Genomic DNA, 112,241 nt, shown 5'->3' with positions numbered 1-112,241 from the left:
GGGGGCGCGGCAGCAGTCGAGGCGGAAGAGTCGGCGGGCGGCATGTGCGGCAAAAGTAGCGGTTGTTCGGGCACGGGCCGGTTCGGCCGACCCGGGATGCCGTCTGCACCGGTGCAGGGCGGTTCCAGAGGGGGCTTTAGGCACCCTGCACCGGTGCAGGATGCTTCCCGCCCCGTCCGTACCCGTTCTGCACCGGTGCAAGGTGCCTTCCGAGGGGGCGGGAATAGTGCTGCACCGGTGCAAAGGGTTTTCCGCGGGCCCGGCAAGCAGGCTGCACCGGTGCAGCACTATTCCCGCCACGTCCGGGGCCGTTCTGCAGGGCTACGGCGCGGGGGCGGAGCTACCGCTCAAACGTGAGCCTGAGGCTGGGCACGCCGCCGAGGTGGCGCTTGAACTGCAGCAGGGAGCTGTTCAGGCCCTCGGTCAGCGTGGAGGTGCCCAGGTCCAGGAGCTGCTGCCCGTTGGCCCGCCCAAAGGCGTGCAGGCCCTCGTTGAGCAGCACCACGGGGCTAAAGGTGTTGTAGGCCAAAGGGCTGGCGGGGTAAAAGTTGTAGAGCACCCCGGCGCTGACGCGGATGGCAATGGTCAGGGCGGCCCATTCCCCGGCGGGCGTGCGCACCGAGAACAGGAAATGGTCCTGGGGAAACCGCCGAAACAGCTCCTGCAGCCGCTCCAGGCTCAAGGACAGGGTCTGCCCTTTTTCCTGGCGGCAGCGGCTCAGAAACTCGTAGGCCAGGGGCAGATACAGCGGGGTTTCCTGCTCAAAGACAAAGCCCTGCTGCTGGCACTTGCGCAGGCGGCGGCGCTCGGAAGGGTGCAGGCGCTGCCGGAAGTCTGCCTCCAGGGGCAGGTGGTGGTTGATTTCAGCCAGCGCGACGCTATAGCCCAGCTGCTGCAGGGTGTGGGTCAGCAGGGCGCTGGCGGCGGGGTCGTAGGCAAAGGGGTGGCTGCGCAGCCGCAGGCGGGCAAGGCCCCGGGCGGCCAGCTCGGCGTGCGCGGCTTCCAAAAAGGCCCTGAGTACCGGGCCCGGCAGGCCGGCGGCCATCTGCACCGCCCCGAAGGGTGCCTGCCACGGACTGTAGCCCTGGCCCGCAGCCGTATCGGCCGCCACGTGCAGCTGGGCTACGGTGTGCTGCCGGGTGTGGTCTTCCAGAGAAAACGTGAGCTGCTCGCCCGGGAAGCGCTGCAGCTCCTGGTGCTCGGGCCGCAGGTACAGGTAGGGCTCGAAGGCCAGGGGCAGCGCCGGAGCGGCCACCGCGGGGCCCGGTTCGGCCAGTAGCCGCACCGCGTACCGGCTCCCCTCCACGGGCAAGGGCAGCAGACGAGAGGAAGCAGCAGGCATGCGGAAAAAGAAAAGGGCGACAAACGGGGCTGAAAGGGCGAAAGTACAAGTAAAATCGGGGTGCCGGCCGCAAAGCCCGCCGCCGCGTCGTATTTTTGCGGCCCTTTTGCCTTTTCCCTCCCACTCACCGCTTACTTCCCGCATGCTGGCTCTTTTACTCTCCGTGCTTTGCTCGGTTACCATTGTTTTCATTTTCAAGTACTTTGCCCGCTTCGGCGTCGACACCTTCCAGGCCCTGATTGTTAACTACATCACCTGCGTGGCCGTGGGCTGGGTGGCCTCGGGGCGGCCGAGTCTGGCCCCGCTGCAGGCCGGGGGCGCCTGGCTGGCCGCGGCCGTGGCCTTGGGCGGCCTCTTTATCGGCACGTTTTACCTGGTGGCCCTCACTGCCCAGCGCGTGGGCGTGAGTGCGGCCTCGGTAGCCAATAAAATGTCGCTGATTCTGCCCGTACTCTTCAACTTGCTGGTGCTGCGCCTTTCCCAGCGGCCCTACACCTTCATCAACTACGCCGGTATGGCCCTGGCTTTGGTGGCCATCCTGCTCACGGCCCTGCCCGCCGCACTCCGGCCAATTCCATTGATTCTGACGCCCCCGCGACGCCTGCGGCCGGCTGGTGGCTGCCCCTGCTGCTGTTCGTTTCCAGCGGGGCCGGTGATTCCCTGCTCAACTTTGCCAGCTCCACGCTGCTGCCCGACGCGGCCACCCGGGCCCTGTTCCCGCTCGTTACCTTCGGCACGGCCGGAGCCATTGGTCTGGTGCTGCTGCTGGCCCGCCTCACTAAGGGAGGGCAGCAGTTTGCGACGAAAAACCTGGTAGCGGGCATTGTTCTGGGCATTCCCAACTACTTCTCCATCTACTTCCTGATTATGGCCCTGGGCAACTTCGGCAACGACGGCGCCTTTGTGTACCCGGTAGCCAACGTGGCCACGATTCTACTCGGGCCGTGGGGCCGCCTTCCTGTTTCGGGAGCAGCTCGGCACCCGGGCCGGGTGGGCCTGGCCACGGCCGTAGTGGCCCTGATGCTGATTTCCTACCAGGAAATCGTGGCCGTGTTGTAGCCAAGCCACCTTCTGGTTGCCTGCCCGTCGCCCACCGAACCCGCTTTCGGTGGGCGACGCGTTTATCCGGCTAGCCGGTTGGCCGAATGCCCCGGAAAAAATCTGATTCACGGTTTCTTCATTGAAACCCCACGTGAGAAGCCCTACTTTGGCGGGCCGTTCCGGCCTGTACCCTGCGCTGCCCGCCCTTTTACTACTTTCGCCGCGCCCTATTCTCTGCCCATGACTGCCGATACTTCCCTGCCGCTGCCCCCCGCGCCCGAGCTGGCCCCGGAAACTGATTCTGAAGCCATTGCCGGCGGTATTTCCGACCGGGCCGCCACCCAACAGGCCCGCGAGCAGCAGGTGGGCCAGCGCCCCGGTACGCTCACCATCCGGGAAGGCTCTTTGAAGCCCCGCCTGTTTCTGATTTCCTACAGCGACTCGTTTTTTGCGGAGCGGGAATACGACAGCTACGACGAGCTGCTGGCGTACTTCCAGGCCAACCCGCAGCTTAAGCACTGGCTGGACGTGCGCGGCTACAACGACCTGGACCTGATGCAGCGACTAATGCGGGACTTCGGCATTCACGCCCTGCACATGGAAGACGTGCTGGGCGACTACCAGCGGGCCAAGGTGGACGTGTTCGACGAAAACCGCCTGTTTCTGGTCTCGCGCATGACGGACTTCACCTCGTCCCTGGAAATTGACGACGACCAGCTTTCCCTCGTCACGGGCTCCAACTTCGTTATCTCGTTTCAGGACGACTATGACGACTGCCTCGACTCGGTGCGCAACCGCCTGCGCTCGGGCTTCAGCATGATCCGGCACCGGCCGCCGCTCTACCTGGCCTACGCCCTGACCGACGTGGTGCTCGACCACTACTACCCCACCATGGCCGCCATCGGCGACTACATCGAGGTTCTGGAAGACCGGATTTTCAATGGCCGGCCCAACCGCCGCCTGCTCAGCCGCATTCTGCAGATCAAGAAGGATATCGTGCGCTTTCGCCGCCTGGTGTACCCCGAGCGGGAGAAGATTGCCGAAATCCTGCGCATGCCCGAGCAAGTCATTTCCGAGGAAACCAAGGTCTACTTCAAGGACTGCTACGACCACGCCATTCAGGCCATGGACCTGGCCGAGAGCTACCGCGAATCCATCAGCAGCCTGATGGACCTCTACCTCTCGGACCAAAGCAACCGCATGAACGAGGTCATGAAGGTGCTGACCATCATCAGCAGCATCTTTATCCCGCTGAGCTTCGTGGTGGGCCTCTACGGGATGAACTTCCAGCGCGAAAACCCCGATGGCACCATTAACCACCTCAACATGCCCGAGCTCTACACGCCCTGGGGCTACCCCGCCCTGCTCGGTTTGCTGGCCGTCATTGTAGCGGGCCAGCTCATCTATTTCTACCGCAAAGGCTGGCTGACGAACCGGTAGTCAGCTACCCGTAAGGTCAGTTAAACTTCAGCGCCGTGCGGCGAAGCTCGTTGCCGATGATGCGGTAGAGCTGGTAGGTGTTGGTGCCGGCGTCGTAGTCGAGGCCCACGGTGGGCGCGCTGCTGTCGAAGGGCTGCCCACCTACCAGCCGGCCCTGGGTATCGTAAATGTAGGCTTTGTGGGGACCGGGCTCGGTCAATACATACGCATTGCGGGCCGGGCCGAAGCTCAGAAACTGTACCGGCTTGGGGCCCGAGGTAATAAAGCTCTGGCTGAGCAGTTGCCGGCCGGTGGGCTCAAACAGGTGGAGGCGGCCGCCGTCCTGGCGGGCTACCACGTAGCGGCGCTGGCTCTGGTCGGGTACGAGGCTGAAGATAGAGCTGCGGCTCCAGGTAGCCACCCGGCTGCGTCCCACGATTTCGCCGCTCAACGTGAAGCTCACCCGCTCCCCGTGCTGGCTGACCACCGTCAGGCGGGTGCGGCGCAAGGTGGTTCCACTTTCCACGAAGGCCCCGAGTGCAGCCGCGCCCCCACGCTGATAGGAAAGCCCGGATACACGCTGCCCTGCTCGTCGTAGGCGTAGATGTAGCCGTTTTCGAGCAACACCACGATGACGTCGCGCCCTCCCACTACCAGGTACTGCGGCGGGGCGGCCAGCCCGAACTCCATGCGCTTGGGCTGCCAGCCGGGATAGGCACGGCCGTTGGTGTCGTAGAGGAACAGGTTGCCGCCCCCGCCGCCCACCAGCAGCCGCGGCGCCAGCCGGCCCGTCACGGGCGAAATGGTCAGGGACGAGGCCTGCACGCTGTCGGGCAGGTTCAGGGGAAGTCGGGCCGCTCCCGCCCGCTTTCATCCAGTAAGTGCAGCTGCCCGGGCGTAGCAAACAGGTAACCCGGCGCTGGGCCCACCGTCAGGCGGTTTACTTTCCCCACCAGCGGCCCGGGCAAGGAGTCAGACCAGGCCACCACGTTATCGGGCGTCACGTAGTGCAGCACCTGCTGATTGTCCTGCACCAAGACACCGGGCACGCGGGCCCCGGTTACGGGCACGAGCGTGGGCGCGCTGGTCAGGGGCGTTTTGAAAGCCAGGGCCCCACCCGTCCCGTTGGCCGACTGCGGCTTGGCTACGGCCGGCCCGATGGCCGGATGCCGCAATACGAGCTGGGTGAAATACTGGGCGCCGGGCTCCGCCTCATTTACCGGGGGCACAAACTGCAGGGCAACCTGGGGAAAGCGCTGAAACAGGGTTTCGTTGCGCAGCAACCCAGCCCGGCGCTCCTCTACCAGCCCGCGCAGCAGCACGTTCCAGCTGTTGCGCGTGTCGATGAGCACCCGCATACGGGCCAGCGGCTGGGTTTCCTGCAAAAAGGCCACCTGGGTGGGCGAGCGGCTCCATACTTCGCCCGCGGCCACGTCGGTCAGCCAGAGGCGCAGGTCGGCCGCTTCCTCTCCAAAAGCCAGGTAGTTGCCGACCTGAGCCACGGCGGGCAGGGCAAAGCCCCGGAACATGGGGCCCAGCAGGTGGGCCGGCAGCTCAGGCACCCCGGTCTGGTAAATCTGGTAAGGGCCCACCCGCTCAAATGCCGGGCTGGCCCCGTTTTGCCGCCGCAGCTGCCCCAGCAGCGTGGCGGCGCGCAGCGGGTTGGGGCAGTACACCAGGGCCAGCTTGGCGGGCCGGATCCGGGCCGAGGGCGTAGCGAGGTAGCACAAGGCTGCTTCCTCGCGCAGCCCGGCCGCCAAGCTGTCCAGCAAGGGCCCGTTCTGCTGCTCCAGCACATCAGCCGAGGCCGGGCGGGCCGGGCGCAGCACCTGTACCGGGCCCAGGCCCAGGTGTACCAGCACGGCCGTGCGCAGCGACAATACCTCGGCCATGCGCAGGCGCTGGGTGGGCTGCAGGCGCAGGCGCTGCTGCAGGGCGTCGCGGGCGGTTTCGGGGTTGGCAAAGCCGTTGAACACCACCTTGTTGCCGGCCAGCTTCATTTCAAACTGCCCGTTGCGGGCCAGGCTGGTAACGGTGGCAATGCCCGGCTCGACCTCGGGGCGGAAAAACACGCTCAGAAACCGGGGCAGCCGCCGGTAGTTAATTAGCAGCGTGGCGTCCACATCCTTGAGCTGCAGAAAGTCGGTGCTCTGAAAGTCGGCGGCCACGGAAGGCAGACTCGGGTGCTGCAGGCGCTGCACCACGGCCTCCACCAGGGCCGTGCTGGCACTCATTACCAGGTGGTTGCGGTAGTTGAAAAACGTAATGGCGTTATCCGTATCCCGCTCCCGGATGTCGGTCAGCTGCTCGCCCTGGTATTCGCGGGTACTGACCTGGTAGCGCGGGTTACGGCTCAGGCCGTCGACCAGGGTGCGCACCTGCCGGTATTCGCGCACGCTGCCGATGGGCACCTGAAAGAGCACGTCGAAGGTGCGGGCCCCGGTAACGTGCACCGAGGTCAGCACTTTTTTGGTCCCCAGGAACCGCAGCACCACGTTGGGCGTGCCCGTGATGCTGTCGACCAACCCGACGTGTTCCTCCACCTGCTGGAAGTAGCGCACGGCCGTCAGGTTGTCCCAGAGCTGGGTTTCCTTTAGGTGACGCACCAGCGTGGCATGGTCGCGGGTGGCTACCACAAACACGGCGTCGTCGGGCACCAACGACCACGGATCGACGGGCACGCGGGCCACGGCGCGGCGGTAGTACACGTAGGAGCCGAGGGCCGAAACCAGCAGCAAGCCTATCAGAAACACCAGAAGCTTATGCGACATTACGCGGTGGCGGGAGGAGTTGGCGGCGGCAAAAGTAGCTATTCGTGGCCCAACTGCGCGGCCGTGGGCCGGGATGCCTGCACGTGCACCCGCACGGCGTTGCTGACCAGGCTTACGCGGGGCACGTGGCGCAGTTGCCGGCCCATGGCGGCCCAGTGCTGCGCCCGGGGCTATCCGGGGCTTGTCCGGCCGGCTGAGCTTGGCTATTGTCCCCCATCCACTTGGCCTGCTCGGGCTCCAAGGTGGAGTAGTGAAAGGTAATTTCATAGTCGCCGGCGGGCAGCGTGGGGTACACCTGGCGAACCTGAAAATCAACCTGAGCCGCCTTGAGTAGGGGATTAAAGCTGGCCTGGGGCGGCAGCGTGATAAAGTCGGCCGAGTCGAGGCTGTGCACAATATCGCACCGGGTACTAGCGGCTGGCAGCTGAGCGGGCCGGAGCTGCCGGGCCACAAAATAGGCGGCCGGGCCCGAAACAGCATGTCGGAGCCGTCCAGGGCATACACCAGCGTCAGGGCCGAGTCGGCCTTGTTCAGAATCCGCACCCGGAAGATTATGGGTTCCCCCTGGTAATATTCCTTGCCGATGGGCTCGATGGTGCAGGCCAGCTGCCGGGCCGGTACCCGGGGCCGCTCCAGGCGCTGAGCCGCTCCACCCAACGCCGTTAGTTGAAACCAGCACAAGAACAGTAAGTAACGAAGCGGCATAGCTATAGAGAAGTCAGGAAGAGGGCGGGCAGCTAGTTTAGGTACGAGTCGTATCTTGGACAAGATACACTGTTTCGTGCGCTATGCTTCGTCGTTGGCTTCTGCTGCTTCCTCTCTCCCTGCTCTGCCTGGGCTGTTTCCAGATTCGGGAGCCCGAGCCCGCCGACGCGGTCAGCGACTGGATTTCGCCTACCCAAATTGATATTCTGCTGGCCAACTTTACCAGCGCCGTGCAGCGGGCCAATGCCACCAACTACGAGCGCTGCTTCAGCGGCCCGGCCTACCGCTTCGTGCCCGACCCTACGGCCGCGGGCACGGCCACCGCGCTGTTTGCCAACTGGAGCGTGAGCGAGGAGCGCGACTACTTTAACAGTCTGCGCCGCCGCATGGGCCCCGGAGCCACCAACCAGCTTACCCTCACCGACCGGCGCGACCAGCTGTTCACGGCCGACTCGGCCGAGGTGTCAGCGCTGTACCAGTTGCGCCTCACCCAGCAGGATACCGCGTTTCGGGCCGCCGTGGTAGAAGGCAACATCCGGCTGCTGGTGCGTCGGCGCAACAACGAGTGGAAAATTGCCGGCTGGCGCGACCAGCGCACCTCCACGCGCGGCAGTTGGACCGATGTCAAGAAGTTCTTTATAACTCACTAACTTCCGCCCAGCCGTTTTGCTTGCGCTATGTCGTGGTTTCGAGGTCAATTTGTGGGGAAGTTTTGGCTTAGCCCGGGGCAGCGCGCCACCGTGGCTACGGTGGCTGTGCTGCTGACCACGGCCTGCAACCCCTTCGCTCCCGCCCTCGACGACATGCCCACCGACCCCAATAAGCTGCTGGGCAACCCCGTGACCGTGCGGGGCTTTTTCGAGCGGTTCCGGGCCAGCTACCAGCTGCGCGACTCCACCCTGTACGGGCAGCTGCTGGCCCGCCCGTTTACCTTTACATTCCGCGACTTTGCCAACAACGTGGACCGCTCCTGGAACCGCGACGTGGAAGTAAACACCACTTACCGGCTGTTTCAGGCCGCGCGCACTGCCAACCTGCAGTGGACCCAGTACCTGCCCACGTCCGACACGGCCTTTTCCGATACGCTGATCTACGTGGAGCGTTCCTTTAGCCTGACCATCGAGCAGCGCGACAACCAGGTCTATGCCGGGGCCGGGAGTGCGCGTCTGGTGCTGGTGCGCAAAAACCGCCTGGACCCGTGGCGCATGCGCAGCTGGTACGACCGGAGCGAGTTCTGATTTCGGCGGCCGGTTGCTTTCCAAGCGCTATAGTCTTAGCAGAAGCCCGTGCTTGCCGCGGGCTTTTCTTTTCTATCTTCCGGCTTCCAAACCCCTCATTCTTCCTCTATGCCCGAACAACAAGGCCACTTTCAGCGCGCCATTACCCTTTTCGACGCCGTCATGATCGTGACCGGCAGCATGATTGGCTCCGGTATCTTTATCGTCTCCGCCGACATTTCCCGGCAGGTGGGCTCCAGCGGCTGGCTGCTGGTGGTATGGCTGCTCACGGGCGTTATTACCCTGGCCGGGGCCGTGAGCTACGGGGAGTTGGCTTCCATGTTCCCGAAAGTGGGCGGGCAGTACGTGTACCTGCGCGAGGCCTACAACAAGCTGGTGGCCTTTCTTTATGGCTGGACGCTGTTTCTGGTGATTCAAACCGGCGTTATTGCCGCCGTGGGCGTGGCCTTCGCCAAGTTTACCGGCGTGCTCATTCCCTGGTTCAGCGTCAAGAACGTGCTGATCAAAACCGGCCCGCTGGTCGGCGACTACGCCTTTGAGTTCAGCAGCGTGCAGCTGCTGGCCATTCTGCTTATCGTCGGTATTACGGCCATCAATGCCCGCGGGGTGCGGGCCGGCAAGCTAATTCAGAACGTGCTCAGCAGCACCAAGCTTGTGGCCCTGGCCCTGCTCATTCTGGGCGGCTTGGCCCTGGGTTTGAACGCGGAAGCCGTGCAAGCCAACTTCCACGATATGTGGACGGCCGTGCGCTACCCCGCTCCCGGCGTAACGGCGGCCCCGCTCCCGCTGAGCTTGAGCGGCCTGGTCGTCGCCATCGGCATGGCCATGACCGGCTCCCTGTTTTCCTCCGACTCTTGGAACAATATCGGCTTTGCCGGCGAGGAAATCGTGAACCCCGAGCGGACCCTGGTGCGCAGCATGGCCATCGGTACGGCCATCGTCACGGCCCTCTACATTCTGGTAAATGTGGTGTATCTGCTAGCTCTGCCCCTGGTAGGCTCGCCGGAGGCCACCACCATAGCCGGCCGCGGCATTCAGTACGCCACCGACGACCGGGTAGCCACCGCTGTAGCCGAGCACGTGCTAGGCCCGGTAGGAGCCGTGGTAATGGCCGTGCTCATCATGCTCAGCACCTTTGGCGCCAACAATGGCATCATCCTCTCGGGTGCCCGGGCGTATTACGCCATGGCGAAAGACGGACTATTTTTCCCCGGTTTGGCCCGCCTCAACGCGGCCGGGGTGCCGGCCCGGGCCTTGTGGGCTCAGTGCCTGTGGGCCTGCCTGCTGTGCTTGAGCGGCTCCTACGGGCAGCTGCTCAACTACGTCATGTTCTCCGTTATCCTGTTTTACGTCATTACCATCATCGGCATTTTCGTGCTGCGCCGCACCCGGCCCGACGCGCCCCGCCCGTACCGAGCCTGGGGCTACCCCGTGCTGCCCATCATCTACGTAGTACTGGCCTCCATCTTCTGCGTTATCCTGCTCGTAGCCGAGGACACGGCCTTGTTTTCCCGCCGCGGCCTGATGCTAGTGGCCCTGGGCGTACCGGTCTTCTTCCTGTTTGGTAAGCGCTTCGCCAATAATCCGACGGAGTAACACTGGGTTTGCGCCGAAAGCCAAAAAGGCCGCCAATTGCTTGGCGGCCTTTTTTGTTGGGTTCTACTACTGAGGACTAGCGGCGACGGCGACGGCCGCCTTCGGCCGGCGTCAGGGTTACGTTCAGGGGCTGACCGCCGCGGGCCCGCATTTCCTGGTCCTCGTAGCCACCGTAGCCGTACACCAGCGTATTGTCGCCGGCGGGTACTTCCAGGGTGTAGTTGCCGTTGGCATCGGTGCCGGTGCCTTTGCGCGAGCCTTTCACCAGCACGGTAGCACCCGCCAGCGGCCGGCCGTTTTCGTCCAGAATGCGGCCCGACAGCGTCACGTTGGCGGGCTCTGCGGGAGCGGCTGCGGCTGGGGCGGCGCTTTCCAGCTCCGGCAGCGCTTCGGCCAGCGCGGTTTCGGAAGGGCGCACGGGCTGGGCCGCTACGGCTCCGGTAGCGGCAGGGCGGGCCGCCGGCTTAGCAGCCGCGGGAGCCGGTGCCGCGGCCGTTACGGCCTCTTCCTCGGCTACTTCCTCTGTGGGAGTTTCCTCTACCGGCCGGCTGCCGGTAACGGTGGCATCGCCGAGCACGAAGGAAGGCATGACGCTGGAAATAGCCGTTTGTGCCGTCTTGACGGGCACAAACGCGTAGCCTAAGCCCGCAAACAAGACGATAGCACCCACAATGATTGCCAGCTTACCATTACCGGAAGAAGAATACTCTTCCTCGGCACTGGCCAGCAGGGCAGCCTCGTCGGTTTGTGGCTCATTAGAAGGGGTAGAAGTGCTCATAGATGTGAGAATTGGAGGTTGTATGAAGTTGATCGGTCAGCCAGACTAAAGCCTTCAAGCGAGCCTCGTTGCGGCTTCTTTACTGGTAGCTTTAATTCCGGTTTCTAAAGATATATAAATAGTCATACAACCTCCTAACATTTTCGTAACCCCACGGTTACCCGCTACGTAGCGGGCCATCGGCGGTACCTGTTTCCATCGGCGCGGCCCGGTTTTCGGCCGCTTTACAATTCCGTTTCTGCCCGCCGCCCCGGCCTTGCTTCGGCTAGTTGGTTTGCGCAGTTCATAAAAAAAGCTCCGCGCACTGGGCACGGAGCTTTTTTTATAGTGTAGTCAGGCAGTTGCTAGTCGCGGGGAGTTTTGGGCGGGCCGCTGGGCTCTTTTTCCCCAAACTTCTGCTCCCGGGTCCGGATGTCCATATCCTTCTCGTAGCTGCCTTCCGACTCGAAGCCGGGACCCTGCGATTGTTCGCCGGGACCCGAGTGGTCGTTGGCCCCGTGGGGCGTCAGGTCGTCGCCGCCAATGTGGAGGTTTTCGAGCTGGTCTTTCTGGTCGCTGCGCTGGGTGTAGCCATTGGCGCCCATGTTGCGGTGGGCGGAGGGGTCGTCGGAGGCTTTGCCGTTGCTTTCGCCTTCCTTGTACTCGCGCTCTTTCTCCAGGCCCTCATTCTTGCTGAAGCCCGGGTTCTTGGTGATTTCCTCGTTTTCGTTATCGACAGCCATTGTGGTAGGTGCTTTGGTTGAGACAGTGGGATTTACTTATAGCGTACGCACAGCCGCCCGCGAGGTTGGCCGAGAGCTTCGAACCGAAAAGAGGTTGAGCGCCAAACCCGGATGCAGCAAGCTAGTTTAACAGTAGCCCGTAGGCTCCGGGCGGCATTGTGCAGCGGGCCGCCTACATTTGGGTTCCGGCCAGTGCCGGCGGCTTTTCTCCTCCTCTTCAGTATGCGCCTACTCATCATCGGCAACGGCATTACGGGCGTCACGGCGGCCCTGACGGTGCGCCGCCTGCAGCCCGACGCTCAGATTACCCTGGTTTCGGAGGAAAGCGCCCATCATTATTCCCGCACGGCTCTGATGTACGTGTACCTGGGCCACATGCGCTACCAGGACATCAAGCCTTATGAGGATTGGTTTTGGGCCGAAAACCGCCTGGAGCTGGTAGAGGCCACGGCCACCCGACTCGATACTACGAGCCAGCTGGTTACTCTCAGCAACGGGCAGCAGTTGGGCTACGATAAGCTGCTGCTGGCCACGGGCTCAGTGAGCCGACTGGCCGACTGGCCCGGGCAGAACCTGGCCGGCGTGCAGGGTCTTTACGGCCTGCCCGATCTGGCCCGCATGGAGCGCGACACCCACGGTATCAGGCAGGCGGTAGTGGTGGGCGGCGGCCTGATTGGGGTGGAACTGGCCGAAATGCTGCACTCGCGCGGTATCGAGGCCACCGTGCTGGTGCGCGACTCTCATTACTGGGGCTCGGTGCTGCCCGCGGCCGAGGCCCGTTTGGTAGACCAGCAATTTGAGGAACACCACGTAGCCGTGCGCTACCGAACCGAGCTGGCCGAAATCCTGAGCGACGACCAGGGCCGGGTACGGGCCGTGCGCACCACGGCCGGCGAGGAGCTGCCCTGCCAGTGGCTGGGCTTGGCCACCGGCGTAACGCCCAACCTGACGTTGGTACAAGGCACGGCCGTGGAAACTGACCGGGGCATTCTGGTGGATGAGCACCTGCAAACCAGCGTCCCCCACGTGTACGCCGCCGGCGACTGTGCCCAGCACCGGCAGCCGGGCCAGGGCGAGGTGCCCATTGAGCAGCTCTGGTACACCGGGCGCATGCAGGGCGAAACCGTGGCCCATACCATCTGCGGCAAACCTACGGCTTACCGGCGCGGCATCTGGTTTAACTCGGCCAAGTTCTTTGCCCTCGAATACCAGACCTACGGCCGGGTGCCCGCCCAGCCCGAGGCCGGCATCGACTCGTTTTACTGGGAGCACCCCGGCGGCCGGCTGGCGCTGCGCATCAACTTCAGCAGCATGCCGGGCTTTGCCGTCACGGGCTTCAATGCTCTGGGGCTGCGGCTGCGCCACGAAATCTGCGCCCAGTGGATCGGTACCCAGACGCCCATCCGGGAGGTCATGGCCCAGTTGGGTGCGGCCAACTTCGACCCGGAGTTTTACCGTCAGTATGAGCCCGAGATGATTCGGCAGTTCAACCAGCAGTTTCCCCAGCACGCGGCCGTGCTGCAGCGCCGCAAAGGCCTGTTCTCCAGGTTGTGAGCCGGGCAAGGCGTCCGGTGAAGCCTACCCTCCGGCCCCGAGTTGCTAACTTTCTGCCGGCTTCCCCGAATCATTCCGGCCGCAACGGGCTTCTAGCTACTTCACTCCCACTTCCCTACCCATGGATTTTACCAAGCTTTACCGGCCCAGCGCCCTGAACAGCTTTCAGTTTATTGCCGTTACGGGCCTGATTATGAGCGGAGCAGCCCACTTGGTTCTGCACTACTTTGTGCACCGCCTGCCCCAGGGCTTCACCTGGCTCTACGCCTGCTGGGCGGCGCTCTACGTGGTGGGCTCCCTGCTGAATCTGTTTGGCAAACCCAGTGAAGGGCACCACCATCACCATTAATTAGCCGGGCGGCATGCTTCCTTGCGGGCAATGCCTTATCTTACTGCTCCGCTTGCCGACCTGTTTCCCTCTGCTGCCCCACATAGCTCTTCTCTCCGATGCCCGCTTCTCCTGCTGCGGCTAGCCTGGCGCTGGCTCAGCCGCCCTTACCCGACGTTTCCGCCACCGAGAAAAGCACGCTCACAGCCATTGGCCTGGGCTTTCTGGCCCTGCTTGTGGCCGCGGCCGATGCAAACCCGGGCCGGGCCCAGCTCAGTCTGTACGCGGGCCTGAGCCTGATTAGCGGCGGCACCCTGCTCTGGGCCTGGCTGAAGTACGGCCGCCAGCCCGCCGGCCTGCAGCAGGACAACCTTTGGCTGCGCAGCAGCACCAGCCGCGGGGCCGTAGCCTGGATTACGGGTGTGGTGCTAACGGGCTTCTACGTGCTGCTTTACTGGTACAGCTCCCCGACGACAAGGGCAACTTTGGCTTGCTCAACGGCCTGGTACACACCCTCGACCCATTCAGCCAGGTGCTGCGGCAGCGGCCCGCCGACCAGTGGTTTTTGTACGGCACGTTTTATACGCTGGCCATTCTGCTCATGGGCGGCCGGGCCCTGTGGAAGTACCGCCACTCCCGCTACCAGGTTATCCGGACGGGTTCGGTCATGTTTTTTCAGCTGGCCTTTGCCTTTCTGCTGCCCGGCTTGCTACAGTTTTTCCAGCAGCCCGAGTTCTACTTTACTTATTTCTGGCCCCTGAAGTACGACTACCTTTTTCCCAGCTCCTTTGAATACCTGATTCGGGACGGCAAGGCCCTGGGCGTGTTTATGGTAGTGTGGGGCGCGGCTATGTCGTTTGTGGCCACGCCGGTGCTTACTTACTTCTACGGCAAGCGCTGGTACTGCTCCTGGGTGTGCGGCTGCGGGGGCCTGGCCGAAACCGCCGGTGACCCCTACCGCCAGCTTTCCGACAAGAGCCGGGCGGCCTGGCGCTGGGAAGTACGCCTGATTTACCCCATTCTGGGTCTAGTTATCCTGGTAACTATCGTGGTGTGGCTCAACTTCTGGCTGCATGGTGCCATTTTGGGCTCCCTGGCCGACGGGCTCTACCGATTCTATGGCTTCGCCATCGGGGCCGTGTTTTCCGGCGTGGTAGGCGTGGGCTTCTATCCTATTCTGGGCAACCGGGTGTGGTGCCGCTTTGGCTGCCCCATGGCAGCTTACCTGGGCCTGCTGCAAAAGAACTTTTCCCGCTTCCGCATCACCACCAACGGCGGGCAGTGCATCAGCTGCGGTAACTGCTCCAACGTGTGCGAGATGGGCATCGACGTGAAGCAGTACGCCCAGCGCGGGGAACCGATTATCCGGGCCTCCTGCGTGGGCTGCGGCATGTGCAGCACGGCCTGTCCGCGGGGCGTGCTCAACCTCGAGAACGGGCCCCGCGAGGGACGTTACCAGGGTTCCTCCTTTATCCACGCCGACAGCCTGCGGCTACTTTCTTAACCTCTATGCGAAGCTCCGGTTGCAGTCGGCTGCTGCTGCTTTTTCTTCTCGGTGGGCTGGGAGCCTGCCAAACGGCTTTTGTACGGTACCAGTTTCCGACCGCGCTGCGCGGAGTAGCCCCCACCAGCGCCCGGCCCGGCACGATCAGCGCCCAAACCGGGGTGCCGCTGCAGGTGTGGGATGAGCAGCAGGTGCAGCGCATCGTGCAGGCCCAGGACGAGGACGACGCCCCGGCCGGGGACGTCCAGCCCCTGCAGCTCTACCAGGGCTTTTCCGATGCCCGGGTCGTGGGGTTGCGCTTTGCTGCCGATACGGCCACCGTGGCCCTGGCCCGCCTGCGGGCCTTGCCCCCGCCCAGCCTCAAGATTCAAAAAGCAGAGGATGAGGGCGTGATTCCGCCCGGCGTGGTTTGGATTGGCGACCGGTTTCAGATGGACGAGGTAGAAGTGCCCAACGTGGAGTGGCAGACGTTTTTGCACAGCCTGGCCAAAACCAAGCCCGCGGCCGAAGTCCGGCTGTACTTGCCCGACTCGACGGTGCAGCCCGTGCGGGGTTACTTTACCAACCCGTTTTACCGCCTCTACCCCGTGGTGGGCATCAGCTACGAGCAGGTGCTGGAGTACTGCCGCTGGCGCAGCCGCACCGTGACGCGGCTGCTCAACGAGGACCGGGGCATCCGCAGCGCCCAGGATCCGAAATACGTGCGCGTTACTTACCGGCTACCCACGGAGGCCGAGTGGGAATTTGCGGCTCACTACGGCACCCAATTGCCTTATGGCTACGAGGTGTCGACGGCCGAGGTAACGGTGAACCCGCAGGCGGCCGAGTATCTGCAGCGCCGCTCGGGCAGCATCAATTCCCTGGCCCAGATTCGCCGGGATATACTGGCCTTCAACCGCCAACGCTCCGAAATCGTGATGTTCAACTGCCGCCGGGAAGCGCCGTACTTTCTGGCCGCCTCCACGCCCAGCTACGTCTACGACTTGCCCGTGAACGGCCTGGGCCTCTACCATATGACCGGCAACGTGGCCGAGTTGGTGCAGGAACAAGGCGTCACCAAAGGTGGCAGCTACCAGGACCGGCTCGTGGAATGCGCCATCAAGGAGTGCGGCAGCTACCAGGGCCCGGCGGCCCACATCGGCTTCCGGGCCGTCTGCGACATTGAGTTTCCCAACCAGGCCCCGGTGGCCTCGTCCCGCAAGCCCTAGCTTTTTATTGAATGTATTTACGGTTCTTTTCCCGGGTCAGCGGGCTGGCGTTGGCCCTGGTCAGTGCGGGATGCTACTCAGTGCATGCGCCGACCAGCATCCTGCCCGGACGCTACAGCGCCACCACGGCCCTGCCCCTCACGGATTCGCGGATTCCCCACCTGGCCGCCGGGATTCAGGACTACGATGTTATCGTTTTCAAGCCCAGTGCCAGCGTCTGCACCGAGCCGTATACTTCACCCAGCTTTCCCCTCCTATCCGTCTGGAAAAAGCAGGGCCTGCTGCAACCACCCGGCATCGTGCCCATTACCGAAGCTGGGCTGGGCATTGATGAAGCGGAAGTATCGAATCTGGAGTGGAAATTCTACCAGGAGCAGCTCAGCCGGTCGGCGCCGACATTGGCCGCGAGCATGCAGCCGCTGGCCTCGGCCCAGCCCACGGCCGATTATTACCAGAACCCGTTTTACAACCGTTTTCCGGTGGTGGGCGTCAGCTACGAGCAGGTAGTGGCTTTCTGCAAGTGGCGCAGCCGGGTAGTGACGCAAGCCACCAATGAGGGCCTGCACCACCCCGACTCACTCATTACCAACTACATCCGGTTTACCTACCGCCTACCGACCGAGGCCGAATGGGAAAGCGCCGGGCTGGTCGAGCGGGGCAGCCTTACGGCACCAAGTGCACCGTGCTGCCGGTGGAAGTAAACCCGCAGGCGGCCGCGTATCTGCAGAAACGCTCGGGCACGTCGAAAAGCGCCGCCCAGGTTGAGGCCGATATCAAGGCTTATAACCGCAGCAAGCCCACCCGCAACTGGATCAACTTCCGGCAGCCCGAGCCCTACTTTTTGCAGATGCAGACCCCGGGCTACGTCTGGCAGCAACCACCCAACGATATGGCCACCTACCAGCTGCTGGGCAACGCTGCCGAGCTGGTGCAGGAACCGGGCATCACCAAAGGCGGCAGCTACCAGGATCCGCTGGAAGCCTGCACGCTCAAGGCCAGGGCCGCTATATCGGCCCCGCCCCCACCATCGGGTTTCGCTGCGCCTGCCAGGTTTCGTTTCCCAACCGCCACTAAGCCTTACTTCACAAAGGCCAGCAGAGCGTCCCGGAACTTGGCAAACGCCTCCAGGTGAGGAATATGACCTACGTTGGCCAGCGGCACGAGCTTGGCGCCTTTGATCTGAGCCGCGGTACGCCGGCCCAGCTCCGGATACTGACCCATTGAAGCCAGCACCTGGGGTCTTTAACTAGGCCCTTGCCTACCACCGTGCGGTCCTGCTGCCCGATAATGAGCAGCGTGGGCGTCTGCACCCGGCTGAACTCGTAGCTGACCGGCTGCTGGTAAATCATGTCGAAGGTCAGGGCATTGGCGCGGGCCACTTTGGCAAAATCCGGGCTTTTGGTTTGGGCCATTAGGGGTAGCAGCCACTCGTCGTGGGCCTTGGGGTAACCGCTGGGGTAGTAGGTAGCGTGGTACTTGCGGATGCTTTCCTCGGTGCTTTTGCGCTCGGTAGCCTCCGCCTGGTCTACGGTCTGGAACGGTACGCCCACGCGGTAGTCCTCCAGGCCAATCGGGTTTTCGAGCACCAGCTTTTCCGTGGTGGCCGGGTACATAAGGGCAAAGCGGGTGGCCAGCATGCCGCCCATGCTGTGACCCACGATTACGGCCTTTTGTACGCCCAGCGTATCGAGCAGGTGCTTAGTATTGCGGGCCAGCTGGTGAAAGGAGTAGTGAATATCGGGCTTGTCAGACTTGCCGAAGCCGATCTGGTCGGGCACGACCACGCGGAAGCCCGCGGCCGTCAGCGCCCGGACGGTTTCACGCCAGTAGGCCCCGAAAAAGTTTTTGCCGTGCAGCAGCACCGCGGTGCGGCCGTTGGCTTTGGTCGTGGCGGGCACGTCCATGTAGGCCATGCGCAGGGCCTGGCCTTCGAGCTTTAGGGCAGATACTTGACCGGGAAAGGATACTCGTAGCCGTCGAGCGTGGCGTTGAGAACTTGGGTTTGGGCCAAGCCGGGCCGCGTGAGCAGCAGCGCCAGCCACAGAACAGAAAGGAAACGTAGCATTCGAAAATAGCTGAGTGAGTCGGCAGTGGTTACGCAGAACCGCCGGGCGAGGCTACACTTCGAGTTGCAAAAAACCTTCCGCGCTAGACGTGCGGCCCGGTTTCGTCCAGGCGGCGGCGCAGCTGCTCCCGGTAGCCGGCCAGCAAATCGGTGTCCGGATCCAGTGCCCAGGCCCGGTCAAACTGCTGCTGGGCCTCGGCCAGCTCGCCCTGCTGCAGGTGGTAAATACCCAGGTTGCGGTAGGCGTAGGAATTGGCATCGTCGAGGCGCAGGGAATAGCGCACGTGGCCCAGGCCTTCGTCGGTTTCGCCCAGCATCAGCAGGGCCAGGCCTAGGTTGTTGTGGGCAAAGGCAAAAGTAGGCTTCAGCGCCAGGGCCCGGCGAAAGTCCTGGACGGCCTCCCGGTACTGCTTCGTCAGGAGCCGGGCATAGCCCCGGTTGTTGAGCGCAGCCTCATTGTTTGGGTCCAGATACAGGGCATAGCCATAACAGCCCAGGGCGGCATCAAAATCCTGGAAATGAGTCCGGATCAGCCCCTCATTCACCAAATCGTCGCTGGATGAGCGATGCAGCGGGCCGTAGGTGTCCTGTACCTGCCGGGCCCGCTCGTAGTCATTGCTTTTCAGCAGGGCCGCAATGGTCATCCGAATCGTGTCGGGCTGCAGGGACTTTACTTCCAGGTAAGGCAAAAGCCCAGCGGCCGCCGCCGGATAATCCTCAGCCTGATAAGCCGATACGGCCTGGATGTAGGCATTGGGCACGCCTCGGTAATACCACAAGGCCCGTAGCTGGGCCCCGTCGTTGTACACTTCCGAGCTGCTGGTCGAGGTAATGGGCTGGTTCTGGGGCCACAGATTCCCTACCATGGAAAATAAGGCAGAAATCAGCAGCAGGATGCTCCAGACGCGGGGCAGGTCGTTGGTGGAAAACAGGAATGCACCGACGACGAGCAAGGCCGTTAGCAGAACCGGCAGTACGGGGCCGGCCAGTATCATCAGCATAGCCCGGTAGCCGTCCAGGGATGGCTGACCCGGCACATGCCCCCGCGCCAGAGCCGCATGCTTTTTTTCACGTATAAGCGGGATTTCTGGCCCAAGGGCAGGCAAAAGCTGCCCGCCGTGTCGCCGTAAGACCCCACGAAAACCTGCATGGGCCTCCGCCCAGCAGCCGCCCCACTACGGCATGGCTCAGCTCATGCAGTACTAGATTGACTACAAGGCCCAGAAACATGACCAGAATGGCGGAATAGTACAAGGTAATTGTCATAGTCCAGCCAAAGTACGCTTCCGCCTACACAGTTACCACCTGCCGAAGGACAATTTCTACTCCTTGGGCGGGCCCAGGATGGTTCCCTGCTTGCGCAGCAGCTCAATGGTGCGCGTGTCCTCGTTGCTCCACACCACGCTGCGGATGCTGTCCACGTCCATCACGCTGTGCCCGTCGGCCTCGGCAAACTGGGTGTAGACTTCCAGCAGCAACTCGTCTTCGGTGAGGCGGGCTACGTAGCCGTAAAATGAGGTATCGGAGTAGGTATCGAGCTGCAGCAGTTGCCGGGCTTCCAGGGCTTTCTGCAGCAGGGACGGCACGCTCAGGTCGTCGTTGGTAATTCCGTCGGGAGCGGCCGGCAGGCCGTAAACCACCTCGGGGTTGTGTTCCTTAAACTCAATCAGGCGCACGTACCGGTCGTCGAAGTGCACCTGCGTAACGGTGTGCATGCTCAGGGTTTGGACGCCCGTGGGCAAGCCCTGCCGGGTAAGGGTACGCAGCAACAGCAGCTCGGCGTTGTGGCTGAGCACGTAGCCCAGAAACATGGGCCGCCGGTTTGCACGGCCACTACGCGGCGGCTGCGCTGGGCGCGCTGCAGCATATCGGTCAGTAAGGCTCCCATGGGTTTATTTGTTGAGGCCGGTTAGTACTTCCTTGGCGGTGCTCACGTGGTCGGTGGCCCGGTTCATGGAGTTGAAAATGTACTGAATAACGCCCTGCTGGTCGATGACGAAGGTGACGCGGCCGGGCAGAATACCGAGTAGGGCCCGGGGCACCTCGTAGAGCTTGCGCACCTGCCCGCCCGCGTCGGCCAGCAGCGGAAACGGCAGGCGGTGCTTCTGGGTAAACTTCTGGTGGGAGGCTTCCGAGTCGGAGCTCACGCCCACCACTTCGGCGCCCAGCTCCAGGAAGTCCTCGTACTGGTCGCGAAACGAGCAGGCTTCGGCCGTGCAGCCCGGCGTGTCGTCTTTGGGTAGAAATACAGCACGATGCTGCGGCGGCCCCGCTGGTCGGCCAGGCGAAACGTGTCGCCGGAAGTGGTCTTAAGGGTAAAATCGGGGGCTTGGTCACCAACCTGGAGCATGTGCAGAGACTAGAGGGAAAAATAGAATACCGGTTTAAACCTGCTGGCCGGGGCCAAGGTTACAGCTCGCAATGGGCTTAAACGAATAACGGTGGCGAAGGTGCATCTTTGCACCGGATTTGGCGCCTATACAGCCGGGTCTGCCCTGTTTTTTCCGCTCGTCGGGCCGTTGCTGCCCATGCTTGCCCTGCCCCAATGCCCGATTTGCCCGCCGCCCCGCGTATTCACGTGATTATTCCGGCCTACAACGAAGAACAATCCATTGGTCTGGTGCTGGCCGAAATTCCGGCCGGCCTGGTGGATGAGGTTATCGTGGTCGACAACAACTCTCGCGACAATACCGGAGCCGTAGCCCGGGCCGGCGGGGCCACGGTGCTGCGCGAAAACCGGCCTGGCTACGGGCACGCCTGCCTGGCGGGCATGGCCTATAGCTTTAGCAAGCCCACCGCCGAGCAGGCCGATATTATCGTGTTTCTCGACGGCGACCATTCCGACTACCCGGCCGATATGCCCGCCGTGCTGGCCCCGATTCTGCGCGGGAGGCCGACATGGTCATTGGCTCCCGGGCGCTGGGCGAGCGGGAAAGCGGCTCGATGCTGCCCCAGCAGATTTTCGGCAACTGGCTGGCCACTACCTTGCTGCGCATGCTCTACGGAGTGGAGTTTACCGACCTGGGTCCCTTCCGGGCCATTCGCACCGGGGCGCTGCAACAACTACAGATGGCTGATACCACGTATGGGTGGACGGTGGAAATGCAGCTCAAGGCGGCTAAACACCGCCTGCGCAATCAGGAAGTGCCCGTGCGCTACCGCCGCCGCATCGGGGTTTCGAAGGTTTCGGGCACGGTGAAAGGCACGCTGGGTGCCGGCTACAAGATTTTGTGGACGATTTTTAAGTATTTGTAGCGCAGCCCGCCCGTTTTGATTTGGTTAGTGACTTTGCTGCCCTTCTGATGCAAGGACTGGAAATAGTTCTTCTGGTTCTCTACGGACTCTGTCTGGTGTTTATCCTGGGCTTTAGTTTAACGCAGTTCCACCTCACCCGCCTAGCCCGCCGCGCCTATGCCCGCCCCGGCGCTGCGCCGCCGCCCACCCCGGCCGAATGGCCCCGGGTGACGGTGCAGCTGCCCATTTACAACGAGCTCTACGTGGTGGAGCGCATCATCGAAGCCGCCGCCGGCCTCGACTACCCGCCCGACCGGCTCCACATACAGGTGCTCGACGACTCGACCGACGAAACAGTGGCTTTGGCTGCCACTGCCGTACTGCGCTGCCGGGCCCGGGCCTGCGCATCGACCACGTGCGCCGGCCCAGCCGGGAAGGCTACAAGGCCGGGGCCCTGGCCTACGGGCTGCTCGAAACCGACGGGGAGTTCATTGCCATTTTTGACGCCGACTTCGTGCCCGCCCCGACTTTCTGCGGCGTACGGTGCCCCATTTCACCGGCTCCGAAGTGGGCGTGGTGCAAACCCGCTGGACCCACCTGAACGAGGAATATTCCCTGCTGACCGAGCTGCAGGCCTTCGGGCTCAATGCCCACTTTCTGGTAGAGCAGGTGGGCCGCAACCTGGGTCGGCACTTCATCAACTTCAACGGCACGGGCGGGGTGTGGCGGCGCACGTGCATCGAGGATGCCGGCGGCTGGCACGCCGATACGCTCACCGAAGACCTGGATTTGAGCTACCGGGCCCAACTGCGGGGCTGGCGCTTCGTGTATCTGCCCCAGGTGCAGGCCCCCGCCGAGCTGCCCGCCGCCTTGCCCGCCCTGAAGTCGCAGCAGCACCGCTGGACCAAGGGCGCCGCCGAAACGGCCCGCAAGCATTTGCGCCAGGTGCTGCGCTCGGGCCAAAGTACCAGCACCAAGCTCCACGCCGCGTTTCATTTGCTCAACAGTACCGTGTTCGTGGCTATTCTGCTGATGGCCGTGCTCAGTGTGCCCCTGCTGTATATCCGGGAATACGAGCCGGCCTTTCAGCCGGTGTTTCGTCTGGCTTCGGTCTGCATTCTGGGCTTTTTGCCGCTAACCTATTATTTCTACACCGCCTGGCGAATAGACAGCCCGGCGGGTTCGTTGGGGCAGTTCGTGCCGCGGTTTCTGCTGTTTCTGGCCGTTACCATGGGTTGTCCCTGCACAATTCCCGGGCGGTGCTGGCCGGTTTGGCCCGCCGGCCTTCGGCCTTTGTCCGGACGCCTAAAATGGGGCTCGTCAAGCGGCAGGGCACCTGGATTGGCCGCCGCTACCGCACCAGCAGTCTGGGCGGCCTTACCGTGTTAGAAGGGTTGCTGGCCCTGTATTTCCTTTTCGGCCTGGGCCTGGGACTCTACCTGCGCAGCTACGGGCTGCTGCCTTTCCACAGCCTGCTCACGGTCGGCTTTGGCCTGATCTTCTACTACTCGCTGCGGCATAACCAAACTACCCCGTGAACCCGCGGCTGACCAGCGCGCAGGGGCTGGCCGCGCTGCTGAGCGTCGTGGCCTACGTCGGGCTGGCCTACGCCACGCCCCGGCCGGACTTTGGCCTGCTGCTGACCTGGTACGCCCTGGCCTTCGGCTGCTATTTGCTGCTGCTGCGCCGCCCCTTGCCCCTGCGCTACGGCCTGCTGCTGGCCCTGGCCCTGCGCCTGCTCTGGCTGCCCGCGCTACCGGCCTTGTCCGACGATTATTTCCGCTTCCGTTGGACGGGGCCCTGGTAGTAGCCGGCCAAAACCCCTATTTGCAGCGCCCCGACGAAATACTTACGGCGGCCGATTCTGCCGCGCCCGGCCCGCTAGCACCATTGTCGGCGGCCCAAGCACAGGACTTGTACACCCGGCTCAACTCGCCCCACTATTACTCGGTGTACCCGTCCGTTTGTCAGGCAGCCTTTGGGTTGGCTAGCAAGCTGTTTCCAACCAGTGAGCAGGGCTTTGTTATTGTGCTACGGTTATTGTTGCTGGCAGCGGAGGCCGGTACGGCCCTGCTGCTGCTCCGGCTGTTACCGTACGTAGGGCTGCCCGCCAGCCGGGCTCTGCACTACCTGCTCAACCCTTTGGTCATCGTGGAGATGACGGGCAATCTGCACTTCGAGGCGTTGCTGATTTGCGGGTTGTTAGCGGCCCTGTGGGCATTGACTCGGGGCCGGTGGGCCCTTTCCGCGGCAGCGCTGGCTGGGGCCGTAGCCACCAAGCTACTACCGGTCCTTGTGCTGCCCCTGCTACTGCGGCGCCTGGGCGGCTGGCCGCTGCTGCGCTACGCCAGTATCACGGCGGCCGTGGTGCTGGCGTTGTTTGCGCCCTTCCTGTCGGCCGACCTGCTCCGGCACCTGGGCGGCAGCCTGGACCTGTACTTCCACAAGTTCGAGTTCAACGCCAGCTTTTACTATTTGCTGCGGGCCGTCGGCTACTGGCATACGGGCTACAACCAGATTGCGCGGCTCGGTACCTTCCTAGCCCTGGCTACTGCTGCGGGCATTCTGGTATTGGCCACGACGGAGCGGCGCCCTACCCTGGCTAACCTGCCCCGCACCCTGCTGTTTACCTTCACTTTGTATTTTGCCCTGGCTACCACGGTTCACCCCTGGTACATTACCACCCTGGTGGCCTTGAGCGTATTTACCCGCTACCGGTACGCGCTGGTGTGGTCGGCCCTGATTCCACTGTCCTACGCGGCGTATCAAACCAGTTCTTACTCCGAAAACCTGGGTTTGGTGACGTTGGAGTACGGGGTAGTTGCGGCCGTATTTGCCTGGGAAGTAACGCGGTCCAGGCAGAAGCCGCAGCCAGACTAGGCGCGCTGCTTACTCGTACACCTTGGTACCCTGGCTGAGCCAGGGGCTCCAGAGGGCCGAATACGGGTGAATATTCTTGGTCAGGCCCTGCTGGTTGTACACGGGCCGGCCTTCATTTACCCACTGGAAAATACCACCGTAGAGGTTTTGCACCTGCGTAAAGCCCAAAGCCCGCAGCCGCTCCCCACCCGCTCACTGCGGTAGCCCACGGAGCAGTATACCACTACTTTCCGGTCCCGGGGCAGGTCGGCAAACGTGGCTTTTTCGTAGGTATCAAAGTCCACGAAACGGGCGCCCTGCAGGTGGCTGACCTGGTATTCGGCCGGGGTGCGCGTGTCGAGCACCAGCACCGAAGCCGGATTTTTCTGCAGTTCCCGGGCCAGGGCGGCGGGCCGGATGGTGGGCACCGTGTTCTTGTAGAGGGTACGCAGCAGCCGGTCGTAGGCAGGGTTTTCGCCCGATTGGGCATTTGAGCCGCAGGCCGACAGCAGCAGCCCCCAGGCCAGCAAAGCGGGTCGTTTCATGGTGTCTGGTACGATAAAAAAGGCAGCCCCGCCCCGAAAACCATCCGGGCCGGGGCTGCCGCACTCAAGCGGTGACCGAAGTCACCAACGGTTTTTACATGCTCATTTCCTTGGCCTTGTTCATCATCTGCACCCCGTGCACCAGGGCCGCTCCGCCCTTGATGGCTGCCGCTACGTGCACGGCTTCCATCATCTGGGCCTCGTCGGCACCTTTTTGCAGGGAATCGGACGTGTAGGCGTCGATGCAATATGGGCACTGCACGGCGTGGGCTACGGCCAGGGCAATCAGGGCCTTTTCCCGCTCCGTCAAAGCGCCTTCTTTGAAGACCTCGCCGTAGTACTCGAAAAACTTGCGCCCATTTCGGGCTGCCACTCCGAGATATTACCAAATTTGGCCAGGTCGGCGGGGTTGTAGTAAGTTGATTTTTCCATGATAAGGGTGCGTGTAGCGGGCTGTGGCCCAGGGTGGAGAAGAAAATAAACGGTACGAGGCTCCAGAAGCTCAACCGCGCAGAAGCCAAGTTAGCTTAGCGCTGCCGAACCCGGATGATGACTTTTTCTTCGTCTTCCCGGGTCATAGCCTGTACTTCAATTTCGTCGGCCTCATCGAAGTACGTTGCCAGGCCCGGATAATTCCCACGGCCAGCGCGCCCATGCGCCGCTCCGACTCATACTCCACCTCCAGCTCCTTTTCCGACAGGCGCGTCACGTGCAGAATCGGGGGCCGCGTGCCGGGCGTTTCCCGGCGTACGGCGCCGTGCATGGCTTCCTCGGTGTTTTCAATCATTTCCAGCGTGCCCCAGCCCGGCTGCACGTAGCGCTTATACACCAGCATCAGGTCGGGCACCAGAAACTCGCCAAACTTTTCCTGCAGCTTCTCGGCCGGAATGCCGGTCATGAGGGCCGCCTGGCCTACCAGGGCATACACGTGGGCATCGGGATACACCTCGTTCATTTCGAAGTCGGCGCTGGAGAGGCCCGAAAGCTCGACCAGTTTGTGCCAGGTGCTGTAATCGTACTGGGTCTGAACGAAACGCTTGAGCAGGTTGATGATGGATCCGTGCACTGAAAAGGGGTAAAAAGGTACTGGTACTAGTACTCCTAGAAGGCGCTTAATGTTAAGCTTTCTTCTGAAAGTACTAGTACCAGCACCAAAGGGGTACGCAATGAGGTGGGAACAGACGGCTTAGAATTTCCCTAAAACCGTCATAGTTGATAAGGTCGGGTTTTCGCTGCCGCCAGCCGGCTCTACCGTCATGGCGAAGGCCTCGGCACTGGCTATGTCCTTCATCTGCTGCAGGCTGTCGCCGGCCGTAGTAGTAGCGGCCAGCATGCCCGCGTCCACGGGCTTGCCTTTGTCCAGGGCCCAGAGCTGATACTGCTTGCCTTCGGGTAGGGCGGGCAGATTACGCACATCAACGTACACGGCCTTGGTAGCCGGGTTGTAAAGCACCCGGGCTTTGGCCTTGGGCGCGGCGGGCGTGCCGGCCAACTCTACAGCCCGAAACTGCTCACTGCGCAGCACGGCCAGCTCCTGGGTGCGGGTGCCCAGGCGCTTCTCCACGGCCTGCATGGTCGAAGCCACGCGCGACTGATCGGTCTGCAAGGCCACGAGCTGGGTTTCACTGTCTTTCCAGCGGTTGTACAAAATCAGGTTGGCCGCGGCACTCAGTACCAGCAGGGCCACTGAAGCCGCCATCATCCAATTAAAGCCCGAACCAGCCGTTTCTTCCGCCACCGGGGCCGAGCTGATAGGCCGCACCACGGTTTCGGCCACGGGAGCCGAAGCTACCGGAGCCGCTTCGGGGCCGCCTCCTGCCGGATGGCCGCCTGCCAGCCTGCCAGTACCCGCTCCCGCATTCCGTCGGGAGGAGTTTGCGTATGCGCCTGAGCATAAGACTCTAAGCCTTGCTGCACCAGGTCGAGTTCCTGCCGAACTTCTGGGTATTCGGCGGCGTAGCGCTCCACTTCGGCGCGCTGCGCCTCGTCGAGCACGCCTAGGGCGTATTCTTCCAGAATTCCAGATTCGATGTACTCCTGAATATTCACGGCTATCGAATCAGTTTTGCTAATACTTTGATGGCCGCCCGGGCCCGGGTTTTCACCGTTCCCAGCGGCAGGTTGAGTTCTTCAGCCACTTCGCTTTGTGTAAATCCGCCAAAATAAAGCAGGTCAATGATTTGCTTTTGCTCCGGAGCAAGCTTGCCAGTCATTTCCTGCAAACCAATGTGCTCAGGTCGGAACGTGGGAGTCGCGGCCTGGCGCAGCGCGGCACTTTCTTCAATGGGCTGCGTGCGAGTACCTACGCGGTACTGTCGGGACCGGATTTTGTCAATTGCTAAATTCCGGGAAACATTCAGAACCCAGGTAAAGAGCCGCCCTTTGCTGGCGTCGTACGAGGGAAAGGAGTTCCAGATTTTGACGAGGCTTTCCTGCAGGACGTCCTCGGCAATTTCTTCCTTTTTGACGATGCGCAGGATGACGCCATACAAAGCCGCTGAGTACTTATCGTAGAACAGCGTCATGGCCGACTCATCCCGGTCGCGCAGGCGCTGCACGAGCAGCTCTTCGGAAACGGATGTCGGTGATTCGGGAGTGGTGGGAGACACAGGCAACAGCGTTGAAAAGCCGACAGCACGTACGCTACGCGCCCAGCGGTAAGACGAAAGTACACTATAAACCGTATTCTGCAGCAGGCAGCGTCGGTTGGGCGGGGTAAAACGCCACGGTTTGGGGGTCTACGGCGGAGCTTACTGCTACGTTGTATTAACCGAAACCTATGTTTTGCCTAACAGGACGCCCCTAGAGTTGGTTGTAAACTTTTCGAGTTCATTTCGTTTTCGCATGGCTATTGAATCCTTCAATCCTTATACCGGCAAGGTGCTGCGGCGCTTCCGGGCGTTTTCCTGGTCTAAAACCGAGCGTATCCTCGCCCAGGCTGCCCGGGCCGCTGTGGAGTGGCGCGAAAGTTCGTTTACCGAGCGCCGCCGCCTCATGCACCGGGCCGCCGACTTACTGCGTGAGCGGCAGGACGAGCTGGCCCGCCTCATGGCCCTGGAGATGGGCAAACCCGTAACCGACGGCCGGGCCGAGGTGCAAAAGTGCGCCCTGACCTGCGACTACTACGCCGACCACGCCGAGGAATTTCTGGCCGACGAGCAGATCAAGACCGAGGCCCGGCGCAGCTTTATTGCCTACGAGCCCCTGGGCGTAGTACTGGCCATTATGCCCTGGAACTTCCCGTTCTGGCAGGTTATCCGCTTTGCTGCCCCGGCCCTGATGGCCGGCAACGTGGGCCTCTTGAAGCATGCCTCCAACGTGCCGCAGTGCGCCCTGGCCCTGGAGCAGATTTTCCACGACGCGGGCTTCCCGCCCGCCGCTTTCCGCACCCTGCTCATCGGCTCCGACCTGGTGGAAAAGCTGCTGCAGGACGACCGGGTGAAGGCCGCCACGCTTACGGGCAGTGAGCTGGCCGGCTCGAAAGTGGCGGCCACGGCCGGGGCCCAGATCAAGAAAACCGTGCTGGAGCTGGGCGGCTCCGACCCGTTCATCGTGCTGGCCGACGCCGACCTGGAGCTGGCGGCCAAAACCGCCGCCCAGGCCCGCATGGTCAACGCCGGGCAGAGCTGCATTGCCGCCAAGCGCTTCATTGTCGACAAGTCCATCCTCAAGCCCTTTATCAGTCAGCTCAAAACCCACCTGCTGGCTATGCGCACCGGCGACCCGCTCGACGAGGCCACCCAGTATGGCCCCTGGCCCGCCCCGACCTGGCCGACGAGCTGACCAAGCAGGTAGAAGACACGGTGAAAGCCGGCGCCAAAGTGGAGCTGTTTGGCGGGCAGAAAGTGTCCGGCACGGCCCTGTTCCGGCCCATGATTCTGTCCAATATCAAGCCCGGGCAGCCGGCCTACTACGAGGAGCTGTTTGGCCCCGTGGCCCTGGTGCTGGAAGCCCGCGACGAAGCCGACGCCGTGCGCCTGGCCAACGACTCCCCTTTCGGCCTGGGCGCTTCCGTCTGGACCCGCGACCAGCAGCGCGGCGAGGCCGTAGCGCGCCGCATCGAGTCCGGGGCTGTGTTCGTGAATGCCATGGTGAAGTCGTCGCCGGAAATGCCTTTCGGCGGGGTTAAGAAGTCGGGCTACGGCCGGGAGCTGTCTTACCTGGGCATCCGGGAGTTCGTCAACCAGAAAAGCATCTGGGTAGCCGGCGAAGCCCCGGTAGCGAAGAAAAAGGTGGAGTAACTGTTAATGTGCTGATATGCTGATGTTGCTCGTGTCATTGCGAGGCCAAAGGCCGTGGCAATCCGTCCTCTACTGGTGACAACCTACCTTTTACCAGAAAGCCCTTTATTCCACTTGGAGTAAAGGGCTTTTCACATAAGGGGGCTGAGCACGTTTCAGAGGACGGATTGCTTCGCTTTGCTCGCAATGACACAAGGTTGGCCTTAGCACATTCCCCACCTCAGCATATCAGCACTTTAAATATACCCTAGCACTTTGTACGTCACGTAGCCGAGTAACTCGTGGAGCAGGTGGCTCCAGCGGCCCAGGGCAGCCGCGTCGGGTAGCCAGTAGGTGATGGACCGCGGGCCCCGGTCTTCGGTGCGGAAGTCGACGGGAAAGGACGTGGGATACAGGCCCACTTTGGCAAAGCAGCCCAGAGCCCGGCGCTGGTGAAAGGCTGAAGTAACGAGCACCAAGGTTTTGATATCGGGGTGCTGGGCTAGCAGTTGCTTGGTATACAGGGCGTTTTCGCGGGTGTTGCGGCTGCGCTCCTCCAGCAGAATGTCTTGGCTGGGCACACCGGCCAGCCGTAGCAGCGTGGCAATATCCTGGGCCTCGGTGTGGGCCACTTCCCGCAACGAGCCCGAGCCCCCGCTGATAATGATGCGGCGAATCCGCTTGGCCCGGTACAACCACAGCGTATGCGTAACCCGGTCGGCTCCCTCGGAGAGGTATACCCGGTCGTGGGGCGACTTCTGGGCCGGGTCACGCCGGTGAGCAGCACGCCCGCGTCGTGGGGGCAATGGTGCGCAGGCGTACGGGCGGGAGCTCCCAGGCCAGCGCGGCCTCGTTGACCAGCCCGCCGTTGGTTCCAATGAATAAGAGGACTAAAGCGGCTAGTACAAGGCCGCGCTGCCGGGCCGGCCGCCGGCCGCTAAGCAAGGCGCCTACCAGCAGCACCAGCAGCCAGATGACCGGGTCCAGCAGGTAGGGCAGGGATTTGGAGATGATGAAAAACACGGCCGCGAAGCTAGGACAAAAGCACGGGAAGCCGCTTAGAACTGCAGAAACAACCTCCCGCGCCGGCCGCTTAGTGGTTTTGGGGCAGCCACGCGCGCAGGCGCTCCAGCATGGCCTGCACCTCGGCCTCGGCCGTGAGCGTGTCGCACTCCAGGATGCGGCCCTGGCAGTAGCTCACAAAAAACGGGGCTACCTTCTGCTGCATCAGCTTTTTAGCCACCGGACTTTCCTCCGAGGCCAGGCGTAGAAACAGGATGGTTTCGTAGGGTTGGTCGTTGGCAAACTTCTCGAAGGGCGGGGCCAGGGTTTCGCAGACTTCACAGTTGTCGGAGGTGAACTTGGCAAACACCTTCATATGCTCGTGGGTGTAGCGGCGCAGGCCCTCATCGTCAGTTTGGTAGACACGCTGCCGGTCTTGTTCTTTCATATGCAGGTAAAAAACGGAAGTAAGTGTATACGGGCAGCCGGTAAAACCAGGTACGCCGATCAGGCATAAAAAGGCCGTCATGTCTCCCGTTGGTCGACATGACGGCCTATACGTTGCTGTAGTCAATAGCTGCCAGGACTCCCCTACGCTGGCTTCTTCAGCATCATGGTGCGGATGTAGCGCACCGGGGCGCTGCCGTAGCTGAGGAACTGCTCGTTAAACGCTTTCAGGTCGAAGGCCGAGCCCTGCTCCTTTTTCAGTTCCTGGCGCAAATCGTAGATTTCAGTGTACCCGGTGAAGTAGCTGGCCAGCTGCACCTGGCTTAGGGTGGCCCGCAGCCACTTGTTGGTGGCTTCCGACTGCTCCTGGAACCCGTCGCGGGTGAGCAGGGCCACGATGCTGGCCTCGGAGGCGTTATTGACCTGGATTTCGTGGTCGATGATGGCGTTCAGAGTCACGCGCATGTTCCACTTGTCCCACATCAGCCACATTTCGTCGGAGTTGCCACCGTAGCCGCTTTCCAGCATCATGCGCTCGGCATACACGGCCCAGCCCTCAATCATGGCCCCGTTGCCGAAGATGGACTTGATGAGCGAGGGGGAACGGTTGGCGTAGACCAGCTGGGTGTAGTGGCCCGGAATAGCCTCGTGAATGTTGAGAATCTGCAGGGTGTACTCGTTGTACTCGCGCAGGTAGCTGTTGGCCTGCTCCGCCGATTGCCCGTCGAGCGGCTCCACATTATAATAGGTGTCGGCGGCCTTGTCGTAGGGCCCGGGGGCCGAAACCGAGGCTCCGGCCCCGCTGCCCCGCATGTAGAGCGGGGTTTCGCGCACCACCAGCGGCTTGGTCGGGTCCTGGGTCAGCAGCTTCTTGTCGTTCACAAACTTCACCAGCGTTGGAATCTGGGCCTTCACGGCGGCCACGAAGCCAGCCGGCGTGGCGTGGTTCTGCGACAAGCGGCCGATGACCTGCTTCACGGCCGCCAGCGAGTCGGCGGGCAGGGGCTGACCGGGGAAGTACTTGGGCCAGAGCCGGGCGGCCCGCTTACGCATGTCGCGCAGCAGCTCCTGCTTGTGCTGCTGGGCTTTCTGGTACACCTGGTCGGCCGAGTAGGTGCTCTGGATGTCGTAGTTAAACTTCCGGTCGTAGAGGGCTTTGCCCAGGCGGAAGCTGCGGAACTTGCCGGCCAGCAGCACCTCGTTTTGTAGGAAGCTGATGTAGTTTTCGAGCATCAGCCGGGTGGTGGCTATCCGGTCCCGAAAGTCCTTCTTCTCCCGCTCCGTCAGGCCCGAACGGTTAATTGAGTCCAGCAAAGCAGGCCCAAAGACGGCCAGAGAGCCCTTGGTTTGCTTGATAGCCAGCCGGGTGTGCTCCTGGGTGGGGTTCTGAATATTCTCCTCAGCGGCGGCGTAGTAGTCGGGAGCCCGGGAAATCTTAAGCGAGATGCTGCGCAGACGGCGGTCCAGGGGCTGGTAGCGCCCGTTCAGGATTTCGGCTACCGAACCGCCCAGGTTGTAGCTGGCCGGGTTCCACTGCCAGTCTTTAAGGGTATCGGCGTACCAACGGGCACTGTTCAGGTAGTTTTCAATCAGCCGGAAATCGGTTTGGTTGTTTACCGACAACTCCCCGACCGGGAACGAGCCGAGCTGCTTGCGCACCCGGGCCTGCTGCTTGGCTTCCACCTGCCGGCGGGCGGCGTTGGGCACCACCAATAACGAGTCGTAGCGGTGGTAGCCCTGCCCGCTGGCCCACTCGGGGTTGTAGTACCAGAGCGAGTCGATAAACTGGGCTTTGAACCGCTCGAAGTTGGCATCGGCGGTGGGCGTTTCGGCCGAGCCGGCGTGCTGCTCCTGCCCGCAGGAGCCCAGCCACAGGGCCGCGGCGCAGCCGGCCGCCAGGAAAAAGTATTTGGGAGTAACGGTGTTGGTCATGTAGCGGGATAAGAAAAGGGAGAGCAAGGTAGGCGACAATAACCCCATTTCACGCACTGAGTTGCGCCCAACCGCGCAAATGGGCCGTCCGGGCCTTATCACAAGTGCGGCCGGCTGCCTCAAGCCCTGCTCGAAGCCCGGATTCAGGCCCTGGACGCGGAAATTGCGGCCCTGGAAAAGCTGCTGCCGGCCTCTGCGGAATAGTCCCCAACGCTTACCTTCGCCCTATGTCTCGCCTTCTCTTCCTCGTGCCCGCCGCCCTGCTGGCCTGCTCCCAGTCTGCGCCCGAAACCTCCCGCCAGCCCCTGCCCGACGGTCCGCCGGCCATTCCGGTCGAATCGGCGGGTAGCACCGGGCCCGCCGCCCAGTCGCCCACCGGCAGCGGGCTGACCGAAACCTTCGAGGCGGGCAGCAAGGGGGCCTACTCCACGGCCGACGAAACTCTGACCACCGGGGCCTGGCACTTCGAGGATGCCCTGATTGGCTCGGCCGATGAGGACCACAAAAACGGGCAGCACGCGGCCCGCCTGCGCAACCAGGGCAAGCTGCGAATGAACTTCGACGCCCCGGCCGGGGTGCGCAGCATCCGCATCAGCGCCGCGGCCTACGGCAACGACCCGGCCAGCACCTGGGAGCTCTGGGGCAGCGTGGACGGGGGCCGCAGCTTCCGCCGCATCGGGCAGCCGGTGCGCACCCAGGGCCCCCGCCTGGCGGTGAACACCTTCGCCGGGGCACTACCAACCGGCTGCGCCTGGAAATTCGCAAGACCAGCGGCAGTGGCCGACTCAACATCGACGACGTGCAGCTGGAAACGGTGGCGGGCAGCGGCTCGGTAGCTTCTGGCACTGGTGCGGCACCCACGGTGGGCAGCAGTTCGCCCCAGAGCAACTCCCTGCCGCCGGCTACCACCCGCAAGGCCACGGCCGTGGTCAGCAGCCGGGAAGACCACCTGGCCCTGGGCAACCCCAGCGGGGCCACCAGTAACCCGGCCAGCCCGACCAACTACCTGCTGCTTAAGCCCCAGTTTGCCATCGGCTACAACGCCAACCGCGGCATTCCGACCTGGGTAAGCTGGCACCTGAACCGGGCCTGGATGGGCTCGGCCCCGCGCCAGGACGACTTCCGCCCCGACCCGGCCCTGCCCCGGGAGTTCTACGCTGTGACCCCGCGCAGCTATTCGGGCTCGGGCTTCGACAAGGGCCACAACTGTCCCTCGGCCGACCGCACCACCGACCTGGACGACAACTCGGCCACGTTTCTGATGACCAACATGATTCCGCAGGCGCCCAACAACAACCAGCGCACCTGGAGCAGCCTCGAGGAATGGGGCCGCACCCAGGTAAACCGGGGCCAGGAAATCTACGTCATCATGGGCAGCTACGGCAAGGGCGGCACCGGGCCAAAGGCTTTACTACCACCCTGGATAACGGCAAGGTAACCGTGCCGGCCCGGGTCTGGAAGGTGCTGGTGATTCTGCCCGAAGGCTCGGATGATCTAAGCCGCATTGCTACCCAAGCCCGCATCCTGGCCGTCGACACGCCCAACGACAACAGCGTCAGCGCCGACTGGGGCCAGTACCGCGTCTCGGTGGATGCCATTGAAAATGCTACCGGCCTGGACTTGCTCAGCAAGCTGCCCCTGGACGTGCAGGCTCGCCTGGAAGCTCAGGTAGACAAGGGCCCGACGCGGTAAGGCAGCGCAGCCGAGTAACCACAAACTTCTCGGCTAGCATCAGGAGCCCAGCAAATGCCGCTCCTCACCTATCCCCAAAAGCTCTTACAACAATGAAAAGCCCTTTACCGCTGTAGTGGTGAAGGGCTTTTCGTATTGAAATGAGTTGGTCAGAATACGGAGGAAGGTCCTTCGCTGGGCTCAGGATGACAGACGTTTTTTACAGGTAAGTAACCACCAAATACCACCGATTTTCTATATTTATAGGGCAGCCATTTTTTAGTCTTTCCCTAATTACCAAGACTATGCAGCGCCGAAAATTCGTGTGGACCTCCCTAACGGCCTTACCCTTTGCCACCATTATACCCCCTCCCGCGTGGGCCGACCGTAGCCCGAAGGGCTTTAAGGCCAGTGCCGGAGAAGGGCGCTTCCACGGGCACATCGAGCTCAAGGGCGTGAACCGCAACGTGCTCGACGTGAAGGTATCGGGCAAGGATACCAACGGCGACCTGGCCATTTTTGAGCAAACTAGCGTGTCGCAGGGTCGGGGCACGCCCCTGCACGTGCACCCGGGCCAGGACGAGGTGTTTACGGTACTCGAAGGCGAATACGCTTTCCGGGTGGGCGACGACCGGTACCGCCTCAAAACCGGGGACAGTATCTTTCTGCCCCGGCAAGTGCCCCATGCTTGGACGCAGGTCAGCGCCCGGGTAAGATGCTGGTGACGCTACAGCCGGCCGGCAAATTGGAAGAGTTTTTTGTGGCGCTGGCCGCACTCAAGACCGAGCCTACCGAGCAGGAAGTTGCCTTGCTTTTTGCCACCCACGAAATGAAGGTGCTGGGCCCGCCACTGAAGATTGACTAGGCTCTAGAGGGGCTCGCCAAAATCCGGGGAGCCGTCGGCGCGCCAGCTGAAGGGCTTATAGCGAATCTGCCGGGCCCAGCCGGCCTGGCTGCGGCGGGCGGCGTGGTAGATGATGTAGTCCTGGCCCTGCAGTTCCACAAAGGAGGCGTGGCCGGGGCCGAAGATGGTGCTGGTTTTGGCAAACACCGGCCGGGGCTCCTTGCGCCAAGCCGCGGGGCTGAGCGGGTCACCGCCCAGGAAAGTAAGCTGGCCCAGGCAGTAATCGTCGGTCCAGCTGCCCGAGGCGGAGTATATCACGAAGGTGCGGCCCTGGCGCTGCAGTACCTGCGGGCCTTCGTTGACATGCGGGTAGCCCTGCTTTTCCCAGTCATGCTCGGGCCGGCTGATGCAGACCCTATCGGAGCTGATGGTCCAGGGGTTGCTCAGGCGGGCGATGTAGATATTCTGACTTACGTTCTCGAAGCCCTCCCACCCCGACCAGAGAAAGTACAGCTGCCCGTCGTCGAGGCGGAGCACGGTGCCGTCGATGGCCCAGCGGTCGGTGGGCACTTCCAACCGGCCTTTGAACTCATATTCGCCCTGGGGGTCGGCGGAAATTGCCTGCAGGGCGTAAAGGCGCTCCTCGCCCAGCCTGGCGTTATAGAGGGCAAAGTACACGTACCATTGCCCGTCGATAAGCTGCAGCTCGGGCGCCCAGATTTCCACAAACTCCGGCGTGGCGCCCTGCAGGCCCGGCCACACTTCTACCAGCTCGGCCGCAGCCATATCTTCCAGGCGTGAAAACCGGGCCACCAGGATTTTGCGCTTGAGCCGGTCCACGGTGCAGTAGTAGAGCTGGCCTTCGTGACTAATCACCCAGGGGTCCTCGCCGTCGGGCACCAGCACGTGGGTTTGGTCGGCGCTGGGCGGCTGGGCCCGGGCCGCCCGGGTCAGCTCATTGATCTGCTCCACGGTCATGGGCGCCAGCTGGGCTTCCTGGTAGATATGGTCGTCGGTGGGTGTGGCCATACGGCGGGTTGGTTTGAAGCAGTTTGTCAGGTCTCGTTTTTATCTGTCATCCTGGATGCAGCGTCGCGGCGACGAAGGGCCTTCCTCACCTGGCCCACCGCAGCTCATTCCAAGTACTAAAAGCCTTACCGACTGACGTAGCAAAGGGCTTTGGCACATTGGAAATAACGTTTTCAAGCATCAGAGGAAGGTCCTTCATTCCGCTACGCTGCATTCAGGATGACACTTGGAACAACATCAGCACGCGAGATTCCTCGCGCTACTCGGAATGACGGTCCAACTGTTGAGGGGCAACGAAACAAGATGTATTCTCTACGCCTCACCCATCATCAGGCCTTCGATGGTGTGGCCCTGCACAATGGGCTCCAGTTCGTCGACGAGGCGGCAGGTCAGGTGTTGCTTGAGGCTTTCGGGCAGAGTGGCGTAAAAGGCGCGGGTGATTTGCAGGTCGTGGCGCTCGGCATTGTTGGCCGTGGGTGCGTCTACACCCAGCACCAGGGCCGGGCGCGACTTATCCGAGTGGTTGGCTGTGCCGCGGTGTATGGTCAGGGCCGAGCGGGCCGAGATGTCGCCCATCTGGGGCATTTTGCGCTGAGCCCGGGCCTCGTAACGAGGACTGTTGCTCTTGGGCGGAAACATCTCGTGCTCGAAGCCAAAGGGCAAATCCCACTGGGTACCGGGCGCAATTTCGAAGGGGCCCATGTCTTCGGTTACATCCACAGTAGTGAGGTTGAACGCCAGGGAGTTGAGCCGCCGGCCGATGATAGTGTCCTCGTTGGCGGGAAAGTCGCGGTGCCAGGGCTGGTTCATGGCCCCGGGCCCGGGCACGTCGAAGCCGATTTCCACGATTTTGTAGTCGGGCCCCAGCACGGCCTCGCACACCGCTGTCACCCAAGGGTGCGTGGCCAGCTCGACGAAGCCGCGGATGCTTTCGGGGTGAATTTCAACGTAGTGCCGCTTGGGGCCCCGGCCCAAAGCCCCGCCCGGCCGCTGCAGAGCTTCCTCGTAAAGTCGGTTGATATCCTCGCCCAGCTGCCGGGCCCATTCGCGACTAAAGGCGCCTTTCAGGCCGATAATACCGTCGCCGTAGAGGCCGCCCATAATCTGGGCAATGTCGTAGGTGGCCGTCACGGGCTTATTTTCTTCCACTGCTTTCATATACATCTGCGGTTAGGATTTCGAATACACAACCAGCCGGGGCAAGCTCAAGCGTGGCTTTGGAGAGCAGACCGGCACCTGGTTTCTAACGCATTTACGCCGGGTTTGGTGGCAGAAAGCGTGCTGCCGTTCAGCTCAGCACCCTCTGTTCCAGACTTTTCGCGTCGGCCCTACAGCGGACCTGGATTGCCCTCAACCCCGACACTTTCCGGCCAGAACTCTTATCTTGGAGTACTCCCTATTTATGCCCTATGTCTCAGCTAAAGCCCTTCGCCGCCGGCCCGAAAACGCTGGCCCTACTGCTTGCCCTTACCAGCACCGCGTTGCCGGCTCGGGCCAAATGCATAAACAGTGGCCTGCGGGTGTGGCCCCAGACCCGGACGGTGCACGCGGCCCCAGTATTTGTTGTGGACGGCTATTCGGCCAGCCAGGAAATAATCAGGGGATTGGGCACTACCTACAAAATCTATTTGCAGGCGGCCGACCAGCAGATTCCGCTGGAGGTGCAGCAGCTACTGCCGGGGGAGTTTGCCGTTACCCAGGCCGTGCTCAAGCCGCGCCGTAGTCTGGAAGTCGGCCGGCAGTACGAGTTGGTGATTACCGAAGCCCGGAAAAAAGGCACGGCCAAGCAAAACCTCGTCTTCCAGCTCCACCGCAGCCGGGTGCTCTACACCGTGGTACCGGGCCAGGACCAGACGCCACCCGAGTGGCTGGCCCGGCCCACCAAAAAAGGCCAGCAGTACACCGAGTACGGGTGCGGCCCGGATGTTTTCGTTGACTTCACGTGCCAGGTCCGGGACGAATCGGAGTACATGGTAAAAGCCACCGTAAAGAGCCTGAGCAGCGGCCAGCAAACGACCTATTACGTCGCGCCCGACAAGCAAGGCATTCTATTTATTGGGCGGGGCATGTGCAGCGGCCCGTTTATGCTGGACAAGGGCCCGGACTACTCGGTAACGTTTGCCCTGCTGGATGCCTCGGGTAACACCACACCCTGGGCCTATCCACCCCTGCAGTTTACCCAGCCTCAGCCGAACAATCAGGCCCTGCGCCAGCCCGAACTCCACCTGCCGGGCGAATAATAGCTGCCGGGCCTTTGCCGCTGATTTTACTATAAGCGCCCAAAAGATGTCTGGGCGCGGTCATGTTTTTTATCTGTCGGATCAAAAAGCCGTGGACCGGCTAATTATGGTGCTGGGTGTCAGAATGCGTCATACTGCGTGTGCCGTAAGTGTATTGCCTTTGCTTTTTAGGCCAACCCGCTGGTTTTTATGCCATTCAAATCCTTGCTTTCTCCGAATCAGGAACAATAAATTAGGGCGGATTACCCTTACCAGCCCGGATTCTTTCGGCTGGAGGCAAGAATAAAGGCAAACCGAAAACACCCGTTCGGACCTTACACAACCGATTATCCTGCTCGACCAGTAACGGCTCTACGCCTGTGCTTGGCCGTAGCCGACTTTCCATCCTTAATCTTCCCACCCTTCCTGAGTATGACGACGTCCCGCCGCGCTTTCGTAAAATCTGCCGCCCTGCTGTCGGCCGGAGTTTTGGTTTCTCCTGCTCTGCTAGCTGCCCCAAGCAGTACATTGGCTTGCAGCTCTACACCGTGCGCGAGGCCATGCAGCAGGACCCGGCCGGCACCCTGGCCCGCATTGCCAAGCTGGGTTATACCTCGGTAGAAGGCGCCACCTACACCGGTAGCCAGAAGTTTTACGGCATGGAGCCCGCCGCCTTTGCCAAACTGCTCAAGCAAAACGGTCTGATTATGCCCAGCAGCCACTACCGCCTGGGCGAGGAGCAGGAAAAAGGCCAGCCCGTGCAGGGCACCATGCTCCACGGCTGGGACAAGGCCGTGGACGACGCAGCCCAGGCCGGCGTGAAGTATATGGTGTGCGCCTATCTCTCGGAGGCCGAGCGCGGCAACCTGGACCACTATAAGTTCGTGGCCGAGCAGCTCAATAAAGCCGGGGAGCGAAGCAAGAATGCCGGCATTCAGCTCTGCTATCACAACCACGACTTCGAATTCGCGGCCCAAAACGGGCAGCTGCCCTACGACTTGCTGCTCAGCAGCACCGACCCCAAACTGGTGCAGATGGAGCTGGACCTGTACTGGGCCACCAAAGCCGGCCACGACCCGGTGGCCCTGTTTACCAAGCACCCCGGCCGCTTCCCGCTCTGGCACGTGAAGGACATGGACAACACGCCCAAGCGCGACTTCACAGAAGTAGGCAGCGGCACCATCGACTTCAAGCGCATCTTCGCCCAAGCGGGTAAGGCGGGAATGAAGTATTACTTCGTGGAGCAGGACCAGACGCCCGGCTCGCCCTTCGACAGCATCCAGAAAAGTATTGCGCACATCAAGCGCACTTTGGTGTAGCCCGGCCCAGCTCACGCGCCCCGCTGCCCCCGCCCTTTTGCCCTACCCAATCCCACCTTTTTTTATGGAAAAGAATACCTACGACGCTATTGTCATTGGTTCCGGTATTTCGGGCGGCCTGGCTGCCAAGGAACTGACCGAGAAAGGCCTGAAAACCATCTTGCTGGAGCGGGGCCGCAACGTGGAGCACATCAAGGACTACGTCAATGCCAACAAGAACCCCTGGGAGCTGCCCCACCGCGGCGGCAAAACCCAGCAGATGATGGCCGACCACCCCGTGCTCAAGCGCGACTATACCCTGAACGAAAGCAACCTAGAGTTCTGGGTTGATGAGCGGGAAAGCCCTTACGTGGAGGTTAAGCCCTTCGACTGGTTTCGGGGCTACCAGGTGGGCGGCCGCAGCCTGATGTGGGGCCGGCAGTCGTACCGCTGGAGTGACTACGACTTCGAGGCCAACGCCAAGGACGGGGTGGCCGTCGACTGGCCCATCCGCTACAAGGACCTGGCGCCGTGGTACAGCTACGTGGAGAAATTCGCGGGCATCAGCGGCAACCGGGACGGCTTGCCCCAGCTGCCCGACGGCGACTTTATGCCGCCCATGGAAATGAACTGCGTGGAAAAAGACGTGGCGGCCCGCATCAAGAAGAACTACAAGGACCGCCACATGGTCATTGGGCGCACGGCCAACATCACCGTGGCCCATAACAACCGCACCAACTGCCAGTACCGTAACAAGTGTTGGCTGGGCTGCCCTTTTGGCTCCTACTTCAGCACCCAGTCAGCTTCCTTGCCCGCCGCCGTAGCTACCGGCAACCTGACGCTGCGGCCGTTTTCCATCGTTACCAAAATCATCTACGACAAGGACACCAAGCGGGCCAAGGGCGTGGAGGTGCTGGATGCGGAAACCAACCAGACCTACGAGTACTTCGCCAAAATCGTGTTTCTGAACGCCTCTACCCTGAACTCGGCCTGGGTGCTGATGAACTCGGCCACCGACGTGTGGCCCGGGGCCTGGGCAGCAGCAGCGGGGAGTTGGGCCACAACCTGATGGACCACCACTTCCGCGTCGGGGCTCACGGCGAGATGCCCGGCTACGAGGATAAGTACGTGTTTGGCCGCCGGGCCAACGGCATTTACGTGCCCCGCTTCCGTAACCTCTTTGGCGACAAGCGCGACTACATCCGCGGCTTTGGCTACCAGGGCGGCGCGGGCCGGGAAGGCTGGAGCCGGGAAATTGCCGAAATGAGCATCGGCGGGGAGCTGAAAGATGCCTTGTCGGAACCGGGAGCCTGGACCATGGGCCTGGGCGCGTTCGGCGAAACCCTGCCCTATCACGACAACCGCGCCTTCCTCGACAAAGACAAGAAGGACAAGTGGGGCCTGCCCGTGCTGGCCCTCGACGCCAGCATTCGGGACAACGAGCAGAAGATGCGCATCGACATGATGCAGGACGCCCAAGAAATGCTGGAGAAGGCCGGGCTCAAAAACGTCAAGACTTACAACAACGGCTACGCCATGGGCGGGGGCATCCACGAAATGGGCACTGCCCGCATGGGCCGCGACCCGAAAACGTCGGTACTCAACCAGCACAACCAGGTCTGGGATGCGCCCAACGTGTACGTAACGGATGGGGCCTGCATGACTTCCTCGGCCTGCCAGAACCCGTCACTGACTTACATGGCACTCACCGCCCGCGCCGTGGACCACGCGGTAAGTGAGCTGAAAAAGCAAAACGTCTAATCCGTACGACAATGAACAGAAGAGACGCCCTCACCCGGGTAGCCCTCATCATGGGCGGCACCCTTATCGGCGGTGACTATTTTTTGAGCAGCTGCTCCTCGCCTGCCGAAGAAAAGGATACCAAAGCCACCACGGCCGCGAAAAAGGAAAAGCCCTTTCTGAGCCAGGACCAGGTAGCATACCTCAACGAAGTAGGCGAAACTATCCTGCCCACCACCAAAACGCCTGGGGCCAAAGCCGCCGACGTGGGCTCGTTCATGGCCGTCATGGTCAAGGACTGCTACAAGCCCGACGACCAGCAAATTTTCTTGGAGGGCATTACCAAACTAGAACAAGCCAGCAAGCAGAAAAATGGCAAAGGCTTCCTGGAAAGTACTCCGGAGCAGCGCACGGTCCTGCTCACGGCCCTGGACGCCGAGCAGAAAAACTACAGCAAAACCAAGACCCTAGAGGCGCCCAACCACTACTTCCGCATGCTCAAGGAGCTGACCTTGCTAGGCTACTTCACCTCCGAAGTGGGCAGCACCAAGGCCTTGCGCTACCTGCCCGTGCCCGGCAAATACGACGGCTGCGTGCCCTACAAAAAAGGCGACCGGGCCTGGGCTACAACCTAAACGAGGTAGAGACGCATATTTGCGTCTTATCGTTGAACGAGGACCCTGAACGAACCTACGCTGTAAATATCAGCATAGGTAAGACGCAAATATGCGTCTCTACACCGCTTGTTTCAGCGGATAATCTGCGTACTTGAACCGGATGAAACTACGATTAGCAATGATAGGCGGCGGGCAAGGGGCCTTTATCGGGGCCGTACACCGACACGCCGCCGCTCTGGATGGGCTCTACGACTTGGTAGCCGGGGCCTTCAGCAGCAACCCCGACACCTCCCGGGCCAGCGGGCAGCTGCTAGGCCTCCAGCCCGAGCGGGTGTACGACTCTTACGAGGAACTGATCCAGCGCGAGAAAGAGCTGCCCGCCGAGCAGCGCGTGCAGGTCGTTTCCATCGTCACGCCCAACCACCTGCACTTTGCCCCGGCCAGGCTGGCCCTGGAAAACGGCTTCCATGTCATCCTTGACAAGCCCATGACCTTTTCTTTGGCCGAAGCCAAGGAGCTGCAAGCCGTGGTAGAGGCCAGCTCGGCCAGCTTTTGCCTGACTCACACCTACACCGGCTACCCCATGGTGAAAGAAGCCCGGCAGCTGGTAGCCGCCGGGGAATTGGGCACCATCCGCAAGGTGTACGTGGAATATCCGCAGGGCTGGCTGAGCACCTTCGAGGAAGGCTCGGCCAACAAGCAGGCTGCCTGGCGCACCGACCCCGCCCGGAGCGGCGTGGCCGGGGCCATGGGCGACATTGGTACCCACGCTTTCAACCTGCTGGAGTACGTCACAGGCCTGAGCGTCACTCAACTCTGCGCCGACATCAACACGGTCGTACCCGGTCGGCAGCTCGACGACGACGGGGCCGTGCTGCTGCGCCTCTCGGGTGGGGCCAGCGGGATGCTGGTGGCTACGCAAGTGGCAGCCGGGGAGGAAAACAACCTGCGCCTGCGGGTGTACGGCGAGAAAGGCGGCCTGGAATGGCAGCAAGCCGACGCCAATACCTTGCTGGTAAAGTGGCTTGACCGGCCCACCGAAATTCGCCGCACCGGCACAGGCTACGTCGGCTCCTACGCCCGCCACAATGCCCGCACGCCCGCCGGCCACCCCGAGGGCTACCTCGAAGCCTTTGCCAACCTGTACCGCAACTTCGCCCTGAGTTTGCAGGCCGACCTGGCCGGCACGCCCGCCTCACCCGAAGCCCTGGACTACCCCGGCATAGAGGAAGGCGTGCGGGGCATGGCCTTCATTGAAAACGTCATTGCCTCGGGCCGCTCCGAACAGAAGTGGACCGAGTTTACCATTTAGTCGCGCATGAGAACCATCAAGGGGCCCGCCATTTTTCTGGCCCAGTTTATTTCCGACCAGCCCCCTTTCAACAGCCTGGAAAGCATCTGCGCCTGGGCCAGCAGCCTGGGTTTTAAAGGTGTGCAGCTTCCTACGCTGGACAAACGCTTTATTGACCTGCAGCTGGCAGCCGAAAGCCAAACCTACGCCGACGAGCTAAAAGGCAAGGTGCAGGCCGCCGGCCTGGAAATCACCGAGCTGTCGACTCACCTGCAGGGCCAGCTGGTAGCCGTGAACCCTGGCTTTGACTCGCTCTTCGACGGCTTTGCGCCCGAGGCGCTGCGGGGAAACCCTAAGGCCCGCCAGGAGTGGGCCGTGCAGCAGCTCAAGTACGCGGCTAAGGCTTCCCAGAATCTGGGGCTGACGGCCCACGCTACCTTCAGTGGGGCTTTGCTCTGGCCCATGGTCTACCCCTGGCCCCAGCGCCCGGCCGGCCTCGTCGATACGGGCTTTACAGAGCTAGCCCGGCGCTGGCTGCCGATTCTGAACACCTTCGACGAGTGCGGCGTGGACGTATGCTACGAAGTGCACGCCGGCGAGGACCTGCACGACGGTATCAGCTACGAAATGTTCCTCGACAAGGTGCAGCACCACCCCCGCGCCTGCCTGCTCTACGACCCCTCCCACTTTGTGCTGCAGTGCCTCGACTACCTGGAGTACATCGACCTCTACCACGAGCGAATCCGGGCCTTTCACGTCAAGGACGCCGAGTTTAACCCCACCGGCCGACAGGGCGTGTACGGGGCTACCAAAGCTGGGCCGACCGTGCCGGCCGCTTCCGCTCCCCCGGCGACGGGCAGGTGAATTTCAAGGGTATTTTCAGCAAGCTAGCCCAGTACGACTACCCCGGCTGGGCCGTGCTGGAGTGGGAATGCGCCCTCAAGCACCCCGAAGACGGTGCCTGCGAAGGCGCTACGTTTATCAAAGACCACATCATCCGCGTCACCGACAAGGCCTTCGACGACTTCGCGGCTTCCGGTATCAACGAAGCCAAGAATAAAAGTCTGCTGGGCCTTTAATTACCCGTTAGGAATCATGAAAAAAGTCTTGCTATTGCTGAGCTTCGGCGCGCTGCTGGCGGCCTGCTCTTCCGGCTCCGAGAAAAAAGCCAAGGAAGAATACACTCTGGCCGACTCCGAGGAAACCATGGCTACCGACAGCACCACCGGCGCCAACGTGACGGCCGTAGCCCACCAGCCCCAGATTGATACCAGCGCCACTAAAATCGGAACCGGACCCACAGGAGGGGCCGTAGCTAAGGGCGCCAAGCTCATCGAAGGCAGCGACTGTATGGGCTGCCACCGCGAAAACGAGAAGCTGCTGGGCCCCGCCTACAAAGCCGTAGCCGAAAAGTACCCCAGCAATGACGCCAACGTGAGCATGCTGGCCGGCAAGATCATCAAGGGCGGCAAAGGCAACTGGGGCGACATCGCCATGACGCCCCACCCCGGCCTTTCGGAAGCCGACGCCCAGGAAATGGCCCGCTACATCCTCAGTCTGAAGTAGAACCCCACAACTGCCCGCTGGTGCTCAGCGAAAGAACGTCATGTCGACCAGCGGGAGACATCTCGCGTGGCTTCGTTGGGTTACTAATCAAACCTCAGCACGCGGGATGTCTCGCTTAGCTCGACATGACGGCCTCGTGTAAATGACTTGGAGCAAAGCGGTTCCAAGCCTACTGCGCCGCTTCAGAAGCTTTACTTCATATACGCTCATTACGTCACCTCACCCCCACCGCCCATGAATACCACCATCCGCATCAAGCTGTCCATCATGATGTTCCTGGAGTTCTTTATCTGGGGCGCTTGGTTTGTGACGCTGGGCACCTACCTGCTACGCAACCTCAATGCCACCGGCACCCAGGTGGGCGTTGCCTTTCTGACGCAGTCCATCGGGGCCATTGTAGCGCCCTTCATCATTGGGCTTATTGCCGACCGGTTCTTCTCGGCCCAGAAGATCCTGGGCGTGCTGCATTTGGCCGGGGCGGCCCTGCTCTGGCACGCCTCCACCGCCCCCGACTTCAGCTCCTTCTACCCCAACATCCTGACCTACATGATTCTGTATATGCCCACGCTGGCTTTGGTGAACTCCATAGCCTTCCGGCAGATGCAGAACCCGCAGAAGGAGTTTGCCACCATCCGGGTGCTAGGCACCCTGGGCTGGATTGTGGCTGGCCTGACTATAGGCTGGCTGAACTGGGAGCAAAGCGGCAGCCTGCAAAGCACGTTTCTGATGGCCGCCGGAGCCTCGGCCCTGCTGGGCTTATTTAGCTTCACCCTGCCGGCCACGCCCCTGTTAAAACCGGGCAGGCCAGCTCCCTGGGCGACATGCTGGGCCTCGACGCCATTGGGTTGCTGAAGAACCGCTCCTACCTGATTTTCTTTCTGGCTTCCATTGCCATCTGCATTCCGCTGGCCTTTTACTACGGCTTCACCAACCCTTCCTCAACGAAGTGGGCATGAAGGGCGCCGCCGGCGTACAGAGCCTGGGCCAAGTGTCGGAGCTGCTGTTTATGCTCCTGATTCCGGTGTTTTTCAGCCGGCTGGGCGTCAAGAAGATGCTGGCCATCGGCATGGGAGCCTGGGTCTTGCGCTACGTGTGCTTCGCTTACGGCAACGGCACGGGCAGCTACTGGATGCTGATTGCCGGCATCGTGCTGCACGGTATCTGCTACGACTTCTTCTTCGTCACGGGCCAGATCTATACCGACAACCTGGCCGGGGAACGGTTCAAAAGCTCGGCTCAGGGCTTTATCACCCTGGCCACCTACGGCGTGGGCATGCTCATCGGCACCCTGCTTTCGGGCCGCATATTCGACGCCTACCAAACCACCCCCACCACCCATGACTGGCGCATGATCTGGCTGATTCCGGCCGGTATTGCCGTAGTGGTGCTGCTCCTGTTCCTGCTGCTGTTCAAGGACCGCGCCCAGCCCCAGGCCGCCGAGGCCCCGGCTTTTGACGCGGCTCCTACCCTGGCCCAAGCCAACTAAGCGCCGTGGCTACCTGGAATCGGCGGGCAGCGGTGAAAGGGCTGCTGGCCGGCACGGCGACCGTGAGTACGCTGGGCCTGACCGAAGCCTGCGCTGCTGAGGATAAAAAGACGGAGCAAATCCGGCCACTCAAGGGCAACATCCGGCAGTCGGTGTGCCGCTGGTGCTTTCAGGACCTGCCCCTGGACCAGCTCTGCGCGGCAGCCAAGGAAATGGGAATCCGGGGAATCGATTTGGTGGGGCCTGCCGACTGGCCGACGTTGAAAAAGTACGGCCTCGACTCGCCCATGTGCAACGGGGCCGAAATCAACCTGACGGATGGCTTCAACGACCCGCAGTTTCACGCCCGCCTGCAGAAGCAGTACGCCGAGATGATTCCGCGGGTGGCCGCGGCCGGCTACACCAATTTGATCTGCTTTAGCGGCAGCCGGCGCGGCATGTCGGATGCGGCGGGCTGGGACAACTGTGTACGGGGCCTGGCGCCCCTGCTCAAGCTGGCCGCCCGGCACAAGGTGGTGCTGGTGATGGAGCTGCTCAACAGCAAAATCGACCACAAGGATTACCAGTGTGACCGTACCGCCTGGGGCGTGGAGCTGGCCCGCAAGCTGGGCTCGGAGCACTTCAAACTGCTCTACGACATCTACCACATGCAAATCAACGAGGGCGACGTCATCCGCACTCTGACCCAGCACCACGAGTACATTGCCCACTACCACACCGCCGGCGTGCCCGGCCGCCACGAGCTCGACGACCAGCAGGAGCTCAACTACCCGGCCATTATGCGGGCCATCCAGGCCACCGGCTTCAAAGGCTACGTAGCCCAGGAATTCATGCCCCGCCACACCAATAAGCTAGCTTCCCTGCGCCAGGCCGTGCAGCTCTGCGACGTATAAGCCCGCCGTTTCTATCTTGCTTTTTTCGACTCTGCTCTGAACTCGCCCCGCATGAAGCTGCCCCTGCTGTTGTCCGCTTTTCTCCTCGGCTTTTCCTATATGACTCAGGCCCAGCAAACCGGCAAGCCCGAAGCCACCGAAGTGTGGGAGCCAGTGCCCAAAACCATTACGGCCAACCCGAATTTCACCCCGCCGCCCTCCGACGCGGTGGTGCTCTTCAGCGGCAAAGACCTCAGTCAGTGGGTGTCGGCCGATGACCGCGCAGCCCCAGCCCGCTGGAAAGTGTCCGGCGGCCTGCTCACCGTGGATAAGACTACGGGCAACATTGAAACCAAGCAGGCCTTTACCAACTACCAATTGCACCTGGAATGGCGGGTGCCAGCTAATATCAGCGGCACGGGCCAAGCTCGCGGCAACAGCGGCATCTTCCTGGCTTCGTTAGGCAAGGGCGACTTAGGATACGAGCTGCAAATCCTGGATTCCTACCAGAACAAGACCTACGCCAACGGTATGGCCGGCAGCATCTACAAGCAGCATATTCCCTTGGCCAACCCCGCCCGCAAGCCCGGCGAGTGGCAAAGCTACGACGTGCTTTGGACCGCCCCGACCTTCAAGCCCGACGGCGCAATGCTGACCCCGGCCCGCGTGACTGTGCTCTTCAACGGGGTAGTCGTGCAGCAGAATGTGACCCTGGCCGGCCCACGGTCTACATCGGGGCGCCCAGCTACCAGCAGGCCCACGGCCCGGCCCCCATCAAGCTCCAGGCGCACGGCGACAAAAGTGAGCCGGTCAGCTTCCGTAACATCTGGGTGCGGGAGCTATAATATTCGGCAGCAGCTTTTAAAGTTTGGTTTAGAGGTTAAAACTCCGGTCCTGTCCTACTTGAAATACTGGGCGTACTGCTTCGGCATGGCATCCAGGGGCTTGATCATGATGCCCTTGTAATATACTTCCGCGGCCTCGCTTTGCAGCTGAATCTTGCCGTGGGTCAGGGGCTGACGCTGCCCGTTTACCACGAAGGAAGAGTTGTCCACGGCCAGCACCACGTGGCCGTTAACCAGGTGAATGCTCTTGCCGTTCACGTGGATAAGCTCCAGCTCGTTCCACTGCCCGTTGGGCAGCTCGTAGTTAGCCGCCGCCTGGCAGAAACCCTTGCCGCCCTTGCCCATTGTGACCGGGGCGGCGGTAGGGTTAAACTTGAGCGTGTCTTTGGTTGCGTCAAAGGAGGCGCGGATGTCGGCCGAGGAGTTGGCAATGCACCAGAAGTCGCCCATGGCGTTGCCTTTTTGGTGCTCCGAAACCTGGAATTCCTGGCTTAGCATCCAGCTGTGCCAGTAGTCGACGCCGCACTCGCCCTGGCTGTTGTAGAGAATGCCACTGTCGCGGGGCTCATCGATACGGGGCACCCACTTCTTCTCGCCCCATTTCACTTTCAGCTTCAGGTCGTAGTTGGTGAAGTCCTGCTTGGTGAAGACGCAGCCGTAAATCTCGCCGCTGATGCGCAGCACCGGCTCCCCTTCCTGCATCACCACCGAGAAGACATTCGCCTCGTTCTTGTCGTAGCCGATGGGGGAATCACCTTGCCCTGGGCATCTGTGGGAGCCTGACCCCGGTAGCCCAGTTGGTGCCGGTAGCTTTCGAAGGTCCGCCACTTACTCAGGTTTTTGTCCAGCAACGGCTCCCAGCCTTTGGGTGCGGTAAAGGAAACGGAAGTCAGCAGCAGCGTAGCACCCAGCACCAGGACCGTAGATTTTCTCATCGGATAAAACAGGTAGGTAAAGTTTTCGAGTGTTCTAATCTACTGGTTTTGTGGCAGCGCGAAGGGCCGGGCAGAAATATTTGTCCCAAACAGCCCATCAAGACGCTACTATCCACTTACCCCGTGATAAAATCAGCCACCAAATACAGGCACACCGGCGCGGGCATCTCCGTGGAAAAACCCGTGGGCGTGAGCTGACCGGTTTTTGGGTCGATGTGGTAGCTGAAGATATTGTTGGTGTGCTGGTTGGCTACCAGCAGCAGGCGGCCGTCGGGAGAGAGGGTGAAGTTGCGCGGAAATTTGCCCTGGGTGCTGGCGTGCTGCACCACGCTCAGTCGCCCACTACTCTTGTCCACGGCCAGCACCACGATACTGTCGTGCCCGCGGTTGGAGCCGTACACGAAGCGGCCATCGGGCGAAACGTGGATATCGGCACAGTAGCTGGTTTGGGCATAGCCCGCCGGTAGGGCCGAAAGAGTGTGCAGCTCGGTAAAGGTACCCTGGGCGGCATCATAGCTCAGGGCCGTGACGGTGGAGTTCAGCTCGTTAATTACGTAGGCCCAGCGTCCATTAGGGTGAAAAGCCAAATGGCGCGGACCTGCCCCAGGCTGCCCTTTAAAGGCCGTTTTGCCCGGCAGCTGAGGCAAGCCCGTCGATGCATCCAGCGCGTAGCTCAGCACCTGGTCGTTACCCAAATCCACCGAAAGGGCGTAACGCCCGCGGGGTCGGGCAGAATAAAATGGGCGTGGGCCTTGTCCTGATTAGGGTGCGGCCCCCGGCCCTGGTGTTGGTCGGTTGCGGCGGCCGGGGCCAGCCGCCCATCGGCCTGCACCGGCAGCGCGCTGATGGTGCCAGCGCCGTAGTTGGCAACCAGCGCGGCTTTGTTACCGGGCGCGAGACTCACGTAGCAGGGCCCCGCGCCTACCGAAGGCTGCTCGTTGAGCAAGCTCAGCCCGCCGCTGCTCTGATTGATGCCAAAGGCCCGGAGGGCCCCGCTGCCGCTGCCCGGAACTTCGTTGGTGGCGTAGAGGAAGCGGTGGTCCGTGGACAACGTCAGAAAGCCGGGCTTCACTCCACCCCGAAAGCCCGCTACCCGGGTCATAGCGCCAGTTTGGGGTGTACCCGGTAGAGAAAGATATTGTCCTGCTCGGCGTCCCCGTAGGTGCCGATGTAGAGCAGATATTCCTTAGTTGCCGCTGCGCCTCGCCCCGTGACGCAGGCGGCCAGCAAGGGGCCGGCGGCTACCAGAGCAGTACGATGTAAAAAGGCGCGGCGGCTGATAATAGGATTTAGCATCATAGTAAGGCGGGTTGCAGGAGCCGCCAATATACACAAGTGCCCCGGCCAACAAAGCCTGCTGCTTGAGCAAAAAGCATTGTGCACCGATTAATACCCCTTGTAAACCGGGAAACGGCCGATGACGCCGCCACCCGCGCTGCTATGGCTGAAAAGTCGTTACTTGAGCGCACACTCTTTTCTTCACCCCCTCAACGCCAATGGCTCAGCAGCAAGCTCAGCTTCAAAATCAAGCCGCCCGACAGTATTCCTTCCTGGCGGAGATGTCCCAGGACGACTACTTCCCCCATCCCCTGGTCGACAAGGGCAAAGCCATCCTGGTGCAGCTGTGCTTCGACATCGAGCAGCAGCAGCCCAAGAGTCTGGAAGAGCTCTACGCCCTGACCCACGCCGCCGCCGAGCAGTTCAACGACCTGCAGGAGGAATTTTGGGAAGCCGACAGCGAAATAGAAACCGCCGCCCGTGACTGTATCGGCAACGACTTTGACTTTGTAGCCACAGCGTATGGCTTTGAGGCGGCAGACCCGGAAGAGCTGATAGCCACCCGCGACTGGTGATAGGCACCGGGAGGATGGCTCAAGACGCAACTAAGCACACTCTGATTCATTCTTTTAGTGGGTATACACTACTTTATTATAATTGAAATTAATTACCAAATTAGTAAACATGTCGTACATTACTTTAATCTTGTATACCTAAAGACATCCAACTAGTGGTAATTGTATACCCTATTTAGTATACACATATTTTAAATACCCCTTACTGTATACCTTAACAATCTATTAACTAGCTGCTGGAAACTAGTAGGGCCACTGCCGCCGACAGTTGTTATTCTTAATTCAACCCGAAGATTTTACCCGTCAGATGCACGTAAGTTACCTCACCAATCACTACCTCTACTGGGTCGACCGGTTTGACCACGTGCTCAGCATTGAGGAGTGTAACAACCGTGCCTTCATGAGCTTTACAGACCTAGCAGCAAGGGAGTCTGATCAGGTGCTGGTAACTGAATACTGCCAGGTGGAAGACAGGCTGATTGGGTTTATTGAGGCCGTGGTGGAACACGCTGATACTGCCCTGCAAAACTCGTTCGTACGGTATAGCTGGTTCAGCGCTGGGGCCGAAACCTCCCTGCCGTTATTTACCCCGGCCCAACTCGCCATCCACCAGGATATTGCTACGCTTGACAGAGGAGACGAGAACTGCCTGCAACTGGAATCGAAAGCCCAGCTCCGCGACTTTCTGCAACTCGGGATTCGGGAGCGGCTGAAAGTCAAGCTCCTGATTGGGGAGGTCTATGTCGAAACTGGCTTCGATATGGGCTTAGTTGTGCAGAACATCCGGGAAGACAACCTCCTGCAACTGGCGAGTCGGACCGGGGTGCATGTGCTACGCAAATGGGAACATTCGATGTGGGATTAACCGCGCCCCCAACTTAACTGCCTCATACCACATATGTCCTTGTCTGCCAGAGCGCAACACTACCTTCGCACCCAGCGACGCAACCCCCACTATGTAGTAGACTCGCAAGCTATAATTACCTACTTAGCCAAGCAGCTTATCCCGCCTACGCCGGCCCTGCTCGCATTCCAGGAAAACTATTCCGGCGTAGCGCTGACCATCGCAGGAAGTCCTGACAAGACCTTCAACGTATTCCTATTTTCGAAAGGTGACATAGCAACGAATGAGCCGCAGGACCAAGACCAGATTGAGGACCGGCACATCTTCGCTTGCGGCGATACCGAGGTAGGGCAGGTTATGTACTTCATCACCGACCGCGGCGAGGTGTGCACGTTCGAAGACGATGTGAGTCTCAATATACTCTATGAGTCATTCGACACCCTTGTGGAGCAATATGCCTTCCAAAATGAAATCATGTATTGGCGGCAGGCTCCTCCCTATTACAAAGTAGCCGACAGGGCCAAGCTCACGGCCTTAATGGCTGAGAACTACCAGCTGCTTGGGGAGTGCAGCGACCGGTATAATTCCTGGTGGCAAAACGAAAATACGATAGTCACTACAGGCGTATGGCTGGACCGCCCGGCGTTTTACGTCCACGTCTACGGCAAAACCGATCTGGATTGCAGTCAGCTCATTGCCTCTTTCAAGCGCACCGGTATTATAGCCTGAGTTCTGTGCAGTATTAACTATCCTATCCTACTTCCCTGGCCCCGGTATTACTGATGAGCCTATTTTCCCGGATAGATCCACGCCTTGAGCGCTTTGCCGCAGAACAAAATGCAGTCCTAACCCGTGACCGGGATGGCGACAGCCGGCTTGAATTTGAAGAAAGAAGAATAGACTGACAAAAAGATGATATAAATCTTGCCGTGATAATTCAGCCATCTTTCGCACGTACCGGGGTTGATATAAGTAAGTGGAGCTTTCGTATCGTAGCGTGGAGAGACACACCGTTTCACCGGTACGCTACCGGACAAGAATTTCTAAGCGCCGTTGCCTTTTCGCAGGTCGAGGCTCAGCTAGATGAACTACTGGAAACCTCAGAGTTGCTCTTAAAACAACGTCACTGGTCAAGGTCTGCCTCTTATGTATTAATTCCTGTCGTCCTCAATGCTACCTAAAACGGTTTAGCTAGTCCATACGCCAACCTTTCCACCTTCTTTCCTACCTTGTCAGCCTCAACCCTGAAGCTGATGAAACTCCAGTTCCTGCTAGCCCCGCTCCTTCTCGCGTCCTTCGCCACCCTGGCCCAGAAAGCTGCGCCTGCTGAAAACCTCGTGCAGTACGCCCGGCCCATCATCGGGACCCAGAAGATGGGGCACACCTACCCCGGGGCCACGGTGCCCTTCGGCATGGTGCAACTCTCCCCCGATACCGACACGCTGCAGTACGCCAAGGACGGCAAGTACAACCCGGACATGTACCGCTACTGCGCCGGCTACCAGTACGACGACCCCACCATCGTGGGCTTCAGCCACACCCACTTCAGCGGCACCGGCCACTCCGACCTCGGCGACTTTCTGGTGATGCCCACCACGGGCCCGCTGCAGCTCAACCCCGGCACCGCCCAGAAGCCCCAGAGCGGCTACCGCTCGGCCTTTTCCCACAAGAATGAAACCGCCGAGCCGGCCTACTACCGCGTCAAGCTCGACGACCACAACATCCTGGCCGAGCTGACGGCCACGAACCGGGTGGGCATGCACCAGTACACGTTTCCCAAGTCCGACCAGGCCCACATCATCCTGGACTTGATGGCCGGCATCTACAACTACGAGGACAAGAACGCCTGGACCTACGTGCGGGTCGTCAACGACTCGCTTATTACCGGCTACCGCCAGACCAACGGCTGGGCCCGCACCCGCACGCTGTACTTTGCCCTGGCCTTTTCCAAGCCCTTCAAGCAGTATGGCTTCCGCAACTTCTCTAAAAAGCAGGTCTACCGCGGGTTCTGGGGCAAGTTCGACCAAACCAAAAACTTTCCCGAAATGGCCGGCGAGCAGCTGCGCGCCTACTTCGACTTTGCTACCCAGCAAGGTGAAAAAATCAAGGTGAAGATGGCTCTGTCCCCGGTCAGCCAGGAAGGCGCGGTGGCCAACATGCAGGCCGAACTGCCGGGCTGGAACTTCGAGCAGACCAAGGCCCAGAGCCAGGCCCTGTGGCAGCAGGAATTGAGCAAAGTCACGATTCAAAGCCCGAAGAAGGACGACAAAATCAACTTCTACACGGCCCTGTACCACACCTTTCTGGGCCCGACCACCTACCAGGACGTGGATGGGCAGTACCGCGGTATCGACCAGAACAATCACCGCGCCGAGGGCTTTACCAACTACACCACCTTCTCGCTCTGGGACACCTACCGCGCCCTACACCCGCTATTCAACCTGGTGCAGCCCAAGCGCAACGCCGACATGATTCAGAGCATGCTGGCCCACTACAGCCAGAGCCCCGAACACATGCTGCCCGTGTGGAGCCACCACGCCAACGAAAACTGGTGTATGATTGGCTACCACTCGGTGTCGGTCATTGCCGACGCGGTGCTCAAGGGCAACGCGACGTTTGACGCCAACAAGGCCCTGGACGCCTGTGTGGCCACGGCCCGCTACAAGCCCTACGACGGCATTGGCTACTACCTGCAGTTGGGCTTCGTGCCCGAGGACAAGAACTCGTCGTCGGTGAGCAAGACCCTGGAGTATGCCTACGACGACTGGTGCATTGCCCAGATGGCCCAGAAGCTCGGCCGCCAGGATATTTACCAGGAGTTCAGCAAGCGGGCCTTGAGCTACCAAAACGTGTACGACGCCCGCGTGGGCTTTATGCGCCCCAAGCTGGCCGACGGCACCTTCCGCAAGGAATTCGACGTGCTCAGCACCCACAACCAGGGCTACATCGAGGGCAACGCCTGGAACTACAGCCTCTACGTGCCCCAGGACCCCAAGGCCCTTATCACGCTCATGGGCGGCTCCAAGCGCTTCACCGAGCACCTCGACTCGCTCTTTACCATGCACCTGCCCGATAAGTTCTTTGCCGAAACCGAGGACATCACCCGCGAGGGTATCATCGGCAACTACGTGCACGGCAACGAGCCCGCCCACCACGCGGCCTACCTCTACAACTGGACCGACCAGCCCTGGAAAACCCAGCAGCGGGTGCGCATGATTCTGCCCAAGATGTACCGCCCCACCCCGACGGCCTCGGCGGCAACGACGACTGCGGGCAGATGTCGGCCTGGTACATCTTCTCGGCCCTGGGCTTCTACCCCGTGGCCCCCGGCTCCCCGGAATACGCCCTGGGCAGCCCCGCCGTGCACAGCGCCACGATGACGCTCGAAAACGGCAAGACCTTCCGCATCACGGTCAAAAACCAGAGCGACAAAAACGTCTACGTGAAGGAAGCTCGCCTCAACGGACAGAAGCTGACCCGGCCGTTTCTCCAGCACCAGGATATCGTGAACGGCGGGGAGCTGGTGTTTACCATGGCCGGGAAGCCGTAAGCGGGTAGCTAATCCTGCGGAGAAGTAGTTGCATACTATGCTTGCTTAGCCTACATTGATTATCTCAATGTACCGTGGCACTGTTTAATTACTAAATCTACCTTTTATAATTATGCGCAATCAGTTACTAGTAACTACACTATTCACGTTCTTAATTTTTTATTCAGCAAGAGCCAAAACGTATACTGTTCGATCTTTAGAAGGGAAAGCATCTGTAGTTAGTCTCTCGTACAAGCCGTTTAGCAAGAAATTATCCATCTCCTTTAAACGGGATACGATATATCTGCATAACTACACAAACACCCAAGCAGTTAGTATACTGGCGGGTAACTTTTTACAAGTTACGTACGGCATAAGAGCAGGAACGGGCCTGGCGCTTCAGAATACGGCACTCCTGTGCGTTGTCAAAGACCGGCTTCAAGTAGCACTACTGGTTCAGTCGTATGCCAGCGGCTTTTCGACTACGCCGGGCAATGCTAGCACCATAGACAAGCAGTGGCTGAACACGTTGAAATTCAGCGTCCCCAAGCAATCGAAAGCTAATTTCGAATTGCTGTTCACCATTCAACAGCAGCAAAAGTCAAAACTCCATCCTCCGGCAAACTACACGAAGCCCGGCAAAGCTGTTTTGCGCTTTGATACTACCCGTTATATATTCTATTCAACTCGCAACAATATTAACCAGTCGTTTACTCTGGTTGATAGCAGAACTAATACAGAAATTATTAAAGCCATAAAGGAAATAGCACCTATTATTACTTTAGGAGAAGACACTTACTATTTCATTGCAAACAGTTGGTACAGTATTGGCGCTGACAACAAGCTGTTTAAAGAATATGGCAGATGATATCAGGCGACGCAGCGCAATTTGTGCCTAACCTATATAAAAGTTGTATTTCCGGCTACTTAGGGTAGCCACATAATAGTTCTGCCTGGCCGACCCAAAAAGCCAGAAGCACCCGGCAGAACTCTGGAAACCCTTATGGAAAACTTCGGGCACTATCCAGAGCTCTGGAAATGCTTCCGGAAAACTCCGGAGCCCCATCCAGAACTCTGGAAACCCTTATGGAAAACTTCGGGGCACCATCCAGAGCGCTGGATGGTGCCCGGAGAAAAATAGGTGAGCCTTCCAGAGCTCTGCCGGGTTGTCGGAGAAACTTGGGAGGGTATTCCAGAACTCTGGGCGCTACCCGGAACTAACGCGCACCGCTGGGCCGGCTGCTCCGTCGGGGGCTAAGAATGGCAGCGGGGCAAAACATATTCGGCGGCCTACGGTTCGAATTAATCCGGGCGGGCCCGCAGGAGCCGGGCCCGCTTGGGAAGAGGAATGCAGCAACTTGTGTATAGTTCTTGGGGCGCCGTGCACCTGGCCGCGGCCGTAGCGGCGTTGCTGCTGGGCACCGGGGTGCTGGTGCTGCCGAAATGGGGCCGCCTGCACCAGCGCCTGGGCTACGGCTACGTGGGCAGTCTAGTGGTAATGCTCACTACCTCATTTGCCATTTACCGCCAATTCCACGGCTTCGGCATTTTTCACGTGGCGGCCCTGCTCAGCGGCGTTACGCTGCTGGCGGGCATGGTCCCGGTGTGGCGCAAGTGGCCGGCCCGGGGCTGGCTGCAATTACATTATGGCTTTATGTATCTGTCGGTCCTGGAGCTCTACGTGGCCCTGGTAGCCGAGGTGCTGGTGCGCCGGCCGGGCTTCACGTTCTGGCAGGTCGCGGGTTTTTCCTCGGCCATGGTGCTGCTGCCGGGGCCATGCTGTTTCGGCGGTTGCGCCGGGAGTGGCAAGTGGCGGCCCCGCAACCGGCCAAACGCCGAGCCAGCTCTAAGTACCGAGCGTCGAAGGCCGCATAAGGTACGGCCTTCGCGCGGGGCATTCCTAGCTTGACTACCGGCTCCACGGCCTCGGCGGCTTACCTTTGCCCCTAAACCCTCCCGTACCCGAGCCGCCGAAATCTGCCTGTGCCATGAACCGTATTGACCGCCTGTTTGGCATTACCACCCTGTTGCAGGCGAAGAAATACGTTTTGGCCGAGCAGCTAGCCGAGCAATTTGGTATCAGTGTGCGCACGGTGTACCGCGACATTAAAGCTCTGGGCGAGCAGGGCATTCCGGTGAGCTTCGAGCCGCACAAGGGGTATTTTCTGGTGCAGGGCTACTTCCTGCCCCCAGTGTCCTTTACTCCGGAAGAAGCCAACGCTATGGTGTTGCTCGAAACTATAGCTGGTACCCTGGCCGACGCCTCCATTCAGGCCCAGTACACGGCCGCCCTGACCAAGGTGAAAGCTGCCCTGCGGGAGCGGGAACGGGACCGGCTCGAGCAGTTTACCAGCCGCATCAAAATGCACCTGCCCGAGTACTTCCGGGGCCCGGCCGACTACCTAGCCACCTTGCAGTCGGCGCTGGCCGACCGGCGGGTGATTGAAATGGAATACTGCGACAAAAGCGGGCAGAGTAGCCGGCGCCCGGTGGAGCCCATCGGGCTGGCGTTTTATAACCTGGCCTGGCACCTGATTGGCTGGTGCCAGCTGCGGGAGGACTACCGCGACTTTAAAGTGGCCCGCATCCGGCAGCTTACGGCCACCACCCGGCTCTTTACCAAGACCGACCACCTCTTGCTGACCGAGTACATTGCGGGCCTGAACCTGCCCTATGTGCCGTAATTTTTTTAAGGGCAAAAGTTGGACTGCCATAGGGTTGTCAGTGGGCAGGCCGTGCTTTGGGGCATCATTCACTTTTTACTGACACCCCCATGCAATTTGACTCTATCCGCGTAATTACCAACGACGTGCCGCGCCTGGTGCAGTTCTACGAGCAGATCAGCGGCCTGCCCGTGCGGCAGTACACCGAAGACTTTGCCGAGCTACAAACGCCCACGGCCACGCTGGCCATCGGCAGCACGCGCACCTTGCAGTTTGGCGGGCAGCACGTGGCCCGGGCCGCCCACAACTCCTCGGCCATCCTGGAATTCCGCGTTGCCGACGTGGATGCCGACTACCAGCGCCTGGCGTCCGTGCTCGGCGAGGCCGTGGTGCAGCCCCCACGACCATGCCCTGGGGCAACCGTTCCCTGCTCTTCCTCGACCCGGACGGCAACCTGGTCAACTTCTATGCTCCCGTCACGCCCGAGGCCCGGCAGCGCTACGACGGCTAAGCGCAACCCGGCCGGGCCGCTGATAAACGGTATGACGGCCGCCCGACAAAGGCCCGCCGAACCACTACAGCGTACTTAGGCACCCCGGAAAACTTCGGACGGCTCGTGAAACGTTTTCCAGACCCTCTGGCAAACTTCGCCCGGCCCGGAACACGTTTCGCGGGCACTCCGGAAAGCTTCGGGGTGCCCGCGAAAGTCTTTTTAGGGTAGTCGGAAAACTTCGGGGTATCCGGGAAACCTTTCCCGGGTTATTGGAAAAAGCACGGGGCGCCTGCGAAATCTTGCGCGGGTAGTTGGGGAAAGCGTGGGGAGGATTCTGCAAAACGTTTTAGCACACCGCAATTTGACGACCCGGCCGCATTGTCTGGTAGGGCAAAGACTGGTACTTTAGGCCGCCCGAGGAAGCCTCGGGAAGCTGTAGCTCATTCGTTATCTATTCTTATTTCGCCTGCATGGAATCTACCCAAGTACGTACGGCCGCGCCTACCCCTACGCTCAGCACCAAGCCGCACTACGCCATCCTCGACGGCCTGCGGGGCGTGGCGGCCCTGACGGTGGTGGCGTTTCACCTCTGCGAGTCGCACGCGACCAGCCACCTCGACCAGGTCATCAACCACGGTTACCTGGCCGTCGACTTCTTCTTCCTGCTCTCGGGCTTCGTCATTGGCTATGCCTACGACGACCGGTGGAGCCGGCTTACGCTCAAAGAATTTTTCCGCATCCGCCTGATCCGCCTGCAGCCGATGGTGGTGCTGGGCATGATCATCGGGGCCCTCTGCTTTTACTTTCAGGCCTCGCCGGTGTGGCCGGGCATTGCCGCGGTGCCCGTCTGGAAAACGCTGCTAGTGATGCTGGTGGGCTTTACCCTGCTGCCCCTGCCCGTGTCGATGGATATTCGGGGCTGGCACGAGATGCACCCGCTGAATGGGCCGGGCTGGTCGCTGTTCTACGAATATGTGGCCAACCTGCTCTATGCTCTGGGCGTGCGCAAGTTCTCCAATACGGCCCTGGGTATCTTGGTGGCCCTGGCCGCAGCGGCCCTGATTCACCTGGCCGTCACCAGTCCGGCCGGCGACGTCATCGGGGGCTGGTCGTTGGACCCCGAGCAGCTGCGGGTTGGGTTTAGCCGGGTCATGTACCCGTTCTTTGCTGGCCTTCTCCTCTCCCGGGTGGCCCCGCTGGCCCGGTTGAAGTCGGCCTTTCTGCTTTGCAGCCTGCTCTTGCTGCTGGTGCTGGCCTTCCCCCGGGTGGGCGGCCCCGAGCACCTCTGGCTCAACGGCCTCTACGACTCGCTCAGCATCGTGGTCCTGTTTCCCCTGATTGTGTGGCTGGGCGCCAGCGGGCAGATAGCCGGGGAAAAATCGTCCCGCCTGTGCAAGTTCCTGGGCGACATCTCCTACCCTATCTACATGACCCACTTCCCGCTGATCTATATCTACACCGGCTGGGTGGGCACGCACAAGCCGACGCTGGCCCAGGCCGTGCCGGTAGCCCTGCTCACGTTCGGGGCGGCCGTGGTGCTGGCGTATGTCAGCTTGAAGTTCTACGACGAGCCCGTACGGCGCTGGCTGAAAAAGCGGCTGGCCTAGTGCTAAACCGGCAGCACACCGCAAAACTGATTTTCAGCAGCAACGCTTACGTCTGGTCAACTCAAACTTTAACCTAACGTCCAACAACTCCGCTTTACTGAGCCCGGCGCTTCTCGTCCTCGGCCCCGGAGCGGCGGTTCGTGGAGGTTAGCTTGTCGTTGCCCAGGCGCCAGCTCAAGGACAACGTAGCTACCCGGGTGTCGCGGCGCAGGTATAGGTCTTCCTGGTAGTTGTTGTAGTTTGACTGAGCCCGCAGCGGGGTAGTCAGGAAAATGTCGTTGGCGGCCAGGCGCAGGGTGGCTTTCCGGTCCCAGAGCGCCTTTTGCACGCCCAGGTTCACCTGCCCGTAATCCTGGAAGACAAAGAAGCCCACGCGCTGCCGGGAGTAGTAATTGCCGCTCAGCTCGGCGCCCCAGCCTTTGCCAAACGTGAAGGTGCTGTTGCTGCTCAGATTGAAGGCACCCTGCCCGCGGTTCAGCGCGGTACCGGCCAGTTCGCCCTGGTAGTGAATGTAGAAAAACACCGCGTTGTTGTACACAGTCCACCACTTGGCCGGTGTCAGCGGGGCCGTCAGGGTCAGGGAGGTGTAGTGCTGGCGGTCCAGGTTCACATACCTCGATAGGGTCGACGTGGCGTTTTCGGGCTGGGCCACGTCGGTAATGGGGTCGGTGGTGAGGCTGTAGCTCAGGGCCGTGGTAAATTTCTGCTTGAAGGTATGGCTCAGCTCCAGGTTGTAGCTGGTTTCGGGCCGCAGGTTGGGGTTGCCCGAGCCCGACGTGGTGGGGTCAATGACGAAGCGAAACGGGTTGAGCTGCCGGTACGAGGGCCGGTTGATGCGCCGGCTCAGGGCCGCCGTCCACTCGTGGGCCGGGCCGGCAGTATACTTCACCGAAGCCGTGGGAAAGAGCTGGTAATAGTCGCGGCGGAAGTTGTCGGCTGCCACCACCTGCTGGCCGGTGGCGTGGGTTTGCTCGCCGCGCAGGCCCGCCTGCAGGTTCAGCGCCCCCATTTTGTGACTCAGATTCAGGTAAGCCGCCGAAATCAGCTCGTCGTAGCGGAAGCGGTTACTACGGCCCTGGTCTACCGTCGTGACGCCCTCCACGGTATTGAGAAACAGCAGGTCGTTGTCGGAAAACACCCGGCTGGCTTTGACCCCGGCCTCCATGGTCGTGTTTGCGCTCAGCGTCCGGGTGTAATCAGCTTTGGCGGCCTGAATAATCAGTTCCCCGGTCTGGTCGCCGTTGAGCAGGGTTTCGGGCCGGCCCGACAGCTCGTAGAACGTGGTCAGGCTCTGCAGGCGGTGGGTGTAGTAGCGGGCGTAGTCGAGGTCGGCCGTCAGCTCGGGCTTGCCGGCTTTGGCATTGGCAAAGACGTGCTTGAGGTTCAGATTGGCCGTGATATTGGGATTATAGCCCTGGCCCGTGCCCTGGGCCGTGTAGTAGTCGGTTAGCTGCCCGGCCCCGTCGTAGAAGTAGCTCACGTTGTTGCTGCTCCCGCCAGGCCTTGGGTTGGGTACCGCAAAGCCGGTCACGACGCCGCCCAGAATCGTGTTTTTGGACAAGTCCACGTCGGCTCCCGCCCGCCAGATCAGGAAATGGTCACTGCCCGTCTGGTTGTTGCGCTGGTCGGCGGTGCTGACCAGCACCGGCTGCCCGTCACGGGTTTCGTAGAAGCGCCGGAAGGTGTTGCGCATACCGAAGTTGCTGCGCCGGGTGTAGGTCGTGGAGGCAAACAGGTTGAGGCCCGGCTGGCGGTGGTTGCCCGAAGCACTGGTCGAAAACCGGCCGAACTGCCCGCGGCCGTAGCTGATGTTGCCGCTGCCGTTGGTGCCCACTCGCTGGTCTTTCTTAAGCTTGATGTCGATAATGCCCGCGCTGCCCTGGGCGTCGTACTTGGCCGGCGGACTCGTAATAAGCTCAATGCTTTTGAGTTGGTCGGCGGGCAGGGCGCGCAGGTAGTCGGCCAGCTCGGCCCCGGTCATGGGCTGGCGCTTGCCATCTATCATCACCAGCAGCCCTTGCCGCCCGCGCAAGGCCAGGTTGTCGTTAGCATCTACCGTCACGCCCGGGCCCGGCTCAGCACTTCCAGCGTGGAGTTGCCCACGGCCAGCGTCGAGCCTTCCACGTTGACAATAGTACGGTCGGCCTGGCGCTCAAACAGCGGCTTCTGCCCCACCACCTGCACTTCCTTAAGCTGGGTGGCGGAGTTGACGCGCAGGGTTATGGCCGCAACCACGCCGCTACCGGGCAGCTCAAAGGCGGCGCTCCAGGCGCGGTTGTAGCCCACCTGCGCCGCCGACACCCGGTACTTGCCCGCGGCCAGCTGCTCAAACCGGTACTCCCCTTTCGCGTCGCTAAATTCGGTTTTGACCAGCATGGAATCCGCAGCCCGGTGCAGCGTGACGGTGGCGTAGTCAATAGGCGCGCCGGCTTCAGTCTGCACCCGGCCCGTGGCGGTGCTGGCAGTTTGCGCCGTAGCAGCCGATGGCAGCAGCCCCGCGGCAAAGCCGAATGCCAGGCCAGACACAGTTGAGTAGAAGTTGTTTTTCACGGTGCAGAAAGGGTTAGGTGAGTTGGCGACGGTCGTTCGGGAAAGGCAATACTGTGCTGCAGCGCAAAAGAATGGCGCTGAAAGCGGGGCTAAAGCAGGTTTCGGGTAAGAAGCAGGCCGGGGGCGCAAACCCGGCGCCGGGGCCGGACGCGCACCGTGCCCAGGCAGCGGCAAAGTGAAATTCAGCAGTGGACACCGCGCCCGTCAGAGAAGGTTACAGCCTCGGGCAACTTTTTTTCGAACTGGTCCTCTTTGGAGTTCTAGCTACCGGTTGACGTGCCGGCAAAACCTTAGCGGACAACGTGCCGCAGTTGGGAAATAGCCGTTAATTTGAACTCCTTCCCTAACAGCCCCAAATTCCCTATGAAATTTACCCTACTGCTACCCCTCCTCACCTTTGCTTCAGTTACATTAGCCCAAAACGGCCCCGTCAAGGTCGAAGTAAAGCAGGCCAATGGCCGCTACGAGCTGCTGCGTGCCGGCAAGCCCTACTTTATCAATGGCGCGGGCGGCGGGCAGTTTCCCGAGCGGGTGAAAGCCTACGGCGGCAACTCCATCCGCACCTGGAGCACCGACAATGCCGATAAAGTGCTGGCCGAAGCCCAGAAGAACGGTCTGACGGTAATGGTGGGCCTGGACGTGGCCCGGGAGCGGCACGGCTTCGACTACAACAACGCCGAAGCCGTAGCCCAGCAGCTGCAGAAAGTGAAAGCCGAGGTGCTCAAGTACAAGGACAATCCGGCGGTGCTGTTCTGGGGCATCGGCAACGAGCTGAACCTGGAATACACCAACCCCAAGGTCTGGGACGCGGTGCAGCAGATTGCCCAGATGATTCACGAAGTCGACCCCAACCACCCCACCAGCACCGTGCTGGCCGGCCTCAACCAGAAGGAAGCCGACTACATCAAGGCCAAGTGCCCGGCCGTAGATATTCTGAGCATCAACACCTACGCCGGCCTGGCCGAAATTCCGCAGCAGGTGCGCAAAACCGGCTGGACCGGCCCCTACGTGGTAGCTGAGTGGGGCCCGACCGGGCACTGGGAAAGCCCCGTGACGCCCTGGAAAGCCTCGGTAGAGGAAACCAGCAGCCAGAAAGCCGCCGTGTACCAGAGCCGCTACGAGGCCTCTGTGGCCAAAGACAAAACCCAGTGCCTGGGCACCTACGTGTTCTTGTGGGGCCAGAAGCAGGAACGCACGCCCACCTGGTACGGCATCTTCACCGAGGACGGCAAGGAGTCGGAAGTGGTGGACGTGATGCAGTACCTATGGAGCGGCAAGTGGCCCCAGAACCGGGCTCCGCACCTGGCTGCCTTTACGCTAAACGGCAAAAAATCTACCGACAACGTGTATGTGCAGCCCGGCCAGAGCGTGCCCGTCGTTGCCACCGTTTCGGACCCCGACAAAGACCCGCTCACCTACCGCTACGAGCTGCTGCCCGAAAGCACCGACCTGAAAAGCGGCGGCGACCGGGAAAGCCGCCCCACTGCCATTCCCGGCCTGGTACCGGCTGAGGGCAAAGGCAAAACGACACTAAAAGCACCGACCAAAGAAGGCGCCTACCGGCTGTTTGTGTATGCTTATGACGGCAAGGACAACGTGGCTACGGCCAATATTCCGTTCTACGTGAAGGGGAAGTAAGGCCGGTTCAAGCATTACTATTACAACCAATCTACACTACTACGCTTTGCCACTATCCCTATCTAACCAACAGCTTTTAGCAATTGCGCTGGCAACGTCGATGTTGTTCGTACTCGACGTTGCCACACCCCTGAATATCCACAGCCTGCAGCTTGTTTTCCTTTTACTGGTGGTGGCAGTGCTTACGACTGTTACCTATGTATACAGAGTCCTGTTTAAGGCCAGCTTTATCATTTTCAGCGGATTTGTTGCTTTCCTATTGGTCGTTTTCGCCATTGTAGAGGTCTTATTCATCCTCGGAGGCGGTTGGCAAACGCAATCCATTGATTACGTCAACCGGGAATCGAGCAATACGGTAATCGAGTTCCAAATGAAAGACGTCGGCGCTTTAGGATATCGAAGGCGCACTGTAGAAAAAATCAGGTTGCTACCGGGAATAAACTGGATGAAAGAGGTTGACTCCGGCAAGGTTGACACGCTGCTCTGGAAACCGGTACATCTAGATGTGAATGAACTTGGTTTACTCTATCCTTAATGCCCTTTCTCCCATGCCTTTCACTCTCCGCCCCTGCCAGCCCAACAGCCTTTTCAGCCTGCATAAGCTTGCCGGGCTGGTATACGCCGTGCGCCGCCATGGATAGCCTGACCACCCCGCGCCTGCTGCTGCGCCCCATGCAGCCCGACGATGCGCCGGGCATCCTGGCCCTCGACTCCGATCCGGAAGTGCTGCGTTACCTGCCCAATCAACTCATTAGCACCTTGGCGGAGGCCGCTGCTACGGTGGATTACGTCCGGCAGCAATACGAGCAAAACGGTATCGGCCGCTGGGCGGTGGTGCGCCAGGATACCGGGGAATTTGTTGGCTGGTGCGGTATCAAGCTGGTCAATGACCACGTCATCAACGGGCGCACCAACTACTACGATATCGGTTACCGCTTGCTTCAACGGCACTGGGGCCAAGGGTTCGCCTCGGAAGCGGCCCAGGCCAGCTTCCGCTATGCCTTCGAGGTGCTGCAGCTCCCGGAAATCCACGCCACGGCCATGCATGGCAACCACGCCTCCCGTCGGATTTTGGAGCGGCTGGGAATGACAGAGCAAGAGGAGTTTGTGATGGACGAGGCTGCCTGGTACTGGTATACTGCTGTGAACTCACTTTGATCTAACCCTGAGCCTTATTATTCTAATCTGCTAGCCTTCGTTTGTCATCCTGAGCAGCGCGCAGGACCTTCCTCTCTTGTGCGCTCAACGTTCTTATAATGCTGAAAAGCCCTTTACCGCTGGTATGGTAAAGGGCTTTTGTACGTTGGAATAAACAATAGTGGTTTAGAAGAGGAAGGTCCTTCGCCCTGTTCAGGATGACAGACGAGCGTAATATTCCTTACGCCTTCCCGGCCAGTTGCGTCAAACTTTTAGCGGCCTGGGTAAATTCGGAGGGTACCATCACAATGGTCGTGGTGTTGTTGTCGATACCGATTTCAGAAAGCATCTGCAGGCGACGCAGCTCAAGGGCAATGGGGCTTTCCTCCATCTGCCGGGCTCCCTGGGTGAGCTTGATACTGGCTTCGAGCTCGGCCTCGGCCTTGATGATGCGGGCCCGCTTTTCACGGATGGCCTCAGCTTCCCGGGCCATGGCCCGCTGCATGGATTCGGGAATTTCCACGTCCTTGATTTCGACCATTTCAATCTTGACGCCCCAGGCTTCGGTAGCGGCATCCACCAGGCCCTGCAGCGTAGCGTTGATTTGCTGCCGTTCCTTAAGTACCTCGTCCAATTGGTGCTGCCCGATGATGTTGCGCAACGCCGTGACGGAAAGCTGATACACGGCCTGGTTGAAGTTGGCAACCTTGATAATAGCCCCGGCCGGGTCTACCACCCGAAACCAGAGCACCGCATTCACTTTGATGGTTACCGAGTCCTTGGTAATGGTTTCCTGCTGCTCCAGGTCCACGGTTTTGGTGCGGATGTCGATGGTTTGCTGCCGCTCGATAAACGGGATAATCCAGTAGAGCCCGGGCCCGCGGGTGCCCACAAACCGACCGAGGCGAAAGACAATGGCCCGCTCGTATTCCTGGGCGATGCGCAAACCCAGCAACAGAAAAACGACGAGAAAGAGAAGAACTGAATAGAGTGACATGGCAAGGCGAAATAAGGGTTCGGAGTTTCGTTGTTGCCCGCTTCAGCCACACTGCTCGTGCCAGCTTCGCTGCTCCCTCCTGCCAACGGCCTCTCCTGGCTACAAACGCTGTTTTTACTTGTCTTCTCTCCGTGGCGCGCTCAGCCCTGGGGCCCTCACCCTACCATTATGGGTCGGTTAGCTTGTTGTTTTGGAGTGTACCAGGCCCTAACAACCACAAAAAAGGCCCCGATTCCAGGCGGAACCGGGGCCTTATGCCAGTAAAAAGCTGCAGCTCCGGTATCACTCGAAGTTGTAGCGGGAAAACTTCCACTCCTTGGGCATCGGGCGCTTGCCCTGGGTATCGCGGGAAAAGTAAAACCCTTTTACCTCCTTGTTGCCTTTCGAAAAGCTGTGGCTTACGAAGGCTGTATCCTTGGCTCCAACGAGGGTAAAATACACCATCCGGGATTCCGTCACCGTGTCCCCGTCCACAACGGCCGGCAGCGAATACAGAATAAAATCCAGGGAGCCGTCGGGCAGGTATTCCCGCCAGTACGTGTCCCGCAGAGGGTTTCTATAGTGCATGTCGGCCTGGAACTGGCCTTGTTTGGAAAGCCGCTGCCAGTGGCCATAGGGCGTGAACTTATACTTTTTGCCACCAAGCGGCTCCACGCGCAAGGGTCCCTGGTCGTAATAAGTATGCCACACGTCCTGGTAGGCTTTGTGCACCTTTTCCACCGTATCACCCCGGGCCAGAGCGGCCTTTTCGGACGCAGTGAGGTGGCGGCGAAATTCGCCGTCCTGATAGTTAGGGCCGAGCGGAATATGCTGAAGCAGCAGAATGCCGCCGCCCACCACGCCCAACGTCACCAGGGCAATGGTCAAGGTCTCGTTCATAGGTCGAAACTGTTTTCTAGGTGCTGAAGGCTGTTTACCGGCGGCTTAGGTCTCGGTCAGCACGGTCTTGAAACCGGCCAGCTTGCCGTCGGTGGTGCGGCCCAGGGCGTAGGCCTGCACCTGGGGGCCCGTGCCCACGCGGTACACCTTGGTTTCTTCCAGCTCCTGCTTCAGAAACATCTGCAGGGCTTTGTAGCGGTTAGCCAGCTCCGGGTCCCCAAGCACGCCGTCATCGGCCGTGTGGTTGCGCAGAAAGTGCATCAGGTCCACGGTTTCAACGCTGGCAGAGGCCGGCTGGCCCGTAATCTTGAGCAGAGCGGCCTCCGTCAGGGCTCCACCGGGTGCCTCGTAGCTGACTACCTCCAGCGGCGCTTCGGATTCACTTACAAACTGCAGCCCCTGGGTTAGATTCTGCAGCTGCTGGGAAGTGGGGTCGGTAGCGTCGCTGGCAGCACGGGCGGCAGGCGCATCGGTGGCTTCGGTGGTTTCCCGCTCGGCTTTGCTGGCCAGGGGCTTTACTACGGCCGCCGCTTGGCCCCCTTTGCCGGCGGCGGGCACCTGGGCGCTGATGGCGGCGGCCAGCTCGTTCATGCGCCGCTCGTCCACCTTGATTTTGGGGTTGGCAAAGTTCATGTCCGACACCCGCGTCATCGGAATCAGGTGGATGTGGGCGTGGGGCACTTCCAAGCCGATAACGGCCACCCCGATCCGCTTGCAGGGCACGGCTTCCTTCACGCCCTTGGCCACGCGCTGGGCAAACTGGTGCAGGGCGGCCAGTTCCTCGGGGCCATGTCGAAGATGTAGTCGACTTCACGCTTGGGAATGACCAGCGTGTGGCCTTCTACCAGGGGCGTGATGTCGAGAAAAGCCAGGTGGTGCTCGTCCTCGGCAACTTTATAAGCGGGCAGCTCGCCCGAAACGATGCGGGAGAAAATCGAGGGCATAGGGTGAGGTGGTGAAATGGTGAGGTGGTGAGTTTGAGGTTCTGCTTGCGCCAAAGTACGGGTCAAAACGCAAAAGGGCGAAGCTGACAGCTTCGCCCTTGGGTGAAATGGAAAAACTCACCATTTCACAATCTCACAAGTTCACCTCTACCGGCTTACTTCCAGAATCTGGAACTGCAGCTTTCCGGCGGGCACGGTGATTTCGGCCGTGTCGCCGGCCGACTTGCCCAGCAGGCCTTTGCCAATGGGCGACTTCACCGAAATCTTGCCGGCGGCCAGGTTGGCTTCTTCCTCGGCCACCAGCAGGTAGTCGAGCACCATGTTATTCTTCAGGTTCTTGAGCTTTACCTTGCTCAGGATCAATACCTTGGTCACGTCCATGTTGGTGTCGTCGATAACGCGGGCGTTGCCGACGATTTCTTCCAGCTTGGAGATTTTCAGTTCCAGCAGGCCCTGTGCTTCTTTGGCCGCATCGTACTCGGCATTTTCGCTCAGGTCACCTTTGTCGCGGGCTTCGCGCAGGTCCTCAGCTGCTTTGGCCCGGCCGCGGATTTTGAGGTCCTGCAGCTCGTCTTTGAGTTTCTGCAGGCCTTCAGGAGTATAGTAATTAACGGAAGCCATGTCAGTGGATGGGTTTGCTAAAAAACAAGGAGAACGGTCAGCTGGGCCGACCGTTCTCCGAAACAGGTTTAGGACAAATATACGAACCCGCGGCAATTTCTGCTAGTGCGCCGCCCGGACGCCCCGCAGAAATTCTCCGATTTTGCGGGCCAGCACCTCATTTATACGCTGGTACGACTGAAAGCTCCACCCCCCGATGTGGGGCGAAAAAATAACGCTGGGCGAGGCTTTCAGATAATCCAGGGTGGCTTGCTGGGTTTCGGTCAGGGTGGCGAGCTTCTCGTTTTCGAGCACGTCGAGGGCGGCGCCCCGCACCTGCCCGCTTTGCAGGCCCCGCACCAGGGCGGTGTGGTCGAGAACCTCGCCCCGGGCCGTGTTCAGCAGCCAGATCGGGTTGCGAAATCCAGTGAGCAGCTCGTCATTCACGAAGTGGCGGTTGCGGGCCTCGTAGGGAATGTGGATGCTGAGCACATCGGCCCGCTCCTGCAGCTCCAGCAAACTTACCAGAATAGCGTTATGGTCGCCGGGGAGGTCGGGGTTCCGGTCGTGGGCCAGCACCGTGCAGCCGAAGTTGCTCAGGCGCTTAGCAAAGGCCGCACCCATGTGGCCGTAGCCCAGGATGCCCACGACCTTGCCCGCAATTTCCTCGCCCCGGTTGGCCTCGCGCTGCCACAGGCCCTGGCGCACTTCCCGGTCGGCCCGCACGATGTTGCGAAACAAGGCCAGCAGCAGGCCCAGGGTGTACTCGCCTACTGCGTCCCGGTTGCCCTCGGGCGCATTCACCAACGTCACGCCGGCTGCGGCTAAAGCCTCCTCGTCGATATTATCGACGCCGGCTCCGGCCCGGGCCACGTAGCGGAGGTTCGAGCCGTGCGCGAGCAGCTCGGCCGTGATGCGCACTTTGCTGCGCACAATCAGGCCGTCGTAGGGCGCAGCGGCCAGGGCCGCCGGTATTTCGGCGGCTTTCAGATCGGGCCGGTAGTGCAAGGTAATGCCCAGCGGCTCGAGCAACTCGGGCAGCGACGGGTGCATTTCGTCTACGCAGAGGCAAAGGCTCATAACTTCTAGCGAGGAGCTGCGGTGGTGGAAAAATCAGTTTTGTTTAATGCCATTGGTTTTATTGACATAGCCTCACTCGTCATTACATAACCATATTTGGGATTCGTGATGCGGTAGCGCAAAGTTAGAGCGCCGTGGGTAGCACGCATGTAGGCATACCACTGGCCCAGGGTGTGCCGGGAAAACGACTCTGGATCAACTGCTAAACCAGGTGCGTAATAGTAAACCGTTGTTACTCCGTCTTCGACAATCTGCAGGGCCTTGCAGGAATAGCCCAGCACCGTGGCAGTGTCGGGGAGGGCAGTAATCTGTACGTCCGTTGTCAGCAGCGTATCAGCTCTGAAAGCTTTGAAAAGCTTGCCGTTCTGGAATACCTGATACTGGTTGGAAGCGCTGGTGTAGAGTTGGGTCAACTGCTGCTTCTCGTCGTAGTCTTTGTAATTACCATTGTTAATATAAGTCCACATTTCGGCGCCGAAGTACGGCACCAGCTTGGCGGTTATATCAGTCCCATCAAGGCTGGTAAACGAATGACGATAGATAATCCGGCCGCTAAAGGTTGGGCCAGAGGTATCGGTACAGAAACCAACCAGCAACAGGCTCAGAGCCACAACACTTACCTTGTACATAAACGGAATTAGCGAAGCTTATTCTTCTTCGGTTTCGTCGGCAACGTTTTTCGCACGGCGGGACTTGGCGTTGTTCACCGCCGGTGGGGCAACAACGCGGTGCTGCTCAATGTGTTTGGTCAGCTCCACAAAATCGGCCACGCTGAGCTGCTCGGCGCGCTTCTCAAACACGGGGTTGGTCGTGGCTTCGGGCACCATGCCGAAGGGCTTCAAAGCATTGCGCAGGGTTTTGCGCCGGGTTTGAAACGCCTGCTTGACCACCTGAAAAAACAGCTTCTCGTCGCAGCCCAGGTGCTCGGTAGCGTTGCGCGTGAGGCGCACCACGGCCGACTGCACCTTGGGCGGGGAATAAACACGTGGGGCGGCACGGTAAAGAGCATTTCTACGGTGTAAAACGCCTGCAGCAGCACGCTCAGAATCCCGTAGGTTTTGGAGCCCGGGGGCTCGGCCAGCCGGTCGGCCACTTCCTTCTGAATCATGCCCACTACCTCGCGCACCTGCTGCCGGTGGGCCAGCACCTGGAAGAAAATCTGGCTGCTGATGTTGTAGGGAAAGTTGCCGATAATGCTCAGCGGCTGCTCGGGAAACAGCTTGCTCAGGTCCTGCCGGAGAAAGTCGGCCGACAGGATGCGGCCTTCCAGGGCCGGGAAGTTGCGCCCGAGGTAGTCCACCGATTCCCGGTCAATTTCGACCACCGTGGTGCGATACTCGGGGTGCTTGAGCAGGTCGCCGGTGAGCACGCCCATGCCCGGCCCGATTTCCAGCACTTCCGTCACGCCGTCGGGCAGGCGCAACGAGTCCACGATGCGCCGCGCAATGTTAGGGTCGGCCAGAAAGTGCTGGCCTAAATGTTTTTTGGGGCTAACGTGGTCCATTTTGCAGAAATGTGCGCCGATGAAGCGTAGAAGGAAAAAGAAAGAGCCGCGGCAGCCGTGGGGAAGCCCAGGAAATTCGAACCACTTGGTTGCGGGTCCTGATACTTCAGTTCTACCAAAGGCTGCCTACCTTGCGCGCCCTAACTCGCCCCAAAGATACGCCCGTCTATGTCGATTCAACTAGCCACCGCCGCCGAGCTGCCCCAGCACGCCACCGCCGTCTTCCTGCTGCCCGCCGGCACCAAGGAGCTTCCCCAGCACCTGCAGGACCTGCACGAGGCTGCCCGCCAGTACGTTGCCAACCAGCTCGCCACCGACAGCAAGCTCATCACGGTCAACCACTTTTCGCACCAGCACTTCTTTGTGGTGGCCGCCGAAAAAGCCACGACTCACCTCGTAGCAGAAGCCATGCGCAAAAGCGGCCACCAGCTACACGCCCAACTCAAGGCCGCCAAGGTAGCCGAGCTCTACGTGCAGGACTTGTCGGGCCACGCTGATGCCACGCTGGCCCTGGCGTTGGTAGAGGGCCTGGCGCTGACGGCCTACCAGTTTGAGGGCTACAAGACCGACGAGAAATCCAAGGAAGCCGCCAAGCTCACGCACATTCACGTGGTCGGTGGTGCTTCCGAAAAGGAGCTACAGGAGCTGGACGGGGTGCTGCAGGGCGTGTTTCTGGCCCGGGACCTGATCAACATGCCCTTGAACAAGCTCAACGCCGAGCAGTTTGCCGAGCGCATGGCCGCCGCGGGCGAAGAAGCCGGTTTCCACACCGAAATCCTGGACTTGGTCCGCATTGAGGCCCTGCGCATGGGCGGCTTGCTGGCCGTCAACCAGGGCAGCCCCGAGCCGCCCACCTTTACCATTATGGAGTACAAGCCGGAAGGCGCCACCAATGCCAAGCCCTACGTACTGGTGGGCAAGGGTGTCGTATTCGACACGGGCGGCCTGAGTTTGAAGCCCACCCCGGCCTCGATGGACATGATGAAGTGCGACATGTCGGGCGGCGCGGCCGTAACCGGCGTGCTCTATGCCCTGGCTAAAAACCAGGTTCCGCTCCACGTCATTGGCCTGGTGCCCGCCACCGACAACCGCCCCGGCGGCCTGGCCTTTGCCCCCGGCGACGTGCTGACCATGTACAGCGGCCTGACCGTGGAAGTGCTGAACACCGACGCCGAAGGCCGCCTGATTCTGGCCGACGCCCTGGCTTTTGCCCGCAAATACGAGCCCGAATTTGTGGTCGACATTGCGACTCTTACCGGCTCAGCGGCCCGCGCCATCGGCAAGGAAGGCATTGTGGCCATGGGCACAGCCTCGGAAGACCAGATGGCCGAGCTCAAAAAGTCCGGCAACCGGGTGCACGAGCGGGTGGTAGAATTCCCGATGTGGGAAGAATACGCCGACCACATCAAGTCCGACATTGCCGACATCAACAACCTGGGCAAGGCCGAGGCCGGCGCCATTTCGGCCGGCAAGTTCCTGGAGCGTTTCGCCGTGGGTTACCCCTGGGTTCACCTCGACATTGCCGGCCCGGCTTACCTGATGGCCCCCGATTCTTACCGCGGCAAGGGCGGCACCGGCACCACCGTGCGCCTGCTCTACGACTTCCTCAAAAACCGCGCGTAACCTCCCACACGTCATGTCGAGCAGCGCGAGACATCTCGCGTGCTGACGTTACAGTAGTAATCGTCATGCTGAGCTTGCCGAAGCATCTCTACCGCTTCGCTGTAACAGCAGTAATCAGCATGCACGCGAGGTGTCTCCCGTTGGTCGGCATGACGTTCTTAATCATTTTGCTCCAAGCACACTAAACCCTTATGAGTACTCTTCCCCGCCTCGGTATTTCAGTTGGCGACCTAGCCGGTATCGGGCCGGAAATCATTTATAAAACCCTGCTCGACAGCCGCCTGCTCAAGTACTGCACGCCGGTGGTGTATGGCACGGCCACCGTGCTGTTCGACGATTTTCCCGCCGACCAACAAGCCACTCCCCTCACCTTCCGCCAGGTTCGCTCGGCGGCTGATATTGACCCTGGCAAGCCCAACGCGGTAACTTGCTGGGACGAGGACTACACCCTCACGCCTGGGCAGCCGACTGCCGCCTCCGGCCGGGCTGCCCGGGAGTCGCTGCTGGCTGCTGCCCGCGACCTGAAGGCTGGCCTGCTCGACGGCCTCGTTACGGCGCCCATCAGCAAGGAAAACACCCAGTCCGACGAGTTCCGCTACCCCGGCCACACCGAGTTCCTGACCAGCTTCTTCGACGCCCCGGAAAGCCTGATGCTGCTGGCCAGCGAGGATCTGCGGGTGGCCACGGCTACGGGCCACATAGCCCTCAAGGACGTGCCTGCCCGGCTCACCAAAGAGCTGCTCACCACCAAGCTGCGGATTCTGCTCAAGTCGCTCAAGAATGACTTTGGCATCGACAAGCCCCGGGTAGCCGTGCTCGGCCTCAATCCTCACGCGGGGGAAAACGGCCTGTTGGGCTCAGAGGAAGCCGAGGTGGTAACGCCCGTAATTGAGCAGTTGCTCAGCGAAGGACACCTAGTGTTTGGCCCTTTCCCGGCCGACGGCTACTTCGGGACCGGCCAGTTCCGCTCCTTCGACGCTACCCTGGCGCTCTACCACGACCAGGGCCTGATTCCGTTCAAAACCATTGCTTTCGAGCGGGGCGTCAACTTCACGGCGGGCCTGTCGGTCATTCGCACCTCCCCCGACCATGGCACGGCCTACGGGCTGGCCGGCCAATTTAAAGCCGATGAGACGTCTTTCCGCGAAGCCGTATATATGGCCTGTGACCTGATCCGGCAGCGCCAGAAGTACGCTGGGCTCAAACCGTTAGTGCCCGGGCCAGCCCCCGAGGCGGCCGCACGGAGTAAAGTATTTCGCTTTGGAATAGATTCTTTCCAAAAGTGAAATTTTATTTGTTGAATCAAAACTCTGTTGTAGCTTTGCAGCTCCTAAGCAGGTAGCTGTTACCTGTCTGTTCCCGTTTTAACCTCTCCGCATGATTCTGCACACTCCCGCTGACTACCGCACGGCCCTGCGCCGACTCGATGCGCTGGCAGCGGCTGGAGTGGAAGGCAACCCGGCCCTGGAAGCCGAGTTCCGGGAGCTGATTGTGGCTCTGGATGCATATGAGGGCCAACTAGGTCTGCTGCCCATCCCGACCCTGCCAACGTCCCTGGCGGAGATGATTGAGCTGAAGCGGCAGCAGATGCGCCTCAAGCAAAAGGAGCTGGCCGAGCTCTTGGAAGTGCCGGCCGGCCGTCTTTCCCAGATTCTAAGCGGTAAGCGTCGTGTGACCCTGGATTTGGCCAAGCGCCTGTATGAGCGGTTGAATATTCCTTCCGACTTCATTCTCAAAAACGCCTGATCCAGCTGCGAAAGCGCCGCTCACTTTCTTAAAACGGGGAAATCTTTCTACTTTTGCCCCCTTCCTACAAATAATCCTGTGAAAAAGGACTCGCAATACGATTTGAACATCGCCAAGCTGGCCAGCAAAACGCACCATTTCGCGTTTGAGTTGGACCGCGCTTTCTTTGAGCAGTTCGAGCAGAACCTGATCCAGGATGGCCAGCTCCACGCCGACGTGGACCTGACCAAAACGGATCTGCTCATCACCCTGGACTTCCACATTGTGGGCACCGTGCGCCTTGTCTGCGACCGGAGCCTGGAAGATTTCGACCAGCCCCTCGACGTGCGCCACTCCCTGCGCGTGCGCTTTGGCGACCAAAATCTGGAGCTCGACGACGACGTGCTGCAAATCACGCCCGAGACCCAGACGCTCCCCATTGCCCAGCACTTATTTGACTATATCGGTCTGGCCATTCCGATGAAGAAGCTGCACCCGCGCTTCCAGAATGAGCCCGATGAGAACCCCGAGGCCGAAACCAAGCTCATCTTTAGCACCCGCCAGCCCGGTGACATTGAGGATGACGACGAAGGAACCGACCCGCGGTGGGATGCCCTGCGCAACCTCAACTAAGGCCTGACCGGCAATTTGCATTTAAATAATTCAACTTTTAATATTCCCCTGTACCCATGGCACATCCTAAGCGCCGTCAATCCTCGACCCGCCGCGACAAGCGTCGCACCCACGACAAGCTGACCCCCAAAGCAGTAACTATCTGCCAGAACACAGGTGAGTTGCACCTGCGCCACAAGGCTTACGTGGTAGACGGCGACCTGTACCTGCACGGTAAAGTAGCCATCAAAGACTACGCTCCCGTAGCTGCCGCGGCTCCTGCTTCCGACGAAGAATAAGCCCGTCTAGCCGGTTTCGGCCGGCCCGCCTTCCCGACTCCCTACCCTTGACACCTCGTACATGAAGATAGCCCTGGACGCAATGGGGGCGATTTCGCTCCCCAGGCTGCCGTGGACGGCGCCGTGCTGGCTGCCCAAAAGCTTGCCGGCGCGGCTCAGATTGTGCTCATTGGCCAGGAAGATGCCGTGCGCCCCTTGCTTCAACAGCATGGGGCCGCGGCCGACGGCCTGCTTCTCGTCGCTGCCTCGCAGATTATCGAGATGGGTGAGCACCCTGCCAAAGCCTACCAGCAAAAGCAGGATTCTAGTATAGCCGTAGGCTACCGCATGCTGCACAACGGCGAAGTAGAAGCCTTCTGCTCCGCCGGCAACACGGGCGCCATGCTCGTGGGCGCTATGTTTAGCGTAAAACCGGTATCGGGCGTGCTGCGCCCGGCCATTGCCAACTTCACGCCGAAGCTAGCGGGTGGTTTCGGCATTTTGCTGGACGTGGGTGCCAATGCCGAGTGCAAACCCGAAATGCTGGAGCAGTTCGGGGAATTGGGCTCCTTGTATGCGCAGTATGTACTGGGCATCGCCAAGCCCAAGGTGGGACTCATGAACCTGGGCGAGGAAGAAGGTAAAGGCACCGCCATTACCCAGGCCGCCCACCAGTTACTGAAGGTGAATCCCCATATTCACTTTATTGGCAACATCGAAGGCCGCGACCTGTTCAACGACAAAGCTGACGTAATTGTCTGCGATGGGTACACGGGCAACGTGGTGCTGAAAATGGCGGAGTCGGTGTACGACATCCTGGCTGCAAAGCAGATGCACGACCCCTTCTTCGATAAGTTCAACTACGAGGCCATTGGCGGCAGCCCTATTCTGGGTATCAACGACAACGCCATTATCGGCCACGGCGTGAGCACGCCGGAAGCTATTTGCAACATGCTCTTGCAGGGTTACCAAATGGCCAAATCCGGTATTGCCGACCAGATAAAAGACACTTTCAAGTCCTAGCGACTAAGTCCGGCTGAGGCCGGACTTTTTTTGCCTATTTTTCCCGTTTCCCGAATGAAAATCACTGCTGCCATAACCGGAGTTGGCTCTTACGTGCCCGACTACGTGTTGACCAATCAAGAGCTCGAGAAGATGGTGGACACCACCGACGAGTGGATTACAACGCGCACTGGCATCAAGGAACGACGAATTCTGAAGGGCGAGAACCAGGGCACCTCGGTAATGGGTATCAAGGCCGTGCAGCAACTGCTGGACAAGACCGGAACCCGCGCCGAGGACATTGACCTTCTTATCTGCGCTACCACAACTGGCGACATGGTGTTTCCGGCCACCGGCAACATTATCTCGCACGGGGTGGGCGCCATCAATGCCTTCAGCTACGACGTGCAGGCGGCCTGCTCAGGCTTTCTGTTTTCGCTGGCCACCGGCGCGCAGTTCATTCAGAGCGGCATGTACAAAAAGGTCATTGTGGTGGGTGCCGACAAGATGTCGAGCATCGTAGACTACACTGACCGTTCCAACTGCATTATCTTCGGCGACGGTGCCGGGGCCGTGTTGCTGGAGCCCAACACCGACGGTTACGGCATCCTGGACCAGGTACTGCGTACCGATGGCAAGGGTGAGAACTACCTTTTCCAGAAAGCTGGCGGCTCGCGCCGTCCCCCGTCCATCGAAACGGTAACCAACAAGGAGCACTTCATCTACCAGGAAGGCGCTACGGTATTCAAGTTTGCCGTAACCAACATGGCCGACGTGGCTGCCCAGGTGATGGAACGCAACAACCTGACCAAGGAAGACGTGGCCTGGCTGGTACCCCACCAGGCCAACAAGCGCATCATCGACGCTACGGCCAACCGCATGGGCGTGGGTCCGGAGAAAGTGATGCTCAACATTCACCGCTACGGCAACACGACCAACGCCACAATTCCGCTCTGTTTGTCGGACTACGAGCAGCAGTTGCACAAGGGCGACAACCTAGTGCTGGCCGCCTTCGGGGGTGGATTTACCTGGGGCTCCATCTACCTGAAATGGGCTTACGACCCCAAACCTGACCCGCAACAAGCGTAAATAAGCGGGCTGGACGCGGAAAACTCCTATACTTGCACTCCCAACGTGCCGCCCCGCCACTCTCCGGGACGGCACGTTGCGTTTCCGCTCAGCACCTGAATCCCTGAAACTTAAGGAGGTAGCGTGTTTGGCGGGTTTCCACCGCGCAGCATCTGCCTTTCAGAATATTCCTTTCAAAATTCCCAAGCATGGCCACTACCGCAGATTTTCGCAACGGTCTGGTACTCGAGTACAACAATGACCTCTACGTCATTACCGAATTCCAGCACGTAAAACCGGGCAAAGGTCCCGCCTTTGTGCGCACTAAGCTCCGCAACATCAAGACCGGCAAAGTGCTGGACAACACCTTCAACGCCGGGGTGAAAGTAACTACCGCCCGCGTCGAGCAGCGTCCGCACCAGTTCCTGTATAAGGACGACTACGGCTACACGTTCATGGACAACTCGACCTTCGAGCAGGTGTCTTTGCCCGAGGCCATGGTGCCCTTTGCCGACCTGATGAAGGAAGGCCAGGAAGCGACCATCCTGTTTCACGCCGAAACCGAGCAGCCCCTCACGGCCGAGCTGCCCACCACCGTGGAGCTGATGGTGACCTACACCGAGCCCGGTCTGCGCGGCGACACCGCTACTAACACGCTGAAGCCCGCCACGGTCGAAACCGGGGCCCGCATTCAGGTGCCGCTGTTCATTGAGCAAGACACCAAAATCCGCGTAGACACCCGCGACTATTCCTATGTCGAAAGAGTCAAATAAGCAGCCGAAACACCCCACCGAAGCCGCCATGAAAGCCAAAGAACTCCAGGACCTGATTGATTTTATCGCCAAATCAGGGTTGAACAAAGTCAACATCGAAACCGAGGAATTTAAAATCTCGGTGCAGCGCGAGCCCAACACGAAAGTGGTTAGCAGCCACGTAGCCCCGCAGGCCGCCCCCGCGCCCCAGGCCGCCCCGGCCCCGGTAGCCGCTCCGGCCGCCGCCGCGGCACCCGCCGCAGCTACGGCTCCGGCCGCGGCCAGCAGCAACCATCAGCCGCTGAAAGCCCCGATGATTGGCACGTTCTACCGCAGCAGCAGCCCGAGTCGCCGGCTTTCGTGAACGTAGGCGACGTGGTCGAGAAAGGCCAGGTTATTTGCATCATCGAAGCCATGAAGCTCTTCAACGAGATTGAAGCCGAAGCTTCGGGTCGCATCGTGAAGGCTCTGGTAGAAAACGCCACTCCTGTGGAGTACGACCAGCCCCTGTTCATGATTGAGCCGATGTAATTTGAGAACCGAGAACGAAGAGCTTAGAATTGAGACTGAACAACGGAAACCCCGTTCGATGTCTTAGTTCTAAGCTCTTAGTTCTTCCATCCACCCCCAGACCTGTGTTTAAGAAAATACTGATTGCTAACCGGGGCGAAATTGCGTTGCGCATTATTCGTACCTGCAAGGAAATGGGCATCAAAACGGTGGCCGTTTACTCTACTGCCGACAAGGAAAGCCTGCACGTGCGCTTCGCCGACGAGGCCGTGTGCATCGGGCCGCCCAGCAGCGCCCAGTCGTACCTGAACATTCCCACGCTGATTGCCGCCGCGGAAATCACCAACGCCGACGCCATTCACCCCGGCTACGGCTTTTTGTCGGAAAACGCGGAGTTCTCGCGCATCTGCCAGGAAAACAACATCAAGTTCATTGGGGCCTCGCCCGAGATGATCAACCAGATGGGCGACAAGGCTTCGGCCAAGGCGACCATGATTAAGGCCGGCGTTCCCTGCATTCCCGGCTCGGTAGGCCTGCTCGACTCCCTACAGGACGCCCTCAAGATTGCCCACAAAATCAAGTACCCGGTTATCCTGAAGGCTACGGCCGGCGGGGGTGGCCGCGGCATGCGCGTGGCCCACAACGACGAGGAACTGGAGAAAGGCTGGAACGACGCCCGTACCGAGGCCAAAGCTGCTTTCGGCAACGACGGCATTTACCTGGAGAAGTTTGTGGTGGAGCCCCGCCACATCGAAATCCAGATCTGCGGCGACCAGTACGGCCACGTGTGTCACCTCTCGGAGCGGGACTGCTCGATTCAGCGCCGCCACCAGAAGCTGGTGGAGGAAGCTCCTTCGCCCTTCATGACCGACGAACTGCGCGAGAAGATGGGCAAAGCAGCCATTGCCGGTGCTGCCGCCATCAACTACGAAGGCGTGGGTACCATCGAGTTCCTAGTGGATGCCAACCGCGACTTCTACTTCATGGAGATGAACACCCGGATTCAGGTGGAGCACCCCGTGACCGAGGAAATCATCAACTACGACCTGATTAAGGAGCAGATCAAGGTGGCGGCCGGCATCCCGATTTCGGGCAACAGCTACTACCCCAAGATGCACGCCATGGAGTGCCGCATCAACGCCGAGGACCCCAAGAACGGCTTCCGCCCCTCCCCCGGCAAAATCACCGTGCTGCACATTCCCGGCGGCCACGGCGTGCGCGTCGACACCCACGTGTACGCGGGCTACACCATCCCGTCGAACTACGACTCGATGATTGCCAAGCTCATCACCGTGGCCCAGACCCGGGAGGAGTGCATCGTGAAAATGAAGCGCGCCCTGTCGGAGTTCGTGGTGGAAGGCGTCAAGACGACGATTCCCTTCCACCTCGCGCTGATGGACAACGCCGATTTCAAAGCCGGCAACTTTAACACCGGCTTCCTGGAGTCCTCGTTCGACTTCTCGACCCTGTAGACTCAGCCAGGTTGTATTCTAGTACTTTATGCCCGTTTGACTTCGCTCAAACGGGCATTTTGCTTATGGACTTTATTGATTACTACGGCGTTGTTCAAAACACTTTAGGCTTAACTGTTGTAGCAGCAGCTGTTGTGTCTTTGGTTGTATTCCGGGCAGGCATGGCTAAACCGGAACACCGGTATGTGCTCAGGAGTCAGACATTCAAGATTTTGTGGATTACTGCTGCCGTTGGATTTACTGTTCTATTTGTGGTAGGTGGCTCAATCGATAGGTACTTGCAGGCCCGTTTTAGAGCCCACGCAAAACGTACGGCTGCCACTACCTGTCAGATCAGGATAAATGGTAGGCAAACCAAAATGCCTCCTGCCTTCTTTGCCGACTTACTGCGCACGGTAGGCAGAGTTGACGGCCGCAGCACCGTTCTTCCTGGACCTATGACCACGGTTATCTTTCAGGATGGCGGTAGGCCTGATACTTTTTTGTTCGGCCAAGATAGCCGCGACAGTTCCCGCTACTGGATTCTGTATCCGCGGTATAAGATTTCGCAGCGCAACGAAATAGACCGGATCCAAACCTCTTATCTGGAGCCAGTCTTGACCTCACTCAGATAGCCCATAACCAGTGCCTACTTTTCCGGCCATATGACCACACAGGAGCAGTTTGCGGGCAGCCTCATCGGTGGGGCCATCGGCGACGCTTACGGCAGCAGCTACGAGCAAGCTGCACCGGCGGGGCCACTGGCGGCTACCTACTACCCGTTCGGCAAGCCTGTAGTTAAGCACTACTGGACTCTTACCGACGATACCCAGCTTACCCTGGCCACCTGCGAGGCTATAGCTGAGACCGGTGATGTAAACCCCGAAGTCATTGCCCAGAGGTTTCTAACCTACTTCCAAAAGCGGCAGCTCACGGGCTTAGGAGCCAGCACGCTGAAAGCTCTGCAGGAGCTGTCCGCCGGCGGGCACTGGAGCCAGGCAGGGAGGGAGGGCGAGTACGGCGCCGGTAACGGAGCCGCCATGCGGGTTGCGCCCCTGGCCTTTCTGCCCGAGCCCGTGAGCAGGCAAATCCTTGAGGACGTCTGCCGCATCACTCACCAGCACCCGGAAGCCTACACGGGCGCCCTGGCCGTGGTGCTGAGTTTGCAGGCCGTGCGCAACGGAACCTGGACCGGCCACGACAACCTGCTGCCGCTAGTGCTGGAGCAGCTGCCTGATACCCGGGTTAGGGACCGGCTCCTGGAGCTAAACCAGGTGCAGAACACGCTGAGTCTGGGCGAAATGGCGGCCCGGTTTGGCAGCAGCGGCTACGTCGTTGATTCGGTTCCCCTGGCCCTGACAGCGGCCAATCAGGTGCGCCGGCTCGGTTTTGAAGCCATGCTGGCGGGCTTGGTGGCCGCCGGTGGCGACACGGACACCAACTGCTCCCTGGCCGGTCAGCTCAGCGGGGCTTTGTTGGGCGTGGCTGGTATTCCCCGGCCGCTGTACGGCAAGCTGCAGCAGTTGCCCGAGTTTGCCTGGGTTCAAGCCACGGTAACACGCTTCAACGCTGCAATCCTGTCTTAACTCGTCTTTCAGTCAGACAATAAGCGGCGCTGGGCCTGGACCTAAGAAATTTAAGTGGCTGACTACAATTTTTTTCAGCCTTTTTATGACGGCGTTAGAGTTACACTAAACCCATTTAGCAAGCCAAATTACTTGCGTCATTTATTACGATTACCAGCTCATTTACAGATACTTAACTATCTATTTTATACGTAATTATAAATACTTCATTAAAAATGGGTTTTTATTAGTAATACCGAAATGATGTAGCATCATTTCTAGAATATTACTTTATACTTGTCCTATAATTCTGCCCTAACCAAAACACCCACAGTTATGAACAAACTTTCAGCGACGGCCCTCACGGGGCTGCTTGCCGCAGGCATGCTTTTGCCTTCCTGCACCAAGGATGGCGTTCAGCCCGGCACTACTGCTGTGCCCGTCGCCGCGCCCACAACCACCAATGCCGTAGCCGTCAACGGCGTGATGATGCAGGCCTTTTACTGGGACGTGCCCCGCACCACTACGGCCGGTACTTGGTGGCAGAACCTGGGCAGCAAGGCCACTGAGCTCAAGGATGCCGGCATCACGGCCCTCTGGCTGCCCCCGGCTTACAAAGGGGGTAGCGCCACCGACGTAGGCTACGGCGTGTACGACCGCTACGACCTGGGCGAGTTCAACCAGAAAGGCACCGTGGCCACCCGCTACGGCACCATTAGTCAGCTGCAGGGCGCTATTACTTCCCTGCACAACCAGGGTATTCAGGTGTACGAGGACATGGTGATGAACCACCTCACCTTTGCCGACAACCAGGAGCTGGCTAATAACCAGTACAACGTGTACACCAGCTTCACCTACCCCGGCCGCAACAACACCTACAGCTCCTACAAGTGGCACTGGAACAATTTCTCGGCCACCCAGCAGGCCCCCAACAACGGGTGGTACCAGTGGGCCTCCTACGACTTCCAGCCCTACGCCAACGGGGACGCCTACGACAACCTGCTGGGCTCGGAAATCCGCTACAGTGACGTCAACAACGCCAACGAAACCATTACCTGGGGCAACTGGATTACCACCAAGCTCAGCCTCGACGGCTACCGGCTCGACGCCACCAAGCACATCCAGACGGCCTACGTGAACCGCTGGCTCGACAACGTAAAAGGCACCCGCTTCGCCGTCAGTGAGGCCTGGTTTCGCAACCTCACGGACCTGAACAACTACGCCGCCGCTACCGGGGGCCGCACCAGCCTTTTCGACGTGCCCCTGCACTACACCTTCCAGGACATGAGCAATGGCAACGGCAGTTGGGATATGCGGGGCCTGCAGTTTGCCGGCTTCACCGAGGCCAACGGCGCCCTGTCGGTTTCCTTCGTTGATAACCACGACACCGACCACCCCGGCGCGCTCTACTCCCCGTGACGAACCTGAAGATGCTGGCCTACGCCTACATCCTGACCCGGGAAAAAGGCTACCCCTGCGTGTTCTACCGCGACTACTACGAGTATGGCCTGGGCGCCCAGATCAAGAAGCTCATCCAGATTCGCAAAGCCAATGCCTACGGCGCCGCCAACGAGTACACCTCCATCAACGATGCCGACGTGTACGCCTACTCCCGCGCCGGCGACGCCACCCACCCCGGCCTGCTCGTGATGCTCAACGACGGTAGCACCGCCCGCTCCAAAACCATTACCACGCCCTTCAAAAGCGCCACGCTGACCGACAAAACCGGCAACAGCACCGCCACGGTCACCACCAACTCGGCCGGCACCGGCACCTTCCCCGTCAATGCCCGCAGCTATTCGGTGTGGGTACCCGGCGCGGGTAGCACTACGCCCCCTCCCACCGGCACCACGGCCGTGTCGTTCAACGTGACTTACAGCGGCACCACCACCGGCCAGGATGTGTACGTGCTGGGTAGCACCGCCCAGCTTGGCGCCTGGAACACGGCCAACGCCATCAAGCTCAGCGGCGCTTCCTACCCCGTCTGGAAAGGCACCATCAACCTGACCAGCGGCACGAGCGTGCAGTACAAGTATATCCGCAAGGACGCGGCTGGCAACGTACTCTACGAAGGCGGCACCAACCGTAGCTTCACCCCCAGCGGCACCACCCAGACCCGCACCGAAACTTGGCAGTAAACAGTTGAATAAGTGAGGTGAATGCCCAAGGCCCGACTGCTGCTAGTCGGGCCTTTTTTGCTGGAATTTCGCTTTCTTCCCGGCTCATCATTCTCCTCTTATGTATTTCAAGCTAATCCTGCTCGTGCTGGGCGTGTTTGCCCTCTGGCGTGATTTCAACCGGGACCCCGGCCAGCACCTCGCCGCCAAAGGGATACAGGTCTTCTTTGTTCTGGGCCTGCTGTTAAGCTACGGGGGCAGCATTGGCTACGCCCTGAATCTGCTTTTCCGCTTTGAAGATTTTCGAACCCGATTCAGCTCGCCGGTGGGAGCCGTACCGGGTAATGTGCATCTGGTCCTTGCTACCCTGCACATTGCCGTGTGCCTGGTAACGATTATCCTGACTTACCAGCTAGAAAGCCGCCAGGACCGGGCCCGGCGGCTTCTGTGCTACGTACTGCCCCTGCTGACCTTGTTCGAAGCTTTCAACTTTCAGCGCGGCTGGCTTCAGGGAGAAGACACCGCCGATATTCCCCAATTCGCTGTGTATCTACTGGGCGTGGTGCTGTACGGCATCCTGGTGGCCTGCTTTGTGATTCTCTACAACACGGAGTTTATGCGCAGCTTTTTCGCCGGCCCACCCCTGCCAGCTGAAACTGAGTGGCTGGAGCCGGCACTGCCAGGCTCGGCAAACTAACCCCGCCTCCAAAGGTGCCACGGCCCTGATTCAGGTTGCCACCGAGCCCCATCCGCCCGTGCACCTGCTGCTGGGCGCTGACGCCTACGGCCTGGCCGAGGCGAAAATCAAGAGCCTCCAGGCGGACATGGCGACCTGGCAAGCCCTGTCGCACGCCACTGCTGCCGAGCCGGCCCAGGCGTAGCGTTTTGGGAAGGTGGCTCGCCCCTGCCCCAATTTCTGAGGGCCAGGCGGGCCGCTGCAGTCATCCCCATTCGGTCAGGGTCAGCCACCGTCAAGGCTACCTGCTGCGCTGCCTTTTTTACCTCAGTATGCCGTTAATCTATATCAATTGCCCGAAAACACATTTTCGGCGTCGCTATGCATTGACTAAGCCACGGAAGTCCTTTTTGGGTTGCTTCCGCGCGTCGGCCGTTCGCGTGGCGCAGGGTACAACGGCGCTTTTGAACTGTTCTGTGCGCAAGCAGCTTAAGGTGCCCCAATCTCGTTCAACCCTAACGCTCGAACTTCTTGAGAGCCACGGGGCGGGCTAATCCGGGGACGTAAAATGAGGCAATGGCGCGCGCCAGGCCCGGCAGCAGCTCGCCGTCGTTGGTAAGCACGATTATCGTGTAGCCTTCCTCGGGAAAACGCCAGACGTCCCCCAGGCCCGGGCCGCCGCTGTGGCCCGCATACGTGATGGTCGTCTGCTCCTCCGGCAGGCCCCAGCCGGCAGCACTAAAAGCCGCCGGCTTCCCGCCAACGGAGCCACGCGTATACAGCAAAGGATAGGCAAAGGAAGCCGGGAAGAGCACATTCTGATCCAGCCCAATGGCCCAGTTTGCCAGGTCGTCAATGGAGGCAAAGTATCCCCCGCCGTGTAAGAGTACTGAGGGTAGATGAATTTGTAGGCACGCAGCTGCTTTTCCCAGTCGTAGTACGTGGTGGCCTTTTGCGGAATCAGGTCCGTGCGCATAATCGAGCCCACGCGCCGTTCCATGTCGTAAGCCCCGTCGGTCATGTGCAGCGGCAGCAGGACCTCCTCGCGCAGAATTTGCGGAAAAGGTTTGCCGTAGATCTTTTCCAGTATGTGGCCCGCGAGCATAAAATCTGCCTGCGCGTAGTGCTGGCTGGTGCCCGGTACGTACTCCAAGGTGGAGTCCTGGAGGGCTCGCACGACGGTGGCAGTTGACGCGTACGTATCGCCCCGAAATTCGCGGAGCCCGCTCGTATGCGAGAGCAGGTGCTGGACGCGCAGAGCTTGCCAGCTGGTGGGAATGGAGTCCAGGTACTTGCCGATAGGGTCCTCAAAGCGCAGCTTGCCGGCATACACGGCTTTGAGCACGAGCGTGGAAGTCAGCAACTTGGTGCACGAGGCAATCTGAAAGTTGGTGTGGATCGTGACCGGACGATTCCATTCGAGATTGGCGGTGCCGTACGTACTCACTTTCACCCGCTTCCCATTTTTAATCACGGCAACCGCCAGCCCGGGAATGCCGAGAGCTTTCATTTGCTGCCCGATGAAAGCATCGACGCTGTGACTGACGGACTTGGAGGGCTGTTGGGCGCCCCCGCGAGCGGTAGGCACGAGAGTAACGGCAGTAGGCACGCAAGGAACAGCGGTGTTGCGAGATGCTTTTTTAGCGAATAAGAAGAAGGCTGGAAGAAGAGAAAGCGGCCGGGGTGCATGGCAGGCAGTGAGTTGGTGAAACGATACCCCAAAATTCTCCCTAGCCCTGACTGCCCATGCCCCAGTGCATACGTTGACCTGCCTCAATCTATGATCTGGGACGTATTGACTCGCTGGGTGCCTGTCCCACCATCTTCTTAAATACCCGGTTAAACGTTGAGCGTGAGTTAAATCCGCTTTCCAGGGCTACTCCCACCAGCGAGTAGTGCGCAAAGCGGGGGTCAGCCAGCAGCCGCTGCGCTTCCCGTACCCGATACGCATTCACGAAGTCGTTGAAGTTCTGGCCGCAGCCGGAATTAATAATCTTGGAAAGCAGCCCGGGCGTGATGCGCAGCCGTTTCGCAACCTCGGTCAGGGTCAGCTCGGGTTCCAGCCAAGGCTGCTCCTCATCCATTAGCGCCAGCAGCTTTTCCCGCCAGACCAGCAGCTCCGGGGTCAGTTCTGCCGCTGGCAGCCTGGTTTCGGGTAACGCCGGCGTGGCCGGCGCGGCTGGGGCCGGGTCCCCTTCAGCCGTCGGCTCGGGCGCGATGGGTAAGTCAGGGGCGGCATCGAAACGCAGCGGGGTGGTGGCCGCGGCGTAGTTGGCTTGCAGGCCGACGGCAATCAGCCAATACAGCAGGAAGCCGCGCAGGAAAAAGTAATTCCAGGAAGCCGCGTCACTCAGGCCAATCTTCCAGTTGATCAGCGTAAAAAGTTGGCTCAACACCAAGGCCAGCACTTGCACTAGCACCAATTGCCGCAGGCCGGCAAAACGCAGGCGCTCGGTATCCGAAAAGTTGTCGTGGAGGTAACGGGTGTAGCGCTGGTAATCGGTCAGTACCCGCCAGCAGTAGGCCGGCAGCAGCACGTACTGAGCATAGCCCAGGTAGCGGGCAAAGGCTTCCGCCGCCACCAGGGCCGGGCCTTTGGTGCCTACCGCCACCGGTTGCTGCCGTACGACGGGTAGCCACAGCAGGTCGTAGGCCAGCGCCCCAACTATTAGTCCACCTTGCAGCAGGCCCGGTAGCAAGTGCCGCCAAGCCCGTGGAAACAGCCGGAATTCCTGGCTGGTCAGGCTTCGAAAATACAGGTAATAGGCGGGCCCAGCAGCAGGTTGAGCCGCCAGGGCACGTAGAACAGGGCCGTCGTGTACCCGTCGTGGCTGTCGTACCAGCCGGCGTAGGCCAGCATCTGCTCCGCAATGCTCAGCGTGGGCACAACCAATAGCAGGGCCAGCAGCGCATCGGTCAGGGTGCTGCGCCGTAGTGCGCGCAGCGACAACCAGGCCGCGGCCACGATGCCGGTTATTACGGCCGGCAGCAGCAACGAGCTATGAGCCCCGAAAGTAAATAACATAGATACTTTAGTTGGCAAAATGAACCTGAACCTGCGCTAAGCCTTGGATGTACCCCCGACATTGCTGCCGGTGGGGACGCTCAAACGCGCGAGGTAGCAGTAGATGGTGGCGCGGCCGATGCCAAGCAACTGGCCCATTTCGGCCATGTTCTTGTCTTGCTGTAGGCACAGCGTTTTGGCGGCCTGCGCCTTGGACCAGGCTTCTTTTAACAGCCCTGTAGTCTGCCCGAGTACGCTCACGGAGCATGTCACGCTCGAACTCAGCCAGCGTCAAACAGGAGCCGGCCCTAGACCGTGCTTGTATTTAAATGGTGCTGCACGCCTTGCTGCTGAAAACCACTAACCTTCGTCACGAGGTCTTTGAATGAGCGCCCCAGCCGGTCGAGTTGCCTGACCACAAGCATGTCGCCCGGCCGCAGTCGGTTTAGCAAGTGCTGGAGAGCGAAGGGCTCTTTGGCGGACGACACTTTCTCCTGAGCCACCTTCAGGCAGCTGTAGGACTGCAAGGCATTGGTCTGCCGGTGCAGCTGCTGGAAGAAGGTGTTCACGCGGGCATAGCCGAAAATCATAGTAGTCTTTCTCAAGAAGTCAACGAGGGTGAAGATAGCGCGTCGATGATTGCGAAGAATGGCACATAAGACAATTTTTCGTAGCTATTCAGTGCGCGAAGTGGCGTGGCGGATGCGCCGCTAAAACGGCCATTTTTGTTAACCAACTCCGGTTAACTCATCAGTGAGGCCCTAGGGCGTTCGGACTTTGTCCTGACAGAGACCGGGGCCGGAGGAAGTTGGTCATCTTAACCAGTGAGCGGCGGTAGCTACTCAAAAGCTGAACCGGCCCGTCCTGCAGTTTTGTTACCACGCCCGCGCCATGGCATTCCCCTGACCAGCTCAGATGTTCCAGCACAAGCCGAAGCGTTTTCCTCCCTGACAAAAGACCGCCCAGCTATTTTTTCAGGCTCCGCTTGTCTATTACGCTGGTAAACAAAGTGGTCCGCAGGAAGTACTGCAAGCCGCAGTAACCGGTGGCCGCACCGCCGATAAAGCCCCAACAAGCAACCAGCCTCACGAAGCCCCTACGCGCCGGCCCAGGGCATCAAACTCCACCGCGGGCAACGCATACGGGCCCAGAATACGCACGGGCTTCGCGTCGGGCTCTCCAAACTCGGTTGCACTGTCGTCGGCCAGGTAGCTCCCTCCCTGCCGGAATACAATGTCGTAAAACGGACTCTGGGGCTGCTGTGGGTGGGTAAAGGGCACCAGCACCGCCGCCCCAAAGCGTACCGCAAGCTGCCGGCCCAGCCACAAAGCCCGGGCCTCCTCGTCCTCGCTAGGTGTGCGGTAAATGGCCAGGTGCCAGGCAAACTCCGGAACCTCGGCAGGCAGAACTTCAAAGAAAATATGGACCGGGTTGCTCGAATCAAACTCCATGGGCGCCTTCTCGCCCAGCAGCAGCGCCCACGGAAACACGGTCAGCCCCGGCATAGCTTCCTGCAAAAACGCCTGCAGCTGCGCGTCGGGCAGCTCCTGGCTCACGTACATTTCTTCCATAGCGGGTCGGGTCAACGCTCAAAGGTACCGCGGCCGCTGCTAGCCCCCGCCAGCCCGGCTAGCGGGGCTCCCAGAGCTCCACCTTGTTGCCGTCGGCGTCGAGGATATGCACGAATTTGCCGTAGTCCGAGTTGGCAATGTCGTCGAGAATGGTTACTCCGTTGGCTTGCAGCTTTGCCACCAACGCCTCGATATGCTGCACCCGGTAGTTGATCATAAACTCCTTGCGGGAAGGGGCGAAATACTCGCTGCCAGTTTGAAAAGGGCTCCATTGCAGGGAGTGCACCTCGTCGGGTCGGTCTACACCCGGGATTCGAAGGTCGCGCCCCACTCATTCACTTCCAGGCCTAGATTCCGGGCATACCAGTCCCGGGTTTGCTCGGGGTTTTCGGAGAAAAAGAAGATACCGCCGATGCCGGTGACCTTCGGGGTCGTGTCGGCGGCAGAGGCCGGGGTGGCGCTGGGTTGCTGGTCTTGCACGGAGTCGTTTTTGTAGGTAAGCCTCCGCAACTTATCATTCCGACCCCGGCCCCGCAACCCCACCTACTTATTGATTTACAACCCCTAACGATTTTGTCGCAAACCACCCGCACGGGCGCAAAAAAGGCCGACTCTGCAGTCGGCCTTTTCCTTTTTGCCCTAGGCATTCACCGGCGGGCTGTTGGTTTCGATTTCGGTGACCAGCTCCTCGTACCATTCCTCCCCGTACTTGCGCACCAAAGGCTCCTTCAGAAACTGGTAGATGCGCACGCCCAGGTTGGCCCCGAAGCTGCAGGCCGGGTTGCAGATGTTCCACCGGTCGTAGTTCAGGGCTTCGAAATCCTCGTACTTGGTGATGCGAATCGGGTACAGGTGGCAGCTGATGGGCTTTTTGAAGGTCGTCACGCCGGCCAGGTAGGCCTGCTCGATGCCGCACTTCAGAATGCCCCGCTCGTCATACAGCGCGTAGGCGCACTCCCTGTCGTTGATGGTGGTTGTGCTGTAGTCACCTTCCCAGTCCTTGATATACAGGCCCTGCTGCTCAATGGCCTGCTGCCCGGCCTCGGTCAGGAAGGGCTTGATCTTGTGGTACTCATCCTGCAGGATCTGCAGCTCGTGGGTTTCCAACGGGGCGCCCAGGTCACCTTCCACGCAGCAGGCGCCCTTGCAGGCTTCCAGGTTGCAGACAAAGAAATTGTCGCGCACGTCGTCGGAGATGACCGTATTCTGAATGATAATCATGGAATTGCAAAGAAGCGAACTGCAAAGATACACCCGGCGTTGAGAAGCAGTTCAAACCCGAACTGAAACTCTAGTTCGAAGGCTGCAACTCCGCAGGCAAAGCCCTACCTTTGCCCCTTAGCCGAGGCGCTGATTTACTTGACGAATGGCATTAGATTACAACAAACTCCTGAACCCCTCCCAGGCCGCCGCGGTCCTGCAAATCGACGGCCCCTGCATGATTATCGCCGGTGCCGGCTCGGGCAAAACCCGGGTGCTGACCTACCGCATTGCTAACCTGCTCGAGCAGGGCGTCGACCCGTTCAACATTCTGGCCCTGACCTTTACCAACAAGGCCGCCAAGGAAATGCGCGCCCGTATCGAAAAGGTAGTGGGCCCCGATGCCAAGAACGTGTGGATGGGCACCTTCCACTCGGTGTTTGCCAAAATCCTGCGCTCCGAGGCCGATAAAATCGGCTTCCCCCGCCACTTTACCATCTACGACACCCAGGACTCCAAGACGCTCATCACCCAGATCGTTAAGGAAATGGACCTGGACGATAAGCTCTACAAGCCGAGCATGGTGCTGGGCCGGATTTCGGCGGCTAAAAACAAGCTGATTTCGGTGCAGCAGTACCTGCAGGACCCGGTCATCCGCCAGGACGACGACGCGGCCCTGCGCCCCAAAATCGGGGCTATCTACCAGCAGTACCACGCCCGCTGCTTCAAGGCCGGCGCCATGGACTTTGATGATCTGCTCTTCAACACGAACGTGCTCTTCAAAGACCACCCCGACGTGCTGAACAAATACCAGAACATCTTCAAGTACGTGATGGTCGACGAGTATCAGGACACGAACTACTCCCAGTACCTGATAACGCGCAAGCTCTCGGCCAAGGAGCGCAATATCTGCGTCGTGGGCGACGATGCCCAGAGTATCTACGCTTTCCGCGGGGCCGACATTACCAACATTCTCAACTTCGAGAAGGACTACCCCGAATTGCAGGTGTTTAAGCTGGAGCAGAACTACCGCTCCACCAAGAACATCGTGAAGGCCGCTAACTCGGTCATCAAGAACAACAAGGCCCAGCTGCGCAAGGACGTCTTCTCGGAAAACGAGGAAGGCACCCTGATTGAGGTCATCAAAGCCGCCTCCGACAACGAGGAAGGCAAGCTGGTAGCCAACAGCATCTACGAGGACAAGATGAACCAGCATCTGTCGTATGATGACTTCGCCATCCTGTACCGCACCAACGCCCAAAGCCGGGCCATGGAAGAAGCCCTGCGCAAGCTCAACATCAAGTACAAGATTGTCGGCGGCCTCTCCTTCTACCAGCGCAAGGAAATCAAGGACTTGGTGGCCTACCTGCGCCTGACGGTAAACCACAACGACGAGCAGGCCCTGCGGCGGGTCATCAACTACCCCAAGCGCGGCATCGGCGACACGACCATCAGCAAGCTGATCAACACGGCTGAGGCCAGCAACCACTCCCTGTGGGAAGTGGTCAGCAACGCCAATTCCTTCCTGACGGCCCGCATTGCCAACCCGATTGAAACCTTCGCCGAGCAGATCAAAAGCTACGCGGTGCTGGCCGGCAAGGAAGACGCCTTCGAGGCGGCCAAATTCATTGCCAAGAACTCGGGCATGATTGAGGAGCTCTACGCCGACAAGAGCATTGAGGGCCTGAGCCGCTACGAGAACATCCAGGAACTGCTCAACGGGGTGAAAGCCTACACCGAGGACCCCGAGCGCGAAGACAAGTCGTTGGCTTCCTTCCTGCAGGACATTGCCCTCGTGACGGACGCCGACACCAAGGACGCCAAGGACGAAGGCGAGGCCGTAACGATGATGACCATTCACTCGGCTAAGGGTCTGGAGTTCCGCAATGTCTACATCGTGGGCATGGAGGAAAACCTGTTTCCCTCGCAGATGATGATAACCTCCCGGGCTGATTTGGAGGAGGAGCGCCGCCTGTTCTACGTGGCCATCACCCGGGCCGAGAAGAAGCTTACGCTGAGCTACGCCACCTCCCGCTACCAGTGGGGCAACCTGCGCAGCTGCGAGAAAAGCCGCTTCCTCGACGAAATTGACCCCCAGTTCGTTGACTTCAAGTTCTCCTCCGCGGGTCCCGGCGAGTCGCCGTTTGGCCACGTGGTGGAGCGCCGCTCGAACCTTATTCCCCCGCCCCGCGTAAGACGGTGGCCAAGGGCTACACCCCACCGGCTGATTTTCAGCCCTCCGACACGAGCAACCTGCAAACCGGGCAGCGCGTGGAACACCCTAAGTTTGGCTTCGGTAAGGTTACCAAGCTCGAAGCCCAGCAAGGCTCCACGAAGGCCATTATCGAGTTCGAAGAGGTCGGTGAGAAGACGTTATTGCTGAGTTTTGCGAAATTGCGGGTGCTGAGCTAGCCGTAACCTCGTAACTTGACCAGCTTACGGCCGTTTGCTGGTTTGCTACTCGTTGTACATCAGCGGCCTGAGTGTAGCCCACTCTCCTACTTCCTGACTTAACCAGCTGCTTTTCAAAGCGGCTACGCCTTTTTCCAATGGCATTACCTTCGCCTTTTAAACATGAGCTGCTGCTGCGCGAATACGGGCAGAGCACCTACGAACTGATTCAGCAGCTGCGCACGATTGAAGATCGGGAGGAGCGCACCAAGCGGGCCCAGCAGATCGTGCAGCTCATCTTCCGCCTCAATCCCGCCCTGCGCGAGCAGCCCGACGCCCAGGCCAAAGTCTGGAACCACGTGTTCGAAATGACCGACGGCGAGTTGGACGTGGACAGTCCTTTCCCCTGCACGCCCTGGATATCCTGGCCAAGCAGCCGGCCCGTGTGGCCTACCCCATCAAGTCGCCCAAGCTCAAGGCCTACGGCCGCAGCGTGGAGGTGATGATTGAGCAGGCTCTGGCCCTGGAAGATGCTGCCGAGCGGGAGCAGGCTACCATCACCATCGGCCGCACCATGAAGTTCTTGTACCGCTCCTACAGCAAGGAAAACGCGAAGGATGTAACCATCCTTAAGCACCTCAAGGAGCTGTCGGGCGGCAAGCTGGAGCTAGACCCCGCCCAGGTAGACGCCAACAATCTGTTCGACTTTGCTGCTGCTCCGGCAGCGGGTGGCCGCCCGGCCCCTTTTATCGTGCCCCAGCCCCGCGCCGAGCGGGCGGAGCGCGGGGAGCGTGGCGAGAGAGGTGAGCGGGAAGGCCGCCGCGGGGCAATAATAACCGGCGTGACAAGCAACGCCGGGGTGGCAAAAAAGGCCGCCAGGAACCTCAACAGCCGCCCCAGTAACTATATTTGCCGTTAGCCGCTGGCTCTTTGAGCGGTTGGCTAGTAGCAGGGGCGGCTCGTTCCCCTGCTTTTCTTTTATCTACCACTGCCAACAGCTAACAGCGCTTAGCTCTAGCTACCATTCTCATGGCTTCATTTGAAGTAATCGGCGGCCATCCGCTGAAGGGTGAAATCGTGCCTCAGGGCGCTAAAAACGAAGCCCTCCAAATCCTGTGTGCGGTGTTGCTCACCTCCGAGCCCGTCACCATCAGCAACATTCCCGACATCCGCGACGTGAACAAGCTCATCGAGCTGCTGCGCGACATGGGCGTCAAGGTTGGGAAGCTCGCCACCGACACCTACCGGTTCCAGGCCGATGCGGTAAATCTGGATTATCTGGACTCGGAGCAGTTCGTGGCCCAGGGCCGGGCTTTGCGCGGCTCGGTCATGATTCTGGGCCCCATGCTGGCCCGCTTCGGCAAGTGCCAGCTGCCCAAGCCCGGCGGCGACAAAATCGGTCGGCGGCCGATGGATACCCACTTCCTGGGTCTGGAGAAGCTGGGCGGCAAGCTCACGCTGGAAGGCACCGATTTCTACCGTATCAAGGCTGAAAACGGTCTGCGCGGCACCTACATGCTGCTCGACGAAGCCTCGGTAACGGGCACGGCCAACATTGTCATGGCCGCCGTCTTAGCTCAGGGTACCACTACCATTTACAACGCAGCTTGTGAGCCGTACTTGCAGCAGCTCTGCAAAATGCTGGTGCGCATGGGTGCCAAAATCAACGGCATCGGCTCCAACCTGCTCACCATTGAAGGCGTGGAAAGCCTGGGCGGCACCGAGCACCGCATGCTGCCCGATATGATTGAAATAGGCTCCTTCATCGGCTTGGCCGCCATGACAGGCTCCGAAATCACCATCAAAGACTGCCAGGTACCAGAGCTGGGCATTATTCCCGACACGTTCCGCAAGCTGGGTATTCAGCTCGAAGTACGCGGCGACGATATCTACGTGCCGGCCCAGGACCACTACGAAATTGCTACCTACCTCGATGGCAGCATCCTGACCGTATCGGACCACACCTGGCCCGGCCTCACGCCCGACTTGCTCAGCATCGTGCTGGTGGTGGCTATCCAGGCCAAAGGCACCGTGCTGATTCACCAGAAGATGTTTGAGTCGCGCCTGTTCTTCGTCGACAAGCTCATTGACATGGGCGCCCAGATTACCCTCTGCGACCCGCACCGCGCCATCGTCATCGGCCTGGATAAGCGCAACGCCCTGCGCGGCATCAGCATGACCTCGCCCGACATCCGCGCCGGCGTGGCCTTACTCATTGCCGCACTTTCCGCTGACGGCCGTAGCGTCATCGACAACGTGGAGCAGATTGACCGCGGCTACCAGTTCATCGACAAGCGTCTGAACGCTCTGGGTGCGCAAATTCGTCGTCTGTAGGCTCGGTTGAGTTGATTTTCAGAAAAAGCCCGGCCTTGTACAAAGCCGGGCTTTTTTGTGCATATACTACCGCCGATATAGTAGGCGTTACGCAAGGGAACCTGAAGGCCGGAGGATGTTGGATCTGCTCACTTTCTTAACACCTCTTGCCCCATGCGTACCTACACCTGGAAATTACTCGTTTTGCTGCTCTTCACGACGGCCTGCAGCTCTAATACGTCAGCGCCGACGCAAGCAGATGACAAACAGCTGGTAGTGAATGAGCTAATGGAGGCTCCCCCGTAGTAACTTCTGAAGCTGCGCAGGGGAACAAAGTGAAGTGCGTGGCAACAACCAACCCGACTCGCCCGAAGCCAATGAGCCTATTCGGGTGACGGCCGCGCCGGGCACCACGCGCAAGATTATTTACCACGCCAACGTGCGCGTTAAAGTCGATGACCTGGCCCGGGCCAACACCCGCATGGACAGCCTGACCCGCGCCTTTGGGGCCTACGTTTCGGACGCTTCCGAGCGGCGCGAAGACGGGCAATGGGAACATCAGATGACGATTCGGGTACTGCCCTCCCGCTTTTCGGCCATGCTTAGCCGCCTGAACGGCCTGGGTACCCTGGAGTCGAAGACGCTGGGCACCGACGACGTGACGGCCGAGCACGCCGATGTTTCGGCCCGCCTGGCGACCAAACGGGCCCTGGAGCAGCGCTACATTGCTCTGCTCAAACAGGCCAAAAAGGTCTCGGAGATGCTGGAAATAGAAGGCAAAATCGGGGAAGTACGCGCCGACATTGAAGCCACGGAAAGCAAGCTCAAAACCCTGAACGACCAGGTTTCCTATTCAACTATCAATCTCTCCTACTTCCAGGTAATCACGCTTAAAACACCGGATGCGCCAGTTCTGTCCTTCGGCAGCCGCCTGGTGCAGGCTTTCTACAGCGGCTGGGAGCTGTGCACTAATCTGTTGCTAGGTCTAGTTACCACCTGGCCGTTGTGGATTCTGGTTCTGGTCGTTGTCTGGAGTATCCGGGTGTGGCGCCGGCGCCGGGCTGCGGCAGAGGCCTCGGCGTGAGCTACTATCCACAATTAGCCACCTTTTCATCAATAAACACGAAGAGCCCGGGTGTTCTTACCACGCGCCTTGTGGCGTAACTAAACTCAGACACACAAAAAAGCCTTCTAATTGCTTAGAAGGCTTTTTTGTACCTATTGCCAATTGGCTGATTTTAGTCGACCACCATATCCACTACGGACGTCACCAACGACAGGGCAATGCTGAAGATCAGCGCCGAAATAAACCCATCCAGCTTGAAGCCAGCCAGCAGCCAATCGGCCAGCAATACGATTACCGCATTTATTACCAGCAGAAACAGACCCAGGGTCAGGACGGTAATCGGGAAGCCCAGAATCTTCAAAATAGGCTTGAGCACCGCATTCAGAATGGCCAGTACGATTACCAGCAGAATGGCGTCGGTGAACCCACCCAGGTGCGCCCCGGGCAGGAAGCGGGCCAGAACGTAGGTAATAATGGCGCTCAGCAGCAGTTTGAGAAGAAAACCCATAAGTAACGTGTGGTTGGGGATGAGAAAGAAAGAGCAAGAAGCTCGTCTAGGAACCCACAACCTTACGAAAAAATGGACACTCCGTTGGCACCGGCTTATTTCTCCGAAATCTTGGCTTTGATGCGGCCCTGGGAAACGCCCATCCAGTGCGCCATCTGAAACAGCAGTCGGGCACCCACAATGGCATTCCACTCCGTGTCGCCGGGCGCTACTTCGTTCAGGTCGCAGCCGATGATTTCCCGGCCCGATTCCACAATAGCCCGAATCAGGTACAGGGCTTCCTCAAACTCCAGGCCGCCGGGTACGGGGGTACCGGTACCGGGGCAGAGCTTGGGGTCCAGACCATCAATGTCGAAGCTCAGGTATACCTTGGGCGGCAGTTGGGCAATGATTTTGCCGCACACTTTCTTCCAGGATTTCTTGGCAAACTTCTCGTTCGACAAAAACCGGTTGTGGAACATCACCACGCGTCCGCCCGAATGCTCGACTAGCTCGGCTTCCTGCTGACACAAGTCGCGGATGCCGACTTGCACCAGTTTCTTCACCTGGGGCAGCTGCAGGGCATTGTACATGATGGAGGCATGCGAGTACTGAAACCCCTCGTACGCCGGTCGCAGGTCGCAGTGGGCATCAATTTGCAGAATGCCAAACTCCTGGTGCCGCTCGGCCAGGGCGTGCATGTAGCCCAGGGGCGTGCTGTGGTCACCGCCCAGCAGCACCACGCCCTTGCCCGCGTCGAGGTAGGCCCCGGTTTTCTGCTTGAGGTAGTCCAGCAGCGCCTTGCCCCGCTCAGTTACCTGGGCCGGCACCGTAGCAAAGCTCTGGGCTTTGTCGGCAGGCTGTCCGGCTTCGAGCCAGCCAATGTAGTCGGCAGCCAGGGTACGCAGGTTGCGGCTTTCCTCGGCTACTTTTTCATCTTCTTCCTCCATTGCCAGGCCCATGCGCCAAGCTTCTGGAATATCGGGCTCGTAGAGGTCAACCTGCAAAGAAGCTTCGCGAATGGCCTCCGGGCCCTGCGCCGTACCACCCCGGTACGAAACGGTTACTTCCCAGGGAACGGGCACCACAACTACCTGCGCTTCCTCCACGGTGAAAGGCAGACCATAAAGGCCGCCGGCACTGTCGCCCAGAGCATTGGGGTCGAAGGAGGCTAGTTTTTTTTCCAGACTGGAAGCAGCTGACTGAGACATAAGTAAAAGGAAGGTATAAAATCGTGAAAGGTTCGGGCCGTGAGTTGGCATGAAACGAAGCTGTCCTACCTGATGCTGGCCAGCCTACCGCAAGGGCAAACATAGCACGCGTCGGATAGGACAGCTACCGGTAAAGCAGGGGAAACTAACCCATCGGGTTGCTTTCCTGCCCACCCAGAAAGTCGTAAGTGCGGATAATATCCAGAATCTTCTCGAACGTGTTGCGGTCAAAGAAGAGCATCAGGGGCAGCTCCACGGAGTTTTCCTTGTCGGAGAACTGGGTAATTACCGAGAAAATCAGAGGCTGCACCTTGGGCTGGCTGGCAATCAGGCTGGTCAGGGAGCTGGCAATATTGCCTTTGGGAGCTTTGGGAGGTGCTCCGTAGATCTTGGCCTTGAGAATATTGGCCAGCTGAGTCACCAGCGCTCCGGTGATGATGTTGCTGATTTCCAGCAGCAGCGACTCCTGCATCTCATCAATCTGAATCGAATCGGCTACCGACATGCGTAGGCACACCCGCGAGAGGCGCTGCACGTGCTGGCCAGAAAAGAACATCAGCGTCGTGCCGTTGAACTCGCCCCGAATATCGGACTGAATGATGGCGTGGGTGCCCTCGAACTCGTGCACTTTATCCAGGATATTGCTCCCGGGCATAATGTCCAGATTCGGAACTTCCAGCAGCACTTTTTCCTGCGCGATTACTGCAAAGGAATCAGCCGCGCGGGCCAACCCAATATTCAGAATCTCGCGGATAATATCACGCTCTAGTTCCGTCATGTGCAAATCCATAGGAGTGTCTCAATTGAAGGGCTCCCGTTACCGAAAAACCCGAATTTCGCATTACGTTGATTACGGTCGCCTGGCTAGAAAAAGTCGCGTCAGCGCCGGTACGTCAATTACCAAACAAACCTGACCGCTACCCAGCAGCGTCACGCCGCCGAATAAGTCAATCATGTCCAGTGGTTTACTCATTGGCTTGATGACAATATCCTGCTGGCGCAGGAAACGGTCGACGATTAAGCCAAGCTTACGGTTGTTGTAGTTAACAATAATGATGTCCTGCCGGCCTTCCAGTTCTGACTTTACAGCCGGCACCAACGGGCCATCATTACTATGGAGGAGCTTGCGCAAATCTACGATGGGAATATTTTCCCCCAGCAAACGCGCCATCAGAATACCGCCTACCACGTGCAACTGCTTGGGTTGCAGCGACACTACAGAATCGGTGTGCATCAGCGGAATAGCGTAGCTGCGCTCTTCGAGCTCAAATAGCAGGGCTCCTTTTACGGCAATGGACGTGGGCAGTACCAACGTAAACGTGGTGCCTTGACCCAGGATGGAATCGACACGCAACTGTCCACCGAGCGAGTCAATGGCCAGCTTTACCACGTCTAGTCCCACGCCACGACCGGAGATATCGGTTACTTCCTTGGCCATGGAAAAACCCGGCTCAAAGAGAAACGCTCGCACGGCATGGGCGTCCAGGGAGCGGGAGACTTCGGCTGAAACCAGCCCCCGCTCCACGGCCTTGCGGCGCACCTGCTCCACGTCGATGCCCTTGCCGTCGTCGATTACTTGAATCAGCACGTCGTCCCGCTCCGTCTGGGCCGACAAGGTCAGGTTGCCTTGCTCGCGCTTACCGGCCCGCCGCCGCTCCTCGGGCGTTTCAAGCCCGTGGCCAATGGCATTGCGCACTAAGTGCAACAGAGCGTCCGTGATGATCTGCAGAATGTTGCGGTCAATCTGGATATCCTGCCCGTTAATAATGAGCTCTACTTCCTTCTTTTCCGCTACAGCCACGTCGCGCACAACCCGTGGAAACTTGTTGAACAACGAGCCTACGTTAACCAGGCGCGCGTCCATTACGCTGTACTGCAGGTCGTCGGCAATGCGGAACAAATGAGAAGCAGCAGCTTGCAACGCCGGATTGCCGATTTCCTGGCTCAACGTCAGAATTCGGTCCCGGTCAATAATCAGTTCCCCTACCAGATTGAGCAGGTGGTCCAGCTTCTTGATCTGAATGTAGACCAGATCTGAGAGCTCCAGCTTACGAGAGGTATCCTCGTCGGAATTCCTGTCGCTGTCCTCTTCCAGAATAGGCTCCTGCCCTTCCACCAGCAAGTCGAGGTTGTGAAGCAGCATCTCGGGGTTGGCCACCGGCTCATCCTGATCTACCCCCCGAATCATGTTACCAATGGTATCGACCCCGGTAAAGAGCACGGGCACCAGCGAACCCGAGAAAGTACGCTCCTTGCTGCGAATCAGCCCGAAGATGGTTTCCATCCGGTGGGCCACTTCGCCAATGTCGTTGAACCCCATGGCCCGGGCGTTGGCCTTGAGGTTGTGCATCAGCCGGAACAGCTCATTCAGGGCCTTCTCGTCGGCCGGATCTTTCTCCAGCTCACTGATGTGGCGGCTCATGGCGTCGTAGTACTCGAGCGCCTCGGCCATGAAAATTTCCCGGTATTCCTCTTCCCTTGATTTCATCGAGTAGCAAACTGCGTTGATGAAGAGAAAGAGGAAACCCGGTTGATGCGCAATTGGGTAGCCAGGCGGCTTACGTAGCCCGCAATGTCATGAAGGGGAGCCACAATATTCGCCGCCCCAGTCTGGATAACCGATTTAGGCATGCTGAACACGGCTGAGGACGCCTCATCTTGGGCAATGACCGTTCCGCCATGCTGCCGGATGCTTTGGGCTCCCTGGGTACCATCGCGCCCGAGGCCCGTCAAAACCACACCCAGTGCATTGCGCCCCACGGTGCGGGCCACGGATTGCATAAGCAGGTCCACGGAAGGCTCATCAAGCACGGGACTGACCTCAGTGGTTATATCGGTATGCCACGACTGCCACGGACCGCGTACCAGGGACCGAACAACCATATGTTGGCCTCCTGGCGCCACGATGATTTTACCGGCTTCCAGCGTGGTGCCCGGTTTGCCTACTACTACGGGTAGCATTGTAGCCCGGCGTAACCGGTTTACAAAAGACTCGGTAAAGTGGGCCGGCAGATGGATGGCCACCAATACAGCACTCGTGAGCGAGGCAGGTAGAGCCCGAACCAGTGTTTCTACGGCTTGAGCCCCGCCCGTAGAGCCCCCAATAACAGCTACCCCGCTCGGCGGAATGGCAATCAGCTGCCGCTTACCCATGGCGGGCTGCACGGGCTGTTGGGCAATAGCCCGAATCTTGCCAAGTATCTCCTGCCGGTACCGGGCAAACTCAGGATGGTCTTTGCTGGGTAAGGAAGGCAGATAATCAGCCACCCCCCACTGAGCCAATTCCCGAGGCACCATCGAGCCAGCAGCCATAGGGCTGTAGAGCAGTACCGGAATTGGTTGCTGCCGGTTAAGCCGCTCCAAACCCGCTACCTGATTTTCACTCGCAATAACCAGCCCGGGACGTAACCGTCGGGCCTGCGCTACCAACTCTGAAGCACTAGCGGCCGAGCCAATTACCCGCAAGTCGGGCTCAGCATGCAGCAGTCTAGTCAGCTCCAACCGCACGAATGCGGGCAAGTCGCCAAGCAATAGAGTGAAAGGGACGGGAGGGTTATGCACTGAAAAAATTAGAACGTGCCCAAGGACAGCGTTTTGATATACTAAGGAAACTAGGTATTAACCGTTGGAAGAAACTCTTTCCTAGGCCTCCGTTGAGTCAGAATCCTGGTTCTGCAGCGCACCACCAACGATTTCCAAGACTTTTTCCTCGGAAAACGGCTTTACGATGTAAGCTGTAGCACCGCTTTCCAGCGCTTCGTTTACAATCACTTCCTGGCCTACAGCACTGCACATAACAACCTTCACGTCTGGCTGCTCCAAGCGAATGCCTTTGAGCACGTCCAGGCCAGTGTTGTCAGGCAAAATTACGTCCAGGGTAATGAGGTCAGGACGGGTAGCGCTGGCCATTTCCAGAGCTTGCTGACCATTGGCAGCTTCTCCTACTACCTCGTAGCCGGCGTCGGTAAGCATATTCTTGAGCATCGTGCGCATGTAGAACGAGTCGTCCACGATGAGAATGCGGTTTTTCATACAGGGTAAATCAGTGTGTCGAGTCGGGAAAGGGCAATTAAAATCAAGCCAGTGTACGGGGTACTGCCGAGTAAGATTTCTTATTTCGGCTGCAGCTGCATGATTTCCGTGGGGGAGAGCAGCTTGGGCATATCCAGTACGATGATGATGCGCCCATCCACTTTGGCGATTCCCTCAATGTATTTATCCTGGATGTTGATATCCTGAATGAATTCCGGGGTTTTTTCAATTATGGACAGCGGAATAGACAGGGGCTGCGGTACCTCGCGCACCACTATTCCAATGGTGTAGTCTTTGGCTTCGATGGCCAGCGTATAGCTTACCGAAGGCAACGACTCATTAGCCGAACGGAGCTTAAAGCGTTCCTCCAGATCAATGATGGCGATGATGTCGCCGCGCAAATTGGCAATACCCTTCACGAAGGAGGGTGTTTTTGGCATTCGAGCAATTTCCGGAGTAATGGTTACCTCCTTCACCTGCTCGATGCGGATGCCATATTCCTCATCCCCCAGGCGGAACACGATAAGCTGGATGAGCTTATCCTGCTTAACGGCTTTCTTTTCGCTGGTTTGCTCTGCTTCAGGCATGCTGGTAACATACTTGGGAGAAGCCGGCAGTTGGGCCGACTTCTCTCAAAATGATAAAGGGAATGAGTTAATTACTTGGCTTTCGACTTAGAACGCGCCTTGGGAGCAGCCTTGCCGTTCTCGCTTTCAGGCTGAGTAGCGGGCTTGGCAGCATTCCGCACCCGACGGTTTGAAGCTGCCGTAGCAGCGCCGTTCCCTTCGGGCTTGGCAGCAGGAGCCGGGGCTTCGGCTGCCGCTTTGCGGGCGGCTTTGCGAGCTGGGGCGCTAGCGGCACCCCGACGTGGTTCGGAAACGACAGGTGTTGCCAGCGTCCGGCGCTGTTGCGGGCGTTCCCGGGTTACGGCCGGGGCAGCAGGCTGCGCAGCCGTGCGCTGAGCACTCATACGGCGCAAACCGCCACGGATAGGCTCGGGCTCGGGCTCAGGCAGCAAGTCTTCCATCAGTTGGAAGGCCGACAAGCCTACCTGCAGGTCATCCGCAATGTCGGTCAGATTCTGACTGGAAGTAGTCAGTTCCTGCATCGACGAAGACAGTTGCTTAGCAGTGCTGGCTACCTGCTGGGTGCCGGAAGCCGTTTGCTCGGCAATAGCTACCACTTCTTCCACGTACTTCACTACGTCGCCAATCGAGGTTTTCTGCACCTCGGTAGCTGTGAGAATGTCGCGGGAAGTGCGCAGGGTTTCGCCGCTGGAGGTGGCAATGTTCTTAAAGGCGCTGGACGCTTCAAACGTAGCGTTCTTGCCCTTAAGTACACGGCCTTCCATGGTCGAAATAGCGGTGGCGGCCGTCGTGGTGTCTTTCTTCACGTCGTCTACGAGCGTACCAATCTCACTGGCCGAACGGCGGGAGCTTTCGGCCAGCTTGCGGATTTCTTCGGCTACTACGGCGAAACCACGACCGGCTTCCCCGGCGCGGGCTGCTTCAATAGCGGCGTTCAGAGCCAGCAGGTTGGTCTGGGAGGCGATATCAGTGATAACGCCCAGCGACTTGCTGATTTCCTGGGAGCGAGTGCTTAGTACTTCGATGGTCTTGCTGGTCTGGGCGGCAGCGTTGGAGATTTCCTCCATGTTCTTTACCACCTCAGCCACCGTTTTCAGACCGAGCTGGGAGGTCTGCTCACCCAGGATAGCTGATTTGTTTACGATGTCCGCTTTGCCGGCCGTTTCCTTCGTGGCCTGCATGATTTCTTCAATCAGCTTAAAGGCTTGGTCGGTTTTCAAAGCCTGGTTCTGAGCGCCTTCGGCCATCTGCTGCATGGCCAAAGCCACATCAACCGTGACCCGGCTCATTTCCTGGCCTTTGGCCGCCATTTCCTCCGACGACTCTCCTACAATCTGCGACGAGTCGTTGATTTCGCCGAGCAGTTCGTTGAGGTTTTCAACGGCGATGTTCAGAGCGTTAGACATTGCCAGGATGTCGCCCGCGGTCTGAATCTCCACTTTTTGGGTCAGGTCACCTTCCGAAATGGCGCGTACTACGCGAGACACTTCGAGTACTGGCGAGGCAATGGATTCGATCAGGTCGTTGAGCGTATCCACGATTTCTTTCCAGCTGCCCGATACCCCGCCTACCGTGGCGCGTTCGGTCAGTTTGCCTTCTACCCCAGCCACTTTCGCTACGCGGCTTACCTCCAAGGCGAGGCGGTTCAGGTCGTCCACCATTCGGTTGATGGTATCAGCGAGTTCGGCTACCTCACCTTTAGCTTCCAAGCGAAGCTTCTGGGTCAAGTCACCCTGCGATACGCCGGTTACTACCTTTACAATGCCTCGTACCTGAGTGGTCAGGTTGGCCGCCATCGTGTTTACGTTGTCGGTCAGGTCTTTCCAGATACCCGACACGTTGGGCACGTTGGCTTGGCCACCGAGCTTACCTTCGGTACCTACTTCTTGCGCCACACGAGTTACCTCGCCGGCGAAGATGTTGAGCGAGTCCACCATTCGGTTGATGTTGTCCTTCAGGTCGAGCAGCTCGCCTTTAACATCTACCGATACTTTCTGGCTTAGGTCGCCGCGGGCTACGGCGGTGGTTACGTTGGCAATGTCCCGCACCTGAGAGGTCAGGGAGGCCGCCATGGTGTTTACGTTGTCGGTGAGGTCTTTCCAGGTGCCGCGCACGTTGGGCACTACGGCCTGGCCACCGAGGCGACCTTCGGTACCTACTTCGCGGGCTACCCGGGTTACTTCGTCACCGAAGGTGTTGAGCGAGTCCACCATCTGGTTCAGGTTTTCCTTCAGCTGCAACAGCTCGCCGCGTACGTTTACCGTCACCTTCTGGCTCAAGTCGCCGCGGGCTACAGCGGTGGCCACGTTAGCAATATCTCGCACCTGAGAGGTCAGGTTCGAGGCCATCGTGTTTACGTTGTCGGTGAGGTCCTTCCAGGTACCCGAAACGCTCGGCACGTTGGCCTGACCGCCCAGAATACCTTCGGTACCTACTTCGCGGGCTACGCGGGTTACTTCGCCAGCAAAGATGTTGAGCGAGTCCACCATCTGATTCAGGATGTTTTTCAGGTCGAGAATCTCGCCTTTTACATCTACTGTCATCTTTTGGGTCAAGTCACCTTTAGCTACGGCGGTAGCTACGTTGGCAATATCTCGTACCTGAGAGGTCAGGTTGGCCGCCATCGTGTTTACGTTGTCGGTCAGCTCCTTCCAGGTACCACCCACGCGAGGCACGTTGGCCTGGCCGCCGAGCTTACCTTCGGTGCCTACTTCGCGGGCCACGCGGGTTACTTCGTCACCGAAGATGTTCAGGGAGTCCACCATCTGGTTCAAGATATTCTTGAGCTCCAGAATTTCGCCCTTTACGTTTACCGTCATCTTCTGCGACAAGTCGCCGCGGGCTACGGCGGTAGCTACGTTGGCAATGTCTCGCACCTGAGAAGTCAGGTTGGAGGCCATGTAGTTTACGTTGTCGGTGAGTTCTTTCCACACCCCGGCCACGTTGGGCACACTAGCCTGACCGCCGAGCTTACCTTCGGTGCCCACTTCCTGGGCCACGCGGGTTACCTCGCCAGCAAACAGGTTCAGCGAGTCCACCATCTGGTTCAGGTTCTGCTTCAGCTGTAGCAGCTCGCCCTTCAGGTCTACCGTTACTTTCTGGGTCAGGTCGCCTTTCGCTACGGCCGTTGCCACGTTGGCAATGTCTCGTACCTGCAAGGTCAGGTTCGAGGCCATGTAGTTTACGTTGTCCGTCAGATCCTTCCATACGCCCGATACATTCGGTACGCTGGCCTGACCACCCAGACGGCCTTCGGTGCCTACTTCCTGCGCTACTCGGGTTACCTCGCCGGCAAACAGGTTGAGCGAGTCCACCATCTGGTTCAGGTTCTGCTTCAGTTGCAACAGCTCGCCCTTCAGGTCTACCGTCACCTTTTGCGACAAGTCGCCTTTCGCTACGGCGGTAGCTACATTAGCAATATCTCGCACCTGAAGCGTCAGGTTGGAGGCCATGTAGTTTACGTTGTCAGTGAGTTCTTTCCACACGCCGGCCACGTTGGGCACACTAGCCTGGCCGCCGAGCTTACCTTCGGTGCCTACTTCCTGGGCCACACGAGTTACCTCGCCAGCAAACAGGTTGAGCGAGTCCACCATCTGGTTCAGGTTCTGCTTCAGCTGTAGCAGCTCGCCTTTTACATCGACGGTTACTTTCTGGCTAAGGTCACCTTTTGCTACGGCCGTGGCTACGTTGGCAATGTCGCGCACCTGACTGGTCAGGTTGGCGGCCATGGTATTTACGTTGTCGGTCAGCTGCTTCCACACCCCGCCCACATTGGGAACCGAGGCCTGGCCGCCGAGCTTACCTTCCGTACCTACTTCCTGGGCAACGCGGGTTACTTCGCCGGCAAACAGGTTCAGGTTGTCAATCGTTTTGTTGATGGTTTCGGCCATCACCTTGAAGTCGCCCGACACGGGGATCTGGAAGGTTTCGTCCAGATTGCCCTTGCTGATGTTCTTCAGTACTTTGCCTACCTCCAATACCGGAACGGCGATGCTGTCCACCAGGCCGTTGATATTGTTGATCATATCGCGCCAGAAGCCGGAGGCATTTTCCGCCGAAGCCCGGGCTTTCAGGTTACCCTCTACCCCAGCAACCTTGGAAATGCGCGACACTTCGCCCCCTACCCCACCGATCATCTCTACCATCGAGTTGTAGGCTTCGGCAATTTCAGCGAAGATGTCGTCGTTTTGCTTGGTCAGGCGCACCGACACGTCGCCCTTCTTAAAGGCGTCGAGCGCGTAGAGCACCCGGTTAAGTTGGTCGTTTACGTAGTCCGCTTCCTGGCTGTCTTCCGAACCCCGGCCACTACCGCGCTTGCGGGTGATATCGGAACTGGTGCGGGCACCGGCAGGGCGTAGCATGGGACTACGGTCGTAAGGAGCCGAGGGAGTTGGAGAGGAAGGTGTATTCAAAGACGGGGAATCCTGCTCGGGAGCGTCGTTTTCCGGCGTATTCGTATTCTTGGTAGTCTTACCTGAAGCCATACAAGGTGTGGGAGTTGCGAAGCCTGGTGTAGAGAGGCGATGCTGTAAACCAGGAACACCACTGCTGAAGTTCCTAGACTTGCAAAGGTAGCAAATACCGCTTTGCTAACCACATTTCATTGCGTTTGTCGAAATGATTCTGCAAACTCTCTCCCAGTGAACTACTTGGCGTCGTTGTGGCGTTTCCAAAACCTGATTCGGAGTGCTGATAAGGGAGTGGCTCCCGGCATTATTACTATCAACTGCGGTTGCACACCGGATTATTCCAGCATCTTTGCGGCAAAATTCAACTTTTCCTCTCCCTCGGCCGTTTCCTAGTCCGAACCCTTTTGTATCCCGCCCTCTCCTAGCCTTATATGGTCAAAAATCTAGTCATCGTAGAGTCCCCTGCCAAAGCCAAAACCATTGAGGGTTACTTGGGCAAGGACTTTATCGTCAAATCCAGCTTCGGCCACGTCCGCGACCTGCCCAAGGACAATAATGCCATTGATATTAATAATGGGTTCAAGCCAACGTACGTTGTATCGCCGGACAAGCGGGAAATCATTTCGCAGCTGAAGAAGCTGGCGAAAGAGGCCGAAATGGTTTGGTTGGCGAGTGACGATGACCGCGAAGGCGAGGCCATCAGCTGGCACCTGTCCGAAACCCTGAATCTGAATGAGGCCAAAACCCGGCGCATCGTGTTTCGGGAGATTACCAAGAACGCCATTCTCAATGCCATTGACAATCCCCGGGAAATTGACCTGAACCTGGTGAATGCCCAGCAAGCCCGGCGGGTGCTCGACCGGCTAGTTGGCTTTGAGCTGAGCCCGGTGCTGTGGAAAAAGGTTAAAACTGGCTTGTCGGCGGGACGGGTGCAGTCGGTAGCCGTACGGTTTGTGGTAGAGCGGGAACGGGAAATCAACCAGCACAAATCGTCGTCGGCGTACCGCGTAACGGCGCGCTTTGATGCGGGCCGGGGTACGGTATTGGAGGCCGAATTGCCCACGCGCTTTAAAACCCAGCAGGAAGCCCAGGAATTTCTGGCCCGCTGCATTGGGGCTACCTATAAGATTGAGAATCTGGAGAAGAAGCCCGGCAAGCGCAGTCCCGCTCCGCCCTTCACCACTTCTACCCTGCAGCAGGAAGCCTCGCGCAAGCTGGGCTTCTCGGTAGCGCAGACCATGAGCGTGGCTCAGAAGCTGTATGAAGCTGGTAAGATTAGCTACATGCGGACCGACTCGGTAAACCTCTCGCAGGACGCGCTGGCGGCGGCTAAGGCTGAAATCAGCTCCGCCTACGGCCCCGAGTACGCTCACACCCGTCACTTCAAGACCAAGTCGGCCTCGGCCCAGGAAGCCCACGAAGCCATCCGCCCCACCGACTTTGCCCTGGTGAAAGCAGGTTCCGACTCGGCCGAGCAGCGCCTCTACGACCTGATCCGGAAGCGGGCTATGGCTTCGCAGATGGCCGACGCCACGATTGAGCGCACCGTGGCCACTATTGGCATCAGCACCCAGCCCGGCACGCCGCTCACGGCCACGGGCGAAGTCATTACGTTTGAGGGCTTTTTGAAAGCCTACAGCGAGTCGAAAGACGAGGAAACCCTGGACGAAGAAGTAAGCACCGAGTCGTCGTTTTCACGTGGCTTGCCGCCGCTGAACGTAGGCCAGGAGCTGCCCCTGCAGCTGCTGCGCGCTACCGAGCGGTATTCCTCACCGCCGGCCCGCTATACGGAAGCTTCGTTGGTGAAAAAGCTGGAGGAGATGGGCATCGGTCGGCCTTCGACCTACGCGCCTACCATCAGCACGATTCAAAAGCGGGGCTACGTGGAAAAAGACACCCGGGAAGGCAAGGAACGTAAGTTTCACGTGCTGACCCTGGAAGGCGACGAGGTGAAAACCGAAGCTAAAACCGAGACTTTCGGCGCCGACAAAGCCAAGCTGTTTCCGACCGATACGGCCATGGTGGTGAACGACTTTTTGGTGGAGCACTTCCCCATTATTATTGACTACCAGTTTACGGCTAAAGTTGAGGGTGAATTTGACCTGATTGCCAACGGGCAGGAGCAGTGGGGCAAGATGCTGGCCGACTTCTACGGCACCTTCCACGAAACCATCGAGCGGGGTCAGGACATTGAGCGCAGCACGCTGGGTTCGACCCGGGAAATCGGTATTCACCCCGAAACTGGTCAGAAGCTGACCGCTCGCCTGGGGCGCTACGGCCCCTACGTGCAGATTGAGCCCAAGGAAGGCGCGCCGGAAGGCGAGAAGGCCGTATACGCCAGCCTGCGCAAAGGGCAGTTCATCGAAAGCATCACGCTGGAAGAAGCACTGGACTTGTTTAAGCTGCCGCGCATCGTGGGACAATTTGAAGACAAGGACATGACGGCGGCGCTGGGTCGTTTCGGGCCCTATATCCGCCACGACAGCAAGTTCTACTCGCTGACCAAGGAGCAGGACCCGCACACCATCACGGCCCAGGAAGCCATTGACCTGATTGAGGCCAAGCGTAAATCCGACGCTGAGCGCCTGATCAAGGAATTCCCCGGCCGCGAAGACGTGCAGGTACTCAACGGCCGGTTTGGCCCCTACATCGTGGTGGGCAAGAAGAACGTGAAGATTCCCAAGGGCGAAGAGCCAGCCGAACTCACTCTGGAGCGGTGCCTGGAGCTAGCCGACGCTACGCCCGACAAGCCCGCGAAGGGTGGGCGTTTTGCCAAGAAAACCGCCCCTGCGGCGGAGGAAATGGTAGATAAGCCCGCCAAAAAGCCCGCTGCCAAGAAACCGGCGGCGAAAAAACCGGCAGCCAAAAAGGCGGCTACTACCACCGCCAAAAAGCCAGCCGTAAAGGCTAAGTAAGTAACGGGTATAACTCAGTAAAAAAGGCTCCGACTTCCCGTCGGAGCCTTTTTTACGCTCTTGCTATTTTGCTGTCTGCTTACCGTTGGCAGCGCTGAAATTTTTGTGGCAGCAGCTCGTTAGGCCCTGGTATTCGTCTACCCTTATGTCTAACCTTCCGTGTTTTGTGGCCGCCCTGAGCCTGTTGGTTTCCGTAGCTGATGGTCAGCAGCCAACTGCGGCCCGCCCAGCTACCCCAACCACGGCGGCTCATCCGTATGGCTGGCTGCCGGCTGGCTCCTACCAGACCCGGCAAACGTTAGCCCTGCGCTTTGCGCCCCCGGCTGGGGCTCAACGGGTGGCTGCCGCCCCAAACTCCTTTGCCCAATGGCTGCGCTATCTGCCTCTACAACCCGCCGGAGCGGCTGTGCACCTGCACAATGGCAAGCTGAAAACCCCGCAAACCGTACACGCCGCCGTGGTGCGCATCGATGTGGGGCCGCGCGACCTGCAGCAGTGCGCCGACGCCGTCATTCGGCTGCGGGGCGAATATCTGTTTAGCCAAAACCCGGACAAGGTGCACTTCCATTTGACCAGCGGGCACGACATCTGGTTTTCGGACTGGCACGCGGGCAAAGGTTTTACCGTAACTGGGGAGGAAGTAAAAGTCTCACCGAAAGCTGTGGAGCCCCCGACCCACCCGGTTTTTCGGCGGTACCTGGACCAGATTTTCACCTACGCTGGTACCCGTTCCATCGAGCGGGAAATGCAGCCCGTCGCCCTGGCTTCACTGCAGCCGGGGGACGTTTTTGTGCGGGGCGGCTCACCCGGCCATGCCGTGCTGGTGCTCGACGTGAGCGTGAACTCAAAGACCGGACGCAAGTATTTTTTGCTGGCCCAGAGCTATATGCCTGCCCAGGAAATCCACGTTTTGCGTAATCTGCAGAACCCAAAGCTGAGCCCGTGGTATGAGCTCAATGACCAAACAGTGCTCGAAACGCCCGAGTGGAGCTTTACCACCGACCAGCTGCGGCGGTTTTAACGCCTTGATGACCTACAATCTATGAAGCGAAAAATAGTGGTATTGACCGGGGCTGGTATCAGTGCCGAGAGCGGGCTGGCAACCTTCCGGGGCTCGGATGGGCTCTGGGAAGGGCACCGGGTGGAAGATGTAGCCTCCCCGGAAGGCTGGGCGCGCAACCCCGAACTGGTCCTGGAGTTTTACAACCAGCGCCGGGCCGCCGCCCGGGTCGCCCAGCCCAATGCCGGGCATCTGGCGCTGGTGGCCCTGGAGCAAGACTACGACGTGGTTATCATCACCCAAAACGTGGACGATTTGCACGAGCGGGCCGGCTCCAGCCGCGTGATTCACTTGCACGGCAAGCTGTTCGAGTCGCGCAGCACCCGCTTCGAGCATCTGGTGTACCCCATGACCGAAAACCGAATCGAGCTGGGCGACCGGTGCGAAAAAGGCCATCAGCTCCGGCCCAACATCGTGTGGTTTGGCGAAGCCGTGCCCCTGATGGAGCGAGCCATAGAGGAGACGGCCACAGCCGACATATTCATGGTGGTAGGCACTTCCCTGCAAGTGTATCCGGCGGCCAACCTGGTGCATTACACGCCTACCAACTGCCCTACCTACATCATTGACCCCAACCAGCCGGCCCTTAGCGCCCGGCCCAATCTGCACTTTGTGCCGGAGCCGGCTACCGTAGGCGTACCGCGGGTTGCAGCTGAGTTGTTAGCTCAGGCATCCGACTACCTTCTCTGATATGGCATCTGCTTTTGGGCACGCGCTGCTGGGCGCTACTTTAGGCAAACTCCTGCTGCCGGCCCGCTCCCACCGGCCCTGGTGGCTTTTGGCGGCCGCCTGCGCCGTGCTGCCCGACGCCGATGTGGTGGGCTTTACGTTTGGCGTGGCTTACGCTAGCCTGTGGGGCCACCGTGGCCTGAGCCATTCCATCCTGGCCGCCGTGGTACTAGCCTCAACACTGGTAGGGCTAGCCCGTCTGCTCCGCCCCCGCAACCAGCCGCCGGTGGGCCGACTATGGGCCCTGCTGTTTCTGGCTACAGTGTCGCACGGGGTGCTCGATGCCATGACGACGGGCGGACTGGGCGTGGCATTTTTAAGCCCCTGGGAGCCGCAGCGCTACTTTTTCGGCTTCCGGCCCATTCAGGTGTCGCCCATTGGGGTGAAACGCTTCGCCGGCGCGGCGGCTTGGCGGGTGTTGCGCAGTGAGGCCCTGTGGGTGGGCATTCCCTGTTTGCTGTTGTGGCTGGGGCAGCGGTTTTTGCGCCCCGCCCCGGCGAATACACCGCGCTGACGCACCCTGTCGAGGTTTCTTTCGTACAGTAGAGAATACACTCTATTCTACGATTCGCTTTCCTCATGCGAAAACCCTACCGTCTGCTCCTGGCAGCGCTGCTTACCACACTATCCGCTCCGCTGGCTGCCC

At 59.9% G+C, this 112,241-nt stretch carries 116 protein-coding genes and 16 pseudogenes (2 of these 132 only partly in view); 72 read left to right on the top strand and 60 right to left on the bottom strand.

The features are described from left to right. Both MUN79_RS17935 and MUN79_RS17930 read right to left on the bottom strand, forming a co-directional pair. Positions 1-144 carry the start of an MATE family efflux transporter gene (locus MUN79_RS17935; protein ID WP_244674002.1) on the bottom strand. The gene continues 849 nt to the left of window position 1, outside the view, so only the first 144 of its 993 coding nucleotides appear in the window; the start codon lies at positions 142-144; its stop codon lies off the left edge, out of view. A 196-nt stretch (positions 145-340) separates the two neighbouring features. Continuing rightward, entirely contained in the window at positions 341-1,342 is a 1,002-nt protein-coding gene (locus MUN79_RS17930; protein WP_244674001.1) for a hypothetical protein, read from the bottom strand. A gap of 142 nt (positions 1,343-1,484) precedes the next feature. On the opposite strand from MUN79_RS17930, the gene MUN79_RS17925 reads away from it, so the two are divergent. From MUN79_RS17925 to corA, 3 genes are all read left to right on the top strand, one after another. Continuing rightward, positions 1,485-2,159, top strand: a complete 675-nt coding sequence (locus MUN79_RS17925; RefSeq protein ID WP_244674000.1) for a hypothetical protein — start codon at positions 1,485-1,487, stop codon at positions 2,157-2,159. Continuing rightward, positions 2,099-2,401: a hypothetical protein gene (locus tag MUN79_RS17920; protein ID WP_244673999.1), complete on the top strand. Its 303-nt coding sequence runs from the start codon at positions 2,099-2,101 to the stop codon at positions 2,399-2,401. Before MUN79_RS17925 ends, MUN79_RS17920 begins: the two co-directional genes overlap by 61 nt. A 222-nt stretch (positions 2,402-2,623) precedes the next feature. Then, on the top strand, positions 2,624-3,823 hold the full coding sequence (gene corA, locus MUN79_RS17915; protein WP_244673998.1) for a magnesium/cobalt transporter CorA: 1,200 nt from the start codon (positions 2,624-2,626) through the stop codon (positions 3,821-3,823). Between the two features lie 16 nt (positions 3,824-3,839). Here the strand turns inward: corA and MUN79_RS17910 are convergent, their stop codons facing one another. From MUN79_RS17910 to MUN79_RS17895, 4 genes are all read right to left on the bottom strand, one after another. Continuing rightward, positions 3,840-4,328 (bottom strand): hypothetical protein, encoded by a 489-nt coding sequence (locus MUN79_RS17910; RefSeq protein ID WP_244673997.1) that lies wholly within the window; start codon positions 4,326-4,328, stop codon positions 3,840-3,842. Continuing rightward, on the bottom strand, positions 4,292-4,627 hold the full coding sequence (locus MUN79_RS17905) for a hypothetical protein (protein WP_244673996.1): 336 nt from the start codon (positions 4,625-4,627) through the stop codon (positions 4,292-4,294). Before MUN79_RS17905 ends, MUN79_RS17910 begins: the two co-directional genes overlap by 37 nt. Before the next feature lie 14 nt (positions 4,628-4,641). Next, positions 4,642-6,573 (bottom strand): hypothetical protein, encoded by a 1,932-nt coding sequence (locus MUN79_RS17900; RefSeq protein ID WP_244673995.1) that lies wholly within the window; start codon positions 6,571-6,573, stop codon positions 4,642-4,644. A 112-nt stretch (positions 6,574-6,685) separates the two neighbouring features. Beyond that, positions 6,686-6,967: a hypothetical protein gene (locus MUN79_RS17895; protein ID WP_244673994.1), complete on the bottom strand. Its 282-nt coding sequence runs from the start codon at positions 6,965-6,967 to the stop codon at positions 6,686-6,688. Positions 6,968-7,361: 394 nt separating this feature from the next. Between MUN79_RS17895 and MUN79_RS17890 the strand changes: the two genes are divergently transcribed. From MUN79_RS17890 to MUN79_RS17880, 3 genes are all read left to right on the top strand, one after another. Further along, complete coding sequence (locus MUN79_RS17890) at positions 7,362-7,928, top strand: hypothetical protein (protein ID WP_244673993.1); 567 nt, start codon at positions 7,362-7,364, stop codon at positions 7,926-7,928. A 27-nt stretch (positions 7,929-7,955) separates the two neighbouring features. Continuing rightward, on the top strand, positions 7,956-8,516 hold the full coding sequence (locus tag MUN79_RS17885; RefSeq protein WP_244673992.1) for a hypothetical protein: 561 nt from the start codon (positions 7,956-7,958) through the stop codon (positions 8,514-8,516). 108 nt (positions 8,517-8,624) lie between these two features. Then, positions 8,625-10,112: an APC family permease gene (locus tag MUN79_RS17880; RefSeq protein ID WP_244673991.1), complete on the top strand. Its 1,488-nt coding sequence runs from the start codon at positions 8,625-8,627 to the stop codon at positions 10,110-10,112. Positions 10,113-10,188: 76 nt separating this feature from the next. Here MUN79_RS17880 and MUN79_RS17875 read toward each other — a convergent pair whose 3' ends face one another. Together MUN79_RS17875 and MUN79_RS17870 are read right to left on the bottom strand one after the other, a co-directional pair. Continuing rightward, on the bottom strand, positions 10,189-10,890 hold the full coding sequence (locus MUN79_RS17875; protein WP_244673990.1) for a carboxypeptidase-like regulatory domain-containing protein: 702 nt from the start codon (positions 10,888-10,890) through the stop codon (positions 10,189-10,191). A 344-nt stretch (positions 10,891-11,234) separates the two neighbouring features. Then, entirely contained in the window at positions 11,235-11,612 is a 378-nt protein-coding gene (locus tag MUN79_RS17870) for a hypothetical protein (RefSeq protein ID WP_244673989.1), read from the bottom strand. A gap of 222 nt (positions 11,613-11,834) precedes the next feature. Here MUN79_RS17870 and MUN79_RS17865 point away from each other — a divergent pair, with 222 nt between their 5' ends. From MUN79_RS17865 to MUN79_RS17840, 6 genes are all read left to right on the top strand, one after another. After that, on the top strand, positions 11,835-13,166 hold the full coding sequence (locus MUN79_RS17865) for an NAD(P)/FAD-dependent oxidoreductase (protein WP_244673988.1): 1,332 nt from the start codon (positions 11,835-11,837) through the stop codon (positions 13,164-13,166). A 121-nt stretch (positions 13,167-13,287) separates the two neighbouring features. After that, positions 13,288-13,515: a hypothetical protein gene (locus MUN79_RS17860; protein ID WP_244673987.1), complete on the top strand. Its 228-nt coding sequence runs from the start codon at positions 13,288-13,290 to the stop codon at positions 13,513-13,515. Between the two features lie 352 nt (positions 13,516-13,867). Further along, positions 13,868-14,998 carry a 4Fe-4S dicluster domain-containing protein gene (locus MUN79_RS17855; RefSeq protein ID WP_244673986.1) on the top strand — a complete coding sequence of 377 codons (1,131 nt, stop codon included), beginning with the start codon at positions 13,868-13,870 and terminating at the stop codon, positions 14,996-14,998. Between the two features lie 5 nt (positions 14,999-15,003). After that, a complete protein-coding gene (locus tag MUN79_RS17850) occupies positions 15,004-16,206 on the top strand; it encodes a formylglycine-generating enzyme family protein (protein WP_244673985.1) in 1,203 nt (400 codons plus the stop codon). Positions 16,207-16,217: 11 nt separating this feature from the next. Further along, the gene (locus MUN79_RS17845) at positions 16,218-16,907 is read left to right on the top strand and encodes a formylglycine-generating enzyme family protein (protein WP_244673984.1); all 690 of its coding nucleotides are present in this window, start codon (positions 16,218-16,220) and stop codon (positions 16,905-16,907) included. Beyond that, positions 16,898-17,338, top strand: coding sequence for a hypothetical protein (locus tag MUN79_RS17840; protein WP_244673983.1), 441 nt, complete (start codon positions 16,898-16,900; stop codon positions 17,336-17,338). Before MUN79_RS17845 ends, MUN79_RS17840 begins: the two co-directional genes overlap by 10 nt. A gap of 10 nt (positions 17,339-17,348) precedes the next feature. On the opposite strand, the gene MUN79_RS17835 is transcribed toward MUN79_RS17840, so the two are convergent. The 6 genes and pseudogenes from MUN79_RS17835 to MUN79_RS31195 form a co-directional block, all read right to left on the bottom strand. Then, positions 17,349-18,119 carry an alpha/beta fold hydrolase gene (locus MUN79_RS17835; protein WP_244673982.1) on the bottom strand — a complete coding sequence of 257 codons (771 nt, stop codon included), beginning with the start codon at positions 18,117-18,119 and terminating at the stop codon, positions 17,349-17,351. Between the two features lie 23 nt (positions 18,120-18,142). Next, positions 18,143-18,271, bottom strand: a complete 129-nt coding sequence (locus tag MUN79_RS30190; RefSeq protein ID WP_262922894.1) for a hypothetical protein — start codon at positions 18,269-18,271, stop codon at positions 18,143-18,145. Between the two features lie 83 nt (positions 18,272-18,354). Further along, positions 18,355-19,266: a tetratricopeptide repeat protein gene (locus MUN79_RS17830; RefSeq protein ID WP_244673981.1), complete on the bottom strand. Its 912-nt coding sequence runs from the start codon at positions 19,264-19,266 to the stop codon at positions 18,355-18,357. 327 nt (positions 19,267-19,593) lie between these two features. Next, positions 19,594-20,082, bottom strand: coding sequence for a hypothetical protein (locus MUN79_RS17825; RefSeq protein WP_244673980.1), 489 nt, complete (start codon positions 20,080-20,082; stop codon positions 19,594-19,596). Positions 20,083-20,163: 81 nt separating this feature from the next. Next, a pseudogene (locus MUN79_RS31200) lies at positions 20,164-20,460 on the bottom strand (peroxiredoxin); the annotation flags it as partial. Continuing rightward, positions 20,415-20,621: a redoxin domain-containing protein gene (locus tag MUN79_RS31195; protein WP_311136514.1), complete on the bottom strand. Its 207-nt coding sequence runs from the start codon at positions 20,619-20,621 to the stop codon at positions 20,415-20,417. The gene MUN79_RS31195 and the pseudogene MUN79_RS31200, both read right to left, overlap by 46 nt. Positions 20,622-20,816: 195 nt before the next feature. On the opposite strand from MUN79_RS31195, the pseudogene MUN79_RS17815 reads away from it, so the two are divergent. Continuing rightward, positions 20,817-21,526: pseudogene (locus tag MUN79_RS17815) on the top strand (glycosyltransferase family 2 protein). Positions 21,527-21,666: 140 nt separating this feature from the next. Here MUN79_RS17815 and MUN79_RS31190 read toward each other — a convergent pair. Next, positions 21,667-21,828 carry a hypothetical protein gene (locus MUN79_RS31190; protein WP_311136513.1) on the bottom strand — a complete coding sequence of 54 codons (162 nt, stop codon included), beginning with the start codon at positions 21,826-21,828 and terminating at the stop codon, positions 21,667-21,669. A 92-nt stretch (positions 21,829-21,920) separates the two neighbouring features. On the opposite strand from MUN79_RS31190, the gene MUN79_RS31185 reads away from it, so the two are divergent. Genes MUN79_RS31185 through MUN79_RS17800 form a run of 5 tightly spaced genes read left to right on the top strand, consistent with a single transcriptional unit; the run spans position 21,921 to position 24,385 of the window. After that, the gene (locus tag MUN79_RS31185) at positions 21,921-22,106 is read left to right on the top strand and encodes a glycosyltransferase (protein ID WP_311136512.1); all 186 of its coding nucleotides are present in this window, start codon (positions 21,921-21,923) and stop codon (positions 22,104-22,106) included. Then, the gene (locus MUN79_RS31180) at positions 22,049-22,894 is read left to right on the top strand and encodes a glycosyltransferase family 2 protein (protein WP_311136511.1); all 846 of its coding nucleotides are present in this window, start codon (positions 22,049-22,051) and stop codon (positions 22,892-22,894) included. Before MUN79_RS31185 ends, MUN79_RS31180 begins: the two co-directional genes overlap by 58 nt. Continuing rightward, on the top strand, positions 22,888-23,043 hold the full coding sequence (locus MUN79_RS31175) for a hypothetical protein (RefSeq protein ID WP_311136510.1): 156 nt from the start codon (positions 22,888-22,890) through the stop codon (positions 23,041-23,043). Before MUN79_RS31180 ends, MUN79_RS31175 begins: the two co-directional genes overlap by 7 nt. Further along, positions 23,040-23,312 (top strand): hypothetical protein, encoded by a 273-nt coding sequence (locus tag MUN79_RS17805; protein ID WP_244673979.1) that lies wholly within the window; start codon positions 23,040-23,042, stop codon positions 23,310-23,312. Before MUN79_RS31175 ends, MUN79_RS17805 begins: the two co-directional genes overlap by 4 nt. Further along, the gene (locus MUN79_RS17800; protein ID WP_244673978.1) at positions 23,294-24,385 is read left to right on the top strand and encodes an MptA/MptB family glycosyltransferase; all 1,092 of its coding nucleotides are present in this window, start codon (positions 23,294-23,296) and stop codon (positions 24,383-24,385) included. Before MUN79_RS17805 ends, MUN79_RS17800 begins: the two co-directional genes overlap by 19 nt. A 9-nt stretch (positions 24,386-24,394) precedes the next feature. On the opposite strand, the gene MUN79_RS17795 is transcribed toward MUN79_RS17800, so the two are convergent. The 7 genes and pseudogenes from MUN79_RS17795 to MUN79_RS17765 form a co-directional block, all read right to left on the bottom strand. After that, positions 24,395-24,538 carry a hypothetical protein gene (locus MUN79_RS17795; protein ID WP_244673977.1) on the bottom strand — a complete coding sequence of 48 codons (144 nt, stop codon included), beginning with the start codon at positions 24,536-24,538 and terminating at the stop codon, positions 24,395-24,397. Then, on the bottom strand, positions 24,502-24,909 hold the full coding sequence (locus MUN79_RS17790) for a rhodanese-like domain-containing protein (protein ID WP_244673976.1): 408 nt from the start codon (positions 24,907-24,909) through the stop codon (positions 24,502-24,504). The genes MUN79_RS17795 and MUN79_RS17790 overlap by 37 nt, the downstream gene beginning before the upstream one ends. 94 nt (positions 24,910-25,003) lie before the next feature. Next, a pseudogene (locus MUN79_RS17785) lies at positions 25,004-25,341 on the bottom strand (arsenosugar biosynthesis-associated peroxidase-like protein). A gap of 142 nt (positions 25,342-25,483) precedes the next feature. Beyond that, positions 25,484-25,975, bottom strand: a complete 492-nt coding sequence (locus MUN79_RS17780; protein WP_244673975.1) for a heme NO-binding domain-containing protein — start codon at positions 25,973-25,975, stop codon at positions 25,484-25,486. 120 nt (positions 25,976-26,095) lie between these two features. Beyond that, on the bottom strand, positions 26,096-26,686 hold the full coding sequence (locus MUN79_RS17775) for an anti-sigma factor (RefSeq protein WP_244673974.1): 591 nt from the start codon (positions 26,684-26,686) through the stop codon (positions 26,096-26,098). 11 nt (positions 26,687-26,697) lie between these two features. Beyond that, entirely contained in the window at positions 26,698-26,958 is a 261-nt protein-coding gene (locus MUN79_RS17770) for a hypothetical protein (RefSeq protein ID WP_244673973.1), read from the bottom strand. 2 nt (positions 26,959-26,960) lie between these two features. Continuing rightward, a complete protein-coding gene (locus tag MUN79_RS17765) occupies positions 26,961-27,518 on the bottom strand; it encodes an RNA polymerase sigma factor (protein WP_311136509.1) in 558 nt (185 codons plus the stop codon). A gap of 235 nt (positions 27,519-27,753) precedes the next feature. Here MUN79_RS17765 and MUN79_RS17760 point away from each other — a divergent pair. After that, positions 27,754-29,150, top strand: a pseudogene (locus tag MUN79_RS17760) (NAD-dependent succinate-semialdehyde dehydrogenase). 236 nt (positions 29,151-29,386) lie between these two features. On the opposite strand, the gene MUN79_RS17755 reads toward MUN79_RS17760, so the two are convergent. The 4 genes from MUN79_RS17755 to MUN79_RS17740 all read right to left on the bottom strand — a co-directional run bounded on the left by MUN79_RS17755 (position 29,387) and on the right by MUN79_RS17740 (position 32,510). Further along, positions 29,387-29,935 carry a YdcF family protein gene (locus MUN79_RS17755; protein ID WP_244673972.1) on the bottom strand — a complete coding sequence of 183 codons (549 nt, stop codon included), beginning with the start codon at positions 29,933-29,935 and terminating at the stop codon, positions 29,387-29,389. Next, positions 29,898-30,152: a hypothetical protein gene (locus MUN79_RS17750; protein ID WP_244673971.1), complete on the bottom strand. Its 255-nt coding sequence runs from the start codon at positions 30,150-30,152 to the stop codon at positions 29,898-29,900. The genes MUN79_RS17755 and MUN79_RS17750 overlap by 38 nt, the downstream gene beginning before the upstream one ends. A 70-nt stretch (positions 30,153-30,222) precedes the next feature. Then, positions 30,223-30,579 carry a thioredoxin domain-containing protein gene (locus tag MUN79_RS17745; RefSeq protein ID WP_244673970.1) on the bottom strand — a complete coding sequence of 119 codons (357 nt, stop codon included), beginning with the start codon at positions 30,577-30,579 and terminating at the stop codon, positions 30,223-30,225. A gap of 143 nt (positions 30,580-30,722) precedes the next feature. Continuing rightward, positions 30,723-32,510, bottom strand: a complete 1,788-nt coding sequence (locus tag MUN79_RS17740; RefSeq protein ID WP_244673969.1) for a DUF885 domain-containing protein — start codon at positions 32,508-32,510, stop codon at positions 30,723-30,725. 227 nt (positions 32,511-32,737) lie between these two features. Between MUN79_RS17740 and MUN79_RS17735 the strand changes: the two genes are divergently transcribed. From MUN79_RS17735 to MUN79_RS17720, 5 genes are all read left to right on the top strand, one after another. Continuing rightward, positions 32,738-33,346 carry a hypothetical protein gene (locus MUN79_RS17735; RefSeq protein ID WP_244673968.1) on the top strand — a complete coding sequence of 203 codons (609 nt, stop codon included), beginning with the start codon at positions 32,738-32,740 and terminating at the stop codon, positions 33,344-33,346. Further along, positions 33,310-33,948, top strand: a complete 639-nt coding sequence (locus MUN79_RS30185) for a DNA/RNA non-specific endonuclease (protein ID WP_262922893.1) — start codon at positions 33,310-33,312, stop codon at positions 33,946-33,948. Before MUN79_RS17735 ends, MUN79_RS30185 begins: the two co-directional genes overlap by 37 nt. A 2-nt stretch (positions 33,949-33,950) precedes the next feature. Next, positions 33,951-34,202: a DNA/RNA non-specific endonuclease gene (locus MUN79_RS30180; protein ID WP_262922892.1), complete on the top strand. Its 252-nt coding sequence runs from the start codon at positions 33,951-33,953 to the stop codon at positions 34,200-34,202. A gap of 284 nt (positions 34,203-34,486) precedes the next feature. Then, positions 34,487-34,906 (top strand): cupin domain-containing protein, encoded by a 420-nt coding sequence (locus tag MUN79_RS17725; protein ID WP_244673967.1) that lies wholly within the window; start codon positions 34,487-34,489, stop codon positions 34,904-34,906. After that, the gene (locus MUN79_RS17720) at positions 34,897-35,046 is read left to right on the top strand and encodes a hypothetical protein (protein WP_244673966.1); all 150 of its coding nucleotides are present in this window, start codon (positions 34,897-34,899) and stop codon (positions 35,044-35,046) included. The genes MUN79_RS17725 and MUN79_RS17720 overlap by 10 nt, the downstream gene beginning before the upstream one ends. A gap of 3 nt (positions 35,047-35,049) precedes the next feature. Here MUN79_RS17720 and MUN79_RS17715 read toward each other — a convergent pair whose 3' ends face one another. Together MUN79_RS17715 and MUN79_RS17710 are read right to left on the bottom strand one after the other, a co-directional pair. Then, positions 35,050-36,054 (bottom strand): glycoside hydrolase family 43 protein, encoded by a 1,005-nt coding sequence (locus MUN79_RS17715; protein WP_244673965.1) that lies wholly within the window; start codon positions 36,052-36,054, stop codon positions 35,050-35,052. 312 nt (positions 36,055-36,366) lie between these two features. Next, complete coding sequence (locus MUN79_RS17710; protein ID WP_244673964.1) at positions 36,367-37,212, bottom strand: phytanoyl-CoA dioxygenase family protein; 846 nt, start codon at positions 37,210-37,212, stop codon at positions 36,367-36,369. 251 nt (positions 37,213-37,463) lie between these two features. Here MUN79_RS17710 and MUN79_RS17705 point away from each other — a divergent pair, with 251 nt between their 5' ends. The 11 genes and pseudogenes from MUN79_RS17705 to MUN79_RS17660 all read left to right on the top strand — a co-directional run bounded on the left by MUN79_RS17705 (position 37,464) and on the right by MUN79_RS17660 (position 48,109). Then, positions 37,464-38,294 carry a hypothetical protein gene (locus MUN79_RS17705; RefSeq protein ID WP_244673963.1) on the top strand — a complete coding sequence of 277 codons (831 nt, stop codon included), beginning with the start codon at positions 37,464-37,466 and terminating at the stop codon, positions 38,292-38,294. Between the two features lie 512 nt (positions 38,295-38,806). Further along, complete coding sequence (locus MUN79_RS17700) at positions 38,807-39,592, top strand: sugar phosphate isomerase/epimerase family protein (RefSeq protein ID WP_244673962.1); 786 nt, start codon at positions 38,807-38,809, stop codon at positions 39,590-39,592. 64 nt (positions 39,593-39,656) lie between these two features. Beyond that, positions 39,657-41,332: pseudogene (locus tag MUN79_RS17695) on the top strand (GMC oxidoreductase). Positions 41,333-41,343: 11 nt separating this feature from the next. Continuing rightward, positions 41,344-41,946, top strand: a complete 603-nt coding sequence (locus MUN79_RS17690) for a gluconate 2-dehydrogenase subunit 3 family protein (RefSeq protein ID WP_244673961.1) — start codon at positions 41,344-41,346, stop codon at positions 41,944-41,946. Positions 41,947-42,088: 142 nt separating this feature from the next. Continuing rightward, the gene (locus MUN79_RS17685) at positions 42,089-43,240 is read left to right on the top strand and encodes a Gfo/Idh/MocA family protein (protein ID WP_244673960.1); all 1,152 of its coding nucleotides are present in this window, start codon (positions 42,089-42,091) and stop codon (positions 43,238-43,240) included. Positions 43,241-43,246: 6 nt separating this feature from the next. Next, positions 43,247-44,298 (top strand): annotated as a pseudogene (locus MUN79_RS17680) (sugar phosphate isomerase/epimerase family protein). A gap of 16 nt (positions 44,299-44,314) precedes the next feature. Next, positions 44,315-44,785, top strand: coding sequence for a c-type cytochrome (locus MUN79_RS17675; RefSeq protein WP_244673959.1), 471 nt, complete (start codon positions 44,315-44,317; stop codon positions 44,783-44,785). A 234-nt stretch (positions 44,786-45,019) separates the two neighbouring features. Beyond that, positions 45,020-45,637, top strand: coding sequence for an MFS transporter (locus MUN79_RS31165; protein ID WP_311136506.1), 618 nt, complete (start codon positions 45,020-45,022; stop codon positions 45,635-45,637). Continuing rightward, positions 45,607-46,271: pseudogene (locus MUN79_RS31155) on the top strand (MFS transporter). The gene MUN79_RS31165 and the pseudogene MUN79_RS31155 overlap by 31 nt, the downstream one beginning before the upstream one ends. A 5-nt stretch (positions 46,272-46,276) precedes the next feature. After that, positions 46,277-47,164: a hydroxypyruvate isomerase family protein gene (locus MUN79_RS17665; RefSeq protein WP_244673958.1), complete on the top strand. Its 888-nt coding sequence runs from the start codon at positions 46,277-46,279 to the stop codon at positions 47,162-47,164. A gap of 51 nt (positions 47,165-47,215) precedes the next feature. Further along, positions 47,216-48,109 (top strand): 3-keto-disaccharide hydrolase, encoded by an 894-nt coding sequence (locus MUN79_RS17660; RefSeq protein WP_244673957.1) that lies wholly within the window; start codon positions 47,216-47,218, stop codon positions 48,107-48,109. Here the strand turns inward: MUN79_RS17660 and MUN79_RS17655 are convergent. The 4 genes and pseudogenes from MUN79_RS17655 to MUN79_RS17640 form a co-directional block, all read right to left on the bottom strand. Then, positions 48,043-48,690: a 3-keto-disaccharide hydrolase gene (locus tag MUN79_RS17655; protein ID WP_244673956.1), complete on the bottom strand. Its 648-nt coding sequence runs from the start codon at positions 48,688-48,690 to the stop codon at positions 48,043-48,045. The two genes, MUN79_RS17660 and MUN79_RS17655, sit on opposite strands and share 67 nt — an antisense overlap. Continuing rightward, a complete protein-coding gene (locus MUN79_RS17650) occupies positions 48,690-48,923 on the bottom strand; it encodes a hypothetical protein (RefSeq protein WP_244673955.1) in 234 nt (77 codons plus the stop codon). The genes MUN79_RS17655 and MUN79_RS17650 overlap by 1 nt, the downstream gene beginning before the upstream one ends. A gap of 116 nt (positions 48,924-49,039) precedes the next feature. After that, positions 49,040-50,025 (bottom strand): annotated as a pseudogene (locus tag MUN79_RS17645) (lactonase family protein). Next, positions 50,022-50,222 carry a hypothetical protein gene (locus MUN79_RS17640; RefSeq protein WP_244673954.1) on the bottom strand — a complete coding sequence of 67 codons (201 nt, stop codon included), beginning with the start codon at positions 50,220-50,222 and terminating at the stop codon, positions 50,022-50,024. The pseudogene MUN79_RS17645 and the gene MUN79_RS17640 overlap by 4 nt, the downstream one beginning before the upstream one ends. A 197-nt stretch (positions 50,223-50,419) precedes the next feature. Between MUN79_RS17640 and MUN79_RS17635 the strand changes: the two genes are divergently transcribed. The 9 genes and pseudogenes from MUN79_RS17635 to MUN79_RS17595 all read left to right on the top strand — a co-directional run bounded on the left by MUN79_RS17635 (position 50,420) and on the right by MUN79_RS17595 (position 59,912). Further along, positions 50,420-50,776, top strand: coding sequence for a DUF5713 family protein (locus MUN79_RS17635; protein ID WP_262922891.1), 357 nt, complete (start codon positions 50,420-50,422; stop codon positions 50,774-50,776). Between the two features lie 307 nt (positions 50,777-51,083). Next, the gene (locus MUN79_RS17630) at positions 51,084-51,641 is read left to right on the top strand and encodes a hypothetical protein (protein ID WP_244673952.1); all 558 of its coding nucleotides are present in this window, start codon (positions 51,084-51,086) and stop codon (positions 51,639-51,641) included. 39 nt (positions 51,642-51,680) lie between these two features. Beyond that, positions 51,681-52,349, top strand: coding sequence for a hypothetical protein (locus tag MUN79_RS17625; protein ID WP_244673951.1), 669 nt, complete (start codon positions 51,681-51,683; stop codon positions 52,347-52,349). A gap of 524 nt (positions 52,350-52,873) precedes the next feature. Then, a pseudogene (locus MUN79_RS17620) lies at positions 52,874-55,170 on the top strand (GH92 family glycosyl hydrolase). 112 nt (positions 55,171-55,282) lie between these two features. Further along, a complete protein-coding gene (locus MUN79_RS17615) occupies positions 55,283-56,017 on the top strand; it encodes a hypothetical protein (protein WP_244673950.1) in 735 nt (244 codons plus the stop codon). A 492-nt stretch (positions 56,018-56,509) separates the two neighbouring features. Next, complete coding sequence (locus tag MUN79_RS17610; RefSeq protein ID WP_244673949.1) at positions 56,510-57,058, top strand: hypothetical protein; 549 nt, start codon at positions 56,510-56,512, stop codon at positions 57,056-57,058. A 79-nt stretch (positions 57,059-57,137) separates the two neighbouring features. Next, positions 57,138-57,833 carry a helix-turn-helix transcriptional regulator gene (locus MUN79_RS17605; protein WP_244673948.1) on the top strand — a complete coding sequence of 232 codons (696 nt, stop codon included), beginning with the start codon at positions 57,138-57,140 and terminating at the stop codon, positions 57,831-57,833. Positions 57,834-57,922: 89 nt separating this feature from the next. Next, entirely contained in the window at positions 57,923-58,402 is a 480-nt protein-coding gene (locus MUN79_RS17600; RefSeq protein ID WP_244673947.1) for a VOC family protein, read from the top strand. A gap of 373 nt (positions 58,403-58,775) precedes the next feature. Further along, on the top strand, positions 58,776-59,912 hold the full coding sequence (locus MUN79_RS17595) for an acyltransferase family protein (protein WP_244673946.1): 1,137 nt from the start codon (positions 58,776-58,778) through the stop codon (positions 59,910-59,912). Between the two features lie 94 nt (positions 59,913-60,006). Here MUN79_RS17595 and MUN79_RS17590 read toward each other — a convergent pair whose 3' ends face one another. Further along, on the bottom strand, positions 60,007-61,974 hold the full coding sequence (locus tag MUN79_RS17590) for a TonB-dependent receptor domain-containing protein (protein ID WP_244673945.1): 1,968 nt from the start codon (positions 61,972-61,974) through the stop codon (positions 60,007-60,009). After that, on the bottom strand, positions 61,971-62,462 hold the full coding sequence (locus tag MUN79_RS17585) for a carboxypeptidase-like regulatory domain-containing protein (protein ID WP_244673944.1): 492 nt from the start codon (positions 62,460-62,462) through the stop codon (positions 61,971-61,973). The genes MUN79_RS17590 and MUN79_RS17585 overlap by 4 nt, the downstream gene beginning before the upstream one ends. Positions 62,463-62,825: 363 nt before the next feature. Here MUN79_RS17585 and MUN79_RS17580 point away from each other — a divergent pair, with 363 nt between their 5' ends. The 3 genes from MUN79_RS17580 (at position 62,826) to MUN79_RS17570 (ending at position 65,258) form a co-directional block, all read left to right on the top strand. Next, entirely contained in the window at positions 62,826-64,100 is a 1,275-nt protein-coding gene (locus MUN79_RS17580; RefSeq protein WP_244673943.1) for a cellulase family glycosylhydrolase, read from the top strand. A 46-nt stretch (positions 64,101-64,146) separates the two neighbouring features. Continuing rightward, a complete protein-coding gene (locus MUN79_RS17575) occupies positions 64,147-64,635 on the top strand; it encodes a hypothetical protein (protein WP_244673942.1) in 489 nt (162 codons plus the stop codon). A 68-nt stretch (positions 64,636-64,703) separates the two neighbouring features. Continuing rightward, positions 64,704-65,258, top strand: coding sequence for a GNAT family N-acetyltransferase (locus tag MUN79_RS17570; protein WP_244673941.1), 555 nt, complete (start codon positions 64,704-64,706; stop codon positions 65,256-65,258). Positions 65,259-65,478: 220 nt separating this feature from the next. Here the strand turns inward: MUN79_RS17570 and MUN79_RS17565 are convergent, their stop codons facing one another. The 8 genes and pseudogenes from MUN79_RS17565 to rsmA form a co-directional block, all read right to left on the bottom strand. After that, positions 65,479-66,234, bottom strand: coding sequence for a slipin family protein (locus MUN79_RS17565; RefSeq protein ID WP_244673940.1), 756 nt, complete (start codon positions 66,232-66,234; stop codon positions 65,479-65,481). Between the two features lie 282 nt (positions 66,235-66,516). Then, positions 66,517-67,113 (bottom strand): hypothetical protein, encoded by a 597-nt coding sequence (locus MUN79_RS17560; RefSeq protein WP_244673939.1) that lies wholly within the window; start codon positions 67,111-67,113, stop codon positions 66,517-66,519. A gap of 45 nt (positions 67,114-67,158) precedes the next feature. Next, positions 67,159-67,860, bottom strand: a complete 702-nt coding sequence (locus MUN79_RS17555) for a nuclease A inhibitor family protein (RefSeq protein WP_375378180.1) — start codon at positions 67,858-67,860, stop codon at positions 67,159-67,161. Beyond that, on the bottom strand, positions 67,845-68,057 hold the full coding sequence (locus tag MUN79_RS31890) for an HIT family protein (protein WP_375378179.1): 213 nt from the start codon (positions 68,055-68,057) through the stop codon (positions 67,845-67,847). The genes MUN79_RS17555 and MUN79_RS31890 overlap by 16 nt, the downstream gene beginning before the upstream one ends. 147 nt (positions 68,058-68,204) lie before the next feature. After that, on the bottom strand, positions 68,205-68,678 hold the full coding sequence (gene greA, locus MUN79_RS17545) for a transcription elongation factor GreA (RefSeq protein ID WP_135462302.1): 474 nt from the start codon (positions 68,676-68,678) through the stop codon (positions 68,205-68,207). A 102-nt stretch (positions 68,679-68,780) separates the two neighbouring features. Then, positions 68,781-69,710 (bottom strand): NAD(P)-dependent oxidoreductase, encoded by a 930-nt coding sequence (locus tag MUN79_RS17540; protein WP_244673938.1) that lies wholly within the window; start codon positions 69,708-69,710, stop codon positions 68,781-68,783. A gap of 32 nt (positions 69,711-69,742) precedes the next feature. After that, on the bottom strand, positions 69,743-70,366 hold the full coding sequence (locus MUN79_RS17535) for a hypothetical protein (protein WP_244673937.1): 624 nt from the start codon (positions 70,364-70,366) through the stop codon (positions 69,743-69,745). A gap of 105 nt (positions 70,367-70,471) precedes the next feature. Further along, positions 70,472-71,241, bottom strand: a pseudogene (gene rsmA / locus MUN79_RS17530) (16S rRNA (adenine(1518)-N(6)/adenine(1519)-N(6))-dimethyltransferase RsmA); the annotation flags it as partial. Between the two features lie 168 nt (positions 71,242-71,409). Here rsmA and MUN79_RS17525 point away from each other — a divergent pair. The 16 genes and pseudogenes from MUN79_RS17525 (at position 71,410) to MUN79_RS30175 (ending at position 84,825) form a co-directional block, all read left to right on the top strand. Continuing rightward, complete coding sequence (locus tag MUN79_RS17525) at positions 71,410-72,864, top strand: leucyl aminopeptidase family protein (protein WP_244673936.1); 1,455 nt, start codon at positions 71,410-71,412, stop codon at positions 72,862-72,864. A gap of 191 nt (positions 72,865-73,055) precedes the next feature. Next, positions 73,056-74,150: a 4-hydroxythreonine-4-phosphate dehydrogenase PdxA gene (pdxA, locus tag MUN79_RS17520; protein ID WP_244673935.1), complete on the top strand. Its 1,095-nt coding sequence runs from the start codon at positions 73,056-73,058 to the stop codon at positions 74,148-74,150. A 91-nt stretch (positions 74,151-74,241) separates the two neighbouring features. Continuing rightward, complete coding sequence (locus tag MUN79_RS17515) at positions 74,242-74,610, top strand: helix-turn-helix domain-containing protein (RefSeq protein ID WP_244673934.1); 369 nt, start codon at positions 74,242-74,244, stop codon at positions 74,608-74,610. A gap of 78 nt (positions 74,611-74,688) precedes the next feature. Then, positions 74,689-75,222 (top strand): YceD family protein, encoded by a 534-nt coding sequence (locus tag MUN79_RS17510; protein ID WP_244673933.1) that lies wholly within the window; start codon positions 74,689-74,691, stop codon positions 75,220-75,222. A gap of 56 nt (positions 75,223-75,278) precedes the next feature. Then, the gene (gene rpmF / locus MUN79_RS17505; protein ID WP_100335670.1) at positions 75,279-75,500 is read left to right on the top strand and encodes a 50S ribosomal protein L32; all 222 of its coding nucleotides are present in this window, start codon (positions 75,279-75,281) and stop codon (positions 75,498-75,500) included. Positions 75,501-75,561: 61 nt separating this feature from the next. Next, positions 75,562-76,502 (top strand): annotated as a pseudogene (gene plsX, locus MUN79_RS17500) (phosphate acyltransferase PlsX). Between the two features lie 54 nt (positions 76,503-76,556). Beyond that, entirely contained in the window at positions 76,557-77,570 is a 1,014-nt protein-coding gene (locus MUN79_RS17495) for a beta-ketoacyl-ACP synthase III (protein WP_244673932.1), read from the top strand. A gap of 188 nt (positions 77,571-77,758) precedes the next feature. Next, positions 77,759-78,322 (top strand): elongation factor P, encoded by a 564-nt coding sequence (gene efp / locus MUN79_RS17490; protein ID WP_100335667.1) that lies wholly within the window; start codon positions 77,759-77,761, stop codon positions 78,320-78,322. Between the two features lie 28 nt (positions 78,323-78,350). Then, positions 78,351-78,832: pseudogene (accB, locus tag MUN79_RS17485) on the top strand (acetyl-CoA carboxylase biotin carboxyl carrier protein). A 104-nt stretch (positions 78,833-78,936) separates the two neighbouring features. Continuing rightward, a complete protein-coding gene (accC, locus tag MUN79_RS17480) occupies positions 78,937-80,283 on the top strand; it encodes an acetyl-CoA carboxylase biotin carboxylase subunit (RefSeq protein WP_244673931.1) in 1,347 nt (448 codons plus the stop codon). Positions 80,284-80,348: 65 nt separating this feature from the next. Then, on the top strand, positions 80,349-80,897 hold the full coding sequence (locus MUN79_RS17475; RefSeq protein ID WP_244673930.1) for a hypothetical protein: 549 nt from the start codon (positions 80,349-80,351) through the stop codon (positions 80,895-80,897). 30 nt (positions 80,898-80,927) lie between these two features. Beyond that, positions 80,928-81,848 carry an ADP-ribosylglycohydrolase family protein gene (locus MUN79_RS17470; RefSeq protein ID WP_244673929.1) on the top strand — a complete coding sequence of 307 codons (921 nt, stop codon included), beginning with the start codon at positions 80,928-80,930 and terminating at the stop codon, positions 81,846-81,848. Positions 81,849-82,163: 315 nt separating this feature from the next. Beyond that, positions 82,164-83,246, top strand: a complete 1,083-nt coding sequence (locus MUN79_RS17465) for an alpha-amylase family glycosyl hydrolase (RefSeq protein ID WP_244673928.1) — start codon at positions 82,164-82,166, stop codon at positions 83,244-83,246. Next, entirely contained in the window at positions 83,243-83,965 is a 723-nt protein-coding gene (locus MUN79_RS17460) for an alpha-amylase domain-containing protein (protein WP_244673927.1), read from the top strand. The genes MUN79_RS17465 and MUN79_RS17460 overlap by 4 nt, the downstream gene beginning before the upstream one ends. Positions 83,966-84,065: 100 nt before the next feature. After that, on the top strand, positions 84,066-84,641 hold the full coding sequence (locus MUN79_RS17455; protein ID WP_244673926.1) for a hypothetical protein: 576 nt from the start codon (positions 84,066-84,068) through the stop codon (positions 84,639-84,641). A 58-nt stretch (positions 84,642-84,699) separates the two neighbouring features. Continuing rightward, entirely contained in the window at positions 84,700-84,825 is a 126-nt protein-coding gene (locus tag MUN79_RS30175) for a hypothetical protein (protein WP_262922890.1), read from the top strand. Between the two features lie 457 nt (positions 84,826-85,282). On the opposite strand, the pseudogene MUN79_RS31885 reads toward MUN79_RS30175, so the two are convergent. From MUN79_RS31885 to MUN79_RS17415, 10 genes and pseudogenes are all read right to left on the bottom strand, one after another. Next, positions 85,283-85,552: pseudogene (locus tag MUN79_RS31885) on the bottom strand (hypothetical protein); the annotation flags it as partial. An 89-nt stretch (positions 85,553-85,641) separates the two neighbouring features. After that, a pseudogene (locus MUN79_RS31880) lies at positions 85,642-86,208 on the bottom strand (serine hydrolase domain-containing protein); the annotation flags it as partial. Between the two features lie 190 nt (positions 86,209-86,398). Further along, positions 86,399-87,319, bottom strand: coding sequence for a helix-turn-helix domain-containing protein (locus MUN79_RS17445; protein WP_244673924.1), 921 nt, complete (start codon positions 87,317-87,319; stop codon positions 86,399-86,401). A 41-nt stretch (positions 87,320-87,360) separates the two neighbouring features. Then, entirely contained in the window at positions 87,361-87,645 is a 285-nt protein-coding gene (locus MUN79_RS17440) for a hypothetical protein (protein WP_244673923.1), read from the bottom strand. A 36-nt stretch (positions 87,646-87,681) separates the two neighbouring features. Beyond that, positions 87,682-87,885, bottom strand: coding sequence for a hypothetical protein (locus tag MUN79_RS17435; protein ID WP_244673922.1), 204 nt, complete (start codon positions 87,883-87,885; stop codon positions 87,682-87,684). 47 nt (positions 87,886-87,932) lie between these two features. Beyond that, positions 87,933-88,214 carry a recombinase family protein gene (locus tag MUN79_RS17430; RefSeq protein WP_244673921.1) on the bottom strand — a complete coding sequence of 94 codons (282 nt, stop codon included), beginning with the start codon at positions 88,212-88,214 and terminating at the stop codon, positions 87,933-87,935. 495 nt (positions 88,215-88,709) lie between these two features. Beyond that, positions 88,710-89,195 (bottom strand): hypothetical protein, encoded by a 486-nt coding sequence (locus tag MUN79_RS17425; RefSeq protein WP_244673920.1) that lies wholly within the window; start codon positions 89,193-89,195, stop codon positions 88,710-88,712. Positions 89,196-89,253: 58 nt separating this feature from the next. After that, positions 89,254-89,481, bottom strand: coding sequence for a VOC family protein (locus MUN79_RS31145; RefSeq protein ID WP_311136501.1), 228 nt, complete (start codon positions 89,479-89,481; stop codon positions 89,254-89,256). Between the two features lie 14 nt (positions 89,482-89,495). Next, positions 89,496-89,675, bottom strand: a complete 180-nt coding sequence (locus tag MUN79_RS31140) for a hypothetical protein (protein WP_311136500.1) — start codon at positions 89,673-89,675, stop codon at positions 89,496-89,498. A 159-nt stretch (positions 89,676-89,834) separates the two neighbouring features. Continuing rightward, positions 89,835-90,416 (bottom strand): DUF3109 family protein, encoded by a 582-nt coding sequence (locus MUN79_RS17415; RefSeq protein WP_244673919.1) that lies wholly within the window; start codon positions 90,414-90,416, stop codon positions 89,835-89,837. 145 nt (positions 90,417-90,561) lie between these two features. Here MUN79_RS17415 and MUN79_RS17410 point away from each other — a divergent pair. From MUN79_RS17410 to MUN79_RS17395, 4 genes and pseudogenes are all read left to right on the top strand, one after another. Beyond that, positions 90,562-92,807 (top strand): annotated as a pseudogene (locus MUN79_RS17410) (ATP-dependent helicase). Positions 92,808-92,944: 137 nt separating this feature from the next. After that, positions 92,945-93,705: pseudogene (locus MUN79_RS17405) on the top strand (DUF4290 domain-containing protein). A 110-nt stretch (positions 93,706-93,815) separates the two neighbouring features. Then, complete coding sequence (gene murA / locus MUN79_RS17400) at positions 93,816-95,120, top strand: UDP-N-acetylglucosamine 1-carboxyvinyltransferase (RefSeq protein WP_244673918.1); 1,305 nt, start codon at positions 93,816-93,818, stop codon at positions 95,118-95,120. Positions 95,121-95,439: 319 nt separating this feature from the next. Then, positions 95,440-96,183: a DUF4349 domain-containing protein gene (locus tag MUN79_RS17395; RefSeq protein WP_244673917.1), complete on the top strand. Its 744-nt coding sequence runs from the start codon at positions 95,440-95,442 to the stop codon at positions 96,181-96,183. A gap of 154 nt (positions 96,184-96,337) precedes the next feature. Here MUN79_RS17395 and MUN79_RS17390 read toward each other — a convergent pair whose 3' ends face one another. The 8 genes from MUN79_RS17390 to MUN79_RS17355 all read right to left on the bottom strand — a co-directional run bounded on the left by MUN79_RS17390 (position 96,338) and on the right by MUN79_RS17355 (position 106,966). Next, on the bottom strand, positions 96,338-96,673 hold the full coding sequence (locus MUN79_RS17390) for a phage holin family protein (RefSeq protein WP_244673916.1): 336 nt from the start codon (positions 96,671-96,673) through the stop codon (positions 96,338-96,340). 95 nt (positions 96,674-96,768) lie between these two features. Beyond that, positions 96,769-97,863 carry an agmatinase family protein gene (locus MUN79_RS17385; protein WP_244673915.1) on the bottom strand — a complete coding sequence of 365 codons (1,095 nt, stop codon included), beginning with the start codon at positions 97,861-97,863 and terminating at the stop codon, positions 96,769-96,771. A 145-nt stretch (positions 97,864-98,008) separates the two neighbouring features. Beyond that, on the bottom strand, positions 98,009-98,653 hold the full coding sequence (locus tag MUN79_RS17380) for a chemotaxis protein CheC (protein WP_244673914.1): 645 nt from the start codon (positions 98,651-98,653) through the stop codon (positions 98,009-98,011). 60 nt (positions 98,654-98,713) lie between these two features. Further along, positions 98,714-100,351, bottom strand: a complete 1,638-nt coding sequence (locus tag MUN79_RS17375) for a chemotaxis protein CheA (RefSeq protein WP_262922889.1) — start codon at positions 100,349-100,351, stop codon at positions 98,714-98,716. Beyond that, the gene (locus tag MUN79_RS17370; protein WP_244673912.1) at positions 100,348-101,382 is read right to left on the bottom strand and encodes a chemotaxis protein CheB; all 1,035 of its coding nucleotides are present in this window, start codon (positions 101,380-101,382) and stop codon (positions 100,348-100,350) included. Before MUN79_RS17370 ends, MUN79_RS17375 begins: the two co-directional genes overlap by 4 nt. A 123-nt stretch (positions 101,383-101,505) precedes the next feature. Continuing rightward, complete coding sequence (locus MUN79_RS17365) at positions 101,506-101,895, bottom strand: response regulator (RefSeq protein WP_244673911.1); 390 nt, start codon at positions 101,893-101,895, stop codon at positions 101,506-101,508. An 80-nt stretch (positions 101,896-101,975) separates the two neighbouring features. Beyond that, positions 101,976-102,482, bottom strand: a complete 507-nt coding sequence (locus MUN79_RS17360) for a chemotaxis protein CheW (RefSeq protein ID WP_244673910.1) — start codon at positions 102,480-102,482, stop codon at positions 101,976-101,978. A 71-nt stretch (positions 102,483-102,553) separates the two neighbouring features. Further along, positions 102,554-106,966, bottom strand: a complete 4,413-nt coding sequence (locus tag MUN79_RS17355; RefSeq protein ID WP_244673909.1) for a HAMP domain-containing protein — start codon at positions 106,964-106,966, stop codon at positions 102,554-102,556. Positions 106,967-107,322: 356 nt separating this feature from the next. Between MUN79_RS17355 and topA the strand changes: the two genes are divergently transcribed. From topA to MUN79_RS17330, 5 genes are all read left to right on the top strand, one after another. Continuing rightward, a complete protein-coding gene (gene topA, locus MUN79_RS17350) occupies positions 107,323-109,806 on the top strand; it encodes a type I DNA topoisomerase (RefSeq protein WP_244673908.1) in 2,484 nt (827 codons plus the stop codon). A gap of 145 nt (positions 109,807-109,951) precedes the next feature. Then, positions 109,952-110,827: a DUF4846 domain-containing protein gene (locus tag MUN79_RS17345; protein ID WP_244673907.1), complete on the top strand. Its 876-nt coding sequence runs from the start codon at positions 109,952-109,954 to the stop codon at positions 110,825-110,827. A 21-nt stretch (positions 110,828-110,848) separates the two neighbouring features. After that, positions 110,849-111,556: an SIR2 family NAD-dependent protein deacylase gene (locus MUN79_RS17340; protein ID WP_244673906.1), complete on the top strand. Its 708-nt coding sequence runs from the start codon at positions 110,849-110,851 to the stop codon at positions 111,554-111,556. 1 nt (position 111,557) lies between these two features. Further along, positions 111,558-112,109 carry a metal-dependent hydrolase gene (locus tag MUN79_RS17335; protein ID WP_244673905.1) on the top strand — a complete coding sequence of 184 codons (552 nt, stop codon included), beginning with the start codon at positions 111,558-111,560 and terminating at the stop codon, positions 112,107-112,109. Positions 112,110-112,174: 65 nt separating this feature from the next. After that, positions 112,175-112,241, top strand: partial view of a metallophosphoesterase family protein gene (locus MUN79_RS17330; protein WP_244673904.1) — the 5' portion only. It continues 3,671 nt past the right edge of the window; only the first 67 of its 3,738 coding nucleotides appear in the window; its start codon is at positions 112,175-112,177; the stop codon falls past the right edge of the window.

It is taken from the genome of Hymenobacter cellulosilyticus, assembly GCF_022919215.1.
GTDB classification, from domain to species: domain Bacteria; phylum Bacteroidota; class Bacteroidia; order Cytophagales; family Hymenobacteraceae; genus Hymenobacter; species Hymenobacter cellulosilyticus.
This window is presented reverse-complemented; position numbering and strand designations above follow the sequence as displayed.

Coding starts and splice junctions, on each gene's coding strand:
- MUN79_RS17930 (WP_244674001.1), bottom strand. CDS start 1,342: ATGCCTGCTGCTTCCTCTCGTCTGCTGCCCTTGCCCGTGGAGGGGAGC.
- MUN79_RS17925 (WP_244674000.1), top strand. CDS start 1,485: ATGCTGGCTCTTTTACTCTCCGTGCTTTGCTCGGTTACCATTGTTTTC.
- corA (WP_244673998.1), top strand. CDS start 2,624: ATGACTGCCGATACTTCCCTGCCGCTGCCCCCCGCGCCCGAGCTGGCC.
- MUN79_RS17900 (WP_244673995.1), bottom strand. CDS start 6,573: ATGTCGCATAAGCTTCTGGTGTTTCTGATAGGCTTGCTGCTGGTTTCG.
- MUN79_RS17890 (WP_244673993.1), top strand. CDS start 7,362: ATGCTTCGTCGTTGGCTTCTGCTGCTTCCTCTCTCCCTGCTCTGCCTG.
- MUN79_RS17885 (WP_244673992.1), top strand. CDS start 7,956: ATGTCGTGGTTTCGAGGTCAATTTGTGGGGAAGTTTTGGCTTAGCCCG.
- MUN79_RS17880 (WP_244673991.1), top strand. CDS start 8,625: ATGCCCGAACAACAAGGCCACTTTCAGCGCGCCATTACCCTTTTCGAC.
- MUN79_RS17875 (WP_244673990.1), bottom strand. CDS start 10,890: ATGAGCACTTCTACCCCTTCTAATGAGCCACAAACCGACGAGGCTGCC.
- MUN79_RS17870 (WP_244673989.1), bottom strand. CDS start 11,612: ATGGCTGTCGATAACGAAAACGAGGAAATCACCAAGAACCCGGGCTTC.
- MUN79_RS17865 (WP_244673988.1), top strand. CDS start 11,835: ATGCGCCTACTCATCATCGGCAACGGCATTACGGGCGTCACGGCGGCC.
- MUN79_RS17860 (WP_244673987.1), top strand. CDS start 13,288: ATGGATTTTACCAAGCTTTACCGGCCCAGCGCCCTGAACAGCTTTCAG.
- MUN79_RS17850 (WP_244673985.1), top strand. CDS start 15,004: ATGCGAAGCTCCGGTTGCAGTCGGCTGCTGCTGCTTTTTCTTCTCGGT.
- MUN79_RS17845 (WP_244673984.1), top strand. CDS start 16,218: ATGTATTTACGGTTCTTTTCCCGGGTCAGCGGGCTGGCGTTGGCCCTG.
- MUN79_RS17835 (WP_244673982.1), bottom strand. CDS start 18,119: ATGGCCTACATGGACGTGCCCGCCACGACCAAAGCCAACGGCCGCACC.
- MUN79_RS30190 (WP_262922894.1), bottom strand. CDS start 18,271: ATGCTACGTTTCCTTTCTGTTCTGTGGCTGGCGCTGCTGCTCACGCGG.
- MUN79_RS17830 (WP_244673981.1), bottom strand. CDS start 19,266: ATGATACTGGCCGGCCCCGTACTGCCGGTTCTGCTAACGGCCTTGCTC.
- MUN79_RS17825 (WP_244673980.1), bottom strand. CDS start 20,082: ATGTTTCTGGGCTACGTGCTCAGCCACAACGCCGAGCTGCTGTTGCTG.
- MUN79_RS31195 (WP_311136514.1), bottom strand. CDS start 20,621: ATGCTCCAGGTTGGTGACCAAGCCCCCGATTTTACCCTTAAGACCACT.
- MUN79_RS17790 (WP_244673976.1), bottom strand. CDS start 24,909: ATGAAACGACCCGCTTTGCTGGCCTGGGGGCTGCTGCTGTCGGCCTGC.
- MUN79_RS17745 (WP_244673970.1), bottom strand. CDS start 30,579: ATGAAAGAACAAGACCGGCAGCGTGTCTACCAAACTGACGATGAGGGC.
- MUN79_RS17740 (WP_244673969.1), bottom strand. CDS start 32,510: ATGACCAACACCGTTACTCCCAAATACTTTTTCCTGGCGGCCGGCTGC.
- MUN79_RS17735 (WP_244673968.1), top strand. CDS start 32,738: ATGTCTCGCCTTCTCTTCCTCGTGCCCGCCGCCCTGCTGGCCTGCTCC.
- MUN79_RS17725 (WP_244673967.1), top strand. CDS start 34,487: ATGCAGCGCCGAAAATTCGTGTGGACCTCCCTAACGGCCTTACCCTTT.
- MUN79_RS17720 (WP_244673966.1), top strand. CDS start 34,897: ATGCTGGTGACGCTACAGCCGGCCGGCAAATTGGAAGAGTTTTTTGTG.
- MUN79_RS17715 (WP_244673965.1), bottom strand. CDS start 36,054: ATGGCCACACCCACCGACGACCATATCTACCAGGAAGCCCAGCTGGCG.
- MUN79_RS17710 (WP_244673964.1), bottom strand. CDS start 37,212: ATGAAAGCAGTGGAAGAAAATAAGCCCGTGACGGCCACCTACGACATT.
- MUN79_RS17705 (WP_244673963.1), top strand. CDS start 37,464: ATGTCTCAGCTAAAGCCCTTCGCCGCCGGCCCGAAAACGCTGGCCCTA.
- MUN79_RS17690 (WP_244673961.1), top strand. CDS start 41,344: ATGAACAGAAGAGACGCCCTCACCCGGGTAGCCCTCATCATGGGCGGC.
- MUN79_RS17685 (WP_244673960.1), top strand. CDS start 42,089: ATGAAACTACGATTAGCAATGATAGGCGGCGGGCAAGGGGCCTTTATC.
- MUN79_RS17675 (WP_244673959.1), top strand. CDS start 44,315: ATGAAAAAAGTCTTGCTATTGCTGAGCTTCGGCGCGCTGCTGGCGGCC.
- MUN79_RS31165 (WP_311136506.1), top strand. CDS start 45,020: ATGAATACCACCATCCGCATCAAGCTGTCCATCATGATGTTCCTGGAG.
- MUN79_RS17660 (WP_244673957.1), top strand. CDS start 47,216: ATGAAGCTGCCCCTGCTGTTGTCCGCTTTTCTCCTCGGCTTTTCCTAT.
- MUN79_RS17655 (WP_244673956.1), bottom strand. CDS start 48,690: ATGCAGGAAGGGGAGCCGGTGCTGCGCATCAGCGGCGAGATTTACGGC.
- MUN79_RS17650 (WP_244673955.1), bottom strand. CDS start 48,923: ATGAGAAAATCTACGGTCCTGGTGCTGGGTGCTACGCTGCTGCTGACT.
- MUN79_RS17640 (WP_244673954.1), bottom strand. CDS start 50,222: ATGATGCTAAATCCTATTATCAGCCGCCGCGCCTTTTTACATCGTACT.
- MUN79_RS17635 (WP_262922891.1), top strand. CDS start 50,420: ATGGCTCAGCAGCAAGCTCAGCTTCAAAATCAAGCCGCCCGACAGTAT.
- MUN79_RS17630 (WP_244673952.1), top strand. CDS start 51,084: ATGCACGTAAGTTACCTCACCAATCACTACCTCTACTGGGTCGACCGG.
- MUN79_RS17615 (WP_244673950.1), top strand. CDS start 55,283: ATGCGCAATCAGTTACTAGTAACTACACTATTCACGTTCTTAATTTTT.
- MUN79_RS17605 (WP_244673948.1), top strand. CDS start 57,138: ATGAACCGTATTGACCGCCTGTTTGGCATTACCACCCTGTTGCAGGCG.
- MUN79_RS17600 (WP_244673947.1), top strand. CDS start 57,923: ATGCAATTTGACTCTATCCGCGTAATTACCAACGACGTGCCGCGCCTG.
- MUN79_RS17595 (WP_244673946.1), top strand. CDS start 58,776: ATGGAATCTACCCAAGTACGTACGGCCGCGCCTACCCCTACGCTCAGC.
- MUN79_RS17580 (WP_244673943.1), top strand. CDS start 62,826: ATGAAATTTACCCTACTGCTACCCCTCCTCACCTTTGCTTCAGTTACA.
- MUN79_RS17565 (WP_244673940.1), bottom strand. CDS start 66,234: ATGTCACTCTATTCAGTTCTTCTCTTTCTCGTCGTTTTTCTGTTGCTG.
- MUN79_RS17560 (WP_244673939.1), bottom strand. CDS start 67,113: ATGAACGAGACCTTGACCATTGCCCTGGTGACGTTGGGCGTGGTGGGC.
- MUN79_RS31890 (WP_375378179.1), bottom strand. CDS start 68,057: ATGCCCTCGATTTTCTCCCGCATCGTTTCGGGCGAGCTGCCCGCTTAT.
- greA (WP_135462302.1), bottom strand. CDS start 68,678: ATGGCTTCCGTTAATTACTATACTCCTGAAGGCCTGCAGAAACTCAAA.
- MUN79_RS17540 (WP_244673938.1), bottom strand. CDS start 69,710: ATGCACCCGTCGCTGCCCGAGTTGCTCGAGCCGCTGGGCATTACCTTG.
- MUN79_RS17535 (WP_244673937.1), bottom strand. CDS start 70,366: ATGTACAAGGTAAGTGTTGTGGCTCTGAGCCTGTTGCTGGTTGGTTTC.
- MUN79_RS17525 (WP_244673936.1), top strand. CDS start 71,410: ATGTCGATTCAACTAGCCACCGCCGCCGAGCTGCCCCAGCACGCCACC.
- pdxA (WP_244673935.1), top strand. CDS start 73,056: ATGAGTACTCTTCCCCGCCTCGGTATTTCAGTTGGCGACCTAGCCGGT.
- MUN79_RS17515 (WP_244673934.1), top strand. CDS start 74,242: ATGATTCTGCACACTCCCGCTGACTACCGCACGGCCCTGCGCCGACTC.
- rpmF (WP_100335670.1), top strand. CDS start 75,279: ATGGCACATCCTAAGCGCCGTCAATCCTCGACCCGCCGCGACAAGCGT.
- MUN79_RS17495 (WP_244673932.1), top strand. CDS start 76,557: ATGAAAATCACTGCTGCCATAACCGGAGTTGGCTCTTACGTGCCCGAC.
- efp (WP_100335667.1), top strand. CDS start 77,759: ATGGCCACTACCGCAGATTTTCGCAACGGTCTGGTACTCGAGTACAAC.
- MUN79_RS17475 (WP_244673930.1), top strand. CDS start 80,349: ATGGACTTTATTGATTACTACGGCGTTGTTCAAAACACTTTAGGCTTA.
- MUN79_RS17470 (WP_244673929.1), top strand. CDS start 80,928: ATGACCACACAGGAGCAGTTTGCGGGCAGCCTCATCGGTGGGGCCATC.
- MUN79_RS17465 (WP_244673928.1), top strand. CDS start 82,164: ATGAACAAACTTTCAGCGACGGCCCTCACGGGGCTGCTTGCCGCAGGC.
- MUN79_RS17455 (WP_244673926.1), top strand. CDS start 84,066: ATGTATTTCAAGCTAATCCTGCTCGTGCTGGGCGTGTTTGCCCTCTGG.
- MUN79_RS17440 (WP_244673923.1), bottom strand. CDS start 87,645: ATGTTATTTACTTTCGGGGCTCATAGCTCGTTGCTGCTGCCGGCCGTA.
- MUN79_RS17430 (WP_244673921.1), bottom strand. CDS start 88,214: ATGATTTTCGGCTATGCCCGCGTGAACACCTTCTTCCAGCAGCTGCAC.
- MUN79_RS17425 (WP_244673920.1), bottom strand. CDS start 89,195: ATGGAAGAAATGTACGTGAGCCAGGAGCTGCCCGACGCGCAGCTGCAG.
- MUN79_RS17415 (WP_244673919.1), bottom strand. CDS start 90,416: ATGATTATCATTCAGAATACGGTCATCTCCGACGACGTGCGCGACAAT.
- murA (WP_244673918.1), top strand. CDS start 93,816: ATGGCTTCATTTGAAGTAATCGGCGGCCATCCGCTGAAGGGTGAAATC.
- MUN79_RS17390 (WP_244673916.1), bottom strand. CDS start 96,673: ATGGGTTTTCTTCTCAAACTGCTGCTGAGCGCCATTATTACCTACGTT.
- MUN79_RS17385 (WP_244673915.1), bottom strand. CDS start 97,863: ATGTCTCAGTCAGCTGCTTCCAGTCTGGAAAAAAAACTAGCCTCCTTC.
- MUN79_RS17380 (WP_244673914.1), bottom strand. CDS start 98,653: ATGGATTTGCACATGACGGAACTAGAGCGTGATATTATCCGCGAGATT.
- MUN79_RS17375 (WP_262922889.1), bottom strand. CDS start 100,351: ATGAAATCAAGGGAAGAGGAATACCGGGAAATTTTCATGGCCGAGGCG.
- MUN79_RS17365 (WP_244673911.1), bottom strand. CDS start 101,895: ATGAAAAACCGCATTCTCATCGTGGACGACTCGTTCTACATGCGCACG.
- MUN79_RS17360 (WP_244673910.1), bottom strand. CDS start 102,482: ATGCCTGAAGCAGAGCAAACCAGCGAAAAGAAAGCCGTTAAGCAGGAT.
- MUN79_RS17355 (WP_244673909.1), bottom strand. CDS start 106,966: ATGGCTTCAGGTAAGACTACCAAGAATACGAATACGCCGGAAAACGAC.
- topA (WP_244673908.1), top strand. CDS start 107,323: ATGGTCAAAAATCTAGTCATCGTAGAGTCCCCTGCCAAAGCCAAAACC.
- MUN79_RS17345 (WP_244673907.1), top strand. CDS start 109,952: ATGTCTAACCTTCCGTGTTTTGTGGCCGCCCTGAGCCTGTTGGTTTCC.
- MUN79_RS17340 (WP_244673906.1), top strand. CDS start 110,849: ATGAAGCGAAAAATAGTGGTATTGACCGGGGCTGGTATCAGTGCCGAG.
- MUN79_RS17335 (WP_244673905.1), top strand. CDS start 111,558: ATGGCATCTGCTTTTGGGCACGCGCTGCTGGGCGCTACTTTAGGCAAA.